This is a genomic window from Aerococcus urinaeequi (genome assembly GCF_001543205.1).
Taxonomy (GTDB): Bacteria; Bacillota; Bacilli; order Lactobacillales; family Aerococcaceae; genus Aerococcus; species Aerococcus urinaeequi.
The window spans coordinates 634385-749727 of the sequence record NZ_CP014162.1; the positions used below are offsets into that span (position 1 = coordinate 634385).

Annotated in this window: 103 protein-coding genes, 3 pseudogenes, 2 riboswitches and 1 other annotated feature (2 of these 109 running past the window's edge); of the genes and pseudogenes, 19 read left to right on the forward strand and 87 right to left on the reverse strand. The window is 38.7% G+C overall.

Annotated features, from left to right (window positions below; genetic code table 11):
- The 9 genes from AWM74_RS02860 to yaaA all read right to left on the reverse strand — a co-directional run.
- A protein-coding gene (locus AWM74_RS02860; protein ID WP_026466576.1) for a PTS galactitol transporter subunit IIC crosses the window boundary here: on the reverse strand, positions 1–1228 show its 5' portion. It extends 176 nt beyond the left edge of the window; 1228 of the gene's 1404 nt are visible here — the first part of the coding sequence; its start codon is at positions 1226–1228; its stop codon lies off the left edge, out of view.
- 29 nt (positions 1229–1257) lie between these two features.
- Positions 1258–1548, reverse strand: a complete 291-nt coding sequence (locus tag AWM74_RS02865) for a PTS sugar transporter subunit IIB (RefSeq protein WP_016897230.1) — start codon at positions 1546–1548, stop codon at positions 1258–1260.
- A 32-nt stretch (positions 1549–1580) separates the two neighbouring features.
- A complete protein-coding gene (locus AWM74_RS02870; protein WP_026466577.1) occupies positions 1581–2066 on the reverse strand; it encodes a PTS sugar transporter subunit IIA in 486 nt (161 codons plus the stop codon).
- A 201-nt stretch (positions 2067–2267) separates the two neighbouring features.
- Positions 2268–2825, reverse strand: coding sequence for a hypothetical protein (locus tag AWM74_RS02875; protein WP_026466578.1), 558 nt, complete (start codon positions 2823–2825; stop codon positions 2268–2270).
- Between the two features lie 42 nt (positions 2826–2867).
- Positions 2868–4577, reverse strand: a complete 1710-nt coding sequence (locus AWM74_RS02880; RefSeq protein ID WP_026466579.1) for a catalase — start codon at positions 4575–4577, stop codon at positions 2868–2870.
- Positions 4578–4789: 212 nt separating this feature from the next.
- Entirely contained in the window at positions 4790–5974 is a 1185-nt protein-coding gene (locus tag AWM74_RS02885) for an NADH-dependent flavin oxidoreductase (protein ID WP_026466580.1), read from the reverse strand.
- Positions 5975–6079: 105 nt separating this feature from the next.
- Complete coding sequence (locus AWM74_RS02890; protein WP_026466581.1) at positions 6080–6382, reverse strand: ArsR/SmtB family transcription factor; 303 nt, start codon at positions 6380–6382, stop codon at positions 6080–6082.
- A gap of 140 nt (positions 6383–6522) precedes the next feature.
- Positions 6523–7170 (reverse strand): DUF6241 domain-containing protein, encoded by a 648-nt coding sequence (locus AWM74_RS02895; protein WP_026466582.1) that lies wholly within the window; start codon positions 7168–7170, stop codon positions 6523–6525.
- A 75-nt stretch (positions 7171–7245) separates the two neighbouring features.
- Positions 7246–7977: a peroxide stress protein YaaA gene (gene yaaA, locus AWM74_RS02900; protein ID WP_026466583.1), complete on the reverse strand. Its 732-nt coding sequence runs from the start codon at positions 7975–7977 to the stop codon at positions 7246–7248.
- Between the two features lie 186 nt (positions 7978–8163).
- Here yaaA and AWM74_RS02905 point away from each other — a divergent pair, with 186 nt between their 5' ends.
- The gene (locus AWM74_RS02905) at positions 8164–8916 is read left to right on the forward strand and encodes an SDR family NAD(P)-dependent oxidoreductase (protein WP_026466584.1); all 753 of its coding nucleotides are present in this window, start codon (positions 8164–8166) and stop codon (positions 8914–8916) included.
- 652 nt (positions 8917–9568) lie between these two features.
- On the opposite strand, the gene AWM74_RS02910 is transcribed toward AWM74_RS02905, so the two are convergent.
- Positions 9569–10141, reverse strand: a complete 573-nt coding sequence (locus AWM74_RS02910; RefSeq protein ID WP_026466585.1) for a sugar O-acetyltransferase — start codon at positions 10139–10141, stop codon at positions 9569–9571.
- Positions 10142–10272: 131 nt separating this feature from the next.
- Here AWM74_RS02910 and AWM74_RS02915 point away from each other — a divergent pair, with 131 nt between their 5' ends.
- A complete protein-coding gene (locus AWM74_RS02915) occupies positions 10273–11160 on the forward strand; it encodes a LysR family transcriptional regulator (protein WP_026466586.1) in 888 nt (295 codons plus the stop codon).
- 193 nt (positions 11161–11353) lie between these two features.
- Here AWM74_RS02915 and AWM74_RS02920 read toward each other — a convergent pair whose 3' ends face one another.
- From AWM74_RS02920 to AWM74_RS02930, 3 genes are all read right to left on the reverse strand, one after another.
- Positions 11354–12022, reverse strand: a complete 669-nt coding sequence (locus tag AWM74_RS02920) for an RluA family pseudouridine synthase (protein ID WP_026466587.1) — start codon at positions 12020–12022, stop codon at positions 11354–11356.
- Positions 12023–12225: 203 nt separating this feature from the next.
- Positions 12226–12510: a DUF2316 family protein gene (locus AWM74_RS02925; RefSeq protein ID WP_026466588.1), complete on the reverse strand. Its 285-nt coding sequence runs from the start codon at positions 12508–12510 to the stop codon at positions 12226–12228.
- A gap of 171 nt (positions 12511–12681) precedes the next feature.
- Complete coding sequence (locus AWM74_RS02930; RefSeq protein WP_034258337.1) at positions 12682–14550, reverse strand: purple acid phosphatase family protein; 1869 nt, start codon at positions 14548–14550, stop codon at positions 12682–12684.
- A 279-nt stretch (positions 14551–14829) separates the two neighbouring features.
- Between AWM74_RS02930 and AWM74_RS02935 the strand changes: the two genes are divergently transcribed.
- From AWM74_RS02935 to AWM74_RS02955, 5 genes are all read left to right on the forward strand, one after another.
- Complete coding sequence (locus AWM74_RS02935; protein WP_026466589.1) at positions 14830–16218, forward strand: glycoside hydrolase family 1 protein; 1389 nt, start codon at positions 14830–14832, stop codon at positions 16216–16218.
- 29 nt (positions 16219–16247) lie between these two features.
- Positions 16248–17528 (forward strand): PTS cellobiose transporter subunit IIC, encoded by a 1281-nt coding sequence (gene celB / locus AWM74_RS02940; RefSeq protein WP_026466590.1) that lies wholly within the window; start codon positions 16248–16250, stop codon positions 17526–17528.
- A gap of 754 nt (positions 17529–18282) precedes the next feature.
- The gene (locus tag AWM74_RS02945; protein ID WP_026466591.1) at positions 18283–18537 is read left to right on the forward strand and encodes a hypothetical protein; all 255 of its coding nucleotides are present in this window, start codon (positions 18283–18285) and stop codon (positions 18535–18537) included.
- 110 nt (positions 18538–18647) lie between these two features.
- Positions 18648–19364, forward strand: a complete 717-nt coding sequence (locus AWM74_RS02950) for a GntR family transcriptional regulator (protein ID WP_026466592.1) — start codon at positions 18648–18650, stop codon at positions 19362–19364.
- A 198-nt stretch (positions 19365–19562) separates the two neighbouring features.
- A complete protein-coding gene (locus tag AWM74_RS02955) occupies positions 19563–20045 on the forward strand; it encodes an ECF transporter S component (RefSeq protein WP_026466593.1) in 483 nt (160 codons plus the stop codon).
- 69 nt (positions 20046–20114) lie between these two features.
- On the opposite strand, the gene AWM74_RS02960 is transcribed toward AWM74_RS02955, so the two are convergent.
- Together AWM74_RS02960 and AWM74_RS02965 are read right to left on the reverse strand one after the other, a co-directional pair.
- Positions 20115–20432 carry a PTS sugar transporter subunit IIB gene (locus AWM74_RS02960; protein WP_026466594.1) on the reverse strand — a complete coding sequence of 106 codons (318 nt, stop codon included), beginning with the start codon at positions 20430–20432 and terminating at the stop codon, positions 20115–20117.
- The gene (locus AWM74_RS02965) at positions 20433–20753 is read right to left on the reverse strand and encodes a PTS lactose/cellobiose transporter subunit IIA (RefSeq protein WP_026466595.1); all 321 of its coding nucleotides are present in this window, start codon (positions 20751–20753) and stop codon (positions 20433–20435) included.
- Between the two features lie 259 nt (positions 20754–21012).
- Between AWM74_RS02965 and gloA the strand changes: the two genes are divergently transcribed.
- Positions 21013–21393, forward strand: a complete 381-nt coding sequence (gloA, locus tag AWM74_RS02970) for a lactoylglutathione lyase (protein ID WP_026466596.1) — start codon at positions 21013–21015, stop codon at positions 21391–21393.
- Positions 21394–21456: 63 nt separating this feature from the next.
- On the opposite strand, the gene AWM74_RS02975 is transcribed toward gloA, so the two are convergent.
- The 21 genes and pseudogenes from AWM74_RS02975 to AWM74_RS03070 all read right to left on the reverse strand — a co-directional run bounded on the left by AWM74_RS02975 (position 21457) and on the right by AWM74_RS03070 (position 40238).
- Positions 21457–22011: a DUF3267 domain-containing protein gene (locus AWM74_RS02975; protein WP_026466597.1), complete on the reverse strand. Its 555-nt coding sequence runs from the start codon at positions 22009–22011 to the stop codon at positions 21457–21459.
- A 79-nt stretch (positions 22012–22090) separates the two neighbouring features.
- On the reverse strand, positions 22091–22738 hold the full coding sequence (locus tag AWM74_RS02980; RefSeq protein WP_026466598.1) for a DUF2812 domain-containing protein: 648 nt from the start codon (positions 22736–22738) through the stop codon (positions 22091–22093).
- Positions 22739–22753: 15 nt separating this feature from the next.
- Positions 22754–23065 carry a PadR family transcriptional regulator gene (locus AWM74_RS02985; RefSeq protein ID WP_026466599.1) on the reverse strand — a complete coding sequence of 104 codons (312 nt, stop codon included), beginning with the start codon at positions 23063–23065 and terminating at the stop codon, positions 22754–22756.
- Positions 23066–23800: 735 nt separating this feature from the next.
- Complete coding sequence (trpA, locus tag AWM74_RS02990) at positions 23801–24571, reverse strand: tryptophan synthase subunit alpha (protein WP_026466600.1); 771 nt, start codon at positions 24569–24571, stop codon at positions 23801–23803.
- Complete coding sequence (trpB, locus tag AWM74_RS02995; RefSeq protein WP_026466601.1) at positions 24564–25748, reverse strand: tryptophan synthase subunit beta; 1185 nt, start codon at positions 25746–25748, stop codon at positions 24564–24566. The genes trpA and trpB overlap by 8 nt, the downstream gene beginning before the upstream one ends.
- Complete coding sequence (locus tag AWM74_RS03000) at positions 25741–26355, reverse strand: phosphoribosylanthranilate isomerase (protein ID WP_026466602.1); 615 nt, start codon at positions 26353–26355, stop codon at positions 25741–25743. The genes trpB and AWM74_RS03000 overlap by 8 nt, the downstream gene beginning before the upstream one ends.
- Positions 26355–27137: an indole-3-glycerol phosphate synthase TrpC gene (gene trpC, locus AWM74_RS03005; protein ID WP_026466603.1), complete on the reverse strand. Its 783-nt coding sequence runs from the start codon at positions 27135–27137 to the stop codon at positions 26355–26357. Before trpC ends, AWM74_RS03000 begins: the two co-directional genes overlap by 1 nt.
- Positions 27134–28162: an anthranilate phosphoribosyltransferase gene (gene trpD / locus AWM74_RS03010; RefSeq protein WP_026466604.1), complete on the reverse strand. Its 1029-nt coding sequence runs from the start codon at positions 28160–28162 to the stop codon at positions 27134–27136. The genes trpC and trpD overlap by 4 nt, the downstream gene beginning before the upstream one ends.
- Positions 28155–28742, reverse strand: a complete 588-nt coding sequence (locus AWM74_RS03015; protein ID WP_026466605.1) for an anthranilate synthase component II — start codon at positions 28740–28742, stop codon at positions 28155–28157. The genes trpD and AWM74_RS03015 overlap by 8 nt, the downstream gene beginning before the upstream one ends.
- A 2-nt stretch (positions 28743–28744) precedes the next feature.
- The gene (locus tag AWM74_RS03020; protein ID WP_026466606.1) at positions 28745–30208 is read right to left on the reverse strand and encodes an anthranilate synthase component I family protein; all 1464 of its coding nucleotides are present in this window, start codon (positions 30206–30208) and stop codon (positions 28745–28747) included.
- A 553-nt stretch (positions 30209–30761) separates the two neighbouring features.
- The gene (locus tag AWM74_RS03025) at positions 30762–31445 is read right to left on the reverse strand and encodes an IS6-like element IS1216 family transposase (RefSeq protein ID WP_026465313.1); all 684 of its coding nucleotides are present in this window, start codon (positions 31443–31445) and stop codon (positions 30762–30764) included.
- A gap of 514 nt (positions 31446–31959) precedes the next feature.
- A pseudogene (locus AWM74_RS03030) lies at positions 31960–32226 on the reverse strand (replication initiation protein); the annotation flags it as partial.
- 315 nt (positions 32227–32541) lie between these two features.
- Positions 32542–33108 carry a hypothetical protein gene (locus tag AWM74_RS03035; RefSeq protein WP_026465863.1) on the reverse strand — a complete coding sequence of 189 codons (567 nt, stop codon included), beginning with the start codon at positions 33106–33108 and terminating at the stop codon, positions 32542–32544.
- A 24-nt stretch (positions 33109–33132) separates the two neighbouring features.
- Positions 33133–33357 (reverse strand): hypothetical protein, encoded by a 225-nt coding sequence (locus tag AWM74_RS03040; protein ID WP_026465862.1) that lies wholly within the window; start codon positions 33355–33357, stop codon positions 33133–33135.
- A gap of 198 nt (positions 33358–33555) precedes the next feature.
- Complete coding sequence (locus tag AWM74_RS03045) at positions 33556–33744, reverse strand: hypothetical protein (protein WP_026465861.1); 189 nt, start codon at positions 33742–33744, stop codon at positions 33556–33558.
- Positions 33745–33921: 177 nt separating this feature from the next.
- Positions 33922–34605, reverse strand: coding sequence for an IS6-like element IS1216 family transposase (locus tag AWM74_RS03050; protein WP_026465313.1), 684 nt, complete (start codon positions 34603–34605; stop codon positions 33922–33924).
- A gap of 904 nt (positions 34606–35509) precedes the next feature.
- Positions 35510–35653, reverse strand: a complete 144-nt coding sequence (locus AWM74_RS09425; protein WP_154647408.1) for a hypothetical protein — start codon at positions 35651–35653, stop codon at positions 35510–35512.
- Positions 35654–36066: 413 nt separating this feature from the next.
- The gene (locus tag AWM74_RS03055) at positions 36067–36531 is read right to left on the reverse strand and encodes a DUF2798 domain-containing protein (protein ID WP_026465312.1); all 465 of its coding nucleotides are present in this window, start codon (positions 36529–36531) and stop codon (positions 36067–36069) included.
- A 668-nt stretch (positions 36532–37199) separates the two neighbouring features.
- Entirely contained in the window at positions 37200–37394 is a 195-nt protein-coding gene (locus AWM74_RS03060) for a YwbE family protein (RefSeq protein WP_026465311.1), read from the reverse strand.
- Positions 37395–37827: 433 nt separating this feature from the next.
- Positions 37828–39105 (reverse strand): O-acetylhomoserine aminocarboxypropyltransferase/cysteine synthase family protein, encoded by a 1278-nt coding sequence (locus tag AWM74_RS03065; RefSeq protein ID WP_026465310.1) that lies wholly within the window; start codon positions 39103–39105, stop codon positions 37828–37830.
- A gap of 59 nt (positions 39106–39164) precedes the next feature.
- Positions 39165–39415, reverse strand: a binding site (T-box leader).
- Positions 39416–39764: 349 nt separating this feature from the next.
- A complete protein-coding gene (locus tag AWM74_RS03070) occupies positions 39765–40238 on the reverse strand; it encodes an Rrf2 family transcriptional regulator (protein ID WP_026465309.1) in 474 nt (157 codons plus the stop codon).
- A 98-nt stretch (positions 40239–40336) separates the two neighbouring features.
- Here AWM74_RS03070 and AWM74_RS03075 point away from each other — a divergent pair, with 98 nt between their 5' ends.
- Positions 40337–41185, forward strand: coding sequence for an SDR family oxidoreductase (locus AWM74_RS03075; protein WP_026465308.1), 849 nt, complete (start codon positions 40337–40339; stop codon positions 41183–41185).
- A gap of 89 nt (positions 41186–41274) precedes the next feature.
- On the opposite strand, the gene AWM74_RS03080 is transcribed toward AWM74_RS03075, so the two are convergent.
- The 4 genes from AWM74_RS03080 to pdxS form a co-directional block, all read right to left on the reverse strand.
- On the reverse strand, positions 41275–41589 hold the full coding sequence (locus AWM74_RS03080; protein ID WP_026465307.1) for a hypothetical protein: 315 nt from the start codon (positions 41587–41589) through the stop codon (positions 41275–41277).
- 71 nt (positions 41590–41660) lie between these two features.
- Positions 41661–41758, reverse strand: a riboswitch (SAM riboswitch).
- Positions 41759–42176: 418 nt separating this feature from the next.
- Positions 42177–43214 (reverse strand): KPN_02809 family neutral zinc metallopeptidase, encoded by a 1038-nt coding sequence (gene ypfJ, locus AWM74_RS03085; RefSeq protein WP_026465306.1) that lies wholly within the window; start codon positions 43212–43214, stop codon positions 42177–42179.
- Positions 43215–43604: 390 nt separating this feature from the next.
- Positions 43605–44369 (reverse strand): HNH endonuclease, encoded by a 765-nt coding sequence (locus tag AWM74_RS03090; protein WP_026465305.1) that lies wholly within the window; start codon positions 44367–44369, stop codon positions 43605–43607.
- A gap of 669 nt (positions 44370–45038) precedes the next feature.
- Positions 45039–45896 carry a pyridoxal 5'-phosphate synthase lyase subunit PdxS gene (gene pdxS, locus AWM74_RS03095; RefSeq protein ID WP_026465304.1) on the reverse strand — a complete coding sequence of 286 codons (858 nt, stop codon included), beginning with the start codon at positions 45894–45896 and terminating at the stop codon, positions 45039–45041.
- 144 nt (positions 45897–46040) lie between these two features.
- On the opposite strand from pdxS, the gene pdxR reads away from it, so the two are divergent.
- Complete coding sequence (pdxR, locus tag AWM74_RS03100) at positions 46041–47429, forward strand: MocR-like pyridoxine biosynthesis transcription factor PdxR (RefSeq protein WP_026465303.1); 1389 nt, start codon at positions 46041–46043, stop codon at positions 47427–47429.
- Positions 47430–48104: 675 nt separating this feature from the next.
- Here pdxR and AWM74_RS03105 read toward each other — a convergent pair.
- The 8 genes from AWM74_RS03105 to AWM74_RS03140 all read right to left on the reverse strand — a co-directional run bounded on the left by AWM74_RS03105 (position 48105) and on the right by AWM74_RS03140 (position 56083).
- On the reverse strand, positions 48105–48983 hold the full coding sequence (locus tag AWM74_RS03105; protein WP_026465302.1) for an AraC family transcriptional regulator: 879 nt from the start codon (positions 48981–48983) through the stop codon (positions 48105–48107).
- Between the two features lie 610 nt (positions 48984–49593).
- Positions 49594–50034: a hypothetical protein gene (locus AWM74_RS03110; RefSeq protein ID WP_026465301.1), complete on the reverse strand. Its 441-nt coding sequence runs from the start codon at positions 50032–50034 to the stop codon at positions 49594–49596.
- Position 50035: 1 nt separating this feature from the next.
- A complete protein-coding gene (locus AWM74_RS03115) occupies positions 50036–50854 on the reverse strand; it encodes a cysteine peptidase family C39 domain-containing protein (RefSeq protein WP_051218124.1) in 819 nt (272 codons plus the stop codon).
- The gene (locus tag AWM74_RS03120; RefSeq protein ID WP_026465300.1) at positions 50829–51230 is read right to left on the reverse strand and encodes a GIY-YIG nuclease family protein; all 402 of its coding nucleotides are present in this window, start codon (positions 51228–51230) and stop codon (positions 50829–50831) included. The genes AWM74_RS03115 and AWM74_RS03120 overlap by 26 nt, the downstream gene beginning before the upstream one ends.
- Positions 51231–51290: 60 nt before the next feature.
- On the reverse strand, positions 51291–52481 hold the full coding sequence (locus AWM74_RS03125) for an NAD(P)/FAD-dependent oxidoreductase (protein ID WP_026465299.1): 1191 nt from the start codon (positions 52479–52481) through the stop codon (positions 51291–51293).
- A gap of 348 nt (positions 52482–52829) precedes the next feature.
- Positions 52830–53432: a CadD family cadmium resistance transporter gene (locus AWM74_RS03130; RefSeq protein WP_026465298.1), complete on the reverse strand. Its 603-nt coding sequence runs from the start codon at positions 53430–53432 to the stop codon at positions 52830–52832.
- Positions 53433–53718: 286 nt separating this feature from the next.
- A complete protein-coding gene (rlmD, locus tag AWM74_RS03135) occupies positions 53719–55101 on the reverse strand; it encodes a 23S rRNA (uracil(1939)-C(5))-methyltransferase RlmD (RefSeq protein ID WP_026465297.1) in 1383 nt (460 codons plus the stop codon).
- Positions 55102–55153: 52 nt separating this feature from the next.
- A complete protein-coding gene (locus tag AWM74_RS03140; RefSeq protein WP_051218121.1) occupies positions 55154–56083 on the reverse strand; it encodes a LysR family transcriptional regulator in 930 nt (309 codons plus the stop codon).
- A 191-nt stretch (positions 56084–56274) separates the two neighbouring features.
- Between AWM74_RS03140 and AWM74_RS03145 the strand changes: the two genes are divergently transcribed.
- From AWM74_RS03145 to AWM74_RS03155, 3 genes are read left to right on the forward strand one after another with little or no spacing between them, the layout of a single operon-like run.
- Positions 56275–56661, forward strand: a complete 387-nt coding sequence (locus tag AWM74_RS03145; protein WP_026465296.1) for a CidA/LrgA family protein — start codon at positions 56275–56277, stop codon at positions 56659–56661.
- 6 nt (positions 56662–56667) lie between these two features.
- On the forward strand, positions 56668–57378 hold the full coding sequence (locus tag AWM74_RS03150) for an LrgB family protein (RefSeq protein ID WP_026465295.1): 711 nt from the start codon (positions 56668–56670) through the stop codon (positions 57376–57378).
- Between the two features lie 58 nt (positions 57379–57436).
- Positions 57437–58543, forward strand: a complete 1107-nt coding sequence (locus tag AWM74_RS03155) for a lactate oxidase (RefSeq protein ID WP_026465294.1) — start codon at positions 57437–57439, stop codon at positions 58541–58543.
- Positions 58544–58744: 201 nt separating this feature from the next.
- Here AWM74_RS03155 and AWM74_RS03160 read toward each other — a convergent pair whose 3' ends face one another.
- Together AWM74_RS03160 and AWM74_RS03165 are read right to left on the reverse strand one after the other, a co-directional pair.
- Entirely contained in the window at positions 58745–59881 is a 1137-nt protein-coding gene (locus tag AWM74_RS03160) for an ArgE/DapE family deacylase (protein ID WP_026465293.1), read from the reverse strand.
- Between the two features lie 9 nt (positions 59882–59890).
- A complete protein-coding gene (locus AWM74_RS03165) occupies positions 59891–60364 on the reverse strand; it encodes an S-ribosylhomocysteine lyase (protein ID WP_026465292.1) in 474 nt (157 codons plus the stop codon).
- Positions 60365–60548: 184 nt separating this feature from the next.
- On the opposite strand from AWM74_RS03165, the gene AWM74_RS03170 reads away from it, so the two are divergent.
- Together AWM74_RS03170 and AWM74_RS03175 are read left to right on the forward strand one after the other, a co-directional pair.
- Positions 60549–61082 carry a transcription repressor NadR gene (locus AWM74_RS03170; RefSeq protein ID WP_026465291.1) on the forward strand — a complete coding sequence of 178 codons (534 nt, stop codon included), beginning with the start codon at positions 60549–60551 and terminating at the stop codon, positions 61080–61082.
- A 107-nt stretch (positions 61083–61189) separates the two neighbouring features.
- Positions 61190–61756: a hypothetical protein gene (locus tag AWM74_RS03175; RefSeq protein ID WP_026465290.1), complete on the forward strand. Its 567-nt coding sequence runs from the start codon at positions 61190–61192 to the stop codon at positions 61754–61756.
- Positions 61757–61824: 68 nt separating this feature from the next.
- Here AWM74_RS03175 and mgtA read toward each other — a convergent pair whose 3' ends face one another.
- The 16 genes from mgtA to AWM74_RS03255 form a co-directional block, all read right to left on the reverse strand.
- Positions 61825–64470 (reverse strand): magnesium-translocating P-type ATPase, encoded by a 2646-nt coding sequence (gene mgtA / locus AWM74_RS03180; RefSeq protein ID WP_026465289.1) that lies wholly within the window; start codon positions 64468–64470, stop codon positions 61825–61827.
- A 278-nt stretch (positions 64471–64748) separates the two neighbouring features.
- A riboswitch (M-box (ykoK) riboswitch) is annotated at positions 64749–64915 on the reverse strand.
- A 499-nt stretch (positions 64916–65414) separates the two neighbouring features.
- Positions 65415–66842, reverse strand: a complete 1428-nt coding sequence (gatB, locus tag AWM74_RS03185) for an Asp-tRNA(Asn)/Glu-tRNA(Gln) amidotransferase subunit GatB (RefSeq protein ID WP_026465288.1) — start codon at positions 66840–66842, stop codon at positions 65415–65417.
- 15 nt (positions 66843–66857) lie between these two features.
- The gene (gatA, locus tag AWM74_RS03190) at positions 66858–68312 is read right to left on the reverse strand and encodes an Asp-tRNA(Asn)/Glu-tRNA(Gln) amidotransferase subunit GatA (RefSeq protein WP_026465287.1); all 1455 of its coding nucleotides are present in this window, start codon (positions 68310–68312) and stop codon (positions 66858–66860) included.
- Positions 68312–68617: an Asp-tRNA(Asn)/Glu-tRNA(Gln) amidotransferase subunit GatC gene (gatC, locus tag AWM74_RS03195; protein WP_026465286.1), complete on the reverse strand. Its 306-nt coding sequence runs from the start codon at positions 68615–68617 to the stop codon at positions 68312–68314. Before gatC ends, gatA begins: the two co-directional genes overlap by 1 nt.
- Before the next feature lie 289 nt (positions 68618–68906).
- Positions 68907–70037: a CamS family sex pheromone protein gene (locus tag AWM74_RS03200; RefSeq protein WP_051218115.1), complete on the reverse strand. Its 1131-nt coding sequence runs from the start codon at positions 70035–70037 to the stop codon at positions 68907–68909.
- A gap of 161 nt (positions 70038–70198) precedes the next feature.
- On the reverse strand, positions 70199–72211 hold the full coding sequence (gene ligA / locus AWM74_RS03205; RefSeq protein WP_026465285.1) for an NAD-dependent DNA ligase LigA: 2013 nt from the start codon (positions 72209–72211) through the stop codon (positions 70199–70201).
- 42 nt (positions 72212–72253) lie between these two features.
- Positions 72254–74836: a UvrD-helicase domain-containing protein gene (locus AWM74_RS03210; RefSeq protein ID WP_026465284.1), complete on the reverse strand. Its 2583-nt coding sequence runs from the start codon at positions 74834–74836 to the stop codon at positions 72254–72256.
- A gap of 645 nt (positions 74837–75481) precedes the next feature.
- Positions 75482–76138 (reverse strand): GntR family transcriptional regulator, encoded by a 657-nt coding sequence (locus AWM74_RS03215; RefSeq protein ID WP_026465283.1) that lies wholly within the window; start codon positions 76136–76138, stop codon positions 75482–75484.
- A 101-nt stretch (positions 76139–76239) separates the two neighbouring features.
- Positions 76240–76983 carry a glycoside hydrolase family 73 protein gene (locus AWM74_RS03220; RefSeq protein WP_051218113.1) on the reverse strand — a complete coding sequence of 248 codons (744 nt, stop codon included), beginning with the start codon at positions 76981–76983 and terminating at the stop codon, positions 76240–76242.
- 127 nt (positions 76984–77110) lie between these two features.
- Complete coding sequence (locus AWM74_RS03225; protein ID WP_003141476.1) at positions 77111–77830, reverse strand: ABC transporter ATP-binding protein; 720 nt, start codon at positions 77828–77830, stop codon at positions 77111–77113.
- Between the two features lie 3 nt (positions 77831–77833).
- Positions 77834–78607, reverse strand: coding sequence for an ABC transporter ATP-binding protein (locus AWM74_RS03230; protein WP_016897926.1), 774 nt, complete (start codon positions 78605–78607; stop codon positions 77834–77836).
- Positions 78608–78609: 2 nt separating this feature from the next.
- Positions 78610–79596: a branched-chain amino acid ABC transporter permease gene (locus tag AWM74_RS03235; protein WP_026465280.1), complete on the reverse strand. Its 987-nt coding sequence runs from the start codon at positions 79594–79596 to the stop codon at positions 78610–78612.
- Positions 79597–79604: 8 nt separating this feature from the next.
- On the reverse strand, positions 79605–80483 hold the full coding sequence (locus AWM74_RS03240; RefSeq protein ID WP_026465279.1) for a branched-chain amino acid ABC transporter permease: 879 nt from the start codon (positions 80481–80483) through the stop codon (positions 79605–79607).
- A 413-nt stretch (positions 80484–80896) separates the two neighbouring features.
- Positions 80897–82090, reverse strand: coding sequence for an ABC transporter substrate-binding protein (locus tag AWM74_RS03245; protein ID WP_026465278.1), 1194 nt, complete (start codon positions 82088–82090; stop codon positions 80897–80899).
- 132 nt (positions 82091–82222) lie between these two features.
- Positions 82223–83410, reverse strand: a complete 1188-nt coding sequence (locus tag AWM74_RS03250; RefSeq protein ID WP_026465277.1) for an ABC transporter substrate-binding protein — start codon at positions 83408–83410, stop codon at positions 82223–82225.
- 389 nt (positions 83411–83799) lie between these two features.
- On the reverse strand, positions 83800–84978 hold the full coding sequence (locus tag AWM74_RS03255; RefSeq protein ID WP_026465276.1) for an ABC transporter substrate-binding protein: 1179 nt from the start codon (positions 84976–84978) through the stop codon (positions 83800–83802).
- A gap of 587 nt (positions 84979–85565) precedes the next feature.
- On the opposite strand from AWM74_RS03255, the gene AWM74_RS03260 reads away from it, so the two are divergent.
- Positions 85566–86495: an AEC family transporter gene (locus AWM74_RS03260; RefSeq protein ID WP_026465275.1), complete on the forward strand. Its 930-nt coding sequence runs from the start codon at positions 85566–85568 to the stop codon at positions 86493–86495.
- Between the two features lie 105 nt (positions 86496–86600).
- Here AWM74_RS03260 and AWM74_RS03265 read toward each other — a convergent pair whose 3' ends face one another.
- From AWM74_RS03265 to fadE, 4 genes and pseudogenes are all read right to left on the reverse strand, one after another.
- The gene (locus tag AWM74_RS03265) at positions 86601–89048 is read right to left on the reverse strand and encodes a 5'-nucleotidase C-terminal domain-containing protein (protein ID WP_051218111.1); all 2448 of its coding nucleotides are present in this window, start codon (positions 89046–89048) and stop codon (positions 86601–86603) included.
- Positions 89049–89229: 181 nt separating this feature from the next.
- On the reverse strand, positions 89230–89460 hold the full coding sequence (locus AWM74_RS03270) for a hypothetical protein (RefSeq protein WP_236702846.1): 231 nt from the start codon (positions 89458–89460) through the stop codon (positions 89230–89232).
- Between the two features lie 133 nt (positions 89461–89593).
- A pseudogene (locus AWM74_RS03275) lies at positions 89594–91150 on the reverse strand (CoA-transferase).
- An 87-nt stretch (positions 91151–91237) separates the two neighbouring features.
- Entirely contained in the window at positions 91238–92440 is a 1203-nt protein-coding gene (fadE, locus tag AWM74_RS03285; protein WP_026465273.1) for an acyl-CoA dehydrogenase FadE, read from the reverse strand.
- A gap of 244 nt (positions 92441–92684) precedes the next feature.
- On the opposite strand from fadE, the pseudogene AWM74_RS03295 reads away from it, so the two are divergent.
- Positions 92685–93371, forward strand: a pseudogene (locus tag AWM74_RS03295) (IS3 family transposase); the annotation flags it as partial.
- Positions 93372–93623: 252 nt separating this feature from the next.
- Here the strand turns inward: AWM74_RS03295 and AWM74_RS03300 are convergent.
- The 9 genes from AWM74_RS03300 to AWM74_RS03340 all read right to left on the reverse strand — a co-directional run bounded on the left by AWM74_RS03300 (position 93624) and on the right by AWM74_RS03340 (position 105011).
- A complete protein-coding gene (locus tag AWM74_RS03300) occupies positions 93624–94124 on the reverse strand; it encodes a MepB family protein (protein ID WP_026465272.1) in 501 nt (166 codons plus the stop codon).
- A 582-nt stretch (positions 94125–94706) separates the two neighbouring features.
- Positions 94707–97544 (reverse strand): ABC transporter permease, encoded by a 2838-nt coding sequence (locus tag AWM74_RS03305; RefSeq protein ID WP_026465271.1) that lies wholly within the window; start codon positions 97542–97544, stop codon positions 94707–94709.
- A 10-nt stretch (positions 97545–97554) separates the two neighbouring features.
- A complete protein-coding gene (locus AWM74_RS03310) occupies positions 97555–98256 on the reverse strand; it encodes an ABC transporter ATP-binding protein (RefSeq protein ID WP_026465270.1) in 702 nt (233 codons plus the stop codon).
- 289 nt (positions 98257–98545) lie between these two features.
- A complete protein-coding gene (gene fghA / locus AWM74_RS03315) occupies positions 98546–99379 on the reverse strand; it encodes an S-formylglutathione hydrolase (RefSeq protein ID WP_026465269.1) in 834 nt (277 codons plus the stop codon).
- Between the two features lie 6 nt (positions 99380–99385).
- Entirely contained in the window at positions 99386–100501 is a 1116-nt protein-coding gene (locus tag AWM74_RS03320) for an S-(hydroxymethyl)glutathione dehydrogenase/class III alcohol dehydrogenase (protein ID WP_026465268.1), read from the reverse strand.
- Positions 100502–100936: 435 nt separating this feature from the next.
- Entirely contained in the window at positions 100937–102157 is a 1221-nt protein-coding gene (locus tag AWM74_RS03325; RefSeq protein ID WP_026465267.1) for a class I SAM-dependent rRNA methyltransferase, read from the reverse strand.
- Complete coding sequence (locus tag AWM74_RS03330) at positions 102150–102800, reverse strand: VanZ family protein (RefSeq protein ID WP_026465266.1); 651 nt, start codon at positions 102798–102800, stop codon at positions 102150–102152. The genes AWM74_RS03325 and AWM74_RS03330 overlap by 8 nt, the downstream gene beginning before the upstream one ends.
- A gap of 40 nt (positions 102801–102840) precedes the next feature.
- Positions 102841–104283, reverse strand: coding sequence for a sensor histidine kinase (locus tag AWM74_RS03335; protein WP_026465265.1), 1443 nt, complete (start codon positions 104281–104283; stop codon positions 102841–102843).
- Between the two features lie 2 nt (positions 104284–104285).
- A complete protein-coding gene (locus AWM74_RS03340) occupies positions 104286–105011 on the reverse strand; it encodes a response regulator transcription factor (RefSeq protein ID WP_026465264.1) in 726 nt (241 codons plus the stop codon).
- A gap of 262 nt (positions 105012–105273) precedes the next feature.
- Between AWM74_RS03340 and AWM74_RS03345 the strand changes: the two genes are divergently transcribed.
- Positions 105274–105654 (forward strand): single-stranded DNA-binding protein, encoded by a 381-nt coding sequence (locus AWM74_RS03345; RefSeq protein WP_026465263.1) that lies wholly within the window; start codon positions 105274–105276, stop codon positions 105652–105654.
- A 197-nt stretch (positions 105655–105851) separates the two neighbouring features.
- Positions 105852–106277, forward strand: a complete 426-nt coding sequence (locus AWM74_RS03350) for an anthrone oxygenase family protein (protein ID WP_026465262.1) — start codon at positions 105852–105854, stop codon at positions 106275–106277.
- Between the two features lie 390 nt (positions 106278–106667).
- Here AWM74_RS03350 and whiA read toward each other — a convergent pair whose 3' ends face one another.
- The 8 genes from whiA to lgt form a co-directional block, all read right to left on the reverse strand.
- Positions 106668–107612 carry a DNA-binding protein WhiA gene (gene whiA, locus AWM74_RS03355; protein ID WP_026465261.1) on the reverse strand — a complete coding sequence of 315 codons (945 nt, stop codon included), beginning with the start codon at positions 107610–107612 and terminating at the stop codon, positions 106668–106670.
- Positions 107613–107636: 24 nt separating this feature from the next.
- Positions 107637–108668 carry a gluconeogenesis factor YvcK family protein gene (locus tag AWM74_RS03360; RefSeq protein WP_026465260.1) on the reverse strand — a complete coding sequence of 344 codons (1032 nt, stop codon included), beginning with the start codon at positions 108666–108668 and terminating at the stop codon, positions 107637–107639.
- Positions 108665–109552 (reverse strand): RNase adapter RapZ, encoded by an 888-nt coding sequence (gene rapZ / locus AWM74_RS03365; protein ID WP_026465259.1) that lies wholly within the window; start codon positions 109550–109552, stop codon positions 108665–108667. The genes AWM74_RS03360 and rapZ overlap by 4 nt, the downstream gene beginning before the upstream one ends.
- A 72-nt stretch (positions 109553–109624) precedes the next feature.
- Positions 109625–111349, reverse strand: a complete 1725-nt coding sequence (locus tag AWM74_RS03370; protein ID WP_026465258.1) for a phospho-sugar mutase — start codon at positions 111347–111349, stop codon at positions 109625–109627.
- Positions 111350–111575: 226 nt separating this feature from the next.
- Positions 111576–112457 (reverse strand): thioredoxin-disulfide reductase, encoded by an 882-nt coding sequence (gene trxB / locus AWM74_RS03375; RefSeq protein WP_051218133.1) that lies wholly within the window; start codon positions 112455–112457, stop codon positions 111576–111578.
- A gap of 198 nt (positions 112458–112655) precedes the next feature.
- Positions 112656–113528 carry a UTP--glucose-1-phosphate uridylyltransferase GalU gene (galU, locus tag AWM74_RS03380; RefSeq protein ID WP_016897951.1) on the reverse strand — a complete coding sequence of 291 codons (873 nt, stop codon included), beginning with the start codon at positions 113526–113528 and terminating at the stop codon, positions 112656–112658.
- Between the two features lie 58 nt (positions 113529–113586).
- Positions 113587–114582, reverse strand: coding sequence for an NAD(P)H-dependent glycerol-3-phosphate dehydrogenase (locus AWM74_RS03385; RefSeq protein WP_051218130.1), 996 nt, complete (start codon positions 114580–114582; stop codon positions 113587–113589).
- 89 nt (positions 114583–114671) lie between these two features.
- A protein-coding gene (gene lgt, locus AWM74_RS03390; RefSeq protein WP_026465255.1) for a prolipoprotein diacylglyceryl transferase crosses the window boundary here: on the reverse strand, positions 114672–115343 show its 3' portion. It continues 171 nt past the right edge of the window; the window shows 672 of its 843 coding nt (coding positions 172–843); its start codon lies beyond the right edge, outside the window; its stop codon occupies positions 114672–114674.

Sequence of the window (115343 nt, forward strand, 5' to 3'; positions counted from 1 at the left end):
TTGAATGTGAAATCAAGGCGTTGGAAGCTACGTCAGCTGGGAAGGCCCCTACTTGCTTGGCTGTTTCTGTAACGAATGGTGCGATTAAGGTACCAGAATATAGGAAGGTTGGTAATAAGACTGTACCAATTACGATCATACGGATAATTCTCCCACGAGTAACAACTAATAAAGCTGGTGTTAGTCCCATGGCGATAATTCCACCAAGTGGTAGTAAACCATTATTCGGTAAAACTAGGGCTTCAATCAACATGATTGGTGCCAATACGTTGGCAACCGCCCAAATTTCAGCACGACCAGCGATAAAGGGCCAGTCTAACCCGATGTTAAAGGTACGATCTGAGAATTTTTTACTGGTAAAGTCTGTTACCCCTTGCGATAAGGGCTCAACGGAGGCAATAAACCATTGACCGATAACTGAAAAGAGTTCCAAACAGACAGCCGCTGTAAACCCTAGGGTCAGCATTTCCTGAATTGAAATACCCGCTAGGATGCCTACGAAGAAGCCTAGGTAAATCCCAATGGCAAACTTAGATCCCCAAAAACCAATTTTACTATTTAATTTTGCGGCATCGAAGTCGTATTTATCTAACCAAGAGAACAACTTGTCATAGATTTTATCTAATAACATGATAATTGGGTTCATCATGTAATTCATATGAGTCGTGGTCATTGGGTTTTCATCCGGAGCATTCAATAAGTCATTAAATGTCGGTTTCATCAAGTCAGAGTTAATGATTTTCAATACCCCAATAAAAACAACTAATAAGGTTGTTACGAATAAGTTGGCGCCCATATACATTGCAAATAATCCAACGATTGATAAATGCCAAATATCAAAGATATCCACATCTAGCGTGTTTGTTTTATTTAAAGCCAGCATAATACCGTTAATAATCAATACAACAAACATAAAGTATAGCGTGTACGGTGAACCCCAAGTAATGGTCGCTAAGGGTGCCCAACCAACGTCAGTCACATTTAAATTCAACCCTGTATTGGCAACAAATTCCCCTAGCGCACTCGAGAAGGCACCTGTTAAAATGTTCATGATCGCACCAACCCCTGTTAAGGCAATCCCTAATTTAATCCCACCTTCAAGCGCTTTGGTAAATTTCACCCGGAATAATAAGGCAATGACGGTCAAAATAATCGTCATTAAAGGCGCTGCCCCTAAATTTATCAAAGGTTGGAGTACTGTATTCGCCAAATCAATAATATAGCTCATCTTCTACCTCCAAATACTTTTCCTAGCATTTATTTAATAATCGATTCAATTTCATCGTAAACTGGTTTGGCCATCGCTGGAATACGGTATAGAATCGGTCCTGCATTGACAACTGGAATCTTGATATCAAAAGAGAAATCCGTATCCGCAATTTCCGCAAAAATATCATACTTGTTTAACATATCTTCAGTAATATCTTTGATCATTACAGCGTCACAAGTCACACTGTACCCGCGTTTTTTCATTTCTTCTTCAATGGCATGTTTAATTTGATGGCTTGAGTTAACCCCTGCCCCACAAGCTGCTAAAATCTTTGTCATCTTATTACCTCCTGAATTTTTTATATTTATTTTTATAATTTGCCTTCGATAATGTCGTAAAGGTCTAACGGTGTTGACGCTTGGAATAAAGCTTGCGCTTCTTCAGTATCTAAAATGTTGATAAAGTCCATAATCTTGGCCAGAATTTGCGACTGTTCCTCTGGATTATTATTCAAAATGATGAATAAGTTAGACACTTCTAGGGATTCTTTAGGGTGAATCATATTGTGAAAAACAACTTTATTGGTTAAGCCAACAGGAATCACCTTGGTCGCATTCACGAATTCTCCTTCAGTGTGCGGAACAGCGATATTACTATAGCTAGGATCAATTACGGACAAATCCAAGCCGGTGGGATAATTTTCTTCACGTTCTAAAATATTTTCAATAAACTTTTCTTTCACGAGTCCTTTCTTCAATAATTTCAAACCAATTTCTTTTAAGACTTCTTCGCTTGTTGTCGCGTGAGAAATAAAGGTATCTTCAATCGACACTAACGATTCTTTAACTTCTGACAATGGTCATCCTCCTCTACTTGTATACTTTACATTTGTTATTATAGCGCTTACATTTTATTTGTCAACATTATTAAACATAAATAAACAATTAGCAACAATTATTCAATTGAAAATATGGCAGCAAAGTCAAAAAGACCCCCATCAGACCAGGATTTCCCCTGTTTTTTGGAGGTCTTGCTTATTTAGAAAATTTCTCAAAAATTAAGCTGTTGCTTTTTGTTTGCTGTTTGCGTATACAGAGGCTACGACTGTTACCGCGAAGTATAGGGCTAATAGTCCCATGAAGACAGCATTTTCACGCAAGAAGTCAAAGGCCATCATGTGTACAAGTGTAGCAGTTGTGCTCACTGCAAGTAAGCCTTTTGTCCATTTGCTGAAGGTAGATTTGCTTTTAGCTGTCATATTGTCAGAAGCAGTTTGTCCAACAAGTGTGGCTACTGCATAAGTCACAACACCAATTACAGCAACGAAACCGGTGATGGCTACGGCTGATCCAGCTAACAAGTTACCTAAACCTGTGAATGATAGGGCGACGTGACCAAGAATGGCCATCGCTAAACCGATAATAGTTGTTGATGCTGCATGTACCTGAGCGTCATATTCTTTGGTCAAGATAGCTTGCAAGGTACTCGCAACCATTAGGGCGAATACCATCAAACCCATAACTAGTCCCATTGAAATGGTTGTTGTGCCAAGTAAGCTGGCTACTAATGTGGCAAATATAGCCATACCTAATATTGGATAAAATCCTTTTTTCATTTTTGTCCTCCTAAAAAATATCTAGCTAGTAACTGTTATAGATTACAAGACGAACGGGTCTTCCATAATACCTGTTAAGCTTGTTGGATCTTGAACGTTGGTATCACGACCTTCGTCTGGTAAATCTTTGGCTGATGCTGGTTGTGCAGGTTCAGTTGGCACATTTAGGTTTTCCGCACCACGTGCATTGGCTTCACGGTTAGCTTGGTCTGAATCTCTTGGTGTAGGTGTTAGATCAACAGTATGCATATCAATACCTAAAGCTTTTGCTACTCCTTCACCATATTTTGGATCTGCTTGATAACAATTGTTGATATGACGGTGCTTAATTTGTAGCGTAGCATCACCCATTGCACGTGCAGTATTTTCAAATAAAACTAACTGTTGTTCAGAAGTCATCCGGTTAAATAAAATACCTGGTTGAGTGTAATAGTCATTATCATCCCCGCGGAAATCGTAATAATCTACATCACCTGCATCCATCGGTGGTTCAGCCATATCTTTATGATCTTTCCAGTTACCATATGAATTTGGCTCAACATGGATTTGTCCACCACCATTTCCATCCATACGACCTTGACCATCACGACTATACGGGTGGAAATCTTTTACACCACGCGGATAGTTCACTGGGATTTGATGATAATTAACACCAATTCTGTAACGTTGTGCATCCGGATATGAGAATAAACGTGCTTGTAGCATTCTATCTGGTGAAACACCGATACCTGGAACTAAAGCTGCAGGGTTAAATGAAGCTTCTTCAACGTCTTGGAAATAGTTTTCAGGGTTTTTATTTAATTCCATTTCCCCTACTTCAACAAACGGGAAGTCTTCTTTTGGCCATACTTTCGTTAAGTCAAACGGATTAAAATCTACTTGTTTAGCTTCTTCTTCAGTCATAATTTGAAAATACAAAGTCCATTTTGGATATTGGCCAAATTCAATCGCGTCAAATAAGTCGCGTTGATGTGACTCTCTATCTTCTGCAATAACTTGGGCTGCCTCTTGGTCAGTTAAGTTTTGAATACCTTGTTGAGAACGGAAGAAGAATTTCACCCATACACGTTCATTATTCGCGTTAATCAAACTATAAGTATGCGAAGAAAAACCATGCATAAATCGATAAGAAGATGGGATACCACGGTCACTCATTGTAATCGTCACTTGATGCAGTGATTCTGGTAGTGATGTCCAAAAGTCCCAATTCGTATTAGAACTACGCATATTTGTTTTTGGATCACGTTTAATTGCGCGGTTCAAATCAATAAAGTGTTTTGGATCTCGCAGGAAAAAGACTGGTGTGTTATTCCCGACCATATCCCAGTTACCTTCTTCTGTGTAGAATTTAAGTGCAAAACCGCGAATATCACGCTCAGCATCCGCACCACCGCGTTCAGCTGCTACCTCAGAAAATCGTGCAAACATTTCTGTCTGTTTACCTACTTCAGAGAAAACCTTCGCTTTAGTATATTTTGTTACATCATTTGTTACCGTAAATGTACCAAATGCACCAGAACCTTTTGCATGCATACGTCTTTCTGGAATAACTTCCCGAGAGAAATTCGCTAGCTTTTCTTGTAGCCAAGTATCTTGTAATACGCTTGGTCCACGACGGCCAGCTGTCATGGTATCATCATTATTAATCACCGGTGCCCCTTCATCAGTATGCATTGCAGGGTTACCAGGGACCACTTGGTTTCGACTTACACTATTTTTTACTAGTCCGTTTTTAGACATTGGATTATTCAAAATAAAACCTCCTATTTTTGTTCCTTTAAGGGTAACACTAGCTAGAAACCCACTCAAAAATTTTGCTTATTTTAAACTAATAAAAACATTTGTCTTATATAATGCCTTGATTAATATGTATTTACCTAACTTATAGATGCACGTTATTATTTTCAAAAAGAACAATCATGTACAAAAAAGCGTTCATATGAACGCTTCTAAAATATTATTATTTATTTCCCTAACATATCGTAGCGTCCTGTATGTAAGTGTCTTATCGTTGCACCACCTGGTAGTGGAGGTAAGCCTAATGAATCTTCTCTAGTAAATGCTTCTTTTAGTCCCTCTGTCCATGAGACATATGCCATATTTTCTGGGCTAATTTCATGGAAAATTTCATTTCCACGTCCTTCTTGAATCTTAAGTCCAAATTGTGGATCTATTAGGGTCCCACGGCCAACAACAACAATATCAGTATAATTTTCTATCGCATCTTTAGCACTTTCTTCGTCAAAGACACCACCCACAGCCAATAATTTGGTTTCATCGTCTAAGACATTTTTGAATAATGCAGCGTAGGATTGGTCAACTCCACTTGGTGTAGATGCATAACCACCCCATAAAGATAAGTGAATATAGTCCAGCTCATTTTTAACGATTTCAGTTACTAAAGCTGTCGCTTCTTTGTAGTCATAGCCTACTTCTGAACCATGAATTTCTTCAGGGGTAAGTCGATAACCAATAATAAAATTACTTGGCGCTTCTTCTGCTACTACTCGTTTCACTTCTTTAACGACTGCTAATGGAAAGGCCATACGTTTTTCAAAACTTCCACCCCATTTGTCAGTACGGTGATTAGACAGTGCTGAGAAGAATTGCTGAATTAAATAATGATTAGCACCATGTATTTCCACTCCATCAAAACCTGCTTTAATCGCTCGCGACGTAGCACGGCCAAAGTCTTGGATAATATCTTCAATTTCTTGTTCGGTTAATGCGCGAATTGGGTAAGACAAGAAATCAAAGTCGATAGCTGAAGGTGCAACAACATCTTGTCCTGAAAGGGCTTGTCCAACAGCCGCTCGACCAGCATGATGAATTTGTAAGATAGCTTTGTTACCATCCTTTTTCATAGTAGTGGCTAATTTAGTTAAACCGTCCAAGTGCGCATCAGAATAAGCGGCTAATTGTTCAGGATATCCTGGATGGTAAGCTGGCCCACCATTTTCACTCACATAATGAAACTCAGATACGATTAAACCACCAGCTTGAGACCGTGCGCCGTAATATTTCAAAGTATCTTCACTTACAAATCCATTGCGTTTACCCGATTGTGATTGCATTGGTGACATGGCAATTTGGTTATTTAATGTGGCTCCGTGGCGTAGTGTTACTTTATCAGTTAGTTTATTCGTCATACTTATAGCTCCTTTTAGCTGTTTAATATCATCCTTGGTCGTTAATCATATCGAATTTATTCGATATGTTAAGTTATAGATATAGGTAACTCGTTTTTTTAGTTCCTATATCTCCTCATCTATAAATTTACTTAATCGGTTTAATGTCGCTTCATTGCGACGATAGTATGTCCACTTACCAATACGGGTAGCAATCAACAAATCCGATTTATTCATCATCGTTAAATAATGCGATGTAGTAGATTGGGTCAACCCAAGCACTCGTTGAATCTCACCTACACAAACCCCGTGCTCAGTCATATCAACATCTGTTTCGTGCACAAAGTAAGCAGTTGGATCTTTCAAATAATGCATAATTAATAAGCGATGTTCATTTGCTAATGCTTTAAATATATCTATCGACGCCAAATGATCACCTTCCTTTTTTTAATATAGACCCTATTATATCGAGTAATTTCGATATGTAAAATAAATCGACTTGAGTAAGCTAACTGATTACATGATAAAAGCCTATGCTACATTTCTGTCAACATAGGCTTTCAACATAATTAATACGCTATATCTCTAAAGTTTGCTTGAACAAACTCAGCTTCCTGACTTTCATCAAATAAGCCATACGCTTCGCCGATAGTCCCATCTTGTGCATTCCACACATAATTATGGGCGTAAACAGCATTAGAAAAGTCACCTGCATCCCAAGCATTCAAGATTTCAATGTAGAATGGATAATGGGCAGAATCGCTAAATGCCTCAGCTTGTTCAAGCATAATAGCAATTCTTTCTGGGGTAATTTCTAAAGCCCCTTGCTTTGAATCAGCCAAAACTTTTTGATGGGTCATATAGTGAATAGCCATCAAGAAAGTACTTTCTTCCGTGATATCTAGATAGATCCAACTATCATATAATTCTCTACCTAATAAAACCTTTGTTTCTGCTTCTGAAGCCAGTGCCTGTTGAATCTCTGACGCCACACTATCATCTGATCCAGAAGACTCCCTCTCTTGTGATTCAGATGAGCTACTCTCCGCCGAACTAGAAGCTGATGATTGCGAACTTGATGATGATGCTACTGAACTGGTTGAAGCAGATAAACTCCCAGTTTCTGCATCACTAACGCTAAAATATACCACTGCAACGATAGCCCCCGCCAATACAAATGATAAGAATATTAATAATACGCTCAATACTTTCTTCAATGAAATATCCTCCCAATTAGATCTTTCAATATTTTTTAATGTTTTTCATCATTTTATCACAGAACGGTCTAATATTTAGTTTTTTAATTTTATAAAGACGATTTTTCTTTCACTTGAGCGCTCTGAGTCAAATTGATAACCGTCTGAGCAAAATTCTTTAATAGCTGCTATATCTTTAATTTGATTTTCCACTAAGAATTGCAGCATTTTTCCTCGTCCTTTTTTCGAAATAGTAGCATGTTTTTTTATGCCATTCGCTTTCGTTGCATCATATTCATAGAATTCAAAGTCAATCCAAGTGTAGCGGTCTTTATCCAGCATAGTTGAAAACTCTTGGCTAGCCAGATTTAAAATGGTCTCCTCTTTTTCAAAAAAATGATTAAACTCACTACCCCACATTTGACGCAGGTTTTGGCCACCAATTTTTAGCGAAGTGTTGAAATCAAGTCTATAAGGTCGGATAGGTTCGAAAGCTTTTAAAGGTCCATACAAGGCAGATAGGATACGCAAGTGTTGGTCTAAATATTCCGCAATCGCGGGATCACCTGTATTTACATCAATTTGGCGAAAGGCTAGACCGTTGTATAGTGATAAGGCTGGGTATGCATCACCCTCATTTAAATGTCGTATATAATCTTTAACTTGTGACACTTGTTGGTCTGAAATTTTGTAAAGCTTCTTTAATTGTTCATCTGACAGCGTTTGTAAGGTTTGGATAATGGCTTTGGTGGTGTCTGTATACATGGGTTGATCTACTGATACTTGATCTAGCTTCATTTCTTTGGCCGGGGAAAAAATAATTTTCATGGTTCACGCGTCCTTACTTTTAAATCTATGTCACCAGTTTAGCTGATTACGCTAGACTTCGCCATATTAAGCTAGCTTATTCTTGGGAATATGGTCAAGTCATAGCCATGTGTTTTGTTTGCAAGCCTTATCCGAATCCCCTATGCTAGAAGTAATAAGCATTTATAATAAGGAAGGATGTTTTTCATGGGAAAATTAGATGGTAAAGTAGCATTAATTTTTGGTGGAACTTCAGGTATTGGCGAGGCAACTGCTATTTTGTACGCTAAGGAAGGCGCACAAGTAGCTATCGTTGGTCGTAACGAAGATAAGGCAAACAAGATTTTACATACAATTGCTGAACTTGGTCCAATAGGTCTTTTTGTGAAAGCCGACTTAAATGAAGGCCAATCCATTAAGGATGCTGTTCAAACAACTTTAGATCACTATGGTAAAATCGATATCCTTTATAATGGTGCGGGTATTTTGGATAATTACGATCCAATTCAAGACACGGATGAAGCGCTATTCGATGATGTCATCCGCTTGAATTTAAAAGCACCCTGGTTAGCTACAAAAGCTGTCGTACCACAAATGATTGAACGTGGTTCAGGTGTGATCATCAATATTGCTTCTCAAGCTACCGGTATGGTCGGTGTAGGTGGTACACCTTATATGTCTAGTAAATATGGTTTAGTCGGGATGACACGCCAATTAGCGCATGAACTAGGCCCTAAAGGCATTAAGGTTAATACCCTATCACCTGGCTTTATTGATACCCCAATGACTGAAACAGTAACGGACAAACGACTAGAAAAATCACCACTAGGTCGACCAGGTCAACCAGATGAAATCGCGAAAACAGCCCTCTTCCTTGCCTCAGATGACTCTGACTATATCCAAGGCATTAATCTAATCCAAGACGGCGGTTGGACATTAGGCGGATACCCAGTAGATTAAAAAGGGTGTAAGCGAGACCGCTAAGCTCAATAACGATGGAAGAATAGTGCCGTATCACACAAAGTGTGATGCAAACTAGGCTGAAATAGAGTAGCTTCTGAATGCTCTAATTCAATTGTAGTGTACAAGAACCATTATTAATTAAACGAATTATACGCATGTAAGCGAGTAAGTGCTGAAGCACCAACTCGCTCATAATCTGAAACGGACTTGAGCTGGTCGAGCGCACCCGACTAAAAAGAGTGTGAGAGTCGACGCTCAGAAAGGAAACGTTGGAAGTTTAGTGCCGTGACACACAGAGTGTGGCGCAAACTTAGCTGACACGCAGTCCTTTCTGGAGACTCGAACCTGACTAAAGAGGATGTGTCAAATGTCGTTTAGACTCGTAACTTCTGACGCATTGAAGCGAGTATATGCTAAAGCACTAACTCGCTCATAAACTGGAAGGATTAGACAGAGTGATTAAAAAATCACATAGCCTAATCCTGAAGTGGTACGAGTCTGACATTTTTAGAGCAGCCCTCGGAACACAGTGACATAGGGATGCCTATGCGTTAGAAGGAGCTCGACTAAAGGGTGTAAGTTGTTTTTGTACCTACTCAATAAAGACCAACAAATCGACGAGGTTTCATCGTTTTGTTGGTCTATTATTTTATTCAATTTCAATCTTTTTAATCACTTTTGCAGGAACGCCACCTACAACCGTGTTGGCTGGGACATCTTTTGTTACAACAGCACCGGCTGCAATAATCGCACCTTCTCCGATTGTTGTACCTGCTAAAATAGTGGCATTAGACCCAATCCACACATTTTTACCAAGGGTAATTTTTCCAGGAATCATTGAACCACGGTCACTCGGGTCTTCTGCATGATTTAAGGTGGCCATGACTACATTATGGCCGATTAAAGCATCGTCCCCGATTTCAATACCTCCTTGGTCTTGGAACTTGCATCCGGCATTGATAAAGACATTTTCACCAATATGAATATTTTTACCAAAGTCTGTATAAAACGGTGGAAACAGTGTAAAACTATCATCGATTTTTTGACCAGTTAAGTCTGACATGAGTTGGCGTAGTTTTGCTGGCTCATGATATTGATTATTGATTTGCATTGTAATCTTTAAAGCTTCCTGACTCATCTGATGCATAATTTGGTGGGCTGGAGAATCAGATTCAATACGGTTGCCCTTTTTCACTTCTTCTAAATATGTTTCTAAATCCATGTCGGTTCGCTCCTTTATATACTTCTTCATTGCTTATTTCTAGTATAAAAGCTAAACTTTTAAATAACAAATGGTTATAGTTTATGGACTGTTATAACAAAAAGTTATAGTAATACTTTAGGAGGATTCAGATGGATGTGCGTACTTTACGATATTTTATAGCTATTGCTAAAGCTGAGAATTTTACTGTGGCAGCTGAAGCCTTGCATGTCACCCAGCCAACTTTATCTAAACAAATGAAAGAGTTGGAAGAAGATTTAGGTAAACAATTGTTAATTCGTGGAAGCCGAAAAGTATCTCTTACTGCAGACGGACAGCTTTTACAAAAACGAGCATCCGAAATCATTGATTTGCTTGACCGTACGGAATCTGAAATACGCAAGCCGGATGGTGTCATCGCTGGTAGTGTCTATATTGGTGGCGGTGAGTCAGCGAGTATGCGCCTAATTGCTCAAGTAGTGAAAGATGTACAAACAAAATATCCTGATATACAATTTCATTTGTATAGTGGGATTGCGGAGGATGTAAAGGAGCGACTTGATAAGGGTTTGTTAGATTTTGGCGTCGTGATTGGGGCAGTGAATACAGATCATTATGATTTTCGTATACTACCCGAAGATGATACATGGGGGCTCTTGGTGCCTAATGACAGTTACTTAGCCAATAAGTCTGTAATTCATCCCGATGATTTGAGGGACCTTCCTTTAATTTGCTCGCACCAATCTTTGAATAATAATGAATTAACCGGTTGGTTTGGCGGTGATTTTTCTAGTCTAAATATTGTTGCTAGTTATAACCTCATTTATAATGCCAGCCTAATGGTTGAAGCAGGAGTCGGCTATGCCCTTTGTTTAGACAATTTAGTGGATACATATACAACAAATAAGCTACATTTCATTCCCCTAGACCCACCAATGTCGTCTCAGCTTAAGTTTATTTGGAAAAAGCAGAACAATTTTTCAACCGCAGCCAAAGCTTTCAAGCAACGATTACAGGATCACTTAAAATCGTCTAAATAAAACCAAAAAAATGCTAGACCTTATACGAATACACAACGCGACACCTAAAGATGCCGACACGACAAATCCTGTTGACAAGTGCACCTCGCGTCATCGTTTGCACTTAGATAGTTAAGATAGCCCAATCACTGTAACCTAAAACAAGAAGCACAGCTCTATTGAAGCGATACTTCTTGCATTAATAGTTAATTATTTACCAGATATCCCAAGGGTAGGCTTCTGGTAGTGGCGACTCAACAGTGAGTGGTGTTTTTTTAACCGGGTGTTCCAAGGTAAGGTTTGTAGCCCACAAAGCAATCTGCTGACCGACTTGACTGTATTGTTGACCATATTTTTGATCTCCCCAAATGGGTGTCCCCATACCTGCCAGCTGAACACGAATTTGGTGGGGACGACCGGTCTGTAATTGCACGCTAACTAGACTGAGACCATCCTTAGAGGCAATCACCGTATAGTCAAGGACGGCCTTTTTCCCCTCTTTGTGGTTTTTTGAAACAATGGATACGATATTCTTCTGGCGATTCTTATACAGATAATCCACTAACCGATTACTAGCTTGCTTGGGTCTGCCATGGACTACGGCATAATAAGTTCGGCCCATATCATTACGTCGTACTAGGTCAGATAATCTTGACGCTGCTTTTGAAGTTTTGGCGAATACCATCGCGCCACCAACCGGGCGGTCTAGACGGTGTACTAAACCTAAGTAGACGTTACCCGGTTTTTGATAGCGATATTTAATGTCCTCTTTGAGATAGGTTAATAAATCCTTATCTCCACTTTGATCTCCTTGAACTGGTATATTTACTGGTTTTTGAACCAACAATAAATGATTATCCTCATATAATATTGGTACATCCATTGCTTCTACTCCTTTACAAACATAATGGTCCCACCATAGCATATCTAACCAACTACCCCTAATTTAGATAGGTTTTTATGAATAAAAATCGGTAATTTTATAAATTAAAAAGTGGTAGAAGCTCATATTGACGGTGTTTATATCGACGCATTACCAGTACATATTTGGTTCTTTTAAACAGTAATCTTCTGATAAAGTTGTCGTTAACCAATACGGCTACTGTTTAAGAAGCCATATTGGTGATAATCGCCACGTAACGCCGTAAACTTCACTGGTGAATTGCCCTGATCAGTAATTTTTTCATTAAGGCATTCTTTTAAAATCCATGGTTCTTCAATACCCAGAGGTTGTAAGTTTAAAATAGCGTCAATACGTTTTTGACTGGTCTTAAAATCTCCTGCAATCTCTTGAATAGTTAAATTAGAACGCATCACCGCTTCCTGAAATTCTCTAATAGTTGCTTTTTGTTGACTATAGGTTAATGACATAACTTCTACCTCATTTAATCATATATAGGTTTATATTATATCACTTTTATGACATATCACTTTCACAAATCGATTAAGAAATCGCTAAAACTAACCCAGCCGATAAATATTTTTCCTAATAAAAAACCTACTAGATCAAAGCTAGGCTCGTCTAGTAGGTCAAAAATTCATTTATTCATCATCTTTAGTAATACCGTAAGCATCCACTAATTCAACATTTCGTTCTTCGCCGGCGTGTAAGTCACCGCTCATTTGATAAAACTCAATTAAGAACTCATCTTCAGTGACAGTATAGACTGCAAAGTTTTGACTTTCTGATTGACGATAGTTTTCGTGTTTATAGTCAAACTTAGGTGACTCATCAGGTTGTTGAGCAACATCGAATAAGTCATTCCAAAGGTCCACATCCTCTTCAGTCATCCAGTCTAATTTTGGACGAACATTATGCACATGTTCAGCACCTTTTTGGTAAATCGCATCATAGGCTTTTGTTCCAGATGAGTTTGGAATCACGTAAGTCACCCCATCAGGATTAACGTGGTATTCAACACCATCAATTTCAGTCTTCTCCGTATCCTCTACTTCACCATAAGAGAAATTATCTCCTGTATATACTAAGGATTTCGTTCTCGTTAAGTTGTGGTCATGTCCTTGTAAAACGATATCCACCCCTAGTTCATCTGCCAATTTAGCAAACTCTTCGCGGGTAACTTGGACATCATCGTCCTGCAATGCATGGTAAGAAGCTGAGTAGATTGGTTTATGGTAAGCAAGTACAATCCAATTTGCCCCATTATCACGTGCCGTTTGAATATCCTCTTTCGCCCAGGCCATCTGTTCTTGACCAATTGCACCAGATTCTGGATTATCCTCAGATTCCTTATTGTCATTCGTATTTAAGACAACAAAATGCGCCCCATTGTAGTCATAAGAATAATATGATCCACCTGAAACTGCATCATTCGTTACAGGTACATTGGTATGTTCGTTAAAGGCTGTTAAGTCTAAATCACCACCATGAACAGTATATTCATCATGGTTTCCTGGCGTATAAGCATGTGGTAAGTGCAAGTTTTGTTCCTGAGACATATCTAAATTGTCTACCCACTCATCCTCTAATTCTGCAATTTCAACAAAGTCACCAGTATGTAAAGCAAAATTCGCATCTGGCGCCACTTCCATCGCATGCGCTAAGGTATCTGCACCATAAGCAGCTTCATTATTCACATTGGCATTCCAATAAGCGTTTTGTGTGTCCGTATAATGAATGAATTGGAACTCATCATCGTCAACAGCTGATGTATTAAAAGAGCCCGTTGCTGAATAGCCACCCTCATCAGAACCCACTTGATAGTAGTAAGTTGTACCAGCTTCTAACTCTTCAGCTTCAGCTTTATAACTATATTCTTCAACTTCTTGAGTATAAAGATAGCCTAAATTACCACCATCAGAAGTCCATTCAGTATTATCGCGGTCAATTTGTTCATCTGTAAAGTAACCTAATACTTCTTCAGGTTGCCCTTCATCGTCTAGAATTTTTTCACCTTCTTCATCAGTTGTCACCGATGCATAGATATAATAGCCATTTTCATCGCGTTCAGCATAATCTGACGTAACTGGGCTAGCTTCTGCAGTAAATTCAATCGCATCTGACATATCTTCAGAAGTCGATACTTTTACTTTAGCATCTGACATCTCTTCCGTTGTATACCAATTAAAGCCCATTGTTGATGAAGTATCTGTTAATAAATTTGTTGCGATTCGGTTAGGTTCATTGCGAACTGGGACCGGTGCAACTTCTGGTTTTTCATCCTGTAAATCAATTAAATCTAGACCATTTTCTTCTCCGTAAACTGGATCAACCTCACTACCTTCATCTGAAGATGCCGTAGCAAGGTCACTTGCACTCGTTGCTTCAGCAGTCGCTTGACTACTAGTATCACTTTCGTTCGCTTCGTTTCCTTGCCCTTGTCCACAAGCAGCCAATAAAATCACCGATGACAATAAAACGCCCCAGCGCTTCAACTTCAATTCTTTCATTAAACGGTTCCCTCTCCTTAAAATGCTTTTCAATTACCAACACTTTCTATATCACCTTAACAAAGTAAGGTTAATTCCTTGTAATGTCTTAGTAAAAATTATGTAAATAGCATGTTAAAAGTACAATTTATTACTAAATGAATGATTATATATACATTTTGTTCATACATACAACACCAATCGCTTAGAAAATATTTTTGAAATCGCTTGCAATATCATTCTATTGTATGTATAATTCTATTTAAAATTATGTATAGACATATGAATGGAGTTGTTTAGATGAATTATCGTTTTCCAGAAGGTTTTTGGTGGGGTTCAGCAATATCGGGTCCGCAAACTGAGGGACGCATTAAAGATGATGGTAAAGGTGACAATATTTGGGACCACTGGTACCGCGAGGATCCTAGCCTATTCTTTGACCAAGTTGGGCCAGAAGAAACCTCAGCAGTTTACAGCCACTATAAAGAAGATATCCAACTGATGAAGGCTACTGGCCATAATTCAATGCGGACGTCAATTCAATGGAGCCGACTCTTCCCAGAAGGTCGCGGTGACATCAACCCTAAAGCGGTTGCTTTCTACAATGAATATATTGATGAATTGATTGCGAATGACATTGAACCTTTTATCAACCTTTACCACTTTGACATGCCCCTTGCCCTACAAGAAATTGGTGGCTGGGAGAATAAGGAAGTTGTTGAGGCTTACGTAAATTACGCGAAGACTTGTTTTGAGTTATTTGGTGACCGAGTGAAAAAATGGTTTACCCACAACGAGCCGATTGTCCCTGTTGAAGGTGGTTACCTTTACAAATTCCACTACCCAGCTGTTGTTGACATGAAACGTGCTGTTCAAGTGGCTTACCATGAAAGTTTAGCTTCCGCTAAAGCCATCAAAGTCTATCGTGACTTAAACCTTGATGGTGAAATTGGGATTATCTTGAACCTAACGCCTAGCTATCCAAGAGATGCCAACAATCCTGAAGATGTAAAAGCTGCCAGCCTAGCCGATGCCTTTTTCAATCGGTCATTCCTAGATCCAGCTATTCGTGGTGTCTTTCCTGAAGATTTAGTATCACTACTAAAAGATTTGGACTACCTACCAGATTATACTGCGGAAGAATTGGCTATCATCAAAGAAAATACCATCGATTTATTAGGTATTAACTACTACCAACCACGTCGTATCAAACAAAAAGAATCTAGCGAACGACTATCTGACAAGCCAATGCCAGACGATTACTTTGACAATTACATTTGGCCAGACCGCAAGATGAACCCTTACCGTGGTTGGGAAATCTATGAAAAAGGGATTTACGATTGTTTAATTAATGTACGCGATCATTATGGGAACATCCCTTGCTTTATCTCGGAAAATGGGATGGGCGTTGAAGGTGAAGCGAAATTTAAAAATGCAGACGGCATGATTGAAGATGATTATCGAATTGACTTTTTAAAAGGTCACTTAACTTATGTGCATCAAGCTATTGAAGAAGGTTGTAACGTCAAGGGTTACCATCTTTGGACTTGTATGGATAACTGGTCATGGATGAATGCTTACAAAAACCGTTATGGCCTCATTTCAGTTGACTTAGATAATGATAAAAAACGGACGATTAAGAAAAGTGGTTACTGGTTTAAAGAAGTTTCAGATCGAAATGGTTTCTAAATATTGGGTTTTATAGAAAGGAATAAATCATGAATAATATCATTGATAAACTAGCTGAGTCCCTCACACCTTTTGCCGCTAAATTAGGTAACAACCGTTACCTAACTGTCCTTCGTGATGCCTTCATGCTGGCATTTCCACTGACTATGTTTGGGTCAATTGTCGTAGTATTCAATAACCTACCCTTCTTCCCAGATGCATTAAAGGGTTCATTGGGTACTTTACTAGGTAATGGTCAAAATGCCACTATGTCTATCATGACAGTCTTCGTAGCTTTTGGTATCGGTTATTATTTAACTAAGTCATATGATGAAGATGGCGTCTTTGGTGGTGTTGTTGCCCTAGCATCCTTCTTAATTTTAACACCTTTTAACTTCTTAACCGCTGAAGGCGTAGAAGTTGCTGGTGCCCTAACGACTGATCGTTTAGGTGCAAAAGGGATGTTTATTGGGATGCTAGCAGCCTTTTTAGCAACTGAGATTTATGTCCGCATCACAAAAAAAGGGATTAAAATCACCATGCCTGACGGCGTGCCAGATGCTGTCTCTCGCTCTTTTTCTTCATTAATACCTGCCATTTCAACCCTAACAGTATTTTTATTAATCAACGCCGCTGTAGTTGGGTTATTCAATACTAACCTACATGACGTCATTTATACCTTTATCCAACAACCACTAACAGGTTTAGGATCAAGTTTACCTGCGACACTACTTGCCCTATTCTTAATACAAATCTTATGGTTCTTTGGTTTACACGGTCAAGTAATCATCAACTCAGTATTAGACCCAATTTGGCAAACATTATCATTAGAAAATTTAGCTGCCTATGAAGCTGGTCAAGAATTACCACATATCATCACTAAATCATTCATGGATACATTTACTGTTAGTCTTGGTGGTACTGGGATGACATTAATGGTCGTCATCTTAATGGCTTTCGTGATGAAGAGCAAACAATTGAAAGAAATCGGTAAATTAGGCCTTGGTCCTGGGATCTTTAACGTAAACGAACCGGTTATCTTTGGTTTACCAATCGTATTGAATGCTTCTATGGTCATTCCTTGGGTGCTTACGCCTTTAGTAGTAACAATCTTTAACTATTTCATGATGGCTTCTGGTATTTTCCCTGCAACAACAGGGGTTGTTGTACCTTGGACTATGCCACTCTTCTTCTCTGGTATGATGGCTACCAACTCTGTAATGGGCGGAATCTTACAATTAATTGATGTCGTCATTGTTGCAGCCATTTGGTTCCCATTCTTAAAAGTACAAGATAAGACCAACTTAGCAATGACTACTGAAGAAGCATAACACTACCTTATTCCCTCCCAACAGGCGCTGTGACAATGTCACAGCGTCTTTTCTATTACAATATTCATTTAGCCTTCGGCTTTTGCTTTTTCCTATCATTACCTTAAAATTAGGATGTGATGCAGGATGTTCAGACAGGAGACTTCTAACGCATTTAAGCGAGTATATGCTAAAGCATCAACTCGCTCATAAGATGGAAGAGTATTGCGTATCACACAAGGTGTGATGCAAGGTAAGCTAAAATGAAATTACTTTAAAACTTTAAGTTAATTGTAAGATGCAAGTGTCAATGTTCATAAAGCATACTCTACGGATGTAAGCGAGTAAGTGCTAAAGCGCCAACTCGCTTATAATCTGAAGCGGAAACCTGTCTATCCTGCAAAGCTCAACTTGCGGTGGGACCGCCCTTAGCCTTGGTCTAATGGCTTGACTGACTATACATTCTGTAAGGCGTAAACGCCAAACAGAATGACATACGTCAGATCATCCTCCTTCACCGCGAAGGCATGATAGGAAAGCGTCAGCCTCAAGCATAAGTATGCAATGGCTAATACTAGACGTCACCCTTTCCAATATAATTTTAAAACTGTAACATCTAATTATTTAAACCAAATTAATGATGTATGAATATGTTTATTCCAGTATTTTTTATCTCATAGACCTTTAGATACTAAAGTGATTAAATATAAGGTATATGATAGTGCTTAATTAAAGTAATGAAATGAATAAATGGATTCTAAAAAGGAGATATTTTATGACAGAGGTAAATTTAATACATGGATGGGTTTTAACCTATCAAGATAATGCTGATATTGTGGTGGCGGTGAATCAAGCTGGAAATGTTGCGATTACATATGCGACTAAGGCTTTTGGTGAAGTTCAGACTTTACTATTCACCATTACTGAAGACAAGATAGCTATTTTGAATCTCCCTTTCGTTTTCGAAAATTTGACTATTTTGGCAGACAAGAAAGAGATTACTTTTGATGTGATATCAATACCAGGGTAATTCAATTTAGGTTAGACTTAAAAGTCTATTTTTCATAGACATATTTGGACTAAGTCTATACATTGTATTATAATGGATTAGAAAATAGCGTTTGAATTAGGAGGATACACTTGAATAAGTACGAAGAAATTGCCAATGAGTTGCGTCGCCGTATCAGTGAGGGTGAGTATGCTGAAGGTGAGATATTGCCGGATCAAATTGAATTAGCGAAAGAGTTTAATGTAAGCCGGATGACTTTAAAGAAAGCCATTGATATGATTGCTATGGAAGGCTTAATCTTTAAGAAACGTGGTGTTGGGACCTTTGTACTGAAAAGCAGTTTATGGAACAACGGTGATTCAAAAATTGATGACTATAATGGTTTGACTGAACAATTTGGTTATCGTCGTATTGAATCGAAAAAAATCAATTTTGATATCGTATTTCCGGATGAAAAACTACAAACCTTACTAATGGTTGGCGCTAGTGATCCAGTTTATCACGTCCAACGTTTACGAATTATTGATGACAAACCTTATATTCTAGAAGATTCTTACTTTGTCGCTTCACTTATTACACAACTAAAAGCGGAACATCTAGAGGGTTCTATTTATGGTTATATTCGTGATGAATTAGGCCTAAAAATTGGTGGTGCTTATCGGAAAATCCATGCAGACACAGCTAATGAACTGGATATTCAAGAGCTAAATTGTGATATCCACACTCCTGTGCTTGAAGTGGAGCAAGTTGTTTATTTAGATAATGGGACACCGTTTGAATACTCAACTTCAAGAAATCGTTTTGATACGCGTTCTTATACTATTACCGATATCGTTGGTAATCATTAATACCATATATCTTAAGGAGAGACTATCGTAAGCTCTCCTTTTTTAATATAGAGAATAATAATGAAAACGTATTAACTCGCTTTCATTTACTTTGGAGTAATGGTATGATAAAAATTAGATTAAAATTACACTTATTGTCTAATGAAAATATCATTTAATGGTCTTTTTTGTCTTTCAATAGTAAGGGAGGAGATTTACATGAAAAAACAATATGCATTTTATGCTGTGACGGCTGCATTAGTTGTTGCTATTTCTTTATTCATTATTATTCCTATTCCAGCATCAAATGGCTTCTTCACATTCGCGGATGTGGGGATTGTGACTGCTTCAATGGTTTTTGGACCGGTGGGTGGTTTGGTTGTCGGTGCTATGAGTGGTGGTTTAATTGACTTACTTTCAGGCTATGCACAGTGGATTATTTTCTCAGCTGCTATCCACGGCGCACAAGGCTATATTGCTGGTTTAGCCAAAGATAAAAGCCGTAAAGAACAAGTTTTATACTTAGTTTTATCAGCGGTTGTCATGATTGTCGGCTATGCAATTGCTAGCTGGATTTTATATGGTACTGCAGCAGCAGCTATCGCTGGATTATTTACCAACATTTTACAATCTGGTATTGGTATTTTAGTTGCTATCCCAATCAGCATCCGGTTAAAACCAGTTATTGAACGTTACCTATAAAAATGAAATGACCACTAGCACAATGGATATGTGTTAGTGGTCATTTTTAGTTTGTCATTATCAGTTATTCTAAGCGAGCATTTCTAGAGCTTCGTTTAAGACTTTTTCACCCTTCATCATGCCGTAGTCTTGCATATTAATTACTGCAAGTTTTGTATCTGAGTCAGCTAGTTTACCAGCAAATTCTTTTTCCATATATTTAACTTGTGGGCCAAGCAATAAAACATCGATATCTTTATTAGCTAAATTGTTATCTGCATCAGAAGCTGAAACGGCAAAGATTTCCGCATCTACCCCCTTCTCTTCAGCTGCCTTTTTCATTTTTGAAACTAATAAACTTGTGCTCATTCCAGAAGCACAAACTAACATAATTGTTGTATCTGCCATTTATTTCTCCTCCATTTTTTGGTAAACATCAATAATTTCTTTCGCCATATCTTTAAAAGCAATAGCTGTCATTAAATGATCTTGTCCATGCACCATTAGTAAAGACACAGCTACTGGATCTCCACTAGCCTCTTGTGTCAATAAGGCTGTTTGTGCATGATGAGCTTCAATCAAAGCAGCTTCCGCATTATTTATACTATCGTTAGCGCTTACAAAATCACCCGTTTTAGCGTATTCCATTGCTTCGATAGCTTTCCCTTTCGCATCTCCTCCATGCATAATGAGTTGCATGATAGCTTCCAAATTCTTAGGTTCTTCCATTCAAAAGACTCCTTCTTTATCGCTTATTTATCTATTATGTATATACATAATAATCGTTATGTTCATACATATGTTACTTGGATTTATTTTACCACACTGATCACTAGATTAAAACCCTTACATAGTTGAAATTACAGTATTATTATCAGCTAATTGAAAATGAAAATCTTGCTGTAACAAATGAATAATTCATATCATACGACTGTATTTCTCATATATGTTATGATGAAATTAATCAAAAATAATGGGGGTATTTATAATGAGCCAAGTACTTGTTGAAATTTGTTTACGTGTTAGAGATATTGATGCGACTTTAGACTTCTATACAAATCTATTTGATTTTGAGGTAGCTAGCCGCAGAGAGTTTCCGGAGAATAAATTTGATTTAATCTACTTAAACTCACCAGGTTCAAATGTCCAAATCGAGTTGACTTACAACTACGACGCAGATCCATATACTATCGGAGACGGCTTTAGTCATTTAGGTGTTACTGTTGATGATTTAGAAGCAATGCATGAAATTTGTAAAGCTTCTGCCTATGAAACTGGTGACTTAAAAGGCCTTTCAGGTGGTACACCATCATACTTCTTCGTGACTGACCCAGATGGTTACCGTATCGAAGTTAAACGTAAAAAATAATCACATATTCAAATCACGCAAAAGGCCTTACCCTAGTTTAACCGCTAAGGTAAGGCCTTTTAATTATGACTTCGACCAAATTGAAAAGCCAACTTCAGTATCCTCATAATACTTATCACCATATTTCATGATCAGTAAAGCATACCAAAGGTCACCTACACAACCTGCGAAATGGATGCTCGCCATTGTGACAAAGAATGTTGCGTTAATTAAGCCCACTTGATAAGCCGAAAATAAGGCTACCGAAATCAAGATGCATGGTGAAAGGATGATAATCAAGAACTGCCACCAAGTATATCTAGTACCTGGATTGGTGGCATAAGCCATCCCATTTTTGAAACCAAATTTGATTTTACCAGTATCTGAAAACACTTTGAAAAATAATCCGTGAATCAATTCGTGTATAGTGATAATCAAAAAATAAGCTAAGAAGAATAAGGCTAGGTTAAGCAACAATTGCGGTATAGGCATAAAAGGAAAAAACAGAAAAATCGGATCACCCATTGTTAGCCGGCTAAAGATAAAGGCCCCTAATAAAAATAGTGGCAACGAAGCGACGTTCAAACCGATAATCACCTTTTTATCTGCTAGCACATTGTATTCTCGTATTCGTTCCACGTTAACCTCCAATATGGTATCTAACCTTTTTAATCGTCACAGTGTTACATACCTTATATGCTAACATACCGGAAAAAATCTATAAATTAGCTACTTCATCTCGTAATTTCTTATAGCGGTGCCAGTTAATAAATGAGCCCAATAAGAATGAGGCAACTAATATGACAAGTAACCAACCAGAAAAAATTCTCATTAGGGCAAATGGGGTTTCGAAGGCAAATGCACTCCAGAATTTAGCCCCTGTCATTTGCCATAGTCCTGGTGTTAAGTAGGCTGATTTAAAAGTATAGAAGTTTAATAAATCTACTAGTTCTAGATTTAATATGATTGGTAAAAAACAGATAAATAAGGTCACTAAGTACTTGGCGTATCTTAGGTATAACTGTGCTTTCGAGTCTTCATCAGAATATAAGATGCTATCTCCGCTTGGATTATCCTGTCTAAAATATTGCAGACCATTCCAGCGATTACCATAAATATGGTACCAATCACCGTCTTCATATAAAGATAAGTAGTTTTCATATGCTGCTTTGTTCTTGAATTCACGAAAATCAATCCGCGTAAATGGGACGAAGTCGGTTTCAGCTTCACGAAAACGATATACTATGGAGCCAATAGGTATGCTAGCTAGATATAAATGTTTATGTCTTTGTGCGTTTATCCATGCTTCTTCTTTTTCAATATCTGCAAATAAGAATAATTTAAACTTATATGTTGATTTAGACATAGTACCCCTTCTCTCTTAATTAAACAATCGATAACCTAATGCAGTTAAATTGGATAATCTACCAATTTCTGCTTCAAGTACTTCTTTTCCTTTTTCTGTAATTTGATAAACTTTTCGTCGTTTATTTTCGCTAGCTACTTCCTCAATCCAAGCCTGTTTATAAAGATTGTCTAATGCACCGTACATTGTACCGGCTGCAATTTTGACATGATTGTCGCTTAGTTCCTCCACATTTTTGATAATGGCATAGCCATGATGTGGTTCTAGTAAACTCAATAAAATTAAATAGGTTGTTTCTGTAAGTGGTAAAGCGCTGTTACGCATGATGATCATCCCTTATTCATTATATACAGTTGAACTGTATAGTTAGATTATATACAGTAAGACTGTATATTGCAAGTGTCTATTTAAAATTCGCAACTCTTCCATGCAAAAATAGTCAAGAAATCGCTCTAAAGACATTCTCTTATCAGGTAAAATACTATCCAGTAAAAAAAGAAGCTAGCTGCTAGTTCACTAACTCCTTTTACAATTATTCAGTTATGATAGTAAAACCGTGATTGGAAATGGGTGAATAGTTATCAGCTACTACGGACGAAACTACCTAGCATGCCTTAGCAGTGAAAGAGGATGACTGACCCACATCATTCTGTTACGGACTTTAGTACTTACAGAATGAGTCGTCATCCAAGCTCAGAGACTTCGGCTCTGGGTGGTCCCACTGCTCCTCATGCAATGATAGGTAAAGTATAGGCCGAAGGACAAGTTTTTAAGATAATTATTTTCCTATAAGCATGCTATAGATATTATTACTTATCATATCCTATGAAGTTGAGTTCGCACCTCCAGAAAGAACTACGTTTCAGATTATGAGCGAGTTGGTGCTTCAACACTTACTCACTTAAATGCGTAAATTTCGCTTAATTAACATTGACACTTGCATCCTACAATTGAATTAAAATACTTAGAAAGTAACTTTATTTTAGCTTAGTTTGTAGCTGACTGTGTCATCTCCTGCCCTCATCTTCCAACGTTTTCTTTCTGACCGTCGGTGCTCACATCCTATCTTAAAGCGGCTTGCATCTCATGAACGTAGTCGTAAATGTGAGACTTGGCATCATTTCCGTGAGCTTCAACTAAACGCACAATCCCGCTACCTACAATGACGCCATCCGCTTTAGCTGCAATCTCTCTCACTTGACTTGGCTGGTTAATCCCGAAACCGACTGCTACTGGAATATCTGAAACTGCACGAATTTCAGCTACCATCGCAGAAATATCCGTCGTGATATTAGACCGCACACCAGTAACACCCATAGACGATACTAGATAGATGAAGCCCTCTGACTTTTTGGCAATTTCCTTAATCCGGTCTTTAGAAGTCGGGGCAATCAAGGTAATAACCTCAATGCCATACTGACTTGCGACAACCTTCACTTCCTCCTGCTCCTCGAATGGTAAATCAGGAATGATAATACCCGAAATACCAATTTCCTGACACTTGGCGAAGAAATTGTCATAACCGTATACAAAAACCGGGTTTAAATAAGTCATAAAAACTAATGGTACATGTATTTTATCTTTTAAATCAGCCACCATATCAAAGACATTATTCAAGCGCACCCCTGCTGATAAGGCCCGCACACTCGCATTTTCTACGACTGGCCCTTCAGCAATAGGATCTGAGAAAGGAATCCCAATTTCAATCAGGTCAGCCCCTGCTTCTTGGGCAGCTAGGATGTTTTCAGCTGATTGGTCCAGATTGGGATCGCCTGCCATCAAATAGGTAATAAAGGCTTTTTTATTTTGGAATGCTTCAGCTATTTTACTCATAAATCTCTTCTCCTTTATAACGGGCAATGGCTGCCACATCCTTGTCCCCACGTCCTGATAGACAAATCACGATGCTTTGGTCTGGTGACAATGTAGGCGCCAATTTTTGGGCGTAAGCAACAGCGTGGGCAGATTCAATCGCTGGAATAATCCCTTCCATTTTAGATAGGTATTCAAAAGCTGCCACCGCTTCATCATCTGTTACTGGTACGTATTCCGCACGCCCAACTTCATTTAAACGGGCGTGTTCTGGCCCAATCCCTGGGTAGTCAAGACCCGCTGAAATCGAATAAACTGGGGCGATTTGACCATATTCATCTTGGCAGAATAAACTCCTCATGCCGTGGAAAATACCTGTCGTCCCCTTGGCCATAGTCGCTGCATGTTGAGTCGTATGAATCCCTTTTCCAGCCGCTTCACAACCAATTAAACGAACACCTTCGTCTTCAATAAAGTGATAGAAAGTCCCAATTGCATTAGATCCGCCACCCACACAAGCAATGACTGCATCCGGCAGTTGACCATGGTTTGCTTGAAATTCAGCTTTAATTTCACGACTGATCACACTTTGGAAATCACGCACCATAGTTGGATAAGGATGTGGCCCCATTACAGAACCCAATACATAATGAGTATCTTCTACCCGATTACTCCACTCCCGCATCGTTTCGTTTACCGCATCCTTCAAGGTTTTGGTCCCCTTAGCCACACTGTTAACCTTAGCCCCTAACAATTCCATCCGAAAGACATTCAAAGCTTGGCGGTCTGTATCTTCTTGTCCCATAAAAATTTCACATTCCATCTTCAATAAAGCTGCAGCAGTTGCTGTCGCCACCCCGTGCTGACCAGCCCCAGTTTCTGCAATTAAACGGGTTTTCCCCATTTTTTTCGCCAACAAGGCTTGCCCTAGGACATTATTAATTTTGTGCGACCCGGTATGGTTCAAGTCTTCTCTTTTTAGATAGACCTTGGCCCCGCCTAAATCAGCCGTCATATTCTCTGCATAATATAAACGCGACGGACGACCCGCATAATCATTTAATAAAGTCGTCAACTCCGCCTGAAATGCCTCATCATTCTTATAAAAATTGTAGGCTTCCTCCACCCGTTGCACTTCAGCCATCAAGGTTTCTGGGATATACTGGCCACCAAAGTCGCCAAATCTACCATTAGTCATGTGTTACCTCCCGTATTTTCGCTACGAATTCCTGCATTTTCACTGGATCCTTTACCCCGTCTGTTTCAAGTGACGACGATGCGTCTACCGCATAAGGCCGAACCACTTTTAAGGCCTCTTCAATATTTTCAACCCCTAAACCTCCAGCCAGAAAAAAGGGCTTCTCTTGGTATGCTGACACCATTTGCCAATCAAATACCTTGCCTGAACCACCGCGGCTAGGACTTAAGCTGTCGAATAATAAATAGTCCGCTTGGTTAGGCGCAACTACCAAGTCATCACCAACTGCTACCGACTTAATAATTTCTTGGTCAACTTGACCTTTCAACTGGTCAATATAAGTGGCATCTTCTTCCCCGTGAAGTTGAATAACATCAATAATGCCTGCTTTACAAATGGCCACAATTTTTTCAATTCTTGCATTCACAAAGACCCCCACCGTTTGGATATCACCGGCTAAATCTTTTCTGAATTGCGCCGCTTGGATAGGCTCTACATACCGCTTGGTTCCTTCCACAAAGATAAAACCCACATAATCTGGTTTAGCCGCATTCGCTGCCTCAATATCTTCCGGCCGTCTCAAGCCACAAATTTTCACCTTAACCATTACAAAGCCCCTTTAAGTTCAGTTAATTTCGCTTGCTTATCCTCAGCCAACATCATAGATTCACCGATTAAAACCGCGTCCACTCGGTTGTCATGCAATAATTTGATATCCGCTGCTGTCTTAACCCCACTCTCAGCAACAAATACCGTGTCATCCGGCGTCAGATTTCTCAAGCGAATCGAATTTTGGAAGTCCACTTCAAAGTTATGTAAATTTCGGTTGTTGACGCCAATAATTCGGCTACCCGCTTCAATCGCCATAGCAATTTCATCCGCATCATGGGCTTCTGTTAAAACCGACAAGCCTAATTCGTCCGCTAAGGCAATGTATGCTGCCAACTGGTCTGGACTTAAGATTGCACAAATCAATAGTATAGCGTCCGCCCCGATTGCCCGAGCTTGATAAATTTGATAAGGATCGACAATAAAATCTTTTCGTAAAATAGGAATAGCTACTGCTTGGCTAATTTCCTGTAAGTATTGGTTGCGCCCTTGGAAATAATCTTCTTCTGTTAAAACCGACAAGGCCGTCGCCCCAGCCGCTTGGTAATCTTTGGCAATGTCCACATAAGGGAACTCTTTAGCAATTAAACCCTTTGATGGCGAGGCTTTTTTCACTTCGCATATAAAGGACATGTCCCCTTCTTTCAAGGCTTGTTCAAAAGCAAATGGTGGCAAATGGCGGTCTGGTAAATTTGCTACCAAGTCCGCCAAAGGTGTTGCCAGCTTATCAGCGGCTACCCTTTTTTCACGGGCAATAACGATTTCATCTAAGATACTCATGCATAAACCTCCTGACCAACACGGTTAGTTGCCGCAATAAATTCATCTAATTTAGCTTTAGCCTTACCTGAATCAAGCATTTCTTCAGCTAGACGGACACAGTCGCGTAAAGACAATTCATCTTTACCCATGTACAGGCAGCAAGCGGCGTTCATCACAACAATATTGCGACGGGCACTCTTTTCACCGTTTAAGATATCTAAAGCAATCTGAGCATTCTCTTCTGGGTCTCCACCGATTAGCTCGCTCAATTGACCGCGTTCAAGGCCAAATTGTTCTGGGGTAATAAAGTAGCTAGTCACCTTACCATCATTGACTTCACAAATAGTTGTGGTATCCGTAATTGTAATTTCGTCCAAGCCGTCATGACCGTGAACCACCATTGCCCGTTTCACATTCAATTGGTTTAATACTTGAGCTAGTGGTTCCACTAATTTCTCGTCGTATACACCCAATAACTGTTTGGTTGCACCCGCTGGATTGGCTAAGGGACCTAAAATATTGAACATGGTACGGGCTCCTAATTGTTTACGGACAGGCGCCACATGTTTCATGGCTGAATGGTAAGTTTGGGCGATCATAAAGCAGAAGTCTGTTTCCTCTAAGATTTGTGCACTTTGGTCCGCCGTTAGGAAAATATTTGCGCCCAAGGCTTCCAATACATCCGCTGACCCACATTTACTCGATACTGACCGGTTACCATGTTTGGCTACCGCAACACCAGCAGCCGCAACGACAAAGGAAGAAATGGTTGAAATGTTGAAGGAGTTTAGCTCATCCCCACCCGTCCCAACAATATCAAGGACGTCCTTTTTTGCGGATAATTTAAGGCCCTTATCACGCATGACTTCAGCTGAAGCAGTAATTTCGTCAATTGTTTCACCCTTCATCCGCAAAGCCGCAAGGTAAGCACCCATTTGACTGTCAGTAGCTTCCCCTTCCATCATCTGGCTCATAACTTGGCCTGCCGTTTCTTTAGATAAATCATTGCCCAAAAATAATTCGTTAATCGCCTTGTTAATCATGTGTATTTCCTCCTACTTTAAGAAAATTCTGAATCATCGTTTCTCCTGAAGGTGTCAGTATCGACTCGGGATGGAACTGGACACCAAACATTGGGTATTCACGGTGGCGAACGGCCATTACCTCACCCTTGTCCGATTCGGCAATCACCAGCAATTCATCTGGTAACGTTTGTCGATCCGCAATCAGTGAATGGTAGCGAGCTACTGGCACAACTGGTGGTAACCCTCTAAAAATCTCACTCCCACTCGCCACATGAATGGTCGACTGTTTCCCGTGGACAGCCGGTTGGGCATGAATAATATCCGCCCCGTAAGCTAGACACATCGCTTGAAGTCCTAGACAAACCCCTAAAATCGGAAAATGACTAGCCAATTCTTTGGTGACAGCCACTGTTACGCCTGCATCCTCCGGTCGTCCTGGACCAGGAGAGATGACAATATGTGAAGGATTTAAATCAATAATTTCATCGATGGTGACTTGGTCATTTCGCACAACTTGGATGGCTTCATCCGTATTCTTGCCGATCAATTGGTAGAGATTGTAGGTAAAGCTGTCGTAGTTATCAATCAGTAAAATCATAGTTATGCCTCCTCGTGTCCTAATGCTGTCATCATGGCTTTGGCCTTGTTCTTTGTTTCTAAGTATTCTTTTTCAGGATCTGAATCTGCCACAATCCCAGCGCCAGATTGGACAAAGACTTGGTCATTCTTCAAGACAGCCATCCGGATGCCGATACACATGTCCATGTTTCCGGCAAAGTCGATATAGCCCAAAGCACCGCCATATGGGCCTCGTTTGGTATCTTCAATTTCATCAATCAATTGGCAGGCCCGAATCTTAGGGGCACCGGATAAAGTACCCGCTGGTAGTGCCGATTTTAAGACATCTAAACAAGTTGCGTCTGGTCTGACTTTGGCTGTTACCTTGGATGAAATGTGGCTGACGTGTGAAAACTGCTTGATAGCTCTATATTCACTGACTTCTAGCGTACCGAATTCAGCGACCTTTCCGATATCATTGCGGGCTAAGTCAACAAGCATGTCATGTTCGGCCAACTCTTTTTCATTTTGCAAGAGGCCTTCAACTAATGCTCTATCTTCCGCATCCGTTGCCCCGCGCGGTACAGTACCGGCTAATGGGAAGGATGAAGCGACACCGTTACGAACAGAGACCAGGGTTTCCGGTGATGCACACGCGATTTCTAAGTCATCGAAATGCATGTAGACCATGTAAGGTGACGGATTAATCGTCCGAAGCAGGCGATAAGTTTGTAGTAGTGACCCGGAAAATGGGGCCTTAAACCGGTTGGATACCACCGCTTGGAAGATGTCACCCTCCACAATATGGTGTTGAATTTTCTGAACGATTTGTTCATAGTCCGCTTGACTAAACATGGGTTCAAAGTCACCCACCTCTTGGGCCAAGTCCTCCTCGCGAACAGAATCTGGACGCATAATCAGCTGCTCCATATCCTTCAAGTCTGTAGCCCCTTGGATGTAGTTTTCTTCTAATTTATCGGTTTCAATATTGACGATTAAGACAATCTTTTGGCGGAAGTGATCAAAGGCAATAACCTTATCCATCAACATGAAATGGTAGTCCCGGAAATTTTCTGGGTTATTTTTCGTTAACTGTAGAGATGGTTCCGTATATTTGATGCAGTCATAAGACAAGTAACCAACCAAACCTCCTGTAAAAGGCGGTAAATAATCAATACTTGGGCTCTTATAACGGTCAAGGATATCGTTCAAGGATGCTAGTGGATCATCTGCTTGGAAGCTTTCTTCATGCTTGCCCTCTTGCACGGTTACTTGACCGTCTGTTGAGTAGATCGACAAGTTCGGTTTATAGCCAAGAAAAGAATAACGGCTCCAGTTATCCTTATTCACCACACTCTCCAGTAGGTAAAAGTGGTCGGATTGTTTGCTGATCGTTCTCAGCACTTCGATTGAGGTTGCTACATCGGAAAAAATTTCTAAAGCAATTGGGATAATCGTATGGTCTTTCCCTAACTGTCTCGCCTCTTCTAAACTTGGTTTAATCATTGTCGTACGCTCCTTTTAATTCATTATTGAAATCATAAAATTACGGCTAGTCATGATGATCGGGGCGAAAACAACAGAAAAAGCACCCATCCATGACTAATACAAGTCAAGGACGGGTGCTCTAAAAACATCCGCGGTACCACCTTAAATTTACAGACACTACGCCTGTACGCTCTGCAGGATACTAACATATCCCTCGCAACTGACGTATGCGTCACGTCGCAGAATAATCAGAAGTTTATCTCCAAAAATATACTTCCTTTAACTGCGCCCTCCGTGGTCCATTTGATGCACTGCGTTGTGCGAGGCTCTCAGTAATCCCCACTCCCTGTAACTGCACGTTACAACGTTATCTCCACTTCATTAGTTTAAAGTTGTTATTCGATTAACTAGAGTATAACGGGACAAGCAAAAAGAAGTCAAGGTTTTTATTAACAAAACATTAAAAAATGGATATTTAAATCATCATATCTTAATTATTCATATCAAATGTTCATTGGGTTCTGTTGCAAAGTTTTAAATAAAGAATAAAATCCCTTACGGTATCTATGATTTAAGCTGGGATTCCCAATAATACCTTGATTTCAGTACAGACCGAAAACCCGAAGAGAGTGCCTTCTTTTCGGGTTTTCTTATATAATCCTCGAATGGCTTCCATGCCTTTAATCGTGGTAGAGGCAGTGCGTAAACTTCGATAGAATTTATTGCGTCTCTTTACTGGACGATGGTCTTGTTCAATCAAATTATTCAGGTATTTAATGGTACGATGTTCTGTCCCTTGATAAAAGCCGCCGTATTCTTTTAGTTTCTTAAAGGCACTTGTAATAGAGGGGGCTTTATCTGTGACTACAACCTTCGGTTCATCAAACTGCTTCACTAACCGCTTAAGAAAAGCATAGGCTGCTTGTGTGTCCCGTTTTTTACGTAACCAAATATCCAAGGTTAAACCATCTGCATCGATGGCTCGATACAAATAATGCCATTTTCCTTTAATTTTGATGTACGTTTCATCCATTTTCCATGAATAAAAGGATTTTTTATTTTTCTTTTTCCAAATTTGATAGAGTAGTTTGCCATATTCTTGCACCCAACGATAAATCGTCGTATGAGAAACGTTAATGCCACGATCATATAAGATTTCTTGAACTTCACGATAGCTAAGGTTATAACGAAGATAGTAGCCCACGGCTACAATAATCACATCCTGCTGAAATTGCTTTCCTTTAAAAGGTTTCATCGTCATTCCTCCTGCTATCTTTTTCTATTATTCTACCTTATTTGATAGTAGATTTAAAACTTTGCAACAGAACCCTAAAAACACAAAACCCAGATGTTTGGCCAACTGTAAATACAAGAAATATTCTAGCAACCTCTCCTAGAGGAACGGAAGTAATAATAGGTCAACAAACTATAGTTAAATATTACGGAAATAGTGCTAGAACTAAATTAATTAAAACTATTAATAAAACTTTTTGGATTTGAAGATAAAAAAAGGCTCAAGATATTATCTTGAACCTCTTTTTTTATCTTCAAATATCATAATAAATAAATTTATAGACAATAAAACAAGAAAAACACTCTCAACTTTATAAGAATTATCCCAAAAAATACTAATAATAATAAAAAGTAAAATAAGTATAAAAAATGTGATTTTTGATAAAGATATTTTGTTCATAAAAGACCTCCTACTGTATTTATTTGTATACATAGCTATCAAAATAGGGAATACAAGTTAGTATATAGTATTGGAATTATGCTTGCACAAAATTATTGTATATTTCAACTAAGACAACTTGTCGTCCACGTCTAGCCTGAAAGAGTTCTAAATCCATATCGTCAATTTTCAAATTGATTTCCTCGATAACCTTATTTAATATATTATCTTTTAACCGACCATAGGTGTAACTCTTTGGTGCACCTAGCCATTCCATGAAGTCAGCAGGTGTACCTTGTAAGATAGTTATTTTTTTACCTCTAATTTTGTTAGCTTCACGCATAAGCTTGTAAAGTAAAATTGCTTATTTACTATTGAGCTGACCTGATTTCATCTTCTGCATTCTCGCCACTACAAATGACATATAAACACTCCTAACTTCGGTACAGCTTCCATGTAAAGTATAAACCCACTATACTTTACATGGTAAAGTGTGGGCTCTCCGAGGGGTCTGCCGACGGCTCATTCGGCTCTATTGAGCCGAGTATCAGCGCACCCTTATGGTGCAATTAGCTGATACCTATTTGACGTTTTGTTCCCCTACCAATTCGTAGGGTTCCCAAACTCAAACCAAAATAAAAAAGCCTAAGAAATTTACCCTTTGGCTTTTTTAAAAAAATTAATATCCTAAAGTTGTTCCGCCAGCAGTTACTGAAAACACAGTTCCTGTAGCCCCTTTAGGAGTATAAATTTGAGTATAACCTTTAAACTTAAAATATCTACTTCCACCGCTATAGTTAATAAAAGTTGTTACTGTAGCTTTAGAAGAATTAGGCTTAGAATTTCCTGATCCAGTACGTACAACAGTACCACTGGTAGCTGTAGTCCTTATATCAACATTAGTCATTGGACCTGAATAAGAAGTGACTATATAAGTCGTTTTAGCTCTATTTGAAGCTTCTCTTTTTGTACTCCCTGTAACTGTAGCTATAACTGCATTAACAGACATTTGCCCCTCTAATGGAGATTCAGTGACATATTCCTGAAAAAATACATCTTCTTCAGTATACCCATTATCTATAAATATTTTTTTATCTTCTTCTGAAAGGTCTTCTAAAGTTAGCGTTTGTTCATTTTGAACTACTTCAGGAGTAAATTCAGTTGCAGAAACAATATTCTCATTAACTATAAAATTAAATCCTAAAGCAAGTAATGTTGTAGTAAAAATTAGTCTAATGATTTTCATTTATTAACCCACCCTTTTCTATTTTTAGTCGTTAACATCTATAAAAATAAACCCTAATCCATGGTCAACTATAGAAACTGAGTTCAAATCTTTTTTAAAGAATGTCTTGTTACTAAGTACAAAGCTTTTCTGCTTATCATTTTTTAAGCTTTGAATAAGACTTTCTAAATCTCCATATTCAATAGTAAAAACCTCAATAAAATAGTCGTTATAACATATATCTATTTCAACTACATCTTGAACAGTCACCGACTCCCCTCCTAACTTGTAAAGCGCTTCCATTTTTTAGTATAAAAAAATTAATTGCATAAAGATAGCCCTAATTTTTAGTGTCAGTTTTGAATCAACTAATATAGACGTATAACGTACATGTTAGGTATCCAGCTTTTCAAACCTCAACCCAAAATAAAAACCCCCTTAGACATTTCCATTAGGGGGCTTTTATTATTAATCAACTCGATACATTAATTTCAAAGCATGTTTAAAAATGTGTATCTCTTTTTCATTTTTTTGAACAACATAATTATATCTTTTTATTTTTTTCAAATTTGCAACAAAAGTTTTTCCATCAAGAAAAACAAATTTAAAATTATTTCCAATTTCTGAAGTTAGATAATCTTCAAATTCTTTACTCATTTAAATCTCCCCCTCGTTAAATTTATCTTCTTTAATCTATCATTCCAATATTTCGCCAGTTTCTCTATCTATTTTTTTAAAAGGTTTATGTCGATTAGAACGTAAGTAAGCAGTTAAAAATATGGTTCTGTTGCAAAGTTTTAAATAAAGAATAAAATCCCTTACGGTATCTATGATTTAAGCTGGGATTCCCAATAATACCTTGATTTCAGTACAGACCGAAAACCCGAAGAGAGTGCCTTCTTTTCGGGTTTTCTTATATAATCCTCGAATGGCTTCCATGCCTTTAATCGTGGTAGAGGCAGTGCGTAAACTTCGATAGAATTTATTGCGTCTCTTTACTGGACGATGGTCTTGTTCAATCAAATTATTCAGGTATTTAATGGTACGATGTTCTGTCCCTTGATAAAAGCCGCCGTATTCTTTTAGTTTCTTAAAGGCACTTGTAATAGAGGGGGCTTTATCTGTGACTACAACCTTCGGTTCATCAAACTGCTTCACTAACCGCTTAAGAAAAGCATAGGCTGCTTGTGTGTCCCGTTTTTTACGTAACCAAATATCCAAGGTTAAACCATCTGCATCGATGGCTCGATACAAATAATGCCATTTTCCTTTAATTTTGATGTACGTTTCATCCATTTTCCATGAATAAAAGGATTTTTTATTTTTCTTTTTCCAAATTTGATAGAGTAGTTTGCCATATTCTTGCACCCAACGATAAATCGTCGTATGAGAAACGTTAATGCCACGATCATATAAGATTTCTTGAACTTCACGATAGCTAAGGTTATAACGAAGATAGTAGCCCACGGCTACAATAATCACATCCTGCTGAAATTGCTTTCCTTTAAAAGGTTTCATCGTCATTCCTCCTGCTATCTTTTTCTATTATTCTACCTTATTTGATAGTAGATTTAAAACCTTGCAACAGAACCTTTTTTTTAATCTATTATCGATTCAATTATTTCTTATGAGGTTGACGTTAATAATTCTACGGAATTCACATAGAATTTCAACGATTCATCATTATACTCCGTCTTAAGATCATCACTTTAATTGTTGATTTCTATAATTCATTAAGACATACAGACATAATTTAAATAAGTTGTCTATATAAATTAATATTATATAGATTTAAAGGTTAAGTAATTTGCGTAAAAATTGAGGTTAGTATATCAAGGTCAAAGGGGTTTTAGGAATACCTAAATTAGCGGCTAGCAACGGCAAAAGTTGGCACTTATAACGACTGATTGTGGGTGTTGTCGTTATAAGGGGCGGAGGTTTGATATTTTAGCATAGTTATAACGACAAAAGTTGGCACTTATAACGATATAATGATTGGAAATTTTTAAAGCAAAAGATTTAAAAAAACTTATTTTAAATTGCCATTTTATATGTCTTTAAACTGATTTAAAACAACTATTTTAAAAAAACTTGTTTCAAATTGCCATTTTATTTGTTTTAAATAAAGTTTAAAGCAAATAATTTAAAAAAACTTGTTTCAAATTGCCATTTTACTGGTTTCAAACTGCCATTCTATTGATCATGCAAATGGCAAACCCCCTGTTATATCAAGCTTATTTTTTACGCAAAGCACTTAAATCTTTAAATTAAACATTATTTAACGAATAGAAAGAAGGTTAAGTTACTAATTCACCGTTAAACAAATCGAACGTAAATTGCTAATTCAAACCTTTAATAGTTTATTGATCACCTTTATTTAAAGGACGACCTGAAGAAGTTTTAAAACGGCGAATTTCTCCTTTCATGTACCACTGTTTCCACCTATATATTGTTCCTCTACTTGGATATTAAATTCTTCCCGAAGGGAGGAAGCCGATTCTCCGGATAATAATCTTTCAACGATTTGAATTTTTAATGTCTCCGGATAATAATTGTGTTTTGCCATTAGAAAAACACCTCCAAATTTATTTTACTAAATTTGAGGTGCTCTTTTTTAATTGTATCTAATTATAGTGTCAGTTCCGTAGACCAATTCTACTCTTTTTTGTCTATAACTAATAAGCAAATTGACGGCAGAGCAACAACCCTTAAATAACAGTTTATACTACAGATGTTATGAATAAGTATATTGCATTGATAGTAGAATTTTAGTAACATTTCTTTTGCGATATTTATATCATTTTATTGTGCTTCTTAGCTTAACCAATGATATCTTTCTTTTTTTATCATACAAGTTTCCCATATTTTATACTCCCAGATTCCAATAAAGACCATATACTTTCGTGGGAACAAAAAAAGCCGTTTTATATCATTAATTGACATAAAACGACTGATTGATTCTTTTTTATTCACTATAATTTATGCATCATTTTCTACTTGAGAACTGGCTTGGATTCCTCCTAAAACAAATCGAGAAATCGGCCCCACAATTAATAATTGGTAAGGTAGAGCTACTATGAAGTTCATCCCCCACGTATGTAGGTAAGTAGCTCCCAGATTAGCTGGGATACCTCCTTCGATTAAAATTCCAAACATGGACATAAAGCTGACCATACCAATAATCATTAGACATGAAATTGTCACGATTAATTGTAGTTTACTTTGTTTATTGATTGGTAATTTAAAGGCGATCTTCTTCGCAACAACACCTACGACAAATGAATCTAAGATAAAAGCTACTATGAATCCAGGAACCAATCCTGTTAGCAAGGAAACTAATGATAAATCATTATGTAAAAGTAGATTGTAGATACTCATTCCTAAAACCATTAAAAAGCACATCAGTGTTGTGAAGATAATTCCTTCTTTTTTATTTGTTGGCAAAATAAAACTCCTCTCTTTCGGTTGCATTCTAGCACCGAAGATTACCATATCACAAATAAAATTTCTTCATAAGCAAAAATTTTCAAAATTTCAGAAAACGGTTCTTTCATTCCTGAAGTATTGCCTCACCACTCAGGAATCAAGACATTACAGCGAGCTTGAGTTTTAACGTGAGGCTAAAATATAATTTTTTTATCAATATTATGATTTTCTAGCAGCACAAAATAGGCTGTTCTTATTCTTCTATTTGATATTTTAAAATGTCTCCGGGATGACAATCTAATATACTGCAAATTTAATCCAAAGTAGAAAAGCGGATTGCTTTCGCTCGGTTATTTTTCCAGCGTAGTATTGATACCGTAAGGGATTTTATTCTTTATTTAAAACTTTGCAACAGAACCCTTTTGACCATAACTTTTCTCCTTATTATAACTTCACAAAAATTTTCTCGCTTCATACATCAACAAAATCAATAGTCATAAATTTAGCCAAATAATACTACAGCGCGAATTTAGATTTCAGCTATCGCTTAACTTAAATATGATATATACCATTTCTTCCAAATCAAGCAACAAATTATAAATTAAATGAAGCAACAATAAAAAAGATAGGTATCCACTAAGGTTGTAGATACCTAGCTTCCTAATTATTTGAAAGTTTTATTTCAATTATAATATTTCCTTTACTCGGCCAACGGTGCCATCTTCTAGCATGACTTTAATACCATGTGGATGGTTTTGAGAGTTTGTCAGGATTTTACTCACAATACCCTCTGTTAATTTTCCAGATCGTTGGTCCTGTTTTTGAACAATTTTTACCTGGCTACCAATTTGAATATTACTTCTTTTATTACCTTCGTTCATGATGGGCTCCTTTTTCAGGTCTCGAATTTTTTATAGTCGCAACCATTTGTTTAACCTATTTTATCAGAAGATCATCGAAAAAGGCTAATATGAAAAACAATGGAAAACCAGTCGCTGTACCTTTACTAATATCACCAGTGATAATCCCGAATATCCCAACAACAAACCAACATAATATACCATACCGTTGTATAAATACTTGCGTTCTATTTCCTAAATTAAACCTCCATATAAGTCCTCTAGCATCCTAAACTTATCTAACTTTTTAAAGTTCATTTTTCTCAAATTATTGAAAGCATGATTGTATTTTTTACATTATTATATATATAATTGCGAATATCATTTTTGGGATAAAAAAGGCTATAATCTATTCAATTATAGCCTGCATAACATATAAAATTGTTCCTACATCAATCTATCTATTACTAAGTCATTAAATCGCAGCTAATGCTTTATCTAAGTCAGCTATGATATCATCCACATTTTCAATTCCGATAGACAAACGGATTGTTTCAGGTTTAATGCCACCTTCAGCTAGTTCTTCTTCAGTTAACTGACTATGGGTCATTGAAGCCGGGTGAACCACTAATGATTTAGCATCTCCAACATTCGCTAATAGAGAGAATAGTTCTAGATTTTCAATGAATTTGACCCCACCTTCATAGCCACCTTTAACACCAAAGGTAAAGATTGAACCTGCCCCTAGAGGTAAGTATTTTTCTTTTAAGCTATAATATGGGCTACTTTCTAATCCCGCATAATCAACCCATTCTACTTTGTCGTGTTGTGCTAAGAATGTAGCCACTTTCTCTGCATTTTCAACATGACGATCCATACGTACATGTAATGACTCTAAGCCTTGAACTAATAACCAAGCATTGAAAGGTGAAATTGAAGCCCCAGTATCACGTAATAGCGTCGCACGAATTTTTGTAGTATATGCTGCTGGGCCAAAGGCATCTGCGAAAACAAGATCATTATAAGTTGGATCTGCTTGACTTAAACCTGGGAACTTATCATTTTGTTTCCAGTCAAACTGTCCACTTTCTACAATTACCCCACCGATTGACGTACCGTGACCACCAATAAATTTAGTCGCTGAATGGACAACGATATCTGCACCATGTTCAATAGGTCGCGCTAGATAAGGTGTTGCAAAAGTATTATCAACGATTAATGGAATACCATGCTTATGTGCTACTTCAGCTAAGCCACTAATATCTTCAATATTTCCAGCCGGATTGCCGATTGTTTCTACAAATACAGCCTTGGTATTGTCTTGAATAGCTTGGTCTACATTCGCTAAATCACTCGTATCTACTATCGTCACATCGATACCGAAGTCCTTGAAAGTATGTTCAAATAAGTTGTGGCTTCCGCCATATAGGTTAGCTGTCGCTACAATATGGTCTCCTGCTTTAGCTAAAACTTGAATAGCATAAGTAATAGCGGCCATACCCGAAGCGACAGCCAAACCAGCTGAACCGCCTTCTAAAGCAGCCACTCTACCTTCAAAGACGCCCTGAGTAGGATTTGTGATTCGCGTATAAATATTGCCACCTTCTGCTAAGGCAAAACGATTAGCACCCTGCGCTACATCATCAAAAACATAAGCTGTTGTTTGGTGTAAAGGAACAGCGCGTGACCCTGTTTCATCAATCGTTTGGGCAGCGTGAATGGCTTGTGTCTCAATTTTATAGTCTTTTGTCATAATAAATTCCCCCGATTTTATAATTTTTTTCATAAAAAAAGCTTCCATCCCTTGCTTCTGCAAAGGATGAAAGCTACTTCATGGTACCACCTTAATTTATTATATTATCGCTAATATAAACTCACAGAGTACGTTAAAAAATCATTGTACTCTCTCCCTGTAACGGGGGCTCCCGAATAATCCTCACCTATCTTAGGCTTAGACTATTATGCTCCTAGACCATTTTCTTCTAATCTCCTTGACCTACTTCCACCACACATAGGCTCTCTCAGCAAGTGTCATAAAATACTTATCTCATCATCGCGTACTACATATATTGTTTAATACATGTTAATGGCATTTTGATGATAAGTCAACTACTTAGTTTTTAATTTTTATTTCATTTTAAACCTTTTGCTAAGCGTAATCCACTATATTAATAAAATGTAGCGCATAACTTTTTAAAAATTAGTTTTATACCTTCATCAACTTAATTTCTGCTTACAGGTAAACTCTCCGCAACTTTTACTTACTCATTAAATTACTGCTGATACTTTTTCTAAACCTGTGATGATTATATTAACACCTTCGATTCCAAAGAATAAACGGGTTGTTTCAAGCTTTATGAGAAACCTATCATCATAAATACCACCTACAAGTATTATCGACTTAGCTTATTTTTATAAAAATCGTTGAAGTATTTGCTTGGTTTCTTCGTCGTTTAATTCAGATTGATTGGCACTTTGAGAGACCGAATGGATAATATCTCTTAAGTTGATTTGCTGCATCTCCAATTCGACGCTACGTTGCAATTGATTATATTTTTCCGCTAAAACACCCTGGATATTACCACCTACGATACAGGCTGGTGCTGTTTTCTCATCTACACGGAATATTTGCTGTTCTTCATCAATAGCTTGATAAATATCATAAAAAGAAATATTTTTGGGATCTCTACTTAATTTTGGATTTGCCTTACCAGATTGGCTAGTAATTAGGTCGGCCTTTTTTAGGCTACTCATAATGCGTCTAACAGAAACGGGATTAGCATTCACACTTTTGGCAATCACTTCACTAGATAAGTCTGTGCCTTGAAGCATCTCGATATAAACTAGAATATGAATAGCATCACTAAACTTTACTGAATGTTTCATCTGAATATCCCACCTCTTTTCTCTTGACTTATTATAGCACATTCACTATTATTAACCTGTAACTTTAATTATTACAGGTTAAAAAGGAGTGTTTATTCATGAAATATTTAGTAACTGGCGCAACAGGTGCCTTTGGTGGGCTTGCATTAGACAAATTAAAAACATTAGTTCCCGTATCAGATATCCACATCTTAGCACGAAGCGAAGAAAAAGCTGCGCCACTTGCTGAAGCTGGCTATACAGTACACATCGGCGATTACTTAGATAAAGCATCTTTAAAAGCTGCCTTCACAGGTATTGACCGCTTATTACTGGTTTCATCAGCACCTGGCACTCGTCAAGAAGAACATCAAAATGCAATTGATGCAGCCAAAGAAGCTGGCGTTAGCTTTATCACCTATACAAGCTTTGCCAATGCAGACCAATCTTCTGCCGACCTAGCAACTGACCACCGTTATACCGAAAAAGCCATCAAAGCATCCGGCATTCCTTTTACAATTTTAAGAAATAACTGGTACTTGGAAAATGAACTACCGCTAGTAGGTGCAGCTTTAAACAGTGGCAAACTATTATACACCGCTGAAAATGATAAAGCTGGTTGGGCATTACGTCGCGAATATGCTGAAGCAGCTGCGATCGTTTTAGCTGGCGAAAAAACGTTCCCTGAAATCCTAGAACTATCTGGTAAACCAGTAGACTACGCAACTTTAACTAAAGCACTAGCAGAAGCAACAGGTAAAGAAATTGCCCCTCTCGAAACTAACGACGAAGCATTCGTTAAAAATCTAACTGACAATCAATTGCCAGAACCAGTAGCAGGCTTCTTCCTAGCGATCCAAAGAGACATCAAAAATGGTGTATTAGATGTACAATCAGATGACTTTGAAAAAGTATTAGGCAACCCCCTAACACCGCTTGTGGATGCCTTTAAAGAATTACTTCAATAATTTCATATCATCCAATAAACCACTCTTCACAAAAAATCAAAAGACCCTACTAGCTAGCCATAACGGCAACTAGTAGGGTCTCTTTTTTACTACCGTATTGCTTTATAGTCCACATCTGTATAGGAAAAATTAGTAATCAAATTGACTAATTGATCATAAGTTTCAGGGCTTATTGCCTCCTTAAATCCATCATAATCATTGACATGGACTTTTCCTATACAACACACGCAAACTCTAGCAATATGTGCCCCAGAACATGGCTCATCACGACAGATCACAGCAATATGATCATGCTCCTTAGGATCCCCTGTCTTACTTTTGCGAAAACGAAAATACGGCATAAAACCTAGGGCGCCAATCCCACCTACAAATTCACTAAAATTTACGCACTCATCATTAAACATTCGACACACTCCTAGTTATTTTATTCAATAAAAAAAGCACAACGCGACTCGTCGTGCCAATAACTTGGTTAGACTCATCTATCTCTTTCGAGTTGGAATTAGCACCTTGCCAAAGGTAGGTTGCTGAAGCTTCATAGGGCCAAATCCCTCCACTTGCTCTGAATAAGTTGTGTTCTTTAATTGTGTGCGTATTATACCAGACGTATGGATAGATTTCAAATCGTGATGAAATTCGACAATTAGATTAAAATAAGCAAACTTTTATTCGAATTATTTATCCATTCAATTATGAAGTAAAAATGATGATACTTTTACGCGACGCTAGTTCGACGTTTCAAAACTATCATCATCCATTTGACGTATGATTATCCTAGCTATCTTCCACATGATAAAACCTCCTAAAGCAAGACTGTAATCTGGCTTTAAGAGGCATCTACAAACTATACTAGTAGCTAGTATAATCATTATTTATTTAAAAACATATGAAGATTTTATATATAAACCCTATTCAAATACAGTATGTGTTGCTGCACTAAAATTCCCTACATATGTATACTATAATCATTAAGCAAGTTCTGTAACCCACTTTATAGGCTACTGTAGTCTATATTATAAGTATCCCATTGTGACAAGTCGCCTGCTTCTAACCCTTTCTTAAACCATTTTTGCCGTTGCTCAGCAGTACCATGGGTGAAAGAGTCGGGCATCGTATGGCCATAAGCTTTTTCTTGCAAGACGTCATCACCAATGTGATAAGCTGCGTTTAATCCTTCTTCAAGGTCCCCTGCTTCCATCCAATCATTCTCAACGACGTTATGGGCCCATACACCAGCAAGATAGTCAGCTTGTAATTCCATCCGTACAGTCCATTGATTTTGTTCAGTTTGACCAACTTCAGACTGAATTTGTCGAACCTGATCGGAAAGGCCTAGTTGCTGTTGAACATGGTGCCCTACTTCATGGGCGATCACATAGGCCATAGCAAAATCACCACCGCCTCCATAATTTTTAACAAGTTGATTATAGAAATCTAAGTCGATATAAATAGTTTCATCCGTTGGGCAATAGAAAGGTCCAACTTCAGATGTGTTATACCCACAAGATGAATTCACAGCATCCTCAAAGATGACCAGGTCTGGATTCTTATATGTATATCCAGCTTCAGAAAATGCTTGTGTCCAATACTCTTCGGTATCATAAAGAATAACAGAAACAAATTCAGCCAACTCATCTTCAGTAACTGTGTCACTATCTGTGGATCCAGTCTCTGGTAAACTGACTTGACTATTAGGATTTGCTTGAATTTGCGTATTCGATTCCATTTGTCCTGGTAATTGTACATCTACCTGACTGGTTTGATCGCTCGATTGATTATTACTTGAACTAGACTGGTTGCCACCTAATAAAGATGACCCACCAAATACAAAGAATAGAATCAACATTAAAATAATCGAACCGCAACCTAAGCTTCTACCTCCAGTTGAAGTCCCACGACCACCTGGAAGCTGAATAGGTATTCTTCCTCCGGACCGCCCTTGTCCCAAACCACCTAATCCACCACTTCCCGTGTTTTGACCACGCAAGTCTTTTACATTACCACTACGTTTGCGCCCTTGCCATTTCATGGAAATACCCCCTGACAGTTTTCTCCATTATAACATATGTGATATATTCCATGAATAAATGTAATGTAAACGTTCCCCACAATTAAACATAAGATGATCGTCAAGTCTAGTGTCACCCTTAAAAATACTAAAGCATTTTTTATTGAACTATTACGAAAAAAACAGTCAATAAAGCCGTAAAGGCGTTGAATATCATCTACACATTCAATGCCTTTATCATTTTCATTAACAGCCTTATATTATCAAGTTTTTAATCAAACATATTTTCCATTAACACAACTGCTGCAACATGGCTTGAGGCGATAAAATGAACGTCATACTGCCATTTTTAGTATTAAATTGTTTGGGACATATCCACGATGTTTTTTTACTCTGTGGGAATATGTCCACTCATTTCTTTAGTTTATTTCTAAGTTCTTGCCATGAATATCGTTCTCCATCAATTTCACGATGTAACATAGCATGGCAATTGGGACAAACGGGAATCAAGTCGTTTTTATAGTCAACGATATATTCTTCTCCAATTTCGTTCAATGGTATTAGGTGGTGAACATGAATAAAGTTTTTGCCGAGTTCACCATATACCTTTTCAAATTCAAACCCACAGACCAAACACTTACATCCATAATATTGAATACACTTTTGACGCGCTACAGAACTTCGCTCATACTTGTTTACCAATACCGCATGTACGGCGCCTTCTAATGCATTTTCTGTATCATCGGATTCAGGGAAAATGTTTACTGAATAGTAATCATTCATATATTTGTCCATATATGTTGCTAATTCAGCAGATACTTTTACACCTTTTTGAGGAGCAGCATTTAGTCCATGCATCTTTAGTTTTGCCAATGTTAATTCTTCTGAGTCAACTTGAGCCACTAATCTTAAACGAGCATACTTGCCACCTAATGATTTTAAGTATTCTTCCTTTTTAAACCAATACTTTTCGTCGTTTACAATTTCCTCACTTGACAAAGATTCTTTATCTACTATTGTTTTAAACATTACTTTTTTAAATGGCCTAGTGCAATAAATAAATACTATGTCACCAACATTAAATTTCAGATTCTGTCTCCAATCAATAAAACCCCAATTTTGAAAAGCAGATGCATGATCATACATTTTTCCGTTTGCAGGAATCATCCAAATCATAGTTTCCCCTCCTAAAGAGATTACAACATTTCTATCAACTCAGCCTAATCTTCAGTATCTTTTCCGTCAATACAACTATGAGTAAATCGATATGTTCTCACATACTTCAAAACCACCTCTAAGGTTGTGTTGGTTGAATTATTAATCCCCGCAACCCCACTTTAATTAAATTTTCTACCTTGTCATCAACACTACACACTCCACGTGGGATGTGATTAAGCTATTTATTGATTAAAGTGTGGTTTTAATATCCTATGTTATCGATTCAATAAAATAACTTTGTGAAAAGCGCACTCTACTGATTTCTTTTAATAGTTCATTAACGTAAACTTTATTCCTTACTATTTTAGCATCAATATCATATTTAATAATTGTTTCTTTTTCATTCTCCACAGTGATTTTATGACTATGAGGCCAAAGTGTTATGCGCTGAAAAAAAGATTAAGATCATGATGAAACCAAGCAAGAAGATTTATACTGTGATTAAAATAAAGATTTTTAATGAACTTTTTTGCTTTTATTGAGAGTTTATATTTAGATACAGCAGAGTGGTATTAAGTAACTCCTCGATACCCCCCCTCGGAAGAAGAGCTTCAAGACGGCCTAGGACAAAATAAAAAAAGTCAGTAGAACAAGCCCACTGACTTTTGAAACACTCGTTTTTAATGGTTAACGGTTAGACATGATAACTTTAATTTCGTCTTCATTAATACCTACCATCGCTTCGCCTAAATCAGTTGAGATTTCGACTAATTTGGCAGCGTTTTTGTAATTGGCTACTGCTTCAACTATGGATTTGGCACGTTTTTCTGGATTACCTGATTTGAAAATACCTGAACCAACAAAAACGCCTTCAGCACCTAATTGCACCATTAAAGCCGCATCAGCAGGTGTTGCCACCCCGCCAGCTGAAAAGTTCAACACAGGTAATTTACCAGTATCATGTACTCGCTTTAATAAATCATAAGAGACGCCTAATTCCTTAGCTTGGTTAAAGAGTTCATCATCTTGTAACGAAGCCACATAGCGGATTTGTTCATGGATTTTTCTTAAGTGGGTAACCGCTTGACTGACATCCCCCGTTCCTGCTTCACCTTTAGTACGAATCATTTTAGCCCCTTCTTGAATACGGCGTAAAGCTTCACCTAAATCTCTAGCGCCACAAACGAAAGGTGTTTCAAATTGTTGTTTATCAATATGATAAACATGATCAGCTACTGATAAGACTTCTGACTCATCAATATAGTCAATTTGTAAACTTTCTAAGATTTGAGCTTCGACAAAGTGACCAATTCTTACTTTCGCCATGACGGGTATAGAAACTGCTTCTTGAATTTCTTTTATCATTTGAGGGTCACTCATTCGACTAATACCACCAGCAGCTCGAATGTCTGCAGGAACTCTCTCTAAAGCCATGACCGCTACGGCACCAGCCGCTTCAGCAATTTTAGCTTGCTCCACATTTACCACGTCCATGATTACGCCACCAGCTAATTGTTTATGTACTTCTTCGATTGATCGTTTCATTTTGATTGCTCCTTTATAAATATTGTCTTCACTTTAACAGTCTTTTGGATGTTTCTTAAGATGCAAAAATGGATATTTTTATGGGTCCAGATAGTTTTTTTTATGTATAATGAATAAAATGAATAATACGAGGGGAGAGAAAGCATGATTACGGTGAACTTTAACGAAGACCAACACCTCTACTTACAAATAGTTGATGAAGTCATCCGGCAAATTGCCCAAGGACATTTAAAAAGTGGTGATCAACTACCCTCACGGCGGGCCTTGGCAGATCATTTAAAAGTCAGTCTTAATACGGTCATTAACGCTTATGACCAACTGACTGATGAAGGCTATATAGTGCCGAGGGAAAGATCTGGCTATTTTGTGGATTTACTTGCAATTGATATGTTGCCCTCTGAGGAAATTGAGACAAAGCCACTAAAACATGAGCATGCTAAAATAAGTGAAGCCAGCCAATATACTTATGATTTTCACTTTGCCAACCGTGATATGACTACTTTAAAACCCAAACAATTATTGCAGTATGCACCCGACGCTCTAGCAAGAAGCATGGTTAATTGTAATTTAAAAGAAGACTTGGGTGCGCTCCCTTTACGCTTGGCTATTGCTAATTATTTACGTAAATACCGTGGAGTGATGACTTCAGCTGACAATATCATCATTACAGGCGGTCACAAGGCTAGCTTACAGACGCTATTTGCCTTATTAGACGATTCAATCTATGCCTTAGAAGATCCTGGCTATTATAAAAATTTAGATGTCTTTACAGACTATCAGCAAAAGACGATTCGAATTCCGATTGATAAATATGGTTTCTCAGTTAAAGATTTGGAGACTACCTCAGCTAACATCGTGATTACTACTCCTAACCATCAGTTTCCCACCGGCATTATCATGGGGATGCGTCGACGTCAGCGTTTATTAAAATGGGCCTATCAGGCAGAAAATCGTTATATTATTGAAAATGACTACTATAATGAGTTCCGTCTTAAGGGCCGTCCTGTTCCTGCTTTGACTAGTCTGGACGACCAAGAGCGAGTCATTTTATTAGGGGCCTTTCGTCAAAGTATGGGGTCAATTTTTAAGATGTCTTATTTAGTTTTACCCGATCAATTAATGAATAAATTCCATCAAGCTAAATTAAAAATCAGTGATATTTCCAGCTTTGAGCAATACTTAATGACTGATTTTCTCAATTCTGCCCATTTCCCTAAATATATTAATAACCTGCGGACTAATTACCGTCGTAAGGAAAAAGCGGTTCTAGCAGCGCTTAACCAAAGCCAACTCCCCCTAACCATTAAGGAAGCAGGGGCTGGACTTTTCTTTATTATTAACATTGAGGGTGAGATTCCACCGGCTGACGTGATTCAAGCTAGGCTAGCTGAAAATAAGATCCGCTTGCAACCGGTCAACCACTACGCTAAATTAAACAACCAGTTCGACCAAAGTTACATTTTAGGTTATGCTGGGCTAGCGCTTGATGAAATTGATCATGCTATTCAAGCTTTAGTCACTATTTTTAAATAAAGCAAAAGACTCAGTAAGTCAGCGAAAAGCTTACATACTGAGTCTTTTAATTAGATTAAAAGAAATTCAACTAGATAAACGATGATTACCGATACCGTCATAACTGCTAAAGACACATAAGGCACTTAAGAAAATATACGCCTACATGTTCAAAATTATTAATGTAGGTTGTGAATTCAAACCTATATAAAAGCTCTATAAGTAATGGTAAGTAGACCTGTACTCACGCGCTGACTACTTCCTTCATAAGTTTGATAATTTTCCTATCCAACCTAACAGCCTTACTCTAATTGACCAGTTCCCACAAACATCCCCCTGTTTGCATAATAAAAAGGAGTAAACTTAATCTTAAAACTAAGTTTACTCCTTTTAATATTAGTGGAAATTCTTATGTGGTCCATCAAGAACATTATAGTCTCTGACCTTTTGCATCAGCTACACTTCGTTACGCAGCTGAGGCTGTATATCGCTAAGCTCTAACAGCCTCAAGCAATACCACACACTCAACATGGGAAGAGTTGATAGAATTGATGTATTTGCGATTTTTAATGAAATAGTCATATGCGAGAACATATCGACTATTTCGTACGTTCGTGGGAATATATCCACCAATCGTACCGTTTACAAAAAGGGCACTCTTGCTAGGAGTGCCCTCAATCATAAAAATCGGTGTAATTAATAGTCCTTTTTCTTTACCGGAATCCAGATTTCGCTTCGATACTTTGGATTTCCAGTGTCTGGACTCTCGTTCCACAAAATTTCTGGGCCTTCAACTAACTCATAACTTGAAGACGGAAACCACTCTGAGTATATTCTACCCCATACATTTTGAAGTGTCTCTGGGAATGGTCCAATCGATTCAAATACTGCCCAGGTACAAGCATCAATTTTTAATACATCAAATTCTGCTATTTCATCACCTGAAGTTGCTACCCCGATGTAATGATCCAACTCGCCCTTTTCTTCCATTCTTCCTTCTGAAAAATTAGTGGAAGCACTAATAATACCCATTGGTTCTACATTTGAGATTGCTTTTAATTGTTTAATAACCTCCGGTGTTAAAAATTCGGTCATTTGTGCAATCTCTTGATTGACACCTTCAAAAATAATTGGGACTCTCTTCTTAAATCCTACTAACTTAAACGACTCTTTCTCAACAATACGATAATTCATCTCGCATCCTCCTTTAATTGATAATTGAAAGGTCATTCGTGGATAGGCTTTTAACTGCGTTTTCTCACTTCTTGCTTCTGAAGGAAGAATACCATGCAGGGAATGAAAAGCACGGGAAAATGAATCAGCCGAATTATAGCCATATTTGACGGCTACATCAATTATTCTCAAATTTGTATCTTTCAAATCAATTGCAGCCAACGACAGTCTTCTTCTCCGAATATATTCTGATAAACCTATGCCAGCTAAAAATGAAAACATCCGCTTAAAATGATACTCTGAACAGTAAGAAATTTTAGATACTTCACTATAGTCAATTTCTTCTGTTAAGTGCTCTTCAATATATGTCAATGCATTATTCATATTGCTTAACGTATCCAACAAACAACCTCCTTTCAATTTCAATATTAGCAAAGGGTGCGTTTTTCTATCCGACAATCTGTGCACAATATAGTCGAGTCTGTTTCATAGTAGGATAAATATTTACACTATTGCAGACAGGAAACATATCGACTAAATCACAAAAATAAATTGATTTTTGGTGCTTGCTCATAAGCCTTACCAGATTTGTCTCTTGCAGCATTCTTTAATCCAAATCCGATACCCATTTCAATCTAATTTAGAACAAAGATACATTCTTATTAAAGAATGAAAGAGACATTTAGTTTTGCAGCACCCAGCATAACTAAATGTCTCTCTTAATTTTGAGTCTTAACTACGTTTCCAAGTTTCTGCTCTATCTCAAAACTCACGAATTGTGTAATTATTACTTCAAGCAATTTTTATATATTTATTAACATCAAAACTTCACGACTTTAGCCACTCAGCTCACTCCAATATGCTTAGCTTCTTCGGATTCGTTTATTGGCAGAACTAATTGTTAATTGCGCCGCTGAAAATTTTTGTTAATAAACATACTGCTTCACTGTATTTAAGGTGAAAAATATCGAATTAAATTAATATTTCGACTATATAACATTAGTTAATTTCATCATTCATTAATAGGAATCATTATATCTAAAATATTCTTAGATTTATAGTGTTCTATCATTGGAAGTGACCAATTAATATGACCCCCATATTGACTGAAAAGAAAATCATATGCAGGGCTAATCTTCTCATAAAGTTCGGGCACATCATATTTAAGTCTTAACCTTAAATAATTTCCGCCCTCAAACTCAAATTGGTTTAAACCATATGTATCATCTCGATCACTTTCAAGGACTACGGAACAAACTCTATATACTTTATTTTCATCATAATCTAAACCAAACATTTTTCTGCCGGTTAAGGAAGGGAAATGTGCTTCAAATAATGGCCAGGCTTTTTTTTGGCTCTCAGGGTTATTTGGTACCTCCATATAAAATAAGTTCATTTTATCTATGACGACTCTTTGTAAAGTCCCTATATCAATTTTCATGTTATTATCCATACTAATCTTCTCCTTCAATTTGTAAACATAATGCCTTAAATTCTTCATCAAGTTGAGCAATTTCTTCAAGTGTATGTGCTAAATTAAAATAATCTTCTTTAAGTGTAGATAAGTGTGCTTGTCCAAATAATTCAGCCAATTGTTCTTTAATTTTTGATTTATTTGAATCATGACTTTTCAAGAACTTACTTATATACAAATTTCTGGCAGAAGCCAATCGAAAACTAAAAAACTGAAGAATTTGTTTTTGTTCTTGATTCAGTCGATTATCTCTTACTGCATGGGCGAATTTTTCTATAACATTGTTTTCACCTTTTTGGTATCGCTTTTTCATTATTAAGGATACTTCATGAAATATTTTTTCAGAGTTGGGAGTTTTAACTTTTTTGAACTTACCCCACATTGAAAACGAACCGCGTTTGTAATCTATCAAATTAGCTTTCCAAGCTTCAATAAATTCTTTGAATACTATTTTCATACATGGATAACCGGCAGGATCATGTAAATAAACGAACTCTTCGTCCACATCATAAATTGATACAAAATGGTCAACACCACTTAGATTAATTGAGTTAGGGTTATACGTTAAATATCCCATATCTATTGGGCCAGCAACAACTGATCCATAAGTTAAAAGGTATTTTAGTTTTTCCTTTATTTCATTCACCTGGATATTATTCAGGCTATTTGTGAAAAACTCCTTGTAAGTAAAACCCAAGATTCTTAAACTATTACTTATTGACACATCTGGCAATCCATTATCAAAGAATACCAGAGGGTGTTTAGAATCGTTGCTAACGATACTCGCACCATTGCCCATGACCATTTACTTTATTTGTTAGGTTTCGAGGCGAAAAAATGTTAAATAAATTTATTAAAGTGTTTTCGCTCGCGAACGCTTCTCGTTCTGATAACCAGTAATTTAAAATTACTTTGTTAATCGTAAATCCTTCTGCCTTAATAGCTCTGATTTTGTTAATTTTTAAGTCTTCAGTTTTATCTTCACTTTCTAATAGCAGTTCTAATTTTTTATTAAAGGCAGCTTTCTCATGATTAAAGACACGATTTCCCTTCCCTTTACCGATGTAGAATATCTCTTCCTCATCGCTACTAGTATCGACTAAACAATAGATGTAGAACTCTTTATCTTTGTTTTTATTTAAATATGATAAAACTTTATCTGAAAATTTTTCCATAAAATATTCCTCTTTATCATCTTTTTCAATTCTGAAGCTATCTAGTATTCAACAAATCAATTAAATAGGCTTCAAAATCCCTGTTAGCTCATCTAATGTTTTCGGTGGGTTAACCAGAATTTCACGGGCCTTATCCATATCAACTTTCACATTATATGTTAAAATTCCAGATGGTTTGCCTTTAAAAAGATAATATACAATATAACCTCCGGCAACTTCTTCAATAATCGCATCATCACGGTTTCGACTCATTTCACCGACACCTTCAATAGAAATATCTAAGACATCCGTATAAGAGAGTGGCGCACCATGATTATAAACTTCTTCAGCGCCCGTCATGTTCCGTCCCGCTACTTTCCCAGAATACTCCGCTTGCTCTTCATGTTCAAATCGATTACGTCCTATGATCACATCTGGATAATTCAACACATCTCCTGCTGCATAGATATGTTTGTTGGAAGTTTGCAAAAATTGATTAGCAATGACGCCATTACCCACGTCTAAACCAGCTGCTTCTGCTAATTCAACATTTGGATTTAATCCAATTCCTAAAACAAGAATATCCGCTTTCAATACAGCGCCGTTCTCTAATGTAAGACTCACTTGATTGTCCTCTACACTGTAACTATTAGCATAAGTATTGTTTATCAAAGAAACGCCGATATCTACAAAGCGCTGTTGAAATTCTTTAGCAAGCATTCGTGGTAGTCGTTTTTCATTTAATACTTCATTAGGAAAAACAAGCGTCACATCCATATCATTCAGCTTTAGACCTGCTGCAAGTTCTGCTCCAACCCAGCCTCCTCCAACGATAATGACTTTGCTCCCAGGTTTGGCTAATTTTCGGAGGTTTCGGTAATCTTCTAAGTTTCTTAAAGCTAGGACACGCTCACTTTCCAGCCCATCAATCCACTTTGGAGCGCCACCCAGTGCATAAAGCAATTTTTCGTATTGATAGATTTCTCCACTATCAATCTCAATCGTTTGTTGATCGGCATTAATTTGCTTAACAGTTGTCCCAGTTAAGAAATCAATCGATTCATCATCCGAAATGTTATAATATATCGTTTCTTTTGGATAGTCTGGCTCTGTCCAAAATTCTTTACTTAATGGAGGACGATAGTAGGGTTTGTCAGTTTCTTGTGTGACTATCAACAATGTCCCTTCACGGTCATATTTACGAATTTCCATTGCGGCATTGGCCCCAGCCATCCCGCCACCTAATATTATATATTTATATGAATATTGCATAAATCATGCCTCCCTTTTTCTATTCCTACATATATTACCAAAATTCTTCTTAAATGTTTTTGTATACGCTATATTTCTTATTCTCTCTCGAATTAGATCTATGATTGTCTCAGTTATTCAAGCATAACCTATTAATAAAATATCAGCTTATTTATTTCCCATTTAGAGAATAAGAAAGCTGTGAACCATAATTGTTAAAAAATATACATAAAAATGAGACACAAAACAATGCTAATTATATTGCATCGTTCTGTGCCTCTTTCATATTCCGGCTGTGTTATATGTATCTAAGCTCAACCTTATATACTTTAATGGTGTATTCTACTTTCCGTGAAGCTGCTTAAAATTCTATGCAATCAGTGACCAAAGATGTTGAATCGTACCATTCTCTAACAGAATAAAAATACCCAAGCCAATGAAAACGACTGGTACGATGACTTTTTCGTAACGCTCAACTACTTCACCAATCATAGGAACCGAAGCTAATCGTTTGGATAAATAACACAAGGTAAAAATCCCAATGATAAAAACAAGGATCACAACCATGACTTCCTGGAAGGACATTCCAGTAAAGTAAGGAATATAAATCCCCAAATTATCTCCGCCAAGGGCAATGGTCAGAGCAACCACACTCGCAACTTCTGACTGTCTATGCGACATCTTTTCTTCTAAGTCCTTTTCATCTACATCTTCATCGATGAAAATGGCCCGAATCCCCAGAATCAAAGGAAGTAAACCAAGTAATCCGATCACCCAATCTTGTGGAATAAAGTTCAAGAAGTACGCTGCAATGAGACTAAAGCCAACGAGCAACCCCGTTCCAATATATTGGCCAATATAAATTGATCGTTGTTTACCCGTATTCATGGTAGAGAAAAGAATCGTTAAAACAACCAAATAATCGATGGACGTAGAGATAAAAACTAACATTGAAGATATAATTATTTCCATAAGCCTCCCCTTTCAATATGTTTATTAGAATTGGTGGTTTTCACACAAACACATCAACTTGGCCAAAGCCAAGGGAGAATGTTTAATAAATTGCTTCATATAAAACATCCAACTTTCATATTTTTTTCACGTGACTCATATGCTTTCTAAACCAACGTTTATGAAGTCGCTTTGTTCCCTCATGAATTATACCGTTAAACATGCAATGTTTCAGCCACTCAGCTTGCTCATTTTGCTTGCCTTCTTGGAAAATCCGTGCATGGGTAGGAGATCTACTTCTGCGAAACTAACGTTTCTTCTCAAGTAGTGTCACTGTCTCAACATGCCAAGTTTGTGGGAACATATCTAATGGTTGAACTGCATCAAAGTCATAACCCGCTTCAACAAATTTAGCGATGTCTCGTGCCATAGTTGTTGGATTACATGATACGTAAACAATTTTTTCTGGATCCGCTTCGATGGTTGATTGGATGAAGCTATCCTCTAACCCTTTACGTGGTGGGTCTACAACAACTACGTCCGGTTGAACGCCCGCTTTGACCCATTCACCCATCACTGTTTCAGCTTGGCCTGTTTCAAAATGAACGTTTGAAATGAAGTTTCTAGCTGCATTATTTTTCGCCATTTTAACTGATTCAGACACAATTTCAACGCCATATACTTTCTTCGCTTTTTGCGCTAAGGCCATTGTAATTGTACCAATACCACTATAAGCATCAATTACTGTTTCGTCACCAGATAAGTCTGCTGCATCGATAGCTAATTGGTATAATTTCTCAGCTTGTGGTGTATTGATTTGGAAGAATGATTTACTTGAAATTTCAAAAGTAAAATCAAACATCTTGTCTTCATAACGGTCCGTACCATATAAAAATTGTTCGTGTCCAGCCATTACAACATTCGTTTTCTTCGTATTTACATTTAGCATAATAGAAACGACGTTTGGCAGTTTTTCCACAATTTCAGCCACAATGGCTTCTTCGTTTGGTAAAGATTTACCATTAACCACAATGATAACCATCATTTGGTCTGTGTAATAACCTTTACGAATCACTAGGTTACGAACTAAACCATAGTGTTTTTCTTCGTTATAGCCACTTAAACCAAATTGATTAAAGATATCTACAATTTGTGCGATAGCTTCATCAATTCCTGGTAGTTGGATTTTATAATCTTCCACAGGTAAAATGTCATGTGAATTTTTGCGGTAGAAACCTGAGTATAATTTCCCTTCAGCGTTAACACCGATTGGCACTTGCGCTTTATTACGGTAGGCGAATGCATTATCTGCGCCTACAGTTGGGTGGATTGTTTTACCTTCACTTAAACCAAATTTGCGGAAAGCATTGGCTACTTGTTTTTGTTTAAAGGCTAGTTGTGCTTCATAAGTCATGTGTTGTAATGGCATAGTCCCTACTTGACTTGACACTTTATCCAAAATGTCAACACGGTCTGGTGACGTTGTTTGCCAGTCCATCATTTTGCCGTAACCGTATTTTTTACCTGTTGAAAGGACTTTAATCGTACCAGTTTCGCCTGGTAATGCATTCTCCACAAATAAAGGGTAGCCTTCTACTTTGGCAACGCCTAATCCTTGGAAGGTTAAATCTTCAATTGTACCTTCAAATGTTTCGTTTTTTTGTATTGGTGTTGTATATTTTGCTTTCATTTTCATCATCCTTTTTGTATGTCTCCATCATTTTACCATGGACAAGATTAAATTACTTATTCTTAATAGGAAAATCCTTTATATTACTGAATTCTTCGTGTAGGTTTTCTGCGATATTGACCATCTCTTCGTTAAAATCCTGTTGGTAGCGACCGAATTTTTCTGCCCCGTTGTAGGCTAAGGAAATGTAAAAATATGGTGGATTTTCAATCGGAATTTCTACTAAATCACCATGGCCATCAATTAAGATCGGCGCCATAAAAGCTAGCATATCTGAGGTACTTGCAATCGATAAGGCCGTTCTGATTTCTTGAGTATATAGGATATTAATGTCCTCAACCAGGTCATTTTTCATTAGCCAATGGTTAAAAATTCGCTCATGTGTATAACCTTTGGATAAGGATAGGAAGGTTTCCCCTTTCAAGTCAGCTACACTTACTCGCTTTTTCTTAGCTAAAGGGTGGTTAGGTTTTGCCCACAAAGTAAATGCTTGTTTGATTAATGGGATTTGCACAATATTTTCCTGGTTAATTCTTGGCTTAGGATGACCGAAAATTGCGATAGGCACTTCCCCTGATGCTACTAAATCCAGCATAATGTCTGAACTCTCCTCTTCATGGAAGTCAATATTTCTAGTTGAACTTTTTAAATGAGGTATAAAATACGGCCACAAATACCCGCCTATCGTCGGCAGAAAACCGAATGATACGACTTGATTGTTGGCATCCATAATTTTCTTTTTTGTAATCTCCAACTGGTGAGTAGTATGGGTAGAAAAAGCGAGAAGCAATAGGCCTGTTTCAGTGATGGTCATGGATTTACTAAACCGCTGGCGTTCAAATAAATTGGTATTGAATTCACTTTCCAAGCGTTTCAAGGCGAGCGTGATGGTTGGTTGCGATACATAAAAATTTTGGGCTGTTTCTGTAAAATTGAGTGTCTTTGCTAAATCATTAAAATACATCAAATCTTGAATATTCATGATACCCCTCCACAAAACGAGGTCTAGCCTCGCATCTGTTGTATAAATCCTCTTAATTATATATTAATAAAATTTATTGTACTATAAAAATATTGAATTTGTAATTTAAGCGCTTTCAAAGTAAAGCTAAAGGTGTAGAAAGAAACAAAAAATGTTTCGATTTTAACAAAAACTGGTAAAGGAGTGATACTTTGAAAATCATTAAACAATTGTTTTGGATTTTCCTATTCTCATTGTTAGGAACAATCGTGTCTGTACTCATTTCACCTTTCATGGCAATTCCTGGTAGTGTAGTTGGGATGATTCTGATGTTTATCGCCTTGCATACTAAATTGCTGAAGGTTGAACAAGTAGATGATGTAGCTACTTGGATCACCGCTAGTATGGCGATTTTATTTGTCCCTTCCGGTGTTGGTATTATGGCCAACTTCGATGTCTTAGCTGACAGATGGTGGCAAATAATCATCATTATGGCTATCACAACAATCATTACGATGATTTTTGTAGGTCGTAGTGTTCAAGGTATTAAGCGTCGTGATGATGCTAAAAAATTAGATAAAGAAATTACGGAGGGTTAGTTCAATATGTTTGAAGCAATTATTAACGATTCTGTATTTTGGGTAACCCTAACCATAGGTGTTTATTTATTTGCAGGTATCTTGCACAAGAAATGGCCAATCCCATTGTTTACCCCATTAGCATTTTCAATCGTTGTGATTATCATATTCTTATTAATCACCGGTATTCCATTAGAAACTTACGAAAATAACGGTGGTAATTTCTTCAAGTTATTCATTACACCGGCAACCGTTGCCTTAGCGGTGAAACTTGAGAAAAACTTTGACTACTTGAAACAATATGCTAAGCCAATCATCGTTTCAATCATCACTGGTGTTGTCATTCACACAATCATGATTTATATCTTTGCATTCATTTTCAACTTTGGACCAGATATGGTTGGTACCATGATTCCTAAATCAATTACGACTGCAATCGCAGTCGGTGTAGCCGATTCATTGGGTGGTATCATATCGATTACAACAGCAGTTGTTATCTTCACTGGTGTTATCGGTGCAGTGCTTGGTGAAAAAATCTTTAAGCTTGCCAAAATTGATGATCCTGTAGCGCAAGGTATTGCTATGGGTGCCTCAGCTCATGCAATGGGGACTACTGAAGCGATTAAAATGGGTGAAATTCAAGGTGCTATGTCCGGCCTATCAATGGTTGTGACTGGTATTACGGTTGTTATCTTGTCGCCTTTAACAGTACCTATTACAAATTTATTGTTCGGCTAATTTAGCGGGACATAACTCTTTTACAAAAAACATTTCATAAAAAGAAAGGAATTTTATTATGTCAAACGAAACAAATTACAATGCACCAAAGGAAATCAAACCAATTAAGGTTATCAACACTTATGAGTTACAAGATGAAGCAGAAAAAATCGTTCCTAAAGGTGGTTTCGACTACATGGCTGGTGGTTCTGGTGACGAATTTACACTACGTCGTAACACTGCAGCCTTCAACAAAAAAGGTATTTTACCTCGCGTATTATCAGATGTTGAATTCCCTGAAACTAAAACTTCTATCTTTGGCATTGACATCAACGCGCCATTTATCATGGCACCGATTGCTGCACATGGTTTAGCGCATGAAACAAAAGAAGCTGGTACTGCAAAAGGGGTATCTGATTTCGGTACAATCATGTCAATCTCTGCTTACTCTGGTGCAACTTTTGAAGAAATTGAAAAAGGTTTAGATGGTAGCCCACGTTGGTTCCAAATCTGCATGTCTAAAGATGACGAATTAAACAAAAACATCTTGGACGAAGCAAAAGCTGATGGTGCAACTGCAATCATCTTAACTGCTGACTCTACTTTAAGTGGTAACCGTGACCGTGATGACCATAACCAATTCGTTTACCCATTCGGTATGCCAATCGTTTCACGTTATTTAACTGGTGACGGTAAAAATATGTCATTAAATAATATTTATTCACAATCTAAACAAAAAATCAGTCCACGCGATGTTCGATTTATCGCAGAATACTCTGGTTTACCAGTATTCGTTAAAGGGATCCAAACACCTGAAGATGCATTGAAAGCAATTGGTGCTGGTGCTGCTGGTATCTGGGTATCAAATCATGGTGGTCGTCAATTAGATGGTGCCCCTGCATCATTTGATGTCTTAGCTGATATTTCTAAAGCAGTTGCTGGTCGTGTGCCAATTGTCTTTGACTCTGGTATCCGCCGTGGGGAACATATCTTCAAAGCCATCGCATCTGGTGCTGATATCGTAGCCGTTGGTCGTCCAGTATTATTCGGTCTAGCTTTAGGTGGTTCTGAAGGTGTTAAATCTGTATTAGACTACTTCAAGAAAGATTTAGAACGTGTAATGCAATTAGCTGGTGCACAAACTGTAGCAGATATTAAAAATACTCGTTTAATCGACTTAGACTAGTAATTTTCTACAGAAAAAATTTAATCGTAAAAAAGGGGCTGTGACAAAAAATGTCACAGCCCCTTTCGCATGCAAAAATTTAATAGAAATGACTGCGTCAGCTTCTGCACTAATCTTCCAACGTTATGAGTGAGTTGATGCTTTAGCATTTACTCACTTAAATGCGATAGAAGTTCATTTCTAAACGGTTTGCGTCATACCTTATTTTAAATACCCTTTATATATGTTTACGTATTTATCAATAAAGTCTAGGTATTGTGCTACTTCGACTGATTCGTCTAGGGTATGGGCGTCGTCTATGTTACCTGGCCCGTAAATAACAAAGTCAAATTTGTTGTCCACATTGGTGAAGTTAGATCCATCTGTAGCGCCGCTTAAGCCGCGGTTTTCAGCTTTTGGATCTTCAATCTTGATTAAGTCTACCAAGTCAGAGTCATTATCTCCATCTGCGTATTGGTTGTTTTGTAGTAGGTTCAATTCCAATTTACCTTGGCCTTGTCCGTTGATTTCTTCAATGACTTCATTGAAAATGCCAATCACAACGTCATTGCCGACTTCAGGAATTGTCCGTGCATTTCCTGATAGGACTGTATATTCAGGGACTGAGTTGATTTGGTTGCCCCCTTCAATCATGGTGAAGACATTCAACATTTTACCTAACATGTCATTTTCAGCAGTCGCAGCCGCTTCATCAATCTTGACATTGGTCTTGTTGATAAAATCGTTAATCAACTGGATCGTGTTAACCCCTTTTTCTGGTGTAGAGGAATGGGCAGCACGTCCGTGGGCGATGACTTGATATTGGATTGATCCCTTGTGTTTGGTGTTGTAGTAAGGAGTAGATGGTTCGGCGATAATCATGCCGTCAATATCTTCTGTATAACCTAGGTCAGTTAATTGTTTAGACCCAAGCATACCGATTTCTTCTCCAACACAAGCTAGTAAACGAACTGTCCCACTAAAGATTTGGCCAGATTCTTTTAATTCGATCATGGCGATGATTAAAGCCGTTAACCCAGCCTTCATATCCGTTGTACCGCGTCCATACATGACACCATCATGGATTTCTGCCCCATAAGGTGGGTATGTCCACAAGTCAGGATTACCAGCGTCTACCACGTCCATATGGCCGGATACCGCTAGAATTTTACCCGCTTGGTCCCCTTTTAATTCAGCCACTAAGTTGGCGCGACCATCCGCATATTGAATCAACTGTGACTCAATACCGTGAGCTTCAAGTAAATTCTTGAAGTATAAAGCGACAATTTCCTCATTACCGTTTGGTGTTTTTAACTGAATAACATCTTGGAGGATGCGAATTTTTTCTTGCTTATCCATAGATGCCTCCTAGTTTAAAACTTTACGTTCAAATGGGTCTACTGAAAAACCAACTGCCAACACGTCTTTCGCGTATTGTTGCGCACCCCATAATGAATGGTCACGGAAGTTCCCACACTCAACACGTTCAGTCCCTTGTACATCTGACCATTTAGCAGCCATTACGTCATTCAAGACTTTAGTCATCGCAGTCGCCACTTCTTCAACCGATGGCGAACCCCATACGATCATGTAGAAACCAGTACGACAACCCATTGGTGAAATATCGATCACACCCTCTAAATAATCGCGCGTATAAGCCGCCAATAAGTGTTCTAAAGTATGAATGGCACTTGTTGGAATAGAATCTTGGTTTGGTTGCACAAAGCGGATATCAAACTTGCTTAATTTGTCCCCTAACGCCCCCGTTTCAGCACCTGCAACACGCACATACGGTGCTTTTACTGCATCATGATCTAAGGTAAAACTTTCTACTTTTGCCATAATTATCTCCTTATCATTTTGTATTGAATTTAAGTTAAAACTTCCTTATTATCTTATCATTAATTGTCAAGCTTTCAAAGGCATCGAGATCATCCCTTACCGGAAGAATGCGTAACTCCAGCTTGTTGGTAGCCAGATGAAAACCTATGCTATAATCAACGAAAGATCTAAAGGAGGCCCCACCATGAAAGCAACCCAACGACGAGACTTACTCATACAAACATTGAACCAAGCCACAACACCCCTTAAGGCGACTAGCCTTGCCAAAGAATTTGGTGTTAGCCGCCAAATTATTGTAGGAGATGTCGCTATTTTACGGGCTAGTCACTATGACATTATCGCCACAAACCAAGGATACCTATTAGCCGATAAAGCTACCAGCGTGGATGATAGTCGCTTCCGCGGTAAAATCGTCTGCCAACATTTAGCAGACCAAGCTATTGAAGAATTAACTATTATCATTAACCACGGCGGTTACGTTGAAAATGTCGAGGTAGACCACCCTTATTACGGGTTAATTAAAGCCAGCCTACAAATTAAGCATGCGGGCGATATTCAAGACTTTGATGCAGCTATGGATAAATCAGCCGGCACCATGCTGTCTTCTTTAACCAACGGCATCCACCTGCATACTATTACAACGTCTGATGAAGCTACATTTGAAGACATTAAAGCCGACTTAAAGGCTGTTGGCATTTTATTAGACGAAAGTATTTAGGTTACTTTCAAAGTTTAGATGATTTTCCTCGTCAGTCTTTACACCTGTCTTGACACCTAAAGGTATTTTGCGTATGATGAACTCAACAAATTTGGGAGGAAATTATCATGCAAAGGAATCAAGTGTCTAAGCACACACAAAATATAACTATTACTGGTTTACTTACCGCTATAGGGATCTTTATCCCCTTAATTATGCCCTTTAAAGTCGTCATTGGACCTGCCTCTTTTACCTTAGGTTCTCATGTCCCTGTTAACATGTCCATGTTTAGAAAGCCTTCAACAGCAGCTATTGTCGCAGTCGGCACTACTATCGGTTTTTTAATGGCAGGTTTCCCAATCATTATTGTGGCTCGTGCCCTAACTCACTTAATTTTTGCAACTTTAGGCGCTTATTACCTACAAAAAGCACCAAATACCCTGGTAAAAACTGGCTCAAGAACTGCCTTTAACTTCGTTATCAACACCATCCATGGACTTGGCGAAGTAGTAATTGTATATGCTTTGACTACGGCTGGCGTAGTCCCACCATCAGACAGTTTCATGTATACTTTAATTGTTTTAATCGGCATTGGTACCTTGATCCATGGAATGGTTGACTTCGAAATTGCCTATCAAATTACAAAAGCCATCGAAAAAAGAGCACACCTTGGTTTTGCTCAGGTAGCTTTATAAAATTGATACAAAAAAGAGAGCAGATGCTCTCTTTTTTCTTACTATTTTCCAAATCTCAATAGCTGCCATTATAGCAATTCACCATGACGTTTCACATAAATGTGTTTCACGATTTGTACTAATATCAAATACAAAACGACTGTTACGGCTAACAATCCCCAGAATTGGATTGGTAATGCAGCTAAACCAAGTGCACGGCCTAAACCTGTATACGGTGCAAATGAACCGATTAAGATACCAATACCTGTAATTGAAAGTACTACTTTTGATGGTCGACTTTGAATAAATGGGATTTTTGGTGTGCGTAAAGTATACAAAACAAGCGTTTGTGTCCATAAGGAAACAATAAACCAACTAGACTGGAAGATCGCGATAAATAAATCTTGTTGGCCTTCGTTTAAGTTTACAAATTGTCCACCAGCAATACTTGGTGCTATAAGGAAAAATGTAACGATAAAGGTCGTGACATCAAAAATGGAACTTGTTGGACCAAACCATACCATAAATTTTTGAATGGAAGAAGCTGCCCATTTTTTAGGTAGGTATAAATATTCTTTATCCATATCGTCCCATGGTAATGACATTGACGCAATTTCATAAATTAAGCCTAAGAATAGCAATTGAATAGGTAGCATTGGTAAGAATGGTAAGAAGATACTAGCAATCAATACTGAGAATACATTCCCAAAGTTAGATGAAGTAGTCGCTTTGATATACTTCATTGTATTACCAAATACTTTTCGTCCTGCTAGAATCCCTTTTTCAAGAATCATTAAGTCTTTTTCTAGCAAAATGATATCTGCTGATTCTTTAGCAATGTCCACCGCGTTATCCACAGAAATGCCCACATCGGCTGCTCTTAGTGCTGGCGAATCATTAATCCCATCACCTAGAAACCCTACCACATGACCATTTTCTCTTAGAATCGTCACTAAAGTTGATTTTTGCGTTGGATTTAATTTTACAAATAAGCTGTGTTTTTCAGCAATTTCACGTAGTTCTTCATTTGTTTTATCCACTAATTGATCACCTGAAATAATGTGATCTGTAGGAATACCTACTTGCTCAGCTACAGATACCGTCACTAGTTCGTTATCACCTGTCATAATTTTCACATTAACTGCATGATCATTTAAAGCTTTAATAGCTGCCTTAGTCGATGGTTTTGGTGGATCTAGGAATGCTAAATACCCAATAAGCACCATTTCACTTTCATCTCTTACTGAGAAAGCATCTACAGGACTAGGGTTAGTTTTTTGGGCAACACCTAGTACACGTAATCCTTGGCTATTTAATTTGGCAACTTGAGCTAACACTTTTTCCCGCGCTTGGTCAGTCAACTCAAGAATTTCACCCGCATAGTCCACGTAAGAGGATACAGCCAACATTTCTTCGATTGCACCCTTAGTGATCATTTGCGTTTTACCCGCTTGATCTTCAACTACTACACTCAGTCTTCTACGTTCAAAGTCAAAAGGGATTTCATCTACTTTTGTATAAGCTAATTTCTCGCAATCAAGTGTCTCTTGGCCTGCTTGAACAATGGCTTTATCCATTAAGTTACCTAAACCTGTTTGGTAGTAGCTATTTAAGTAAGCATGTCGCAATACACGGTTACTTTCTTTTCCATCAATATTTAGATGGTGTTGGAGCACAATATTATCTTGTGTTAAGGTACCCGTTTTATCTGTCACTAATACGTCAATCGCACCAAAGTTTTGAATACCTTGAAGGTTTCGTACAATCGTACCCTCTTTTTTCATATCTTTAGCGCCCTTGACTAGGTTTGTTGTCACAATCATTGGTAACATTTCAGGCGTTAAACCTACCGCAATGGAAATACCAAATAGTAAAGCTTGTAACCAATCACCTTTTGTTAAACCATTAATCAGAATAACAATAACTGCCATCAAACCCATAAAGCGAATTAATAATAATGATGTCTTTTCAATACCTACATCAAAACTAGTTTTGATAGGTTCATTGGCAAAGGCATCCGCAATGCCACCGAATAATGTATTATTCCCGGTTCTTACTACCACACCTTCACCGACACCGCTGACCACTTCACTCCCAGTAAATACTAAGGTAGCGTAATCTGTTTCAGTAGTAGGTTCCTCTATTTCATCCAGTGCGCGTTTCTCAACAGGGTGACTTTCACCTGTTAATGAAGTCTGAGATACGAATAAATCTTTACTGTTTAGTAAACGAATATCCGCTGGAATCATATCCCCAGCTTTTAACCGAACTAAGTCACCGATTACGATATCTTCCGTTCTAATTTCTTGGTACTGACCTTCCCTCTTAACTGCCGATGTCACTTCGACCATAGATTCTAATGCTTCTACAGATTGATTTGAACGGATAGTTTGAATCAAAGACATGGTACCACTTAAGATAATTAACACTACAATAATAATTGGCCCTAAAATTTCCCGTTCAGTAGCCTCTACAAATACATAATCTGTTAAAAATGAAATCAAAGCTAAACTTAATAGTACTAGTGTAAATGGCGTGAAATAAGCCTCAAAGATATAGCGCCATAAACTTTTCTCTGTACCATAATCTATTTCATTATCGCCGTATTCAGTTCTAATTTGATTTGCTTCGTTTTCTTTAAATCCGTCTACTTTTACTTTAAATATTTCTTTTATTTCTAAAATAGGTTTACTAGCTAGTTCAAAGTAACCTAATTTATCTCTGTTATTCATCATTGTATTCAATCCTTTCTTTCACACGATGCTACTTCCTCACATTAGTCTAGACTGTAATCAGCCACCTAAAGTTCTGGAAAGGATGCAAAGAAAGTCTTTAACCATTGAATGAATGATAAAAACAACTAAGAAATGATACACCTTTTTACCATAAAAATACCTCCTCATTTTATACTTGTTAAAATGAAGATTTGTCGCAATATAAAAAGCCCCCACTAAAATTAGCGAGAGCCTACTCTAAATATCCACAACAAAAATGGGTATACACCTATTTTTGTTACTTGATCTTTTCGTGGAGTTTTAGCACTATACAACGTAAACATTACTGTTAGCTACGTTAGAAATTCCTTCTATCGGATGATCCTGTTATACCCATTGGCGTCTCTGGACGTTTCTGGGCAGTAGCCTTTGTTTGTATAGGAGCCTCTGCCTAACAAATCATATTCTCTTTTCAACACCTATAAGCATACAAACTTTAACTACACTTGTCAAGCCATAGAGAAAACTTGGATTGCATTGAGCCACTCTTAGCTTATATTTTCTACTTAATTTTACGATTTTTTCTACCTTAACCTACCCAATCAAACCCCTTCACTTGCTAGGAAAAATAGCCAATATTTACTTTTTAACCGTAATTAGCTTTACCCCAATTTTAGGCAATTATATATCTTAAGCATCCCAATTTATATTACTATCCGGATTAAAAAATAGTAGATTTTAAAGTTGGTCATTAAATTATTCAGGTATGTGAGATACGTTTGCAAGATTGAGCCTAGAACTACCTAGCATGAGCATGCCTTAACAGTTAAAAAGGGTAACTGACCATATCAGAGTATTTGAGGGTAAGTGTAAACAAGAGACTTTGCAATTCATTTACTAACAATAAAAAAACATGTCCGATTCACCGACTTGGTGGACCAGACATGTTTTATCTTTGTTCAAAATTAGCGTTTATCTAATTCTTCTGTTAATAATTGGTTAACAACTTGTGGGTTGGCTTGACCTTTAGTTGCTTTCATAATTTGACCAACTAAGAATCCAGTTGCTTTCTTCTTACCAGCTTTATAATCGTCAATTGATTGTTGGTTGTTATCAAGGATTTCAGTAATCAATGGTAACAATTGTGCTGGATCAGATAATTGTACTAATCCCTCAGCTTCAACAACCTCTTTAGCAGAACCACCTTTGTCCGCTAGTAACTTGAATACTTTCTTCGCTTGTTTGCTTGAGATAGTACCATCTTCAATCAAGGCAATCATTTCCGCTAATGATTCAGGCGTTAAACCAATTTGGTCTAAGTCTTTTTCATTATCATTCATGTAAGCATTCACTTCACCCATTAACCAGTTAGAAGCTTGTTTCGGATCAGCGCCAGCTTTCACTGCAGCATCAAAGAAATCAGACATTTCTAAGGTTTGTGTTAAGATTTGAGCGTCATATTCAGGTAATTCGTAAGTATCTACATAACGTTTACGACGATCAGCTGGCATTTCTGGTAGGGTGGCTTGAATTTCTTCTAACCAAGCATCAGCTACTGTAAATGGCGGTAGGTCGGGTTCTGGGAAGTAACGGTAATCCGCTGCCCCTTCTTTAACACGCATTAATTGTGTTTTACCAGTGCTTTCATCATAACGACGAGTCGCTTGTTCAATCACGCCACCAGCATTTAAAACTTGTGCTTGACGTTTTTCTTCGTAAGCAAGACCTTTACGAACGTAGTTGAATGAGTTTAAGTTTTTCAATTCGTTTTTAGTACCAAATTCTTTTTGACCGTAAGGACGTAAAGAAATGTTGGCGTCACAACGCATTGACCCTTCTTCCATTTTTACATCAGAAACGCCTGTGAAACGGATGATTTCACGGATTTTTTCTAAGTAAGCATAAGCTTCTTCTGGTGAACGCATGTCAGCTTCAGATACGATTTCTAATAAAGGCGTACCTTGACGGTTCAAGTCAACTAATGAATCACCAGCACCATGAATGTTTTTACCGGCATCTTCTTCTAAGTGAAGACGTTCGATACGGATTTTTTTCGTTTCGCCGTTTACTTCAATTTCAATCCAACCATTTTCACCAATTGGTTGCCATAACTGTGTTGTTTGGAAGGCTTTTGGATTATCTGGGTAGAAGTAGTTTTTACGGTCGAAGTGTTGTACTGGATTGATTTCACAGTTTAAGGCTAAGGCCGCTTTAATAGCGAATTCAATACCGCGACGGTTCATTTTTGGTAAGACACCAGGGTAACCGAAGTCGATAACGTTTGTGTTTGTGTTAGGTTCTGCTCCAAAGTGAGCGGCAGATGGAGAGAACATTTTTGATTCTGTCTTTAATTCGACATGGACTTCAAGTCCAATGACTGTTTCGTAATTCATGCGATTTCCTCCCTCTTACTCTGCTGGATGTTTAGTATAAGCGTCGTTTACTTGTTCAACAGCATAAGCTGCACGGTAAATTTTTTCTTCTTCGAAACGGTTACCGATGATTTGTAAACCAATTGGTAGACCTTTGTCGTCAAAACCAACAGGCATTGATAAACCAGGTAGTCCAGCTAAGTTTACAGGAACTGTTAATAAGTCAGCCATGTACATTTCGATTGGATCATCATTTTTCTCGCCTAATTTAAAGGCTGTACCAGTAGTTACTGGCGAGACGATTAAATCAACTTCAGAGAAGATGTTGTCGAAGGCTTCTTTAATTAGCATACGTACTTTAGCAGCTTTCATGAAGTATTCGTCGAAGTTTTCTGATGCGATAGAGAATGTACCTGTCATCAAACGACGTTTTACTTCATCACCAAAACCTTCAGTTCTTGTATTTACATACAATTCTTCTAAGTCATTGAAGTTTTCTGCGCGGTAACCATAGCGGATACCATCGTAGCGTTGTAAGTTTGAAGATGCTTCTGCAGAGGCAATGATATAGTAAACTGGAATACCATATTTCAGATTTTCGAAGCTGATTTCTTTAACAGTTGCACCAGCATTTTCTAATTGCTTGATTGATGCGCGAACTTGTTCTTTCACTTGATCATCAACTGAGTCACCGAAGAACTCTACCGGTACACCAACTGTTAACCCTTGAACGCCATCTTTCATAGAAGCTACATAGTTAGGCACTTCAATGTTTGCTGAAGTGGAATCATGGTCATCATATCCAGCAATTGCTTCTAACATAATCGCATTATCTTCAACTGTACGAGTCATTGGCCCAACTTGGTCTAATGATGAAGCAAAAGAAATCACACCCCAACGTGACACACGACCGTAAGTAGGTTTCATACCTACAATACCGTTGTAAGCTGCTGGTTGACGGATTGAACCACCTGTATCGGTACCTAATGTTGCCATCACTTGACCAGCTGAAACTGCGGCCGCTGAACCACCTGAAGAACCACCTGGTACGCGGTCTGTATCAAACGGGTTGCGAACTGGGCCGAAATAAGACGTTTCATTTGAACCACCCATGGCGAATTCATCCATGTTTAATTTGGCAATATTAATCGCACCTGCTTCAGCTAATTTTTCAGTAACTGTTGCATCATAAATTGGTACAAAGTCCGCTAACATTTTAGATGCTGCTGTAGTAGTGACACCATTTGTTAAAATATTGTCTTTTAATCCAATCGGAATTCCTTGTAATGGTCGGTCAGAGGAGTAACCTTGTTCGTCAGATGCTTTGGCTTTAGCTAAAGCATTTTCTTCGTCTAAAGTGATCACAGCGTTAATAACGTCATTTTCTGCTTTAATACGGCGGATAGCTTCTTCCACTAGTTCAACAGATGTTACTTGGCCTGCTACTAATTTCTCATTTAATGAGCGAATTGTATCTGTAAATTTTTCCATTAAGCGTCGCCTCCATCTGTATCAATAATTGATGGCACTTCGATAAAGCCATCGACTGTTGTTTTGGCGTTGATAAATAATTCATCACGAGTTTGTGTTTTCACAACTTTATCTTCGCGCATCACATTTTCAAAATCGACTGCCCAGAACATAGGCGCTACATCTGTAGTATCGATTTCTTGTAATTCTTCGATCATATTTAAAATATTCCCAAATTCTTCAGTAAAGTGAACGACATCTTGGTCTTCAACTTTGAATTTAGCTAATTTAGCAATCCGTTTAACTTCTTCTTCAGAAATTGACATAACGGGTTCCTCCTTCATTTTTCAGCTTAGTTTTCGCCTTATTTTACCTGTTTCATTTTAGCACAAACCGCTCAAGTCAACAATGTTAATTAAGGTTACATGAGTATTTTTTTACAATTTTAATCTTCTATATTGAAAAATAGCTTATAAATACGAATAGACAAGCTTTTTTACTAAAACTTGCCTATCGATTTGCTCATTTTTCCTATTGCTGTCAGCTAGCAAACAGCTGACAACCCTTTTTTCAAATAAGAAAAATAGATTGATATGTCACAAAACATCACACATGTTAATCGACTAATACATAGTCAAAGGTGTCTGAATCTTTATTTCTCGTCAATAAGGCGCGTACACCGTCAGCGGTCACTACTTGAATTTGAATCTCAATATTGTTATTGAATACTGAGCTAGCAGTTGAAATTGCTTGCTGAGACAAGGCAATAACTTCACTATAACCATCAAACTGACTATTGATTACAATATTAACGTTTTGCAGTTCGTTATCTTGATAGTATCCTACCCCTGATAAACCTGATAGTTGAGGGTAGAAGGACTGGATTTGGTCACGGAAACGGGTGAAGGATACAGTATCTTCTTCGTTTGGTGCATCATCTACGGCATAAACAACGAAGTCCTGATTATAAGTGGACCAGTCACCGAATGAGTTGCCGCTTGATGAAACGGCATCTGTGGTATAAGTACCACCACCTAGATCACCTGATTCCTCATTTTCAAAAATGGCCACATGAATTGGCGTATCAGCGTAAGCTTCATCTTGACGAATATTGCTTACAATCTTTTCCGCCATTTGTTTCCCATGTTCGATACGCTCTTCGGATGTGATTTCAAATTCTTGTGTTTCTGATTCAGAGTTAAAGGTGTCCGAATAGTTCATCCCCAAACCGATTGAAATACCAGCTACATTACCATCTTGGTCCACAACATCATATTCCATAATAGAATTTAAGTAGCGAGGCTCATATCCATCCAGTGTTTCAGAGCGTGCACCTGATGGATTTAATCCTTCTGGGTTTTTGTCCGATTGGGCTGTTAAGTAAGCCAAGGTCTGATCCTCGCCGATGACTTGTCCTTCTTGGAGCGAGTAGTCTTCAGTGGAAAAAATGTTCTTGGCTAGGTCATACAAACCGCGCTCTAAATTCTCCGCATTGGCTTGTGAAGATGCCCCCGCTGTGATGCCTGAAGCAGAATTGGTTTGGTAAGTGCCGTCACTAATGTATGACGAGTAGTATTCTGTCGACAATTGGCTTGTTTGTTGTTCTTCACTATTAGATGAAGTAGATGAAGTTTGGCTGGCTGAACCTGCTGATTCGGTTGAATCCGCTTGGTCATCTTGACAGGCTGCTAGGGCCAAGGTTGCCACCAATAATATAGATAAGGTTTTGAATTTTTTGATTTTCAATACGACATTCCCTTTCTTAACTTGGTATTCTCCCCAATCACAAGTCCGCGTTTTTCTTCTGGCGCTTCAAGAAAAGTCGTTTCAACTTTTCAAGCCCGATAGGATGACTGTAGTCCGTCTAAAGAAGCTATTTCGAAACGCACTTCATAGAGTCTATTATATTATAACTTGTCAACCATGTCTTGTTCAGAAAATACAGTAACGCCTAAGTTTTCTGCTTTGGCCAATTTTGACCCTGCATCTTCCCCGGCAACTAGGATATCCGTCTTCTTAGAAACGGACCCTGTAACGTTACCACCTAAGGCTTCGATAGCTTTCTTGGCTTCCGGTCTTGTGTACTGAGATAATTTCCCAGTTAGGACGATTGTTTTGCCGGCCCAGAAGGAATCGATGGCTTCAACTTCTGCTTTAACCGGCCCCTTGTACTTCATGTTGACACCATTTTCCACTAGGGCGTCAATGGTTTTGCGCGCGCCGTCTGTAGCAAAAAAGGCAACTATAGAATCCGCGATGGTTTCGCCAATTCCTTCAATATTGGTTAAATCGGTTATTTCCTTGGTCATAATTTCTTGCATGCTTGGGTATACTTCAGCAATCTGACGAGCAGCTTTCGCCCCAACATGACGAATGCCTAAACCAAATAATAAGCGCTCAAGTGAGTTTTCTTTGGAAGCTTCAATAGCTTGGATAATCTTATCTGACGCCTTGTCCCCAACCTTGTCTAAGGCCATCAATTGGTCTTTCTTGACTTGGTATAAGTCAGCTGGACTATGGACATTGGCCTTGTCATACATTTGTTCTAGGACAGATGGGCCAACACCGGTAATATTCATGGCGTTTCGCGACACGAAATGATACAACTTCTCTTTTGCTTGGGCTGGACAAGCTGGGTTCACACATCTCAAGGCCACTTCATCCTCTAAATGGACTAGGTCGCTATGGCAAACCGGACAAGTCGTTGGTTTTGGATACGGCGTTGAATCTTCAGGTCGCTTATCTAAAACAACCGTCACCACTTCTGGAATAATATCCCCCGCCTTATGGATGACCACTGTATCATTTAGGCGGATATCTTTAGCCTCAATCAAGTCCATATTGTGGAGGCTAGCCCGTTGAACGGTTGACCCGTCTAATAAAACTGGTTCCATAATGGCAGTTGGAGTCACTACACCTGTACGCCCAACCGTCCACTCGATATCATGGATGGTCGTTTCCACTTCTTCGGCTTGGAATTTGTAGGCAATCGCCCATTTCGGTGCCTTAACCGTATAGCCCAAAGTTTCTTGGTCACTAAAATCGTCTACCTTGATAACAATCCCATCAATACCGTAAGACAATTCGTGACGTTTAGCAGTCATTTCTTCAATGTAGGCTTGAATTCCTTCGAAAGTTTCACACACTCTGGTTAACGGGTTTACACGCAAGCCATAGTCTGGGAAATGTTGGAATAAGTCTTGTTGGCTCTTGATCGGTAATTGATCAGAAAAGACCCCAGAGTATAAGAAAATATTCAAGTTACGACTGGCTGTGACTTTTGAATCCAATTGACGGATTGATCCAGCAGCTGAATTCCGCGGGTTAGCGAAAGTTGGCAAGCCTGCTTCTTCACGTTTTTCATTTAAGGCCAAAAAGGCATCCTTAGGCATGTAGATTTCGCCGCGCACCTCGATATCAATATCTTGGCGAAGTTTCATAGGGACTGATTTAATGGTACGAACATTGTTGGTAATATCTTCCCCAACAACACCATCCCCCCGAGTGGCTGCTCTGACATAACGGCCATTTTCATATTGAATAGCTACTGATAAACCATCAATTTTCAACTCACATACAAAGCGTATATGTTCGCCAACATTTTTCTTTGCATCTGCTACAAATTTAGCTACTTCTTCAAAATTAAAGGCATTACCTAGGGACATCATCGGTTGTGAATGGGTTACCTTAGTGAAGGCTTCGGACACAGCGTCCCCCACCCGTTGCGTTGGCGATTCAGCTTGAATGAAAGTTGGGTACTTGGCTTCTAAATCCTGTAACTCACGGTAAAGTTTGTCGTATTCGGTATCCGAAATCGTTGGATTATCTAAGGCATAGTATTGGTAGGCATAGTCATTCAAGAGATGGGTTAAGGCTTCAATACGCGCAACATCAATACTTTGTTGGTTATCCTTTGTCATCGTTCAATCTCCTTTTATTCCGTTTATTCCGTGATGTATATTTTAAGCTTGTTTCTCAATTGGGGCGAAGGCAGATAATAGACGCTTGATCCCTTGATTAGGGAAAGCGATATCTAGCTCTTGGTCATTGCCAGTACCTGAAACCTTGACAACTGTCCCAACACCCCATTTTTTGTGGACGGCTTTATCGCCGATAGCCCAGGTTACTGGACCATCTACTGTTTTAATATCTTTATTAGCGGTAACTGGGTCAAATACTGACCGTTTCGCTTCTTTCTTGCGTTCATAGTAAGACTTGGCATTGGCTCTTTCATAGGTGTTGGACGCTCGTTTACGTTTGCTGGCATAATCTGCCGCAAAAGTTGCGCCTGAGCCAGATCCTGAGCCGGATGAAGATGATGAACCGAAACCTGATGAGCTGCTGCTACCAAATGGTAAGTCTGATAGACTGCCGCCAGATGGTTGGAAAATAGACCGCTCATTTTCGCTGTCGTCTAATAATTCGTCATCAATTTCTGCGATAAATCGCGAAACTGGGTTGGACTGGTATTTCCCGTAAAGCAAGCGCGACAATGAATTGGTTAAGTATAATTTCTCTTCCGCTCGGGTAATGCCTACATAAGCAAGTCGTCGTTCCTCTTCAAGTTCCGACTCTTCCTTAGCAGCACGGGCTAGTGGGAACATGCCCTCTTCCATCCCAATAATGAAAACAATTGGGAACTCAAGTCCTTTAGCCGCATGTAAAGTCATCAAGGTCAATTCCCCTTGTTGGTCAATTTCTTGGTTGTCTAAATCTGATACCAATGATAAATCCGTGATAAAGCCCATCAAGGCATCATCTTCAGCCGGATTGTTGTCAATCACACCATCAAGTTCTGCTTGAATCCCTTCAAGGTCGAATAAATTGAAGGTACCATCTGGATTGAGTGGGTTATTGCCCGGATTCACGTCACTTTGGTTGAGGTTGGCTTCTTGTAATTCTGTCGGCCGGTCCGCTTCTTCTTGGGCCGCAATTTGCGCTGCTTGTTCGCGGTCTTCTTGCTCAGCTTCCCAACGTTTGTCGAACTCTTGGGTTACCGAAATGAACTCGTGAATATTGTCGATGCGGGCGTCAGCTTCAAGTGTTTTCTGATTTTCCAAGTCCTTTAAGTAGCCGGTTTGCGCTAAAATTTCCTCGACTAAGTCTTGGATGGCTAAGAATTCGCGTTGCGTTTGGAGATTGGCCATCATTTTGCCGAAAGCCTTTAAATTCGTAGCACCTTTACCAGTGATTGGTGAATGGTCGACTAGGGTTGCCGCCTGTAAAAGGGAAATCCCTTGCTGGCTGGCGAATGTGTTTAATTTATCTAGGGTTCCTGGTCCAATACCACGTTTAGGCACGTTGATAATACGCGTAAATGATAGGTTATCAGATGGATTGGCCAGTAGACGTAGGTAAGCTAGAATGTCTTTAATTTCCTTGCGGTCGTAGAATTTTAGACCGCCAACGATCCGGTAAGGCATGTTGGCCTTGACCAAATTCTCCTCCATTACTCGGGACTGAGCATTGGTTCTATACAGAATGGCAATGTCACCGTAACGCTTGTTTTGACCTTTAATAGCATCTTTAATTTTACCGATGACATAGTTGGTCTCGTCACGCTCATTTTGCGCCCGGTAATAAGAAATCAATTCACCCTGGTTATTATCTGTCCAAAGGGTCTTATCCTTACGATAGGTGTTTTTATTGATGACATTATTGGCCGCCTGCAAGATATTTTTAGTAGACCGATAATTTTGTTCCAATAGGATAGTGGTTGATTTTGGATAATCCTTTTCGAAGTTCAAGATATTTTCCATATTGGCACCACGCCAACCATAAATAGACTGGTCAGCATCCCCTACTACACACACATTATGGAAGTACCCTCCTAGGTGTTTGACCAATTTATATTGGGCTTCGTTGGTATCTTGATATTCATCCACATGGATATAGTGAAATTTTTGTTGGTAGTATTTCAGAATATCTGGCTGTTGGTCAAATAATTTAACGGTATACATAATTAAATCGTCGAAGTCGAAAGATTGCGCTGCTTGAAGACCTTTCTGGTAGCGTTCATATACATCTGCCACTACATCTTCTATATATCCAGAATAATTTTGACGGTAGTCATCTGGTAGCATTAAGTTATTCTTCGCATCAGAAATACGCCCTAGCAGCATTTTATGAGAGAATTTATCCTTATCTAAGTTTAATTCTTTAATAATACGTTTGATAAGGGTTTGCTGTTCTGATGGATCAGCTATGGTAAAGGACCTTGTAAAACCAATTGCCTCAGCTTCTCTTCTTAAAATACGTACACACATAGCGTGAAAAGTGGATACCCACATATCATTGGCATCCGGGCCTACTAGAGCTGAAACTCGTTCTTTCATTTCCTTAGCGGCCTTGTTGGTAAATGTAATCGCCAAAATATTCCAAGGATTCACATCTTTTTCACTTAAAATATAGGCCATGCGGTGAGTCAAAACACGTGTTTTCCCACTACCAGCACCAGCCATAATTAATAGCGGCCCCTCGGTATGCTCAACAGCTTCCTTTTGTCGATCATTAAGCCCCTTCGTAAATTGATTCAATGCCATCATTAGGCCACCTTCCCGTATAGTTTCATTGATAAGGATACCATTTATAGAACACCTGTTCAACGAAAACAAGGTGCGAGAGCGACCGCTCAGCTCAACAACACTGGAAGACTAATGCAGTGGCTGATGCAATCAGCTGCAAGTTAGTCTGAAGTGGACTTGAGCTGGTCGAGCGAACCCGTTTAAACAAGGTGCGACATAAACCGGTAGAAATGAATCGTTGGAAGATTAGTGTAGTGACTGACGCAGTCAGTTGCAAACTAATCTGAAACGCAGTCATTTCTGGTTTGCGGAACCCGATTATAGGATGTGATTCAGAGCGCTAAGGCAGGAGACTTCTAACGCATTTGAGCGAGTATATGCTAAAGCATTAACTCGCTCATAAGATGGAAGATATAGTTGTAGTGATGGCACATCACGCAAACTATATTTGAAGCGGACACCTGACTGCTCTGAAGAGCTCAACTAACAAGGTGCGACACAAACCGGTAGAAATGAACCGTTGGAAGATTAGTGTAGTGACTGACGCAGTCAGTTGCAAACTAATCTGAGACGCAGTCATTTCTGGTTTGTGGAGCCCGATTAAACAAGGTATGTCACAAGCTGATGCCATAAGAAAAGACGAACCTTTTAAGATTCGTCTCTCTCCTATTTGTTGATTTGATAAAGAATTAATTGGTTTATCCAGATGCGGGCTTGTTTACGCGCCATCGCATAATCTTTATGTACTAAAGCTTTCAACATCGTTGGGTAGATTTCTTTTAAATCATTCGCTTCACGTTTGAAGGTTGAGTGATCTTCCTTGGCTTCTTTTATGTACAATTCATGTAGGGGTTGAATTGTATTCAAGGTAACCTGTCTGAAGTATGAATTCGGATAGAAGGATACCAAATAGGTAAACATTTTGAATTCAGTATCAAAGTAAGTCTCCAAGTCATATGCTGCAAGTGATTCAGAAATTTTTTGTTTTAATTCTTCAACGCGTTCAATGTCTACTTGGACATCTTTATTTTGCATTTGCTGGAAGAGATTCATAGTTAACAATTCAATAAATTGTAGACGTTCCACAATTGCTCGTGCGTTTAGTGCATTTTTCGCTACTACCGCACCCTTGTATTGTTCAATACGAATATAATCTTCTTCAGCAAGTTGTGCCATGGCTTTTCGAACCGGCGTACGACTCATGCCTAGCGTTTCTGCAATCTCCACTTCTTTTAAGTGTGTGTCTGGTAATAGCAAATTACTATCGATTTGTTCCTTTAGGTACTGATACGCAATGTCCTTATAGCTCTTAGTCTTTGCCACGGTTCTACCCCCTATAAAAAGTACAATATACCGAAATATTGTTCATCTTTTATAATACACTTGAATAGGTACCATTGCAAATGAATTTTCTTTCACTTATCCTATTGAACCTGGTTATCAAACCTAGTTAATTCGTATCTTTCTATCACATCTATCAAAGATTCCGCATAATTAGGATCGGTGGCATAGCCAGCTTCTTGCAAGGCATAGGCAGCTTCTTTATACGAACTTGCATTCAAAACACCATTATAATGTGTTTCATTCCATGAAGTGCCGTTTGCAAGTAACCTTCCGTGATCAGCTACTGATTCTTCCCAGGATGTATAAACCCGGAAAGGCTCATCCACCGTAATATATTGGCCGTTCACAAATTCTTGTGTGGGTAAATCTACACTTGGATCATTTGGGCTATATGATTTACGACCAAATAAATTAAAATACTCACTAGATAATTGACTTTTACCAAAATTAGATTCTAATACTGCTTGGGCGGTGACAATACTTGGTAATACATGAGAATTAGGATATTCAGTTACTGCATATTGCCCGACTAAATCCACAAATTCTTGGTCCGTATATACCATTTCCACCTCTTCACTGGATGTGTCACTTGACGTGGGTACGCCTTGATAGTCTCGGAAAAGGAAAAATAGCATTAATCCAAGAATTGCAAGTGTTCCTAACCATATTTCTTTACGACGTTGTGAACGTCTCTTCTTGGAAATATATTGTATTTTTTTATATTTTCTTTTTTTGAAAATTAGCCTGAATGCTTGTTGATACCCTTTAAACCAACCTTGCAAACCATTTGATTTGCGTCCTTTTTGCTTCTTTTTCTTTGCCAAAATATTGTCACCCCCTTACTTACATCTTATTTTGACCGTAATTAGTCCATTTTCCCTTGCATTATACATAAAAAGCGTTGAGTAAACCATTACGATTACTCAACGCTTATATTAAGATTATATAAATCTATACCATTGCCCCACCAAGATAAGCTTCTTGCACTTTCTCAGAAGTTAATAATTCTTGACCAGATCCTGATAATAAGATTTTACCAGTTTCCATAACGTAAGCACGGTCAGAAATGCTTAATGCTTGCTTGGCATTTTGTTCAATCAATAGCACTGTTGTACCAGCTGCATTGATTTCCTCAATAATGTTGAAGATTTGTTGGATGAATAATGGTGCTAATCCCATTGATGGTTCATCTAACAATAGTAATTTTGGCTTAGCCATTAAAGCTCTTGCCATGGCAACCATTTGTTGTTCCCCACCTGATAAAGTCGCTGCGTCTTGATTTAAACGCTCTTTAATGATTGGGAAGTATTCAAATGATTTTTCCATATCCTCTTTTAAGCCATCACGGTCTTTACGAGTGTAAGCGCCCATTAAAAGGTTTTCCTTAACTGACATCCCTTTAAATACGTGACGCCCTTCAGGCACTTGAGAAATGCCTGCTTTTACAATCTTCATTGCATTTGATTTTAGGATATCTTGTCCCTCATAAAGAATTTGACCACTTTTAGCTGGTTTGATACCTGAAATTGTCCGTAAGGTTGTGGATTTACCCGCACCATTGGAACCGATTAGGGAAACAATTTCGCCTTGATTGACTTCAAAGCTAATCCCTTTAATCGCTTCAATCATGCCGTATGAGACTTTCAAATCTTTTACTTCTAACATTGTCATATTTTACTCGCCTCCTAAGTATGCTTTGATAACCGCTGGATTACTTTGGATTTCACTAGGTGTACCGTGGGCGATCAATTTACCGTATTCTAATACGTAGATACGTTCACACACATTCATTACTAGCGACATATCATGCTCGATAAGGACTACTGTAATGTCGAAATCTTTTTGAATTTGACGGATTAATTCGGTTAAATTAGCTGTTTCATTTGGGTTCATCCCTGCAGCTGGTTCATCCAAGAATAAGATTTTTGGCTCAGTCGCTAAGGCACGAACGATTTCTAGACGACGTTGTTGACCATATGGCAAGTTTTTCGCTTTTTCATATAGTAAATCTTGAAGGTTAAAAATGCTTAGCAATTCGATTGCGCGTTCTTTTAATTCTTCTCGGTTTTTGTAGAAAGCTGGCGTACGCAAAACACTAGACAAGAAGCTAGCGCCGTGTTTAGTATGTAAAGCTACTAACACGTTGTCTAAAACAGTCAACTGACCAAATAAACGGATATTTTGAAAGGTTCTTGCTAAACCATAGCGGTTGATTTCACTTGGCTCTTTACCATTTAAAACCACGTCACCTTCGTCAGTTGATAATTTTACTTCACCTGAACTCGGCTCATAAACACCAGTCAGCAAGTTGAATAATGTCGTTTTACCTGCACCGTTAGGGCCGATAAGTCCAACTAATTCATTCTTTTCTAAATCAATATTTACATTCGATACAGCGGCTAACCCGCCAAAATTTTTATTTAAATCTTTAATCGTCAATAATGACATGGTTATGCCTCCTCTTTATCAGAATCTTTTTTCTTGCGGTTGAATAATTTACTGAATTGTAATTCAAAATCACCCATCAAACCTGATGGCTTGAATACCATGATGGCGATAATCGCGATACCATATACAACCATACGTAATTGACCTAAAGGGGCTAAAACTGAGTTTAGTAGTCCTAAGGCAATTGCCGCAACGAATGAACCTGTTACTGATCCGATACCACCGAATACAACGATAATTAGAACATCGATTGAACGTTGGAAAGTAAATTGTGATGGGTTGATTACTGAGAAGTAACCTGCGTATAAAGTACCTGCAATTGAAGCTGTTACAGCACCGATTACAAAGGCAATGATTTTATATTTAGTTGTTTTTACCCCAACAGATTCGGCAGCTATTTCATTTTCCCGAACGGCAATAGTAGCACGTCCTGGACTAGAGTGGATATAGTTTACAATTAATAATGTTGTTAAAACAATGAAGATAAATAAAGTAATCCAAGTTACGTTCATTGGAATACCTGAGATACCAGCAGCACCGTTAGTGATTTCCAAGTTTTGGATGATGATACGGATAATTTCAGAAGCCCCTAAAGTTGCAATCGCTAAGTAGTCACCTTTCAAACGTAAGGTAGGAACCCCTACGATTAAAGCGACGATAGCTGCTAAAACAGCCCCAGCAGCCATACCAGCATAGAAACCGATTGGTCCTGGAATTTGCGTTGAAAGGATGGCACCAACGTAGGCACCAATCGCCATAAACCCTGCGTGACCCAGCGAGAATTGTCCCGCATAGCCTACTACTAAGTTCAAGCCAACAGCTAGGATCATATTAATCCCAATTGTCACCATAATATTTTGATAGAACGACGTTACTAATCCCATTAAATAGGCTGCCATGATTAAGAAGAATAGTCCCAAAATCACACAAATCCAAGTAATTGTTGATTTAGTAAAGAAGTTTTTTGCCCATGATTCTTTTTTCATCATACACCCTCCTATACTTTCTCTTGTGTGCCTTTACCTAACAATCCGCTAGGTTTGAAGACTAAAATGATAATCAAAATGAAGTAAACCGCAGCGTCACGCCAAGTAGATAAACCAATCATAGATACCATTGATTCAACCACACCGATTAAAATACCACCTAACATGGCACCAGGAATTGATCCGATACCACCTAAAACAGCCGCTACGAAAGCTTTAATACCTGGTGTTAGTCCCATAGTTGGCGAAATAGAATTATAGTAGATACCAACTAATACCCCACCAGCACCAGCTAAAGCCGATCCAATAGCGAAGGTAAAGGAAATGACATTATCTACTGAAATCCCCATTAAACGCGCTGCATCAGCATCTACAGATACTGCACGCATCCCTTGACCCATTTTTGTTTGACGAACAGTGTATTGTAAGGCAATCATCAAGATAATCGTTACAATGAAGATCACTACTTGTTGTGTTGAAATCGTAAATAAACCTAAATCTAATGATAAGTTTGGTAATGATGTAGGGAAGGCACGTACTTCTGGTCCTACATAGTAGATCATAAAGTTTTGTAATAGGTAAGATACCCCTATTGCCGTAATTAAGGCTGCAATACGTGTTGATTTACGTAAAGGTTTGTATGCCACACGCTCAATAATTACCCCTAAAATTGCTGTAAAAATCATTGTTAATATAAGTGCTAGAATAATATTCATCCCTAACCCCGTAATTAACCAAAAACCAAAAAAGGCTCCAACCATATAAACATCACCGTGCGCGAAGTTAATCAAGCCGATAATTCCGTATACCATTGTATAACCTAAAGCCATAAGGGCATAAATACTACCCAAAGAGAGTCCGTTTACAAGCTGTTGCAAAAACATCTCCATTTATTTCACTTCCTTTTCCTTTTTTGAATACTTGTGAGTTGCCCCACGGCAAATATAATCCAACATTATATTTGTTCATCTTTATTAATAAAGTATGTATTTACTCATGTAACATTTAATATTTTCAACTTTTTGTCATCCCTGCCATTGCAGAAGTTGACCTAGTTACCGCAAATACCATAAGAATAAGACTGGTTTTATTATAAGAATATGCCAATTCTTATGCAATCTTTTTTAATAATTTTCTAATTTTGTTTTAAAACCGTAACACTTTTGACGATGTTAACGCTTTATTTCCTCATTATTCAACATAAAATAAGGGAAGTCCTAGTATTAAAAAGACAAACATGTACAAAGTTTGCATTTCATCTAGAACTTCCCAAATTTGTTTTTTATTAAATGGTCAGACTACTCTATTCACTCACGATGTCGTCTGGAGAGATTGTAGTAGAACCTACAACTTCACCTTCTTGCATTTCTAGAATGTAAGCTGTCTTGATTGGATTATGTTGGTCATCGAATGAGAATGTACCGGTCGCACCAGCAAATTCTTCTGTTTCTTCAATTGCAGCTGTTACTGCAGCTGGATCATCTGATCCTGCACGTTCAATAGCGTCAATCGCTAAGTTGGCAGCATCGTATCCTAAAGCAGCAAACATGTCTGGTGTTTTACCGTATTCAGCTTCGTACGCTTCAATAAACTCTGCCGTTGCTTCTGTTGACCCTTCACCAGTTGTATAGTGAGAAGTGTAGTAGAAGTCGGTTACATTTTCCGCACCCGCTAAATCAATAAACTCTTGGCTACCAAAACCATCTGGTGCCAGAATAACTGCATCAATTCCCTTTTCACGTGCTTGTTTAACGATTGGACCACCCTCTGAATAGTAACCAGCTATAAAGATTACGTCCGGATCGTCAGAAGCGATGTTATTTAGGATTGAATTGAAGTCAGAATCACCTGCAATGTATGACTCATTTGCAACAATGTTTCCTTGGAATTCTTCTTCAAACGTAGCAGATAAGTTCTGTCCGTAATCAGTTGAATTATCTTGGATAATTGCGGCAGTTTCATAACCTTCACCATTAGCAAAACTTGCAAGTGCCGAACCTTGGAAAGCATCTTGGAAAGCTACACGGAAAACGTACTCTAATGTATTACCAGAACTATCAACTGTTAAGGTATCACCCGTCGCAGCTGGCGCAATCATTGGTATTTCAGCATTCGTTCCAGTTGGAATTTGTGCTTCAAATGCACCGGTTGTTGCTGGCCCGATAATCATTTGTACATTCTCTTCATCAATTAAGCGTGTTGCTGTATTGGCAGACTCATTTGGATCAGTACGGTTGTCAGCTTCAACATATTCGATCGTTTGACCGTTAATGCCACCAGCATCATTCGCCAGTTTAAAAGCTAATTTAACCCCTTCATTTGCCGGGCCACCATAGGCTGCACCAGCACCAGATAAGTCCCAGTTACCACCAATCTTGATAGTATCTCCGCTACTCTCGCTAGTTGAACTTGCATTGTTGGATGTTTGCGTCACTGAACCACAGGCCGCCAACATCATTAAAGAACCCATTGTTAAAAGCATTTTTTTCATTTTCATCATAAATTCCTCCAAAATTTTATATTTGGAACAATAAAGATAAGACTAACATTAGTATAAGGTGGCTCTCCTCAAAAAGCAATCGATTTTTAATTTTATTTTAATTTTTAAAAATTGTTTTATAGATCAAAATTAGTTGGCAACATCTTCCGGACTTACTGCTGAAGAACCTACCTCTTCACCATTTGCCATTTCGATGATGTAAGCAGTTTTCACTGGGTTGTGGTTTTCATCAAATGAGAAAGTACCAGTTACCCCTTCAAAGTCAGTTGTTTTAGCTAAGGCATCTGTGATCGCTTGACGGTCATCTTCGCCCGCACGTTCAGCTGCATCTGCTACTAAGTAAGCTGCATCATAACCTAAAGCATCAAACATGTTTGGTGCTGAACCGTATTCTTCTTTAAAGGCTTCAACGAATTCAGTTGTTTTATCAGTTGCACCTTCACCAGTTGTATAGTGAGCTGTGTAGTAGAAGTTATTTACGTTTTCAGCGCCAGCTAATTCAACGAATTCTTCAGCCCCGAAACCATCTGGTGCTAAGATTGCTGATTCAATACCCATTTCACGGGCTTGTTTCACAATTGAACCACCTTCAGTGTAGTAACCAGCAATAAAGATTACATCCGGGTTCTTAGAAGCGATGTTATTTAAAATTGAGTTGAAGTCAGTATCACCTGAAACGTAAGATTCAGTTCCGACTACTTCACCTTCAAAGATGTCATCAAACTCAGCTGCTAAGTTTTGACCGTAGTCAGAAGAGTTATCTTGGATGATTGCTGCAGTTTCGTAACCTTCTTGGTTAGCAAATTCCGCTAATACAGAACCTTGGAAAGCATCTTGGAATGGCACACGGAATACGTATTCCAGGACATTACCAGAGCTATCTAATGTTAATGAGTCACCTGTCGCAGCTGGTGCAACAATTGGCACACTTGCGTCAGTCGCTGTTTGGATTTGTGCTTCAGTTGAACCTGTTGTATCAGAACCCACTAAAACGGAGATGTTTTCTTCATCAATTAAACGAGCAGTTTGCGTAGTTGACTCAGTTGCATCTGACTTGTTGTCTACAGAGATGTAGTTCACATCTTTACCTAAGACACCACCATCTTCGTTGATTTCTTTAAAGGCTAAGGCTGCACCATCATTGATCGCAGTACCGTAAGCAGAAAAGGCACCTGATAAACCAAAGTTACCACCAACATTGAAAGTTTCGTTGTCTGCAGTGTTTGAAGCGCCTGAATTGCTAGTAGAAGTCGCAGCCCCACAAGCAGCTAAAGTGACGGTAGATAATAAAGTTAAAGCTAGTTTTTTAAATTTCATCTATATGTCCTCCCCAGAACGTAATTGATTTTAATTTTGCCTCATGTCCAAACCCAAGCGCTACATCATTATTTTCCATAAAAAAAACGACAGCCTCTTCAGGACCGTCGTTCTAACCAAGGCCCCTCTTTAACGAGAAATAGGACCCTACATATTTGTAGAATCCCCTTAGTTAATAATAATAATAATGTTGGCAAAGGTTGGCGAAACAGGACTATTGACATTGCAGGATTGTTTTACAGCTGTTTTCATCTTGTTTCACTACCTTTCTAATTTGTTCTTAATGAGTTGCTATTAATATAGCAGAGTTTTATAACGGTTACAAGCTATTTATTAAAATTTTGCTAGAAAATTCATATAATCTTTTTAACAAAGAAAAAGTACGAAACTTATTCTGGCGCTACCGCTGTTGATCCAACTACTTCGTTATTTTGAATTTCTTGGATGTAAGCTGTTTTATTTGGCGTATGGTCATCTTTCATTGTAATAGCACCTGTTACTCCTTGGAAATCAGTTGTATTTGCTAAAGCTTCAGCAATCGCTTGATTATCTTCTGATTCAGCTTCTTCTACTGCGTTTGCGTATAGATAAACCGCATCATAACCTAAAGCAGCAAACTCATCTGGTGCTTTACCATAAGCCTCTTCAAAGGCTGCTGAGAATTCTTGAGAGGATTTTGAAGCATCTTCATCTGAGGCGAAATGAGATACATAGTAGATGTCATTCATGTTTTCTTCACCCGCAAGTGAGCTCAACTCTTCTGAGGCCAAACCATCCGGTCCAACAATCGCTGCTTCAATACCCATTTCACGGGCCTGTTTGATGATTGTTCCCGCTTCAGTATAGTAACCTGCAATGAAGATGACATCCGGATTTTTAGATTTAATATTCGTCAAGATAGAAGAGTAATCCGTATCTCCTGACACGTAAGATTCAGTTGCTACAACATCCCCTTCAAAAGCGCTTGTAAATTCGTCTGATAGAATTTGTCCGTAATCTGAAGAGTTATCTTGCATAACTGCTGCCGTTTTATATCCTTGGTCATTTGAAAAACGTGCAATCGCTCCCCCTTGGAAGGAGTTTAGGAAGGCTACTGAGAACCCATATTCATAAGCTTCACCATTGGCATCTAAAGTTGCACCGTCACTTGTTACCGCTGGTCCGATGAAAGGTACTTGTGCTTGTGTTGCCGCATTAATTTGTGCCTGATAGTTAGCTGTTAACGAAGGTCCAACAATTGCTGATACGCCTTCTTCATCAATCAAACGCGCAGCAGCAGATGCTGATTCATTGGCATCAGATTTATTATCTGCTTCAACATATTCAATTTGTTTACCATCAATACCACCTGCTTCATTAATCTCTTCAACAGCTAGCTTAGCTCCATTATTAATATCATTACCGTAACCCGCCGCTGAACCAGTTAGTTCAAAGTTCCCACCGATTTTAACCGTATCTGAACTAGTATTTGAATTTGAGCTAGACGTTTGCGTTAAATTCCCACAACCCGCAATCACCATTGTTGAAAGCAACATTACTGAGAAACGTTTAATACCTTTAATATTCATCATAAATCCTCCTATATTCACACTAAATATTTTATTATTGAATTTTACAGATACCTTTTAGCCATTCATTAGGAAAAAGGCATTCATACCCTCAAAAACCATCTCTACGTTTTCATTACCCTCCTCTTTAATTAGCCCAAATTGAACCAAATAAAAAAGCCAGCACTTCGTGAAATACGAACCACTGGCTAATTAGCTAGGCCCATATTTCATGAGAAAAAGGACCCTACATCATGTTGTAGAACCCTAACTAAGCTAATAAAAGTAATAACGATGCGTAAGAATTACGAATTGGGCTTGAGGCCCAAACAGCCATTGATTGATCTTTATTCATGGTACCTCGCTCCTTTTCGTTTTTCTGAGTTGATTATAATATACCAAATTAAATTCTAATAATAAAGTCTTATTTTAATCATTTTATAATTTTATTTTAAACCTATTGACAGTATCCCCTAAATTGACTGTAACCGCTGTTATTAACACTTTTTTTGCTCGCTTTTACTCATTTATACATTTTTGATTCTATTTAGAAATCATGTACAAAAGCTTTGCTATACTTAGGTTAAAACAAACGGAGGAGTGAAGTTATGACGTCTATAATTCAAATGATTATTCTGGTGATGATCATGTTAATCGGGTTTGTTGCTGAACGACAACAAATATTCAGTGACCACATTCAAAGTGACATGGCTCAAATGATTACTGTGGTTACTGCACCCGCTTTAATCCTATCCACCATCAATTCATCCGGTGATTTAGGCACAAAGGGCGACGCCATTAACTTTCTCATTATCGCTTTTATCACTTGGTTTATTTTTATCGCTTCGTCTTTCTTTGTACCCAAATTATTAAAGGCACCCAAAAGCATAATGGGAACTGTCCAGTTTCTCACTGTTTTTCAAAATAACGGTTTTATGGGCCTCCCTTTAATTCTCGCTTTATATGGACCTGGCGCTATGTTCTATGCATCTTTAGTAAATATCCCTACTAATCTCTTTATCTATAGCTTTGGTGTTTGGGCGATGAGTCGCGGTAATGATACTGATTTAAATCCAGGTCAATTAGCCAAAAAACTTTTCCTTTCACCAGGATTTTTAGCAGGATTAGCTGCCTTGATCTTCTTCCTGATGGGCTGGCAGCTGCCATCAATCCTTGAAGAAACGATGTCTATGGTCGGAGCTGCAACCACACCTTTAGCAATGATGGTTATTGGGATGGCTATTGCCCATTCAAATGTCCGTAATGCTTTTGCAGATGCTCGTGTATATCTGTTAATGACCATCAAAATGATTGCTTTACCAGTAATTATTTTCCTTATATTCCGTCATTTTATCAGCAATGAATTGATTCTTTCTACCTTGATAGTGACGATTTCAACACCCGGTCCAGCAGTTGCCACTTCATATGCCTTACTATACAAAGGAGACGTCACTTTCTCTACTAATTATGTCTTTCTTTCGACGCTTGCTTCCGTTGCCACTATCCCCTTATTAATAAATATCTTGGACTTAGCCTAAAACTAAATGACAATTCACGGTTTTAATAAATAATGAACATCAAACAAAGATGGCTATTTCTCGTTTAACAGAGATAGCCATCTTTTTGTATCTATATATTTTTAATTAGTGACGTTTACGCCCAGGTAATGCTAGACCTAACCCCGCTATGATTGCTGAAATTGCCATTCCAATACCGCCAGTTGTAAAACCAGCTTTTGGCAATGTAGCCGCAGCGGCTACAGCTGCTTCTTTTTCTTCAGCTTTAGATGATTTACCTGGGGTTTTAGGATCAGCTTTATCTGCTGCTTTATCTATTGTTTTATCTGTAGAACCAGCTTCAGTTGAACCTGATTGTCCATCCATTTTACCTGAAGTCGCTTCTTCTTCTGCTTCACCGCCAGTTGTTTCTTCTGCCGGAGTTTCCTCTGCAGGCGTTTCTTCACCTGGTACTTCTTCGCCCGGAACTTCTTCACCTGGTGTTTCACCAGCTTCAGCAAGTAAAGCTTCGTAGTCAGCAGTTAACATTGGGATGATTTGATTTTGTGGTAATTCGTCAGCGTAGTCTGCTAAGTTTACAACGCCACTTTCCATTACATCCATCACAACACGGTCTAACGAAGGCCCTTCTTCACGTTCACCAGATAGCATCGTATAGCCGTCCCCACCTTGTGCTAAGAAGTCGTTAGTTGCCATGAAGTAGCTACCACTTGCGTCATCAGCCACTAATTCAAATTCACCGGTTTCGCGGTTTAAGATGTAAACACCTAATACACGTTGACCTACTTCTAATGTTGGGTCGAAGTAGATTTTGATGTCAGAAGATACTTGTAAGAAACCACCTAAAGCTGCTAGACTTGGTAAGTTTGAGTCTTCATCGATTGCTTCTACAGTGTATTGACCATCAGAAGATGAATAAGATTCCGTTACAGTCGTTGCTGAGTAAGCCAATTCAAACATGTCGTAGATTGTTTCACCAGTTACTTGGATTTGAGAGATGATATTACCAAATGGTAAAACAGCAATCACGTCGCCTTCAGTGATTGGTTCACCTTGAACGATTTGCTCACGAATACCACCCCCGTTGATCATAGCGAAATCAGTTGGGTTGTTGAAGCCACCGTTACGGCCGTATTCAACCATAGCATCCGTAATGTAAGTACCTGAGTTTGTTTCGTGTGAACGCACGTATTCACGAACACCGTTAAACCACACTGGATTTTCATCAACAATCACACGTCCTGTTTCTTCTTCAAAAGTTGCAGAAGCATCATCAACAATCGCTTGAACTGTTTCATTTGTACGGCCAGCAGTTACTTGGTTGCCCTCTTCGTCAAATTCGTAACCAATTGTTTCTAAGGCTGTTTGTGCATCCACTAATTGACCTTCTGTTAATGATGGATCAACAAAGTTCAATGTCACTAAACCAATGTTGTTTAAAGCAGTACCTGTTTGTTGTAACAAGACATTACCGTAACGTTCATTGGCAAAAGCTGTATGAGAATGACCATCCAAGACAATAATTTGATAGGCATCGAAGGCAGCAACATCATCTAAGGCTGCAGCTAAGGCCGTTGCTCGCCATTCTTCATTGGTTGTCGCATCTACACCTAAATGCGATAAGACAATAAAGGCATCTTCAATTGTTGTCTGGTCTTCAATTAAACGGTTAATTTCATCAACTGTTGTATCAATTGGAGATAAGAATTCAATGTTCTCAACGTTATTTGGATGTGTTTTAGTCGCTGTTTCTGGTGTTGTTACGCCCACTACACCCAAGTTATATCCTTGGCTAGCAATGTTTGTAGATAGTAAAAATAATAATTCTTGGCTATCAGCATACACCGTATTTGCAGATAAGACAGGAAAACCTGTTTTATCTTGATAACCTATCGCCACATTTTGACCAAAGTCAAATTCATGGTTACCTACTGCCATTGCGTCATAGCCAGCCTCTTTCATTGCTTCAGCCATCGCAGCGCCTTCGTCATGGTTAGATAAAGGTAACCCTTGGAAGGCATCCCCGGCATCTACAACCACATCAGCACCAATTTCTTCATAGTATTGTGCTGCATTCGCAATACCAATTACACCACCATCTTGCTGAGCTCGTCCATGGATATCGTTTGTATGGGCAATGGTAATTTCATCTGGACGACCGTCGCCATCCGTATCTGCGTCGCTTGCTACAGCCGTTACAGGTGTTTCAACGGCTACTTCTGACACTGTTAAGTCTTCAGTAATCACGTCTTCAACAACTGGATCTACAAGTGTTGATTCTTCAACGACAGGTTCAGTAGTTACTTCTTCTGTTGTTTCAGTTATTGCTGAAGATTCTGCTGTTTCGCTTGCTACAGATTCTTCAACTGCTGACGCTTCCTCAGTTGTAGGTGCTTCTTCAGCAACCACTTCAGAAGTCGTAGCTTCAGTACTTGTGGCATTTGTTGCGGGTGTTTCAGCAACGGCGGTTACTTCTGCTGCTTCAGCTTGAGGTGTAGCTGCTAAACCAACGATACCTGCTGCTGCGATTGATAACACAATACGACTAGTAGAAATAAAATAACGTTTTGACATGTTCTCCTCCTCATATAAAACCCAATAAGTGTCCCACTTAGTATCATACCGACTAAATGTTAATATCGCTATTTATATGATGTAAATTTTGTGTAAATAATATTTTTAAAATAAAAGAAGCAGGCACCCTATTACCGGAAACCTGCTGCATTCTAAATGTATTGCAAAAAATATTAGTATTTTAGCTACCAAAAGAAACTTTGATATCTTGATCATATTGATTATCTAGCATACCACGTTGGCAGTATGCGATGTCGTCTTCAATGCGGCAAATCTTAACCAATTCGTTTTGAACGAATTCGCCGTCAGGAATTGCACTCTTTGCCTTGTAAACTATTTGATCAACTAAGACGCGGATTTCGCCTGATTGATCTTTTGTCACAGGTTCAACGACAATTGCTACCCTATTCATCAACATTACTATCTCCTAAATATCTTAATTCAGCCATCAGTCCCACCTATTTTATAATCTTTATAAAGACCTGTCAAATATTGCTAGGATAGGGTTTTCCCATCATTTTCTCATTGAAAACGCATTACTCACCCTAGCGACTTCTTAAAGTCCATGTTTCCTCATGTAAATGGCCGTCAATTACTTTCAAATCATCCGCTATCAAGGGCGTAAATGCCATTTGATCTAGAATATCTTTATGCAAGTCTAGACCCGGTGCCACTTCAGTTAAAACCAATTTCGCTTCCTTATTCAACTCAAATACCGCTCTATCATTCACAATGGTTATTTCCTTACCCGCCTTAACTGCTTTTAGCCCATTGAAAGTGACATAAGGTAAGGCGTCCGTAAACTTACTTTTATTTCCTTGATCATCAATTACTAGTTGGTTATTTTCAATATGACTTTTATCTCTCACCATAAATGGACCTACAAAAATAATTTGCTTTGCCCCTTCCACAATGTCCATCATGCCGCCAGGCCCCATAATACGGTTGCCCAATAAAGTCGTATTCACATTGCCATTTTGGTTTATTTCACCAAATCCAAGTACTGTTGTCTCTAGACCACCACCATGGTATAGGTCGAACATGTCACCAGAGTTAATGACTGCCTCAGCATTATAATTTGGTCCATAGTCAAATCCGGGAGCAGGTACCCCACCAACAGCCCCTAAATCGGTGGTGAAATGATATTGATCCAGTAAATTTGCTTCATGAAATAAATTAGATACCATACAAGGAAGCCCAACTCCTATATTAATAATCGAATGCCGCTTCAATTCCAAAGCTGCCCTACGTGCAATCACCAATTTAGGGGACAAGGGTGCTGATTTTATTGGCAAATAATGGCTACGAATCTCATTTGAAAGCAACGGATTATAGCTTGTAGCAAAAGTTTGTTGATGATACTCAGGTGTGCCTTTATACACGTAATCTACTAAAATTCCTGGTACAAGAACGGATTTTGCCTGTAAACTACCTCTTTTGACTACTTGTTCAACTTGAGCAATGACGATTCCACCAGAATTCTTAGCTGCAATAGCCATTGTTAAGGCTTGTAGGTTCATGGGCTCATGGGTGAAAGCCAAATTCCCCTGAGTATCAGCATAAGTTGCCTTAATAACGGCTACATCAATGCCAATGCTCTTGTAAAATAACCACTCTTCGCCTTGTAGTGTTTCAACTGTCATTAAGTCTTCTTGCTGACGAGCTTTATCAGACATCTTTCCGCCAGAATGACGAGGGTCTACATAGGTGTCAAGTCCAACTTTTGTTCATACGCCCGGTCCTTTTTCCGCAGCATTTCGATAAAGTAAACCAATCGTTCCTTGCGGTATAATAAATAGTTCAATTTGATTATTCAAGGCAGCTTGCCCAGTTAATGGGGCCCCGTGGATATGAGACCCGATATAGCGTTTGAGTAATCCAGTTGCTAACAATAAATCAATTCCCGTTCCCTCACCGCGACTGAGTCCTGCAACTGATATCACAGTAATGTCTTTGGGATGACTGGTTTGCTCATATTGCTGACGTAATGCGCCAAAAAATTCTTCCGCCAAACCACCAATACCACTGGTTGTGAAAGCAATACGTGCCTCATCCTTTATTAAGGTGACAATTTCTGTTACTGAACGAACCTTACTTTTCATAGTCCACCTCTAAATTCTTTTTAATGCTTCAATAAAAATAGCGGACTAAGTTTTCGCACCCGGTCCGCTACAAGACTTTTAAACAAACTATACAAAGGCGCTAAATCCTGTTAAATGTCGCCCTATAATCAGACTATTTACTTCATGTGTGCCTTCGTAGGAATAAATGGCCTCTGCATCTCCAAAATATCTTGCAACTTCCGTATCCACCGTAATACCATTTCCTCCGCAAATTTCTCTACCCAATGCTACAGTTTCCCTTAATAAACGAGCATTTTGCATTTTAGCAATTGAAGCTGGCACTTCAGCATATTTCCCCTCAGTTTGAAGTTCAGCTAAGCGATAAGATAAGGATAAGCCAGTTGCAGCATTCGCTTGCATCCTCGCTAATTTTTCCTGGGTAATTTGGAATTGGCTAACTTTTTTACCGAACTGTTCTCGCTGTCCCGTATATTTCAAAGCCGCTCTTAAGGCACCCGCATGCCCACCTACCGTAATATGGGAAACATCTGCACGCGTTGCGTAAAGGATACGCGAAACATCTCTAAAGGATTGAATTTTAGGTAGTCTAAAGGCCTCAGCCACCTGTACATTCTTTAAATGAATATGACCATTTTGTACCTGTCTTAGGGCTATTTTCCCATCAATCTTCTCTACAGTAAGGCCCTCGGTTGCGGTTGATACCATGAAGCAAAGGATATCATTATTTTCTGGGTTACGGGCAAATATTGGTATGAAATCTGCTGAACCTGCGCCGCCAATCCAACGTTTCTCACCATTCAGTAGCCAGTTATCGCCATCTCTTACTGCTGTTGTCGCCATACCTCCAGCTATATCTGACCCGTGGTCGGGCTCAGTTAGGGCAAAACAAGTCTGCCACTCAAAACTAGTAAATTTTGGTGCGAAATAATCGATTTGTTCCTGACTTCCACCTTGTAGTAAGGTAGTGAAGCCTAGCCCCGAATGGACAGTCATAAAAGTTGCTAAGGACATGTCCGTCCTGGCCAATTCATAATAACGGAAAAGATTAAAATATTCGCTCACTTTATATGGGTGCTGGCTTTCTTTGAATAAATCAGGATGGTTCATTAAACCTAGGTCGCCGACCGCTTTAAAAGCCTCAAAAGGAAAAGACTCTTCTTTCCAGTGCTGTTTTAAAGTAGGTGCTATTTGATTTTCTAATACTTGACGCAATTTACTCAACAATTCAACTTCTATTTCAGTTAATTTTTGGCTGAAACCATATACGTCTTCAGGATATAAACCTGAAAGTATCTGCTGTTTATCCATATGCCTACCCTCCTACTTAAATACAGCCGAAAGGTTAGTCATATAGGCATGTCGTTCTTGGAAACCACTAATAAGCTCCTCAAATATTTCATCAACTGTCATAATCTCGTTAATCCGCCCCACGACTTGACCCATGCTGAGTTGCGCATGTTGGACATCCCCATTTTGCATCGCTTCATAAGACCTACGCCCTGAAATCAAAGGCATTAGTGTTTCTAGTGTCGCGCCGTCTTTTTCTGCTTGTTTGAGAGTAACTGGCTTTCCAAAGGCAACTTATCACTATATTAGGAAGCAATCTAAACGCCCAGACAAGGATAAAGTTTACAAAGATGCTTTACTAGAACTAAGAGAGAAAAATAAAGATTATGGGTATAAAAGACTGACTCCCGAGTTAAAAAAATTAGGTTATCATATAAATCGGAAGAAAGTATTACGCTTAATGCGTGAATTAGGCATTCTTGTAACTGCCTTCTCACACAAAAGCAGAAAGTATAAGTCATATAAGGGAACTGTAGGGAAAGTAGCAGCAAATCGTTTAAAACGACGTTTTAACACATCAGTTCCACATCAAAAAATTACGACTGATACAACTGAATTCAAATACTATTATATGGACCAGTTAAGCAACACTCAGACAGGCAGACTTTATTTAGATCCTTATATGGATTTATTCAATAGCGAAATCATCAGTTTTCAAATAACAAAACGGCCTAACGATGAAAGTATGATGGAAGCTTTGAAGGCAGCTATAGAACGTACAAATGATTGCATATTCAGAAGAACTTTTCATCCAGACCAAGGCTGGGCTTATCAAATGAAACGGTATTCAAAAAATTTAAAAGATAATGATATCTTCCAAAGTATGTCTAGAAAAGGGAATTGTTATGACAATTCACAAATGGAAAATTTCTTCAGTATACTCAAACAAGACAGGAATTAAGCCAAATTGCATGTATTAAAAAAGAGCTGACCAATCGGTCAACTCTCATAAAATTTAGTCTAACTTTTTGGGTCTACTATAGACACCTTAATCATATAACTGGGGTTTTTTCATGTCAAATTTTTCTTTCCACACAAAAAACAAGCTAAAACACTGTCATATCAACAATAAACAGCATTTTTAGAGAAAAAGTTATTTCTATATAGTATCAAGACAAGAAGAAACTCGTTTCTAAAACAAAAATCAACTTAAATATAATTTCTTGATTTTTTCTTCATCAAACCCCTTACTAAAATCTAAAAAATACGGAATTTGCCATTTTTGAGTACTAACAGCTGTTTTATTCAAATTCTGTTCCCAACTAGGATAAACACGAATAGCCATTTTTCCCTTATACTTTTCAGAACTAATAATCCCTTTTTTAACCAATAAATCTTTAGGAAAAACAAATTGACCTTTTTTAGATCCATCTAAAATATTAATAATTAACTTATCTTTTGATTCGTTAAAATTAAAAGGTCTATTTTTATTAACCTCATTCTTACGCCAAAACGCGACAAAATAACCAACTTTTTTAGGCGTTTTTTTAGCCAATCTACTTTTAAATTCAACTCCATCAAACTCAAAATTAAAAGCCTCATACTCTTGATTCCATTGTTCAAATTCATGATTTATCAAAGAAAATCCGTAGTCAAACAACGGAACCTCATTTAAAAAAACGATAGAAACATAATTATTATTCATAAAAAAACTCCCTTCTACTCAGATTAAATTATAAAGCAATATTGCTTTATTCCAATTGCTTTATTGACGGTGAGCCTCGGAATCCTTAACAATCCCAAAACTTGTCGAATGGTCGGCTTAATAGCTCACGCAATGCCGACATTCGTCTGCAAGTTTAGTTAAGGGTTCTTCTCAACATCAATAAATTTTCTCGGCATAAATGCGTGTTCTTTTCATGGCTACCGAGTAGACAAAGTAGACCCGAAGTAAATATTATTTGATATCCAAGGGCGCACTCACACACCTAAAAAGTGGCGTTCTAAAATCAAATTTGCGTGTGATAATCTAATATATCTATTTTGCATTTTAAGGGGCCATTTAGAACAAACTCTAAATTTATATAGTTTTATTCTTAAAACGCAAATATGAGCAAAATACGGTTATATCTCTCTGACATTTATCTTGTATTTAAAAAGATATATTACTTACTTGGCTAAAGTCATTTTAAATACAATCATTCGTATTTTTTAATGAATCGTTGCACTTAATTTGACAATTGAAGCCATAAAAAAAGACCAGGAATGAATCCCGGTCCTAATTTAATTAATCTTCTTCTTTGAGTGCTGATACCATTTCCACGTTCTTCAGTTTGTAGTGCATAAAGATCATGACCACAATTGAGAAAGCTAAGGTAATTAAACTTGCATACAGGTAAGATGGCCATAGGATGACAATCGGGAAGAATACCTGGTCAATGGCAACCGTATTTAAAATGTAGCTTAAAAGGCCATACCCTAAGAAGTTTCCGATAATAATCCCAATTACGGTTAAGAATAAAGTTTCTCGGTAGACATACATACTCACCTCAAGTGACCGGAAACCTAGCACTTTAACGGTCGCTAATTCATGCATCCGCTCTGACACATTAATATTCGTTAATGAGTAAAGGACAATAAAGGCTAATCCACCAGCAGAAATAATTAAGACAACAGTCACCAAATCAAGTGCTGACAAGGTTTCTTCAAAATCAGTGATTTGCGTTGCATTCAAGCTAGTACCAATCACACCGGTTGCGTCTTTTACTTGATCCATGATTTGCGTTTGGTCTTTTGTTGATAAATCATTCTCAAATTGGACAAGGGCTGTGTTGTTTTCACTTTCTTCACCAAAGACTGTTTGATAGTAAGCATCTGTCATATATATTTCATGACCTAGATAGTTGGTGATGACCCCTTTTACAGAAAATTCATAAGGGTCATTATTGGTATCAATTAACGTTACAGTATCCCCTGCTTGTACACCAAGTAAGGATGCTAATTTAGCAGTAATCAGGATACCCTCATCTGGAAGGGACAGTTGATTTTCTGTATCCAGTTCCTGCATTTGGAAATAATCGCGGTAATTACTGTCTGCTTTGAATGCCATTACACTCACAATTTGTTGGGTAATCGCATCATCATCTGTCATCAAGATATCTTGGGTTAAAGGTAAGACATCTTCAACGTCATCATTTTCGCTTAAGTCACTTATCGCTTGATCCCGGTCTTCTTGGCTAGCATCCATATTCAAGGAGATGCTACCATCATACATTTTCACTTGGTTGAATTGCTCATCTGGTAAACCGGAAATAGAGTCGGATAAACCAAATCCCGTCACAATCAACATCGCACAGCCAGCAACACCAATAATCGTCATTAAATTACGACCTTTATAGAGGAAGATGTTCCGCCAGGTAATTTTGCCTTGGAAACTCAAACGTGACCAGAATCCTTTAAATCTTTCCAGAAAAATATGTTGACCATTCTTGCCTGTTGCTGGTTGTAATAGACGGGCCGTTTTCTCATTCAGGGTAGTCCTAGTTGTTAACCAAGCCGGTAAAACGGTTGTTAACAAGGAGATACCCACTGCCAGGGAAATATCTACAAATTGCCATGTATAAATAATACCTGGTAAGGCGACTGTATTCGCGAAGGCTGACACGATAATATTAGGGAATAGGTAGTTACCAATAGAAATACCAATAATCATCCCTAAAATAGCCGCAACACCTGCATACATGATGTATTTGGTTTGAATCGTACGTGGACTATAACCTAATGCTTTATAAGTACCGATTTGTACGCGTTGCTCCGTCACCATTCGTTGCATATTGGTGAAGGACACTAAGGCTGCAATCAGAAAGAAAATAATTGGGAAGGCTTGGCCAATTGTTGCCATATTATCCGCATTATTCTCCCAGGCTGTATAACCTGAAACTGCTGAACGGTCATTTATTGAATAAGTGGGTTCACTCAAATCAGCTACTGTTGATTCAGCATCCGCAATATCCACTTCAGCGTTAGCTAGAGACGATTCTGCTTCTTGGCTTTCACTTTCATAGTCACTTCTAGCTTGGTCAAGTTCACTTTGGGCTGCATCTAGACTTGATTGGCCGGCCTCTAACTGAGCGGCCACACTAGCCATACCTGCTTGAGCAAGGGATACACCCTCTGGTAATTGCGCTTCAACTTGACTTTGTTGTTGGTCCAGGTCATTTTGCCCTGCATCAATTTCTGATTGGGCCTGATTTAATTCACTTTCACCAGAAGTTAATGCTGATCTAGCGGAATCAATTTCTTCCTGTCCAGAGGCAATTTCTGACTCAGCTTCTGTTACTTTTTCTTGATAAACTTCACTCGGACGGTCAGCAAAAATATCCTCTATTTCAGCTTGTTTATCTGCAATTACTTGGTCATATTCATCTGAATAGGCTTCTAAGTCATCAACAGAAGTTACATCAATAGCGATATTGGTGTAAATATCACCTGTAATCACGTTAGGATCTACAACTGCGAAACCGTTTAATTGACCGTCCCCAATAGCAGAAGCTCCGCGACTAATATTTGTAATTTGCAGGGGTGAATTTACGTAGCCGACAATGGTAAAGGTCTCACCCGAAAGAGTTGGGGCACCACTTTCATTGTCTTCTGAGTTGACACCTAAATCAGTTAAACTGATTTCTTGTCCAATTTGGTAGTTTTCATCATTGGCTAATTGGTTATCAATGGCGATTTCATCGGTTGCTTCAGGTAACCGCCCTTCTTGGACATCAAATTGGTTGATATCTGATGTTTCATTGAAGTTTGGATAGAAACGAACTAAATCATTACTCGTAGCAATCTGACGGTCAACATAGCCATAAGGTTGATATTCAATATCTTCCACATCTTCTAATAAGGCTAAATCATCCTCACCAAGTCCCATGGTTGACTGAATAGACATATCTTCTAAGTTAGTTTGGTTAAAATACTTGTCCGCTATTGCAATCATATCCGGCGCAGCAGCTCGAATCCCTACGAAAAAACCTGTGCCTAGTGCAATAATCAATAAGAGGGCTAAAAATCGTCCCAGGGTATGTTTGATCTCACGAAAACCATCCAACCATATTTTTTTATTTTTCATTCACTACCACCTACCATTCAATATCTTGAATCGGCACTGGTTGCTCATTTAATTCCTGTGATGAAACAGTCCCATCATTGATTTTGATGACACGGTCAGCCATTGGGGCAATCGCTTGGTTATGGGTGATGACAACAACAGTTGTCCCCTGTTCATTGGTTAAGTCTTGTAGAAAGCCTAAAACCTTTTTCCCAGTTTCATAATCTAAGGCACCAGTTGGCTCATCACAAAGGAGTAGTTTAGGATTCTTAGCAATTGCCCGAGCAATAGATACGCGTTGTTGCTCTCCCCCAGATAATTGTGATGGGAAATTGTCTTTACGATGGTATAAACCAACCCCCTGTAAGGCATCCTTAGCTGCAAGTGAATTATCTGAAATTTCTTCTGATACCTCTACATTTTCAATAGCCGTCAAATTAGGGATTAAGTTATAATTTTGGAAAATGAACCCCACTTCGTCACGCCGGTATTCGGTTAACCCTTTCTCGTCATACGAAGCGATGTTTTTATCTGCTACTAAAACTTCGCCCGAAGTTACTGCATCCATACCACCCAAAATATTTAATAATGTTGATTTTCCAGCACCAGATGGTCCCAAAATAACCACAAATTCGCCTTCTTCAATTTCTAAATTGACATGATCATTGGCTAAAATCGCCGTATTCCCTGTCCCATATTGTTTTACAACATCCTTTAAGTGGATATAGGCCATTATACAACACCATACTTTCCTTTTTTTATTTACCCTAATTCTTCGTCTTTACTCCCAATCATCCTTAATCATAAACTATTTGGTCAAGAAAAATCAAAGAATCGGGATATTTAATTTAAGTTATTTAAATAATCTATGAGGTAGATGATTTTGATAAAGATATAAATTTACTTATCTGTATGTTTAATAATTATTCATCAGTCCGATTTAACCTAGCGTCTCTTTTTCCCAATCAAAAAAGCCCCTAAAGTAGCTTGTCATGTCTACTTCAAGGGACGTCATTGTTATGTTATTTTAAATGTTGTTTGTGGAAGGCGAAGTGGTCTTCTAGGAAGCTGGCGATGAAGTAGTAGCTATGGTCATAGCCTTCTACTTTTTGATAATTGACTGCTTGACCATTTTCCTTGGTGTTTTCGAGGAAATGGCTTTCGTCTAATTGTTCTGGATAGAATTCATCTTGGCTACCTTGAGTGATTAGAATTGACGGCGCGTCAACGTCTTTAATCAGTTCTGTGGCATCCCATTCTTTCCAAGCTTCCTCATTTTCACCTAGATAAGTTGTGAAGGCTTTAATCCCCCACGGCACTTGGCTTGGGTTTAGAATGGGTGCAAAGGCAGAGATGGCTTTGAAGCGGTTGGCGTTTTTCAAGCCAATAACTAAGGCGCCGTGTCCGCCCATTGAGTGGCCCATAATACTTTCTTTGCCCGCATAATGAGGAATTAAATCGGCTGCAATTTGACCTAATTCATTCACCAGATAATCATACATTTTGTAGTGATTAGCCCACGGTTCTTGTGTGGCATTCAAATAGAATCCTGCCCCTTGACCAAGGTCATAAGCGTCGTCATCAGCAATATCCTCTCCGCGTGGTGAGGTGTCTGGAATCAAAACGGCCACTTGGTGTTGTTCAGCTAATCTTTGAAAACCACTTTTTTGACTAAAGTTATCGTCTGTACAAGTTAAACCGGATAAAAACCAAACTAGCGGGATTTCTTGCCCTTCTTCGTTAGATGGCAAGAATAGACTAAAGGTCATGTCACATTGTAAGGTCTTTGAGAAATGGCGGTATTTGCGGTGTTCACCGCCAAAGGCACGATTGCTAGCAATCATTTCTAAAGTCATTTTTCATTACTCCCCATAAGTCAACATGGTACGGATAGATTCACCTTTATGCAGCAGGTCAAACGCCTCATTGATGTCTGTGAAATCAAGGTTATGGGTGATAAATGAATCGATATCAATCTCACCGTTCATGTAATCTTGAACCATACCTGGTAGTTGCGTTCTACCTTTCACGCCACCAAAAGCAGACCCGCGCCATACACGACCTGTTACTAATTGGAAGGGACGTGTGTGAATTTCTTTACCCGCACCGGCAACACCGATAATGACACTTTCACCCCAGCCTTTATGACAAGCTTCTAAGGCCGAACGCATCACGTCAACGTTTCCGATACACTCGAAACTGTAATCTACCCCACCGTCTGTCATTTCAATGATGACATCTTGGATTGGTTGGTCGAATTTAGATGGATTTAGGAAGTCAGTAGCACCCATTTTTTCAGCTAGTTCAAACTTGTCTTCGTTCAAGTCAATTACAATAATACGACTTGCTTTCGCTTGCACCAAACCTTGAATAGCCGCTAATCCAATGGCACCTAAACCAAATACAGCCGTCACAGCGCCTTCTTCTACTTTAGCGGTGTTATGGACTGCACCGATCCCAGTTGTGACACCACAACCAAATAGACCGACTTTATCAAGTGGCGCTTCCTTATCAATTTTCGCTAAAGAAATCTCAGGAACAACCGTATACTCACTAAAAGTACTTGTCCCCATGTAATGGTAAATAGGCTCGCCGTTATAAGAGAAACGCGTAGTGCCATCAGGCATTAACCCTTTACCCTGCGTTTCACGGACAGCACTACATAAGTTGGTTTTACCAGAACGACAGAATTTACACTCCCCACATTCAGCCGTGTATAGCGGAATCACGTGATCGCCCACTTCAACAGACGTCACTTCATCACCTACAGCAACCACCACACCAGCACCCTCATGGCCTAGTACAGCAGGGAATACACCCTCTGGATCATCACCTGATAAGGTAAATGCATCCGTATGGCAGACAGAAGTATATAAAATTTTCACCAATACCTCTTTCGCCTTTGGTTCCGCAACATCAATTTCAACAATCTCCAGCGGTTCACCTGGATTAAATGCAACAGCAGCTCTACTTTTCATTCAAATTCCTACTTTCTGTTGTGCTTTTTCAATTACTTGTATTACCATAATTACATACTACCATTTATAGCACAATACTGACATTTATATCACTATATCATTTTTTGGAAAAAGGACTTCCGGATTTGAAGCTGATGATTCATTTTTCAAGAATTGAAGTTGGTCAAGAAGTAAATCTTTATATAAAATCGACGACAAACTTTAGTAGTGTGCAAAATATATTTTTTGTAAAAAATGGTGACCACCTGTTAAAAAAACGACATTAGAAAACAAGGTCATCATTTTTTCTCGACATCATCAGACTGTTAGGTGGGGGCACACCTTACAGAATGAGTCGTCAAAAAAGCCCTCAGAAAAATTTTCTGAGGGCGGTCCCATTGCATTCAATGGTATGATAGAGAAAGCGTAAGCTGAAGGCTTACAAGTTAATCTTTATTATAATTTTTGGAAGATTTCTACTTTTAGGTAGTCACTTTCCGGGTTACCTTTTGGTGCCGGGAAGTCGACTGGTAAGCCAAAGTCAGCTACAGGCATGATGTCCACGCGTGCGTCATCTGAACCTTCACCGATCTGTTTAATGAAATCTTCTTTAGTCATGTTGGCGGCATTTGTTGAACTTACCAAGTAACCGCCTGTGTTTAAGATTGATAATGCTGAAGCAACTAGGTTGCGGTAGTCTTTACTTGCTTGGAAAGTGTGTTTTTTCGTACGTGAGAATGATGGTGGATCAAGGACCACGATGTCAAAACGTAGATCATGTGTTTTGGCATAATCTAAGTAGTTGAATACATCCATCACGCGGACTTTGTGTTGGTCACCGATTTCTAAACCATTCGCTTGGAATTGTTCTTGCGTTAATTGTAGGCTTCGTTTTGCAACATCAACACTCATCGTTTCAGCTGCCCCACCTAGTGCTGCAGCGACAGAGAAAGCACCTGTGTATGAGAACAAGTTCAGCAATGATTTACCTGGTGCAATTTCAGTTTGAATGTAGTTACGGACGTTACGTTGGTCAAGGAAGATCCCTGTCATCCAACCGTCATCAAGACGAACGATGTAGTTTACGCCGTTTTCTTGGATGGTTAAGGTTTCAGGAATATCGCCAGCTAAAACTTCTGATTGTTTAGCACTGCCTGTACCATCTAAGTTGAATCTGTTTTTCCCAACAATACCTTTAAGTTCTGGGAATACATTGTTTAGGGCTTCTAGGATAATGTCTTTGTAGCGGTAAATACCTTCTGAATACCATTGGATCAAGGCGTAACCTGCGTACCAGTCGATTGTGAAACCACCGATGCCGTCACCTTCACCGTTGAAAATACGGAAGGCAGTGGTCATATCGTCGATTAACAAGGCTTGACGTTGGTTTTTGGCTTCTTGAAGTTTTGCTTGTACGAAATCAAGGTCACCAAGTAAGCCTGTGTCAGCGTTTTGGTCAGTTGTTAGGATCCAACCAACACCTTTATGTTGCTTGGCCATGTAGCCGTATCCTAGGAATTCGTGGTCGATACCGATGATTTCGACTAGTTCACCTTCAGTAAATGATGGTGGATTAACGAAGTCTTTCTCAGTTAAAAGGATTTGTCCTTTTTTCACTTGGACTGTTGCCCATTTACGTAGTTCCTTTTTGGGTAATTGTGTGTTTGTTTTAGCCATTTGTATTTCTTCTCCCTTTTATATACCTGTTGCTGATTTTCAAAATGTCATAGATCAGGTAACCGATGATTACCCCTGCGCCATTAAAAATGACGTCATCAATATGACTTACGCCTGTTTCTAAATAAAATTGCATGGTTTCAATTGATACGGAAAATAACAATCCCCAAAGTAACGTGATGAAGAAGGCACGCTTCATCTTAAAGATATAGGGGAGCATCATACCAAATGGAAAGAACCAAACAACATTTCCAAAGAAGTTATACCAGAAGGAAAATGCGGACCCGTTTCTTAACTTAATAGTATCAACCAGTGGTATCCAATTTAATTCATTCAGCGACCGTTCAAAATTGAAGGACGCTTGCCACCATTGCCAATCATAACGTAATACGGTTAAATGTACCAACAATATTAAATATATGGCAAAGATAAATTTGATTGCTTCTCTAAACCAGTCAATCGAATAATTTGTATTCTTAGACCGTTTATAGAAAATGATTCCTGCTTGAATAACCAGTAAAGCAATCATATAGAAGATGGTTTTATCCAAACTAAACAACGATAACTCTACTAAATGGAAATTTAAAATTCTGCCTGCAGAAATGTCTTCTAGCCATATAAGTAACGGCCCTAAAAAATACATCTTGTTTCAATCCTTTTGTTACCAGTCGATTGCTTAAAAGCTATTCGACCTTATTTTTTTCTGCCAATGTTTCACGGTCGTAAAATACTAGGGTAAATATTGTCCCAACGCCTGCTTCACTCTCCACGTGGATAGTGGCTTGATGTAATTCAACGAGTTGTTTAACAATCGATAAACCTAAACCAGATTCACCGAATTCATTATTTTTCCGGGAAATATCTGCTTTATAGAATCGCTCCCAGATATTTTCGACTTGTTCTTTCGTCATGCCCATACCTGAATCTTTTATTTTAATATAAGTTTCCCCATCTTGAAAGGCGCTAGACATAAAAATTTCGCCATAATCGGTAAATTGTACCGCATTTTGGGTGATATTGAAGATAATTTGGTGGAATCGGTCATAATCAGCATAAATCGGCACTTCATCTGGCATATCCAATTCAAATTTGATGTGTTTAACTTTGGCTGTTTCTGATAATTGGAGCGAAATATCCCTTAAAACTTCGGCTGCATTGAATTTTGATTTCTTCAATACAATTTCATTGGATCGTATTTTTTCAATATCCAGATTTTCGTTAACTAACCGATTTAATCGGTTGGCTTCCTTATACATCAAATCCACAGACCGGTCAATTTTATCTTCAGGCAATACTTTTTGTCTTAATCCTTCTAATAAACCAATCATAGTCGTTAGCGGGGTCCGAATTTCATGGGCCACATCCATCATCAATTGACGGCGGATGTTTTCTTGTCGGTCGATTTCCACTTCAGACTCCCTTAAGGCAACCGCCATTTGGTTAAAGTCCTTAGCTAAATCATCAAATTCATCAATATTACTGACCTCTAAACGAACCGAATAGTCACCTTGCGCAATTTTTTGGGTGGCCTCCTGGATTCGGCGAATCCGTTTATTTTGGTATCCGGCAATAATCACTGAAAAGATGACCGCAATAATCAAGGCAATCATGATCCCTTTAACCACATTGTGCACCAGGTTATCAATAATGGCATCGGATTGACTAGACGGCACCCCAATAACTAAGTAACCCGCAAAGGACTGGTTTTCTGCATTGGTTAGCGGCATGAAGATGGCTAAGGCATCTCCGACTTTTTCCGTAAAGCCCATTTCAAAAGTCCGTAAATTCAAGTCATGACCATTTTCTAACGTCTTCAATTCTTCATCCGTCAACTGATTATTTGGAATGGCCACTGCTTCATCGGTTGGATAAATCAATTCGTTGTCCGCATTAAAATAGAACAACTTCATATTGGACGACTGCAGTAAGGGTTCCATTGAAGCTAAGAATTCAGGTGAAATGGTCTGCCCTGAAATAAAGTGGGCAATGTCATTCAATTGTTGTTCTTGCCTTAGGAGCACCTGGTCCCTTGAAAAAGAAAACAAAGTTACCCCCATGGCTGCTATGGTCATACCAATGACCACTAGAAAGCTGAGAATTTGTTGGTAAAAAAAGTTCAATTTCATTGTTAAACACCGGTTTCGTCGAATTTATAGCCTACTCCCCAGACTGTTTGAATAAGTTGAGGCCCATACTCTTCCATTTTTTGACGTAGCTTTTTAATGTGGGCATCTACTGTACGCTCATCCCCGTAGAATGGGTCTTCCCATAGCGTTGTCAGTAAGTGTTCCCGTGTGAATACTTGTTTTGGACGACGAGCCAACAATTGTAGAATTTCAAATTCTTTTGGTGTTAAATGTTGAATTAATTGGTCTTTATAGAAGGCTTCACGGTTTTGGCTGTTGATCCGGATAAATTCTGTTTGGATGTCAAATTGGTCCGCATTGCCCTTTTCCTCTGTGGCTTCAACTGATGATTCAGACAATTGGCTACGGCGGTATAATGCACGCATCCGGGCCATAAAGGTGATTGGGTCAAAGGGTTTGGTCACGTAATCATCGGCACCAAGGCCTAAACCAAGGACTTGCTCGCTTTCTGCGTCACGAGCAGTCAGCATGATAATTGGTACTTGTTTATTTTGTTGGCGGATGTCCCGACAGATTTGAATCCCATCTTTACTTGGTAAGTTTAAATCCAAAATCACCATTTCAATCGTTTCCTCGTTAGCTAAATAGTGTTGCCAGCCCTCTTCACCATCTTGGATAAACGTCGCTTCCCAGTCTTTTTGTTGTTCAAAAAACATACTCATCATCTCTGCAACACTTTCGTTATCTTCAATCATCAAGATGTTCATGTTTTCGTCCTCCTTATAAGTCAAATTATTCCTTTAATATATAGTCCGGCGCTACTATTGGGTGGTTTAGGGCAGAATCTCTATTCTCCTATATTGTACCCTAAAATACCTAACGACCGGCTATCTTTACCTATCTTTTGGTTTAATTTTATAAAATATCAAAAAAATATGAACTTTTTTGGGGGAATTGGCGAATAAATACGTATGTAATAGATTGGAGGGACAACCTCTAGTTGAGTCAGAAACCTTAGGAGGATGAAAAATGAATCAAGTGCAATTAATCGGACGTTTAGCCAGAGAAGTCACCCTAACTGAAATTTCAAACGACCGACAAGTGGTCAACAACGCAGTAGCCATTAACCGTAAAGGGAAAGATGGGACTGACCATGTCGACTTTATCCCTATTACCGCTTGGAACGGGACGGCTAAACTCATTGATACCTACATGCAAAAAGGCGATGAATTAGCGGTTGTTGGTCAATTGCGTATGCGTCAGTTTGAAAATAAACAAGGTCAAAACGCCTCAACAATTGAGGTGCAAGTATCTGAAGTGACTTTCCTTCGTAAGAAAATGGGCATTGATCAACCGCAAAACCCTGCCGAACAATTAATGACCAATATCGAAACCCTGATTTTAGATTAATCAAGATAGCAAACTATACTAGCTCAATTTAAATTTGGCCCCATCCTGATTTAGATAGGTCCCACACTTTCCAGTAGAAAAATGTTCCAGTACAATAGACTTATAGAAAAACTTTTATATAGACTTGAATTCAGGCGTTTAATAAAAGCTATTAGTGAAACTATTGTAGAACACATTCTGGTTAGGGGGAAGCAAGTATGTCTATTTTTCAGGTTGTCTATGTCCTTTGCCTAGCCATCCAACTAGGCTTCTATTTTTCTTTCTCCAACACCATCATGCCAGTTCTTGGTAAACAAGCCGGTAACGTTGGCCAAAGGATTATGCAGGACATCAATAAGCAGGTTGAAAACGACCAATTTCTAGGCAGTTTTTTCGCACCGATATTTTTATTCATTGCGATTATTTTGCTGGGCAACCCCATTGACTGGCAAATATATCTGAGCTTTGTGATTTATTTTGTCGGTGTCATCGGCGTAACTATCGCCTTCAATATGCCACTAAACCGCCAACTAGCTAACCGGAAAATCCGAACCGATTGGACTGACTTTGTCCAACAATGGTCTAGGTGGAACCATGTGAGAACTGGGTCTGCCCTTGTCGCCTTAGCCCTAGCCATCAGCTAATAATAATATTAGCTACACCAATATCTAGTGATTAAACATACCATCATTAAATGACTAGCCTACCGTCACCTAATTATTCACTAAACCAAACCTAATACCAGCTGGTCACCTGCACATGCATCAGCTATAGAAAAGGTCTTGTGACTGAAGAAAATCTTCATCCACAAGGCTTTTATCGTGAATTTTTTTAAGGCGTTTTTACTGAACAATCATCTGGCTGAATGATCATCCTATATTATGTAATACAAAGAAAAAATGACCAATACTGAATTTTGGCGCCTGCTATAACCAAATGATTATATCCACGAAAATTGCAATTAAAAAAGCGATTTTCAAGCAGTCACCCACCGTCAAATCGCTTCATTCTATATCTATTCTTCTAAATTTATCCTACTGTGTAATTGCTGTATTTCTTAATTGCTCAGCGTATTGGTTAATCTTACGTAGTCGGTGGTTGACACCTGATTTAGAAATCGGTTCACCGTCAACCAGTTCCCCTAATTCTTTAATAGATGCCTCTGGGTTTTCCAACCGCAGTAAGGCAATCTCTTGTAATTTTTCAGGTAATTCACCAATCCCTACGGTTGCTTGAATCAATTCGATATTTTCAACCTGCTTGGAAGCTGCTGTCACCGTCTTATTTAAGTTGGCATTCTCACAGTTGACAATCCGGTTGACTGAATTACGCATGTCGCGAACAATCCGAATATCTTCAAACTTCAGCATAGAAGAAGTGGCCCCAATTAGGGCTAAGAAGTCAGCAATCTGTTCTGATCCTTTTAAATAAGCGATATAACCAGACCGACGTTCCACTGACCGCGCATTTAAATTAAACTTGTTCATCATAGTCACCAAGTCTTCGCAATGCTCTTCATACACTGAATAGATTTCTAAATGATAAGCTGATTTTTCAGGATTATTCACTGAACCACCAGCCAAGAACGCTCCACGCAAGTATGACCTACTCCGCTGTTCATTCTCCATCATTTCGGCTGAAATATTTGGATTGATGACCAAAGTATCTAGAATTTCCAAATCCTTCAAGATTTCCTCAACCCGGTCTTTCACCCGCACGATATAGATATTATTCTTCTTTAATTTCATTTTCTTCCGAACAACCAACTCACCGTGGGTATGAAAAAATTCCTTCAACAGTGAGTAGATTCGTCGGGCAATTGCAGCATTTTCTGTCTGTACATTTAAGATTAATTGCCCATTCATAAGGGAAATCGATCCGTTCATACGTAGAATGGCTGCTAGCTCTGAACGCGCGTGCTCATAGTCCACTGTTAGCTGAGTGAGTTCTTTCTTTACATCTCCTGCAAATGAAGCCACCAGCTCACCTCTTTCTTATTCACTTTATTTTATGCGATCGTTCATGACATCCATAATAGCGCCTACTAATTTATCCTGGTTGTGGTAAACCCCACTCTTTTCAAGATTTAAAAAGTCACAGCCAACCACCTGACATTTTTGATCTGCCAAGCCTTGACGGTCTTGTGTGATTTGAACTAAATAGTCCTTTTCACTGGCACCCTCCAAGTATTCAAAGGGTACTGGGGTTTTATTCAATAGCACCGTGTCTATCGCCTTAGCCCCTAAGTGTTCGTTAATTACACGTACATGGTCTGCGTCTGAGAAATGCTCAGTCTCGCCAAGTTGTGTCATGATATTACAAATATAGACAACTTTTGCGGGCGTGTCAACAATTGCGTTTCGAATTTCCTCAATTGCCACATTTGGCAAAATAGACGTGTATAAAGAACCTGGGCCCAGAATGACCATATCGGCCTGCATTATTTCTGACACCACTTCACGCCCAGCACGCGGACTGGTGATTGGGTTACCCGACACATCCACTTTCGGTCGGTCATTAGCCAAGCGAACAGTCACTTCTTGAATTTGGTCAGGGTGGGCTACAACAGCCGTTTCCCCTTCAATCATAGTCCCATCTGCAAAATGTCCTTGTAAAACAAGCGCTTCCTCACAAGCTGGCAAGACCTTGCCATCCACTTCCATCATAAAAGAAAGTAGACGCAAAGCGGCAAAGGTATCTCCCCGCATTTCAGCAATGGCTGCAATGATTAAATTCCCAATCGCGTGACCAGAAAATTCTTTATCTTCTTCACTAAAACGGTATTGGAATACATCTTTATATATTTTCTTCATGTCCGATAGCGCAACTAGGCAGTTACGGATATCTCCTGGAGGAATTGTACTGACTGCATTACGTAAAGATCCACTCGACCCACCATCATCAGCCACTGTGACGATGGCTGTCACATTACAATCAGCATTCTTTAGACCTTCCAACAAGATAGGAAGGCCCGTTCCGCCTCCGATGACCGCAACCTTTGGCCGTCTACCCGGACGTGGATTTTTATTAATCACGATAGGTTCATCGACTCTTTTCTTTTTGCGCGATCACGGTGGATGATGTTGACCTTGTAACCTAGGTCTTGGATATGGTGGGCAACACGTTCAGTCAAGGCAATTGACCGGTGCTGACCGCCTGTACAACCGATAGTGATCGTCAGACTAGATTTCCCTTCTTTTTCATATAAAGGTAATTCAAAATCTAATAAATCAGTGAATTTACGGTAGAAAGTCTCTGTTTCTGGCTGAGACATGACATAGTCATAAACTGGTGCATCTAGCCCTGTCATCGGGCGTAATTCATCGATATAATGCGGATTTGGTAAGAAACGGACGTCCATCACGATATCTGAATCAATAGGTAAACCATATTTGAAACCAAATGACATGACGTTAACAGTGAAGGTACCCTCATCTTCAGATTGGAATTCGGTCAACAATAACTCGCGGAATTTACGCGGTGTTAAGTTTGTCGTATCTATCACTGAAGATTCCTTACGAATATCATTTAATAAGATTTTTTCTTTTTGAATCGCTTCTAAGACAGAAACCCCATCTTTTTGAAGTGGGTGGGCACGGCGTGTTTCTTTATAACGCGCCACTAAAGTCTGATCATCCGCTTCTAGGAATAATACGGACATTTCAACGGTGTTTGTGTTGTCCATACCATTAATCTCTGTTAATAACTCATCAAAGAATGAACGTGAACGTAAATCAATCACTAAACAGATTTTACTGATTTTCCCCGTTTCTTTGATTAAATCCCAGAATTTAGGTAATAGCGACGGCGGCATATTATCCACGCAGTAGTAACCCATATCTTCAAAACTTTGTAGAGCGACCGTTTTACCGGCACCGCTCATACCTGTGATAATGACTAATTTTAATTGATCATTCAATTTGTTTTTTCCTCCTTAAAGGGGAGATGAAAGGTCGCCCTTTTATCGATAAAGCTGCCAGACAGCATACACTTAAGCCGTTAAGTCGTTTAAGGCTGCCTCATATGCCTTAATTTTTGCTTGTGTTGCTTCTAGTGAATCAGCGACCACACCAATATAGAACTTGATTTTTGGTTCTGTACCTGATGGTCTAACGGCAATCCATGTTTCATCTGCTAGATAGTATTTCAATACATTTGATTTGTCCATGCCTAAGGCTTCAGTAGTACCGTCAGCAAATTGGCGCGTATCTTGTAGGTAGTCTTCAGTTTCAACAACTGCTTGACCAGCGATTTCACTTAAACCTTCCCCACGCAAATTATTTAGGATGGATTCGATTTTCGTTGCACCCTCTTGGCCTGGTAAGCTTACAGAGATTGTTTTTTCTTGGTAGGTGCCGTATTCAGCAAACAAGTCTTGTAAGCCGTCATAAGCTGTTTTACCTTGTTTCTTGTAGAAAGCGGCTACTTCAGCTAATAATAAAGTCGCTTGAACGGCGTCTTTATCACGAACGAAGGCTTTCACTAAATATCCGTAACTTTCTTCGAAACCGAATAGGAAATTCTTGCTAGCATCAGCTTCATAGTTTTTGATCTTTTCCGCAATAAATTTGAATCCAGTTAATACGTCAACTGTTTCAACACCAAATGATTTGGCAATCGTTGTTGGCATCTCACTTGATACGATGGATTTTAAAATCACTCCGTTATCAGGTAATGTACCTGTATTTTTCTTAGCGGTTAAAATATAATGCGTCATTAATGCGGCAATTTGGTTACCAGTAATCACTTGGTAGTCACCATTTGGCAATTTTACAGCTGCACCCATACGGTCAGCATCCGGGTCAGTCGCGATTAAGATATCCGCGTCATTGTCCTTACCGTACTTTTCAGCCACTTCAAAGGCACCCGCTTCTTCAGGGTTTGGTGATTTAACCGTTGAAAAATCAGCATCCGGCTCTTTTTGCTCAGCCACATAGGTGACATTGGTAAACCCAGCGTCAGCTAAAGTCCGTTCCACCAACATTTGACCCGTACCATGTAGCGGTGTATAAACAATAGATACTTGGTCAGCCATCTCATCAATCACAGCTTGGTCCACCACAACAGCCTTCATATTGTCTAAGTATTTTTGGTCAATTTCTTCACCAATAATCGTAATTGTGCCGTCAGCCTTAAGAGCTGCTTCATCGCCCACTTCAACAGTTAATGGGTTTTCAACCGCACGTACGTTGGCCGTTACAGCATCCGCGTCCACTGGTGGCATTTGTCCACCATCTTCCCCGTAAACCTTGTAGCCGTTGTAGTCAGCCGGGTTGTGAGAAGCTGTGATCATAATCCCCGCAAAGGCATTTAATTCACGAACTGCAAATGACAATTCAGGCGTTGGGCGTAATGCTTCGAATACGTAAGATTTAATCCCGTGTGCCCCTAAAGTCTTCGCCGATTCCATAGCAAATTCAGGCGACATATGACGAGAATCGTAAGCAATCGCCACCCCTCGGTCCTTCGCATCCTGGCCATAATCTTCTAGTAGGTTAGCCAATCCTTCAGTCGCTTGACGAATGGTATAAATATTCATCCGGTTAATGCCGGCACCTAAAATCCCGCGCATACCAGCTGTACCAAAACTCAATGGTTGATAAAAAGCATCCTCAAGCAATTTTTCGTCAGCTTCAATAGACGCTAAATCCTCTTTCAAAGCATCGTCTAAGTCTTCAAAATTACGCCATTGTAAGTAAGTTTCTTTCCAGTTCATCATGTAGCCTCCCTAGTTTTAAAAGCGATAACATCTTAACCTTATTGTATCAAATTTTATAAAAAAAGATATATCAAAGACAAGCTGATTGGCAATTTCATATAGGGTGCCAGCTTAAATGAAGATTCGTCCTTTTTCAATCAAAAAGGAGATAGACCAAAGCCTACCCCCTTCAAGTTAACGCACATTCACCTTGCTTTAACTGTTTTTTATATGATGTTTAGAACTAGTCGTTTAGGGTTTCAATGTAATTGAAGGCTTCTTGGCCACCAATGGCACCGTCACCGACTGCTGTTGAAATTTGGCGCAATTTCTTTTGACGAACATCACCAATGGCGAAGATACCAGGAATATTTGTTTGCATATCTTCATTTGTGATCACCCAACCTTCTTCATCTGTGATGTTTAAATCAGCAAATGCTTCGGTATTTGGAATCAAACCAACATAAATGAAGACACCATCTGTATCCACGTCAGTAATTTCACCAGTTTTAACGTTTTCAACGGCTAAACCAGTGACTTTCATGTCGTCTCCTTTGATTTCTTTGACAACTGTATCCCATGTGAAATCAACCTTATCGTTAGACATAGCACGGTCTTGTAAGATTTTTTGAGCCCGTAATTCGTCACGACGGTGAACGATATTCACGTTTTTACCAAATTGCGTTAAGTAAGTCCCTTCTTCAACGGCTGAGTCACCTCCACCGATTACACGAAGGTCTTTATCACGGAAGAAAGCCCCGTCACAAACCGCACAGTAAGAAACACCGCGGCCTGAATATTTATCTTCACCCGGCACACCCAATTTACGGTGAACAGAACCAGTTGCGATAATGATCGCTTTAGCTTGGTAAGTTTTACCCATATCTGTTTCCAGTAAATGCGCCCCTTCATTCGGCGTTACTTTAGTGACCGTCCCAAATTCGTGGACCACACCAAATTGCATAGCCCCTTCGTACATTTCATTGGCCAAGTCTGGTCCTTGAATGTTTTTGAAACCAGGGTAATTTTCGACATCCGCTGTATTGACCAACTCGCCACCAGGGATTCCACGTTCTAATAATGCTACGGACAAGTTAGCCCGTGATGCGTATAAGGCAGCAGTCATACCCGCTGGTCCTGCACCAACCACAACTACATCAAATTTTTGAATTTCTTCTGCCAAATTGTACACATCCTTTCTTGTAGTTTTTCATTTTTATAATCAATTGCTTTTCTTAACGTCGCTTACCATTCTAACACGATTTAAGGGAAAAAGATTGCAACTAGCTCAAGCTAATTACAACCTTTCACAAAAATTCTCTCATTAAAGTTCATCTTCAATGGATAGTAAATATTCTTTCAAACCTTCTTTGATATCGTCTTGTTCAAGGCCGTATTCAATGCTTGTTTGCATGTAGCCCAATTTATTCCCAACATCATAACGACGACCAGTAAACTCATACGCAAACACGCGTTGCGTTTTGTTTAAACGGTCAATGGCATCTGTTAATTGAATTTCGTTACCAGCACCCTCACCTTGTGTTTCCAACAAGTCAAAGATTTCTGGCGTTAACAAGTAACGACCGATAATAGCCAAGTTTGATGGCGCATCTTCTGGTTTTGGTTTTTCAACGAATTGTTTTACATTGTAGATCTTTTCAGAGAATTGCGCTTCAGGATCGATTACCCCGTATTTATCTGTATCTTCATGTGGTACAGGCATTACCGCAATGTTAGACGCTTTTGTGACATCATAAGCGTCAATCAATTGTTTAGTTAATGGCACTTCGTCAACCATCAAGTCATCCCCAAGCATTACGACAAAAGGCTCGTCACCAACAAAGGCTTTTGCTTGTAATACCGCGTCTCCTAACCCTTTTGGATAAGATTGACGTTTGAAGAATAGGTTTAAACCAACCGTTTCCCCGATGATTTCAAGCAAGTCATCGCGACCCTTATCTGCCAAGTTCGACTCTAACTCAACATTTGAGTCAAAGTGGTCTTCGATTGGTCGTTTACTTTTTCCAGTAACAATTAGAATATCTTCAATTCCAGAAGCCAAGGCCTCTTCTACGATAAATTGAATGGTTGGTTTATTAACAATCGGCAACATCTCTTTCGCCATTGCCTTTGTTGCAGGTAGGAACCGTGTACCTAGCCCTGCTGCAGGAATAATCGCTTTTCTTACTTTCGCCATGAATGAATCCTCCATTTATCTGTTAAATTTTCTCATTTCATTATAAAACAAATTGCCGTTAAAAAATATCCTTTAAGTCATCTTCAAACTGCAATTCACCTTTGCGTTCTCTAGCCATTAAGGCGGTGATCACATCTTGAATACTAGATTCTCCTTGAATCACCTTGTAAATTGCTTGGGTAATCGGCATATCAACGCCCTCTTCTTGGGCCAATTCATAGGCTGAAACAGCTGTTGCAAACCCTTCAACAACCATACCCATATGGTCTTCTACGTCTTTCACCGCTTGACCTTGACCAACTTGTTGGCCGGCCCGCCAGTTTCTTGAGTGGATACTTGTAGCGGTAACAATCAAGTCACCGACTGCTGATAGGCCCATAAAGGTTAACGGATCAGCGCCCATGGCCACCCCTAACCGGGTAATTTCAGCAAGTCCTCGGGTGATTAAAGCCGCCTTGGCATTGTCCCCGTAACCTGCTCCCACTAAGGCGCCAGCACCTAAAGCGATAATGTTTTTCAATGATCCTGCCAGTTCAACCCCGATGATATCTGGATTGGTATAGACCCTGAAGTAGTCATTCATGAATACTTCTTGGACTAAGTGACAGGCCTCGTCATCAATTGAAGCCGCTGTTATAGTCGTAATATCATGTTTGACCACCTCTTCTGCGTGGCTTGGGCCTGATAAAACCACCACCCTCGCTTGACCAATTGGCTGGAAGACTTCCGTTAAAATCTCAGAAATCCGCAGATGGGTGCTCTGCTCTAATCCCTTAGCCGCGTGCATAATGACCGGTAATTCGTGCACATTTTTCTCCTGCAAAATAGTAACCACCTGGCTTGCTACCTGCCGTATGGCCTTGGTGGGCACGACGAAGTTGATCAAGTCTGCCTGGTCCAAGGCTAGGGCCATATCATTTGTTGCAATGATATTCTTCGGCAACACTAGATCAGGTAAATAATGGTCATTTTTCCCAGTGGTTTGAATCTCACGGGCCTGTTCTGGATTATGCGTCCATAAGGTCACCTGATGGCCATTTTCTGCAAGGACCATGGCAAGTGCTGTTCCCCATGAGCCAGCGCCTAGTACGGCAATATTTTTGGACGTCAAGTCATCACTTCTCCAATCTATTGGTATATTTTCTATTTACTTGATTTGTAAGCCGGACCGTTGTGTTCAGAGTAGTATTCATAATACTTGTCGTTCATGCGGCGTGCAGCAAAAATCAATAATGCGCCGATGAATAAGACGGCGGCTAATACTTGGCTGACACGGAATGGTCCCCACCACAAGCTGTCTGTCCGCAACCCTTCGATGAAGAAGCGGCCAAATGAGTACCAGATCAGATATAGTAAGGTGGTGTCGCCAATACGCAAGGTTTTATTGCGTGAACGGACGAATAATAGAACAACTACCCCAAGGATGTTCCAGACTGATTCGTACAGGAAAGTTGGATGGTAGTAAGCTCCGTTGATATGCATGCCGTCAACGATGAATTGCGGTAAATGTAAGGTATCTTGCAGGAATTCTAAAGTCACTTCCCCACCGTGGGCTTCTTGGTTAACGAAGTTACCCCAACGACCGATGGCTTGCGCTAGTAATAGGTAGGGCGCTACCGTATCCGTTACGAATAAGGGGGCCATTTTCTTTGATTTAGCGTAGAAATAAAGGGTTAATCCTCCGGCGATGACACCACCATAAATGGCGATCCCACCATTCCAAATTTGTAGAATTTCGCCTGGATTTTGTAGGTAGTAGTCTAGTTCAAATAAAACGTAGTAAGCACGTGCACCAACAAAACCAATTAGAATGGT

Bases quoted from the DNA above. Each gene is read 5' to 3' on its own strand.
- AWM74_RS02865 (WP_016897230.1), bottom strand. From the start codon at position 1,548: ATGACAAAGATTTTAGCAGCTTGTGGGGCAGGGGTTAACTCAAGCCAT.
- AWM74_RS02875 (WP_026466578.1), bottom strand. From the start codon at position 2,825: ATGAAAAAAGGATTTTATCCAATATTAGGTATGGCTATATTTGCCACA.
- AWM74_RS02885 (WP_026466580.1), bottom strand. From the start codon at position 5,974: ATGACGAATAAACTAACTGATAAAGTAACACTACGCCACGGAGCCACA.
- yaaA (WP_026466583.1), bottom strand. From the start codon at position 7,977: ATGAAAATTATTTTTTCCCCGGCCAAAGAAATGAAGCTAGATCAAGTA.
- AWM74_RS02905 (WP_026466584.1), top strand. From the start codon at position 8,164: ATGGGAAAATTAGATGGTAAAGTAGCATTAATTTTTGGTGGAACTTCA.
- AWM74_RS02910 (WP_026466585.1), bottom strand. From the start codon at position 10,141: ATGGATTTAGAAACATATTTAGAAGAAGTGAAAAAGGGCAACCGTATT.
- AWM74_RS02915 (WP_026466586.1), top strand. From the start codon at position 10,273: ATGGATGTGCGTACTTTACGATATTTTATAGCTATTGCTAAAGCTGAG.
- AWM74_RS02920 (WP_026466587.1), bottom strand. From the start codon at position 12,022: ATGGATGTACCAATATTATATGAGGATAATCATTTATTGTTGGTTCAA.
- AWM74_RS02925 (WP_026466588.1), bottom strand. From the start codon at position 12,510: ATGTCATTAACCTATAGTCAACAAAAAGCAACTATTAGAGAATTTCAG.
- AWM74_RS02930 (WP_034258337.1), bottom strand. From the start codon at position 14,550: ATGAAAGAATTGAAGTTGAAGCGCTGGGGCGTTTTATTGTCATCGGTG.
- AWM74_RS02935 (WP_026466589.1), top strand. From the start codon at position 14,830: ATGAATTATCGTTTTCCAGAAGGTTTTTGGTGGGGTTCAGCAATATCG.
- celB (WP_026466590.1), top strand. From the start codon at position 16,248: ATGAATAATATCATTGATAAACTAGCTGAGTCCCTCACACCTTTTGCC.
- AWM74_RS02945 (WP_026466591.1), top strand. From the start codon at position 18,283: ATGACAGAGGTAAATTTAATACATGGATGGGTTTTAACCTATCAAGAT.
- AWM74_RS02955 (WP_026466593.1), top strand. From the start codon at position 19,563: ATGAAAAAACAATATGCATTTTATGCTGTGACGGCTGCATTAGTTGTT.
- AWM74_RS02960 (WP_026466594.1), bottom strand. From the start codon at position 20,432: ATGGCAGATACAACAATTATGTTAGTTTGTGCTTCTGGAATGAGCACA.
- AWM74_RS02965 (WP_026466595.1), bottom strand. From the start codon at position 20,753: ATGGAAGAACCTAAGAATTTGGAAGCTATCATGCAACTCATTATGCAT.
- gloA (WP_026466596.1), top strand. From the start codon at position 21,013: ATGAGCCAAGTACTTGTTGAAATTTGTTTACGTGTTAGAGATATTGAT.
- AWM74_RS02980 (WP_026466598.1), bottom strand. From the start codon at position 22,738: ATGTCTAAATCAACATATAAGTTTAAATTATTCTTATTTGCAGATATT.
- trpA (WP_026466600.1), bottom strand. From the start codon at position 24,571: ATGAGTAAAATAGCTGAAGCATTCCAAAATAAAAAAGCCTTTATTACC.
- trpB (WP_026466601.1), bottom strand. From the start codon at position 25,748: ATGACTAATGGTAGATTTGGCGACTTTGGTGGCCAGTATATCCCAGAA.
- AWM74_RS03000 (WP_026466602.1), bottom strand. From the start codon at position 26,355: ATGGTTAAGGTGAAAATTTGTGGCTTGAGACGGCCGGAAGATATTGAG.
- trpC (WP_026466603.1), bottom strand. From the start codon at position 27,137: ATGAGTATCTTAGATGAAATCGTTATTGCCCGTGAAAAAAGGGTAGCC.
- trpD (WP_026466604.1), bottom strand. From the start codon at position 28,162: ATGATTAACAAGGCGATTAACGAATTATTTTTGGGCAATGATTTATCT.
- AWM74_RS03015 (WP_026466605.1), bottom strand. From the start codon at position 28,742: ATGATTTTACTGATTGATAACTACGACAGCTTTACCTACAATCTCTAC.
- AWM74_RS03020 (WP_026466606.1), bottom strand. From the start codon at position 30,208: ATGATTAAACCAAGTTTAGAAGAGGCGAGACAGTTAGGGAAAGACCAT.
- AWM74_RS03025 (WP_026465313.1), bottom strand. From the start codon at position 31,445: ATGAAACCTTTTAAAGGAAAGCAATTTCAGCAGGATGTGATTATTGTA.
- AWM74_RS03035 (WP_026465863.1), bottom strand. From the start codon at position 33,108: ATGAAAATCATTAGACTAATTTTTACTACAACATTACTTGCTTTAGGA.
- AWM74_RS03045 (WP_026465861.1), bottom strand. From the start codon at position 33,744: ATGAGTAAAGAATTTGAAGATTATCTAACTTCAGAAATTGGAAATAAT.
- AWM74_RS03050 (WP_026465313.1), bottom strand. From the start codon at position 34,605: ATGAAACCTTTTAAAGGAAAGCAATTTCAGCAGGATGTGATTATTGTA.
- AWM74_RS09425 (WP_154647408.1), bottom strand. From the start codon at position 35,653: ATGGCAAAACACAATTATTATCCGGAGACATTAAAAATTCAAATCGTT.
- AWM74_RS03060 (WP_026465311.1), bottom strand. From the start codon at position 37,394: ATGAACGAAGGTAATAAAAGAAGTAATATTCAAATTGGTAGCCAGGTA.
- AWM74_RS03065 (WP_026465310.1), bottom strand. From the start codon at position 39,105: ATGACAAAAGACTATAAAATTGAGACACAAGCCATTCACGCTGCCCAA.
- AWM74_RS03070 (WP_026465309.1), bottom strand. From the start codon at position 40,238: ATGAAACATTCAGTAAAGTTTAGTGATGCTATTCATATTCTAGTTTAT.
- AWM74_RS03075 (WP_026465308.1), top strand. From the start codon at position 40,337: ATGAAATATTTAGTAACTGGCGCAACAGGTGCCTTTGGTGGGCTTGCA.
- AWM74_RS03080 (WP_026465307.1), bottom strand. From the start codon at position 41,589: ATGTTTAATGATGAGTGCGTAAATTTTAGTGAATTTGTAGGTGGGATT.
- ypfJ (WP_026465306.1), bottom strand. From the start codon at position 43,214: ATGAAATGGCAAGGGCGCAAACGTAGTGGTAATGTAAAAGACTTGCGT.
- AWM74_RS03090 (WP_026465305.1), bottom strand. From the start codon at position 44,369: ATGATTTGGATGATTCCTGCAAACGGAAAAATGTATGATCATGCATCT.
- pdxS (WP_026465304.1), bottom strand. From the start codon at position 45,896: ATGAAACGATCAATCGAAGAAGTACATAAACAATTAGCTGGTGGCGTA.
- pdxR (WP_026465303.1), top strand. From the start codon at position 46,041: ATGATTACGGTGAACTTTAACGAAGACCAACACCTCTACTTACAAATA.
- AWM74_RS03110 (WP_026465301.1), bottom strand. From the start codon at position 50,034: ATGGATAATAACATGAAAATTGATATAGGGACTTTACAAAGAGTCGTC.
- AWM74_RS03115 (WP_051218124.1), bottom strand. From the start codon at position 50,854: ATGGGCAATGGTGCGAGTATCGTTAGCAACGATTCTAAACACCCTCTG.
- AWM74_RS03120 (WP_026465300.1), bottom strand. From the start codon at position 51,230: ATGGAAAAATTTTCAGATAAAGTTTTATCATATTTAAATAAAAACAAA.
- AWM74_RS03125 (WP_026465299.1), bottom strand. From the start codon at position 52,481: ATGCAATATTCATATAAATATATAATATTAGGTGGCGGGATGGCTGGG.
- AWM74_RS03130 (WP_026465298.1), bottom strand. From the start codon at position 53,432: ATGGAAATAATTATATCTTCAATGTTAGTTTTTATCTCTACGTCCATC.
- rlmD (WP_026465297.1), bottom strand. From the start codon at position 55,101: ATGAAAGCAAAATATACAACACCAATACAAAAAAACGAAACATTTGAA.
- AWM74_RS03140 (WP_051218121.1), bottom strand. From the start codon at position 56,083: ATGAATATTCAAGATTTGATGTATTTTAATGATTTAGCAAAGACACTC.
- AWM74_RS03150 (WP_026465295.1), top strand. From the start codon at position 56,668: ATGTTTGAAGCAATTATTAACGATTCTGTATTTTGGGTAACCCTAACC.
- AWM74_RS03155 (WP_026465294.1), top strand. From the start codon at position 57,437: ATGTCAAACGAAACAAATTACAATGCACCAAAGGAAATCAAACCAATT.
- AWM74_RS03160 (WP_026465293.1), bottom strand. From the start codon at position 59,881: ATGGATAAGCAAGAAAAAATTCGCATCCTCCAAGATGTTATTCAGTTA.
- AWM74_RS03165 (WP_026465292.1), bottom strand. From the start codon at position 60,364: ATGGCAAAAGTAGAAAGTTTTACCTTAGATCATGATGCAGTAAAAGCA.
- AWM74_RS03170 (WP_026465291.1), top strand. From the start codon at position 60,549: ATGAAAGCAACCCAACGACGAGACTTACTCATACAAACATTGAACCAA.
- AWM74_RS03175 (WP_026465290.1), top strand. From the start codon at position 61,190: ATGCAAAGGAATCAAGTGTCTAAGCACACACAAAATATAACTATTACT.
- mgtA (WP_026465289.1), bottom strand. From the start codon at position 64,470: ATGATGAATAACAGAGATAAATTAGGTTACTTTGAACTAGCTAGTAAA.
- gatB (WP_026465288.1), bottom strand. From the start codon at position 66,842: ATGAATTACGAAACAGTCATTGGACTTGAAGTCCATGTCGAATTAAAG.
- gatA (WP_026465287.1), bottom strand. From the start codon at position 68,312: ATGGAAAAATTTACAGATACAATTCGCTCATTAAATGAGAAATTAGTA.
- gatC (WP_026465286.1), bottom strand. From the start codon at position 68,617: ATGTCAATTTCTGAAGAAGAAGTTAAACGGATTGCTAAATTAGCTAAA.
- ligA (WP_026465285.1), bottom strand. From the start codon at position 72,211: ATGACAAAGGATAACCAACAAAGTATTGATGTTGCGCGTATTGAAGCC.
- AWM74_RS03210 (WP_026465284.1), bottom strand. From the start codon at position 74,836: ATGATGGCATTGAATCAATTTACGAAGGGGCTTAATGATCGACAAAAG.
- AWM74_RS03225 (WP_003141476.1), bottom strand. From the start codon at position 77,830: ATGACAATGTTAGAAGTAAAAGATTTGAAAGTCTCATACGGCATGATT.
- AWM74_RS03230 (WP_016897926.1), bottom strand. From the start codon at position 78,607: ATGTCATTATTGACGATTAAAGATTTAAATAAAAATTTTGGCGGGTTA.
- AWM74_RS03235 (WP_026465280.1), bottom strand. From the start codon at position 79,596: ATGATGAAAAAAGAATCATGGGCAAAAAACTTCTTTACTAAATCAACA.
- AWM74_RS03240 (WP_026465279.1), bottom strand. From the start codon at position 80,483: ATGGAGATGTTTTTGCAACAGCTTGTAAACGGACTCTCTTTGGGTAGT.
- AWM74_RS03245 (WP_026465278.1), bottom strand. From the start codon at position 82,090: ATGAAAATGAAAAAAATGCTTTTAACAATGGGTTCTTTAATGATGTTG.
- AWM74_RS03250 (WP_026465277.1), bottom strand. From the start codon at position 83,410: ATGAAATTTAAAAAACTAGCTTTAACTTTATTATCTACCGTCACTTTA.
- AWM74_RS03255 (WP_026465276.1), bottom strand. From the start codon at position 84,978: ATGAATATTAAAGGTATTAAACGTTTCTCAGTAATGTTGCTTTCAACA.
- AWM74_RS03260 (WP_026465275.1), top strand. From the start codon at position 85,566: ATGACGTCTATAATTCAAATGATTATTCTGGTGATGATCATGTTAATC.
- AWM74_RS03265 (WP_051218111.1), bottom strand. From the start codon at position 89,048: ATGTCAAAACGTTATTTTATTTCTACTAGTCGTATTGTGTTATCAATC.
- AWM74_RS03270 (WP_236702846.1), bottom strand. From the start codon at position 89,460: ATGAATAGGGTAGCAATTGTCGTTGAACCTGTGACAAAAGATCAATCA.
- fadE (WP_026465273.1), bottom strand. From the start codon at position 92,440: ATGGATAAACAGCAGATACTTTCAGGTTTATATCCTGAAGACGTATAT.
- AWM74_RS03300 (WP_026465272.1), bottom strand. From the start codon at position 94,124: ATGAATAATAATTATGTTTCTATCGTTTTTTTAAATGAGGTTCCGTTG.
- AWM74_RS03305 (WP_026465271.1), bottom strand. From the start codon at position 97,544: ATGAAAAATAAAAAAATATGGTTGGATGGTTTTCGTGAGATCAAACAT.
- AWM74_RS03310 (WP_026465270.1), bottom strand. From the start codon at position 98,256: ATGGCCTATATCCACTTAAAGGATGTTGTAAAACAATATGGGACAGGG.
- fghA (WP_026465269.1), bottom strand. From the start codon at position 99,379: ATGACTTTAGAAATGATTGCTAGCAATCGTGCCTTTGGCGGTGAACAC.
- AWM74_RS03320 (WP_026465268.1), bottom strand. From the start codon at position 100,501: ATGAAAAGTAGAGCTGCTGTTGCATTTAATCCAGGTGAACCGCTGGAG.
- AWM74_RS03325 (WP_026465267.1), bottom strand. From the start codon at position 102,157: ATGGCTAAAACAAACACACAATTACCCAAAAAGGAACTACGTAAATGG.
- AWM74_RS03330 (WP_026465266.1), bottom strand. From the start codon at position 102,800: ATGTATTTTTTAGGGCCGTTACTTATATGGCTAGAAGACATTTCTGCA.
- AWM74_RS03335 (WP_026465265.1), bottom strand. From the start codon at position 104,283: ATGAAATTGAACTTTTTTTACCAACAAATTCTCAGCTTTCTAGTGGTC.
- AWM74_RS03340 (WP_026465264.1), bottom strand. From the start codon at position 105,011: ATGAACATCTTGATGATTGAAGATAACGAAAGTGTTGCAGAGATGATG.
- AWM74_RS03345 (WP_026465263.1), top strand. From the start codon at position 105,274: ATGAATCAAGTGCAATTAATCGGACGTTTAGCCAGAGAAGTCACCCTA.
- AWM74_RS03350 (WP_026465262.1), top strand. From the start codon at position 105,852: ATGTCTATTTTTCAGGTTGTCTATGTCCTTTGCCTAGCCATCCAACTA.
- AWM74_RS03370 (WP_026465258.1), bottom strand. From the start codon at position 111,349: ATGAACTGGAAAGAAACTTACTTACAATGGCGTAATTTTGAAGACTTA.
- trxB (WP_051218133.1), bottom strand. From the start codon at position 112,457: ATGACTGCTGCCTTATACGCATCACGGGCTAACTTGTCCGTAGCATTA.
- galU (WP_016897951.1), bottom strand. From the start codon at position 113,528: ATGGCGAAAGTAAGAAAAGCGATTATTCCTGCAGCAGGGCTAGGTACA.
- AWM74_RS03385 (WP_051218130.1), bottom strand. From the start codon at position 114,582: ATGGTCCTTGCAGAAAATGGCCATCAGGTGACCTTATGGACGCATAAT.